This window comes from Romboutsia sedimentorum (assembly GCF_030131845.1).
GTDB classification, from domain to species: domain Bacteria; phylum Bacillota; class Clostridia; order Peptostreptococcales; family Peptostreptococcaceae; genus Romboutsia_D; species Romboutsia_D sedimentorum.
The window spans coordinates 57,672-140,670 of the sequence record NZ_JASKYM010000007.1 but is presented as its reverse complement, the minus strand read 5'-3'; the positions used below and the strand labels follow the sequence as shown (position 1 = coordinate 140,670).

At 29.6% G+C, this 82,999-nt stretch carries 72 protein-coding genes, 12 tRNA genes, 2 rRNA genes, 1 pseudogene and 3 riboswitches (1 of these 90 running past the window's edge); of the genes and pseudogenes, 80 read left to right on the top strand and 7 right to left on the bottom strand.

Features of this window, described 5'->3' with window-relative positions:
- The 33 genes from QOZ84_RS12835 to fabZ all read left to right on the top strand — a co-directional run.
- A 23S ribosomal RNA gene (locus QOZ84_RS12835) occupies positions 1-157 on the top strand; the annotation flags it as partial.
- A 143-nt stretch (positions 158-300) separates the two neighbouring features.
- A 5S ribosomal RNA gene (gene rrf, locus QOZ84_RS12830) occupies positions 301-417 on the top strand.
- 25 nt (positions 418-442) lie between these two features.
- Positions 443-517: transfer RNA gene (locus QOZ84_RS12825), tRNA-Glu, on the top strand.
- A gap of 6 nt (positions 518-523) precedes the next feature.
- Positions 524-599: transfer RNA gene (locus QOZ84_RS12820), tRNA-Val, on the top strand.
- Between the two features lie 9 nt (positions 600-608).
- A tRNA-Asp gene (locus QOZ84_RS12815) sits at positions 609-685 on the top strand.
- Positions 686-697: 12 nt separating this feature from the next.
- Positions 698-773: transfer RNA gene (locus QOZ84_RS12810), tRNA-Asn, on the top strand.
- A 5-nt stretch (positions 774-778) separates the two neighbouring features.
- A tRNA-Thr gene (locus QOZ84_RS12805) sits at positions 779-853 on the top strand.
- Positions 854-860: 7 nt separating this feature from the next.
- Positions 861-945: transfer RNA gene (locus QOZ84_RS12800), tRNA-Tyr, on the top strand.
- A gap of 9 nt (positions 946-954) precedes the next feature.
- Positions 955-1,028, top strand: a tRNA-Gly gene (locus QOZ84_RS12795).
- 13 nt (positions 1,029-1,041) lie between these two features.
- A tRNA-Val gene (locus tag QOZ84_RS12790) sits at positions 1,042-1,117 on the top strand.
- Between the two features lie 11 nt (positions 1,118-1,128).
- Positions 1,129-1,205: transfer RNA gene (locus tag QOZ84_RS12785), tRNA-Asp, on the top strand.
- Between the two features lie 12 nt (positions 1,206-1,217).
- A tRNA-Asn gene (locus QOZ84_RS12780) sits at positions 1,218-1,293 on the top strand.
- Positions 1,294-1,301: 8 nt separating this feature from the next.
- A tRNA-Gly gene (locus QOZ84_RS12775) sits at positions 1,302-1,376 on the top strand.
- Between the two features lie 10 nt (positions 1,377-1,386).
- Positions 1,387-1,463: transfer RNA gene (locus QOZ84_RS12770), tRNA-Arg, on the top strand.
- Between the two features lie 127 nt (positions 1,464-1,590).
- Positions 1,591-2,433 (top strand): diadenylate cyclase CdaA, encoded by an 843-nt coding sequence (gene cdaA, locus QOZ84_RS12765; protein WP_284133350.1) that lies wholly within the window; start codon positions 1,591-1,593, stop codon positions 2,431-2,433.
- The gene (locus QOZ84_RS12760; protein ID WP_284133349.1) at positions 2,430-3,590 is read left to right on the top strand and encodes a CdaR family protein; all 1,161 of its coding nucleotides are present in this window, start codon (positions 2,430-2,432) and stop codon (positions 3,588-3,590) included. Before cdaA ends, QOZ84_RS12760 begins: the two co-directional genes overlap by 4 nt.
- Positions 3,591-3,880: 290 nt before the next feature.
- Positions 3,881-4,783: a phosphate butyryltransferase gene (ptb, locus tag QOZ84_RS12755; RefSeq protein WP_284133348.1), complete on the top strand. Its 903-nt coding sequence runs from the start codon at positions 3,881-3,883 to the stop codon at positions 4,781-4,783.
- A gap of 19 nt (positions 4,784-4,802) precedes the next feature.
- Positions 4,803-5,897, top strand: coding sequence for a butyrate kinase (gene buk, locus QOZ84_RS12750; protein ID WP_284133347.1), 1,095 nt, complete (start codon positions 4,803-4,805; stop codon positions 5,895-5,897).
- A 58-nt stretch (positions 5,898-5,955) separates the two neighbouring features.
- The gene (locus QOZ84_RS12745; RefSeq protein WP_284133346.1) at positions 5,956-6,633 is read left to right on the top strand and encodes an ATP-binding protein; all 678 of its coding nucleotides are present in this window, start codon (positions 5,956-5,958) and stop codon (positions 6,631-6,633) included.
- 43 nt (positions 6,634-6,676) lie between these two features.
- Positions 6,677-6,892, top strand: coding sequence for a 4Fe-4S binding protein (locus tag QOZ84_RS12740; RefSeq protein ID WP_284133345.1), 216 nt, complete (start codon positions 6,677-6,679; stop codon positions 6,890-6,892).
- A gap of 23 nt (positions 6,893-6,915) precedes the next feature.
- Positions 6,916-7,992, top strand: coding sequence for a 3-methyl-2-oxobutanoate dehydrogenase subunit VorB (locus QOZ84_RS12735; RefSeq protein ID WP_284133344.1), 1,077 nt, complete (start codon positions 6,916-6,918; stop codon positions 7,990-7,992).
- The gene (locus QOZ84_RS12730; RefSeq protein ID WP_284133343.1) at positions 7,992-8,747 is read left to right on the top strand and encodes a thiamine pyrophosphate-dependent enzyme; all 756 of its coding nucleotides are present in this window, start codon (positions 7,992-7,994) and stop codon (positions 8,745-8,747) included. Before QOZ84_RS12735 ends, QOZ84_RS12730 begins: the two co-directional genes overlap by 1 nt.
- 1 nt (position 8,748) lies before the next feature.
- Positions 8,749-9,291 carry a 2-oxoacid:acceptor oxidoreductase family protein gene (locus QOZ84_RS12725; protein ID WP_284133342.1) on the top strand — a complete coding sequence of 181 codons (543 nt, stop codon included), beginning with the start codon at positions 8,749-8,751 and terminating at the stop codon, positions 9,289-9,291.
- Between the two features lie 177 nt (positions 9,292-9,468).
- Positions 9,469-10,815 carry a phosphoglucosamine mutase gene (glmM, locus tag QOZ84_RS12720; RefSeq protein WP_284133341.1) on the top strand — a complete coding sequence of 449 codons (1,347 nt, stop codon included), beginning with the start codon at positions 9,469-9,471 and terminating at the stop codon, positions 10,813-10,815.
- Positions 10,816-11,078: 263 nt separating this feature from the next.
- Positions 11,079-12,908, top strand: coding sequence for a glutamine--fructose-6-phosphate transaminase (isomerizing) (gene glmS / locus QOZ84_RS12715; RefSeq protein ID WP_284133340.1), 1,830 nt, complete (start codon positions 11,079-11,081; stop codon positions 12,906-12,908).
- Positions 12,909-13,155: 247 nt separating this feature from the next.
- Entirely contained in the window at positions 13,156-14,019 is an 864-nt protein-coding gene (locus QOZ84_RS12710) for a 4Fe-4S binding protein (protein WP_284133339.1), read from the top strand.
- Positions 14,020-14,100: 81 nt separating this feature from the next.
- Positions 14,101-14,838, top strand: a complete 738-nt coding sequence (locus tag QOZ84_RS12705; RefSeq protein ID WP_284133338.1) for a YwmB family TATA-box binding protein — start codon at positions 14,101-14,103, stop codon at positions 14,836-14,838.
- 21 nt (positions 14,839-14,859) lie between these two features.
- Positions 14,860-16,113 (top strand): UDP-N-acetylglucosamine 1-carboxyvinyltransferase, encoded by a 1,254-nt coding sequence (murA, locus tag QOZ84_RS12700; protein WP_284133337.1) that lies wholly within the window; start codon positions 14,860-14,862, stop codon positions 16,111-16,113.
- Between the two features lie 75 nt (positions 16,114-16,188).
- Positions 16,189-17,235 (top strand): stage II sporulation protein D, encoded by a 1,047-nt coding sequence (spoIID, locus tag QOZ84_RS12695; protein WP_284133336.1) that lies wholly within the window; start codon positions 16,189-16,191, stop codon positions 17,233-17,235.
- Between the two features lie 165 nt (positions 17,236-17,400).
- Positions 17,401-18,081: a M23 family metallopeptidase gene (locus tag QOZ84_RS12690; RefSeq protein WP_284133335.1), complete on the top strand. Its 681-nt coding sequence runs from the start codon at positions 17,401-17,403 to the stop codon at positions 18,079-18,081.
- 97 nt (positions 18,082-18,178) lie between these two features.
- Positions 18,179-18,445 (top strand): sporulation transcriptional regulator SpoIIID, encoded by a 267-nt coding sequence (spoIIID, locus tag QOZ84_RS12685; RefSeq protein WP_026899919.1) that lies wholly within the window; start codon positions 18,179-18,181, stop codon positions 18,443-18,445.
- 128 nt (positions 18,446-18,573) lie between these two features.
- Positions 18,574-19,596: a rod shape-determining protein gene (mreB, locus tag QOZ84_RS12680; protein WP_284133334.1), complete on the top strand. Its 1,023-nt coding sequence runs from the start codon at positions 18,574-18,576 to the stop codon at positions 19,594-19,596.
- Between the two features lie 11 nt (positions 19,597-19,607).
- Positions 19,608-20,036, top strand: a complete 429-nt coding sequence (fabZ, locus tag QOZ84_RS12675) for a 3-hydroxyacyl-ACP dehydratase FabZ (protein ID WP_284133333.1) — start codon at positions 19,608-19,610, stop codon at positions 20,034-20,036.
- 115 nt (positions 20,037-20,151) lie between these two features.
- Here fabZ and yyaC read toward each other — a convergent pair whose 3' ends face one another.
- Positions 20,152-20,661 carry a spore protease YyaC gene (yyaC, locus tag QOZ84_RS12670; RefSeq protein WP_026899922.1) on the bottom strand — a complete coding sequence of 170 codons (510 nt, stop codon included), beginning with the start codon at positions 20,659-20,661 and terminating at the stop codon, positions 20,152-20,154.
- 218 nt (positions 20,662-20,879) lie between these two features.
- A riboswitch (SAM riboswitch) is annotated at positions 20,880-20,985 on the top strand.
- Positions 20,986-21,164: 179 nt separating this feature from the next.
- Here yyaC and metK point away from each other — a divergent pair.
- From metK to QOZ84_RS12575, 19 genes are all read left to right on the top strand, one after another.
- A complete protein-coding gene (gene metK, locus QOZ84_RS12665) occupies positions 21,165-22,358 on the top strand; it encodes a methionine adenosyltransferase (protein ID WP_284133332.1) in 1,194 nt (397 codons plus the stop codon).
- A gap of 154 nt (positions 22,359-22,512) precedes the next feature.
- Positions 22,513-24,735: an SF1B family DNA helicase RecD2 gene (recD2, locus tag QOZ84_RS12660; RefSeq protein WP_284133331.1), complete on the top strand. Its 2,223-nt coding sequence runs from the start codon at positions 22,513-22,515 to the stop codon at positions 24,733-24,735.
- 2 nt (positions 24,736-24,737) lie between these two features.
- Complete coding sequence (locus QOZ84_RS12655) at positions 24,738-25,520, top strand: ComF family protein (protein WP_284133330.1); 783 nt, start codon at positions 24,738-24,740, stop codon at positions 25,518-25,520.
- A 699-nt stretch (positions 25,521-26,219) separates the two neighbouring features.
- The gene (gene hpf / locus QOZ84_RS12650) at positions 26,220-26,768 is read left to right on the top strand and encodes a ribosome hibernation-promoting factor, HPF/YfiA family (protein WP_284133329.1); all 549 of its coding nucleotides are present in this window, start codon (positions 26,220-26,222) and stop codon (positions 26,766-26,768) included.
- Between the two features lie 192 nt (positions 26,769-26,960).
- Positions 26,961-29,633 carry a preprotein translocase subunit SecA gene (secA, locus tag QOZ84_RS12645; RefSeq protein ID WP_284133328.1) on the top strand — a complete coding sequence of 891 codons (2,673 nt, stop codon included), beginning with the start codon at positions 26,961-26,963 and terminating at the stop codon, positions 29,631-29,633.
- A gap of 15 nt (positions 29,634-29,648) precedes the next feature.
- Positions 29,649-30,759 (top strand): peptide chain release factor 2 gene (gene prfB, locus QOZ84_RS12640; protein WP_284133327.1). Its coding sequence is split into 2 segments (ribosomal slippage): positions 29,649-29,723 and positions 29,725-30,759, totalling 1,110 coding nucleotides; the frame shifts between segments, so codons are not numbered across the junction.
- A 119-nt stretch (positions 30,760-30,878) separates the two neighbouring features.
- The gene (locus QOZ84_RS12635) at positions 30,879-33,020 is read left to right on the top strand and encodes a Tex family protein (RefSeq protein ID WP_284133326.1); all 2,142 of its coding nucleotides are present in this window, start codon (positions 30,879-30,881) and stop codon (positions 33,018-33,020) included.
- 22 nt (positions 33,021-33,042) lie between these two features.
- Complete coding sequence (locus QOZ84_RS12630; protein ID WP_284133325.1) at positions 33,043-34,200, top strand: amidohydrolase; 1,158 nt, start codon at positions 33,043-33,045, stop codon at positions 34,198-34,200.
- 62 nt (positions 34,201-34,262) lie between these two features.
- Positions 34,263-34,381, top strand: a riboswitch (FMN riboswitch).
- A 134-nt stretch (positions 34,382-34,515) separates the two neighbouring features.
- The gene (locus QOZ84_RS12625) at positions 34,516-35,130 is read left to right on the top strand and encodes an ECF transporter S component (RefSeq protein ID WP_284133324.1); all 615 of its coding nucleotides are present in this window, start codon (positions 34,516-34,518) and stop codon (positions 35,128-35,130) included.
- Between the two features lie 520 nt (positions 35,131-35,650).
- Positions 35,651-36,103 carry a tRNA (adenosine(37)-N6)-threonylcarbamoyltransferase complex ATPase subunit type 1 TsaE gene (gene tsaE / locus QOZ84_RS12620; protein WP_284133323.1) on the top strand — a complete coding sequence of 151 codons (453 nt, stop codon included), beginning with the start codon at positions 35,651-35,653 and terminating at the stop codon, positions 36,101-36,103.
- Positions 36,103-36,819 (top strand): tRNA (adenosine(37)-N6)-threonylcarbamoyltransferase complex dimerization subunit type 1 TsaB, encoded by a 717-nt coding sequence (gene tsaB / locus QOZ84_RS12615; protein WP_284133322.1) that lies wholly within the window; start codon positions 36,103-36,105, stop codon positions 36,817-36,819. Before tsaE ends, tsaB begins: the two co-directional genes overlap by 1 nt.
- On the top strand, positions 36,809-37,264 hold the full coding sequence (gene rimI, locus QOZ84_RS12610) for a ribosomal protein S18-alanine N-acetyltransferase (RefSeq protein WP_331496581.1): 456 nt from the start codon (positions 36,809-36,811) through the stop codon (positions 37,262-37,264). The genes tsaB and rimI overlap by 11 nt, the downstream gene beginning before the upstream one ends.
- A 2-nt stretch (positions 37,265-37,266) precedes the next feature.
- Positions 37,267-38,283 carry a tRNA (adenosine(37)-N6)-threonylcarbamoyltransferase complex transferase subunit TsaD gene (gene tsaD, locus QOZ84_RS12605; protein ID WP_284133320.1) on the top strand — a complete coding sequence of 339 codons (1,017 nt, stop codon included), beginning with the start codon at positions 37,267-37,269 and terminating at the stop codon, positions 38,281-38,283.
- A 608-nt stretch (positions 38,284-38,891) separates the two neighbouring features.
- Positions 38,892-39,650: a sensor histidine kinase gene (locus tag QOZ84_RS12600; RefSeq protein WP_284133319.1), complete on the top strand. Its 759-nt coding sequence runs from the start codon at positions 38,892-38,894 to the stop codon at positions 39,648-39,650.
- A 13-nt stretch (positions 39,651-39,663) separates the two neighbouring features.
- Positions 39,664-40,380, top strand: a complete 717-nt coding sequence (locus QOZ84_RS12595) for a LytR/AlgR family response regulator transcription factor (protein WP_284133318.1) — start codon at positions 39,664-39,666, stop codon at positions 40,378-40,380.
- Positions 40,381-40,620: 240 nt separating this feature from the next.
- Positions 40,621-41,628: an efflux RND transporter periplasmic adaptor subunit gene (locus QOZ84_RS12590; RefSeq protein ID WP_284133317.1), complete on the top strand. Its 1,008-nt coding sequence runs from the start codon at positions 40,621-40,623 to the stop codon at positions 41,626-41,628.
- On the top strand, positions 41,621-42,301 hold the full coding sequence (locus tag QOZ84_RS12585; RefSeq protein WP_284133316.1) for an ABC transporter ATP-binding protein: 681 nt from the start codon (positions 41,621-41,623) through the stop codon (positions 42,299-42,301). Before QOZ84_RS12590 ends, QOZ84_RS12585 begins: the two co-directional genes overlap by 8 nt.
- 2 nt (positions 42,302-42,303) lie before the next feature.
- Positions 42,304-43,539, top strand: a complete 1,236-nt coding sequence (locus QOZ84_RS12580) for an ABC transporter permease (protein WP_284133315.1) — start codon at positions 42,304-42,306, stop codon at positions 43,537-43,539.
- A gap of 42 nt (positions 43,540-43,581) precedes the next feature.
- The gene (locus QOZ84_RS12575; RefSeq protein ID WP_284133314.1) at positions 43,582-44,214 is read left to right on the top strand and encodes a YIP1 family protein; all 633 of its coding nucleotides are present in this window, start codon (positions 43,582-43,584) and stop codon (positions 44,212-44,214) included.
- A 72-nt stretch (positions 44,215-44,286) separates the two neighbouring features.
- On the opposite strand, the gene QOZ84_RS12570 is transcribed toward QOZ84_RS12575, so the two are convergent.
- Positions 44,287-44,916 carry a redox-sensing transcriptional repressor Rex gene (locus QOZ84_RS12570; protein WP_284133313.1) on the bottom strand — a complete coding sequence of 210 codons (630 nt, stop codon included), beginning with the start codon at positions 44,914-44,916 and terminating at the stop codon, positions 44,287-44,289.
- Positions 44,917-45,051: 135 nt separating this feature from the next.
- Between QOZ84_RS12570 and QOZ84_RS12565 the strand changes: the two genes are divergently transcribed.
- Positions 45,052-46,965: an ABC-F family ATP-binding cassette domain-containing protein gene (locus QOZ84_RS12565; RefSeq protein WP_284133312.1), complete on the top strand. Its 1,914-nt coding sequence runs from the start codon at positions 45,052-45,054 to the stop codon at positions 46,963-46,965.
- A 96-nt stretch (positions 46,966-47,061) separates the two neighbouring features.
- The gene (locus QOZ84_RS12560; protein WP_284133311.1) at positions 47,062-48,438 is read left to right on the top strand and encodes an MATE family efflux transporter; all 1,377 of its coding nucleotides are present in this window, start codon (positions 47,062-47,064) and stop codon (positions 48,436-48,438) included.
- 85 nt (positions 48,439-48,523) lie between these two features.
- On the opposite strand, the gene QOZ84_RS12555 is transcribed toward QOZ84_RS12560, so the two are convergent.
- On the bottom strand, positions 48,524-48,694 hold the full coding sequence (locus QOZ84_RS12555) for a DUF362 domain-containing protein (RefSeq protein ID WP_284133310.1): 171 nt from the start codon (positions 48,692-48,694) through the stop codon (positions 48,524-48,526).
- 456 nt (positions 48,695-49,150) lie between these two features.
- Between QOZ84_RS12555 and cooS the strand changes: the two genes are divergently transcribed.
- The 11 genes from cooS to pyrE all read left to right on the top strand — a co-directional run bounded on the left by cooS (position 49,151) and on the right by pyrE (position 60,952).
- Complete coding sequence (gene cooS, locus QOZ84_RS12550) at positions 49,151-51,052, top strand: anaerobic carbon-monoxide dehydrogenase catalytic subunit (protein WP_284133309.1); 1,902 nt, start codon at positions 49,151-49,153, stop codon at positions 51,050-51,052.
- On the top strand, positions 51,045-51,497 hold the full coding sequence (locus QOZ84_RS12545) for a 4Fe-4S dicluster domain-containing protein (protein ID WP_284133308.1): 453 nt from the start codon (positions 51,045-51,047) through the stop codon (positions 51,495-51,497). Before cooS ends, QOZ84_RS12545 begins: the two co-directional genes overlap by 8 nt.
- On the top strand, positions 51,491-52,759 hold the full coding sequence (locus tag QOZ84_RS12540; protein WP_331496580.1) for an NAD(P)/FAD-dependent oxidoreductase: 1,269 nt from the start codon (positions 51,491-51,493) through the stop codon (positions 52,757-52,759). The genes QOZ84_RS12545 and QOZ84_RS12540 overlap by 7 nt, the downstream gene beginning before the upstream one ends.
- Positions 52,760-53,104: 345 nt before the next feature.
- Entirely contained in the window at positions 53,105-53,374 is a 270-nt protein-coding gene (locus tag QOZ84_RS12535; protein ID WP_284133307.1) for an AbrB/MazE/SpoVT family DNA-binding domain-containing protein, read from the top strand.
- A 249-nt stretch (positions 53,375-53,623) separates the two neighbouring features.
- Positions 53,624-54,925, top strand: coding sequence for a Glu/Leu/Phe/Val family dehydrogenase (locus QOZ84_RS12530; protein ID WP_284133306.1), 1,302 nt, complete (start codon positions 53,624-53,626; stop codon positions 54,923-54,925).
- 173 nt (positions 54,926-55,098) lie between these two features.
- Positions 55,099-55,911, top strand: coding sequence for an ATP-binding protein (locus tag QOZ84_RS12525; RefSeq protein WP_284133305.1), 813 nt, complete (start codon positions 55,099-55,101; stop codon positions 55,909-55,911).
- 374 nt (positions 55,912-56,285) lie between these two features.
- Positions 56,286-57,539: a C40 family peptidase gene (locus tag QOZ84_RS12520; RefSeq protein WP_284133304.1), complete on the top strand. Its 1,254-nt coding sequence runs from the start codon at positions 56,286-56,288 to the stop codon at positions 57,537-57,539.
- A 196-nt stretch (positions 57,540-57,735) separates the two neighbouring features.
- Positions 57,736-58,701, top strand: coding sequence for an aspartate carbamoyltransferase (gene pyrB, locus QOZ84_RS12515; RefSeq protein WP_284133303.1), 966 nt, complete (start codon positions 57,736-57,738; stop codon positions 58,699-58,701).
- A 40-nt stretch (positions 58,702-58,741) separates the two neighbouring features.
- Positions 58,742-59,434, top strand: coding sequence for a dihydroorotate dehydrogenase electron transfer subunit (locus tag QOZ84_RS12510; RefSeq protein WP_284133302.1), 693 nt, complete (start codon positions 58,742-58,744; stop codon positions 59,432-59,434).
- Positions 59,427-60,329, top strand: coding sequence for a dihydroorotate dehydrogenase (locus QOZ84_RS12505; RefSeq protein ID WP_284133301.1), 903 nt, complete (start codon positions 59,427-59,429; stop codon positions 60,327-60,329). The genes QOZ84_RS12510 and QOZ84_RS12505 overlap by 8 nt, the downstream gene beginning before the upstream one ends.
- Before the next feature lie 38 nt (positions 60,330-60,367).
- Complete coding sequence (pyrE, locus tag QOZ84_RS12500) at positions 60,368-60,952, top strand: orotate phosphoribosyltransferase (protein ID WP_284133300.1); 585 nt, start codon at positions 60,368-60,370, stop codon at positions 60,950-60,952.
- A 52-nt stretch (positions 60,953-61,004) separates the two neighbouring features.
- Here pyrE and QOZ84_RS12495 read toward each other — a convergent pair whose 3' ends face one another.
- On the bottom strand, positions 61,005-61,892 hold the full coding sequence (locus tag QOZ84_RS12495; protein WP_284133299.1) for a LysR family transcriptional regulator: 888 nt from the start codon (positions 61,890-61,892) through the stop codon (positions 61,005-61,007).
- Positions 61,893-62,053: 161 nt separating this feature from the next.
- Between QOZ84_RS12495 and QOZ84_RS12490 the strand changes: the two genes are divergently transcribed.
- Positions 62,054-63,091 (top strand): YeiH family protein, encoded by a 1,038-nt coding sequence (locus tag QOZ84_RS12490; RefSeq protein WP_284133298.1) that lies wholly within the window; start codon positions 62,054-62,056, stop codon positions 63,089-63,091.
- Between the two features lie 50 nt (positions 63,092-63,141).
- Here the strand turns inward: QOZ84_RS12490 and QOZ84_RS12485 are convergent, their stop codons facing one another.
- Together QOZ84_RS12485 and QOZ84_RS12480 are read right to left on the bottom strand one after the other, a co-directional pair.
- Positions 63,142-63,795, bottom strand: coding sequence for a deoxynucleoside kinase (locus QOZ84_RS12485; protein WP_284133297.1), 654 nt, complete (start codon positions 63,793-63,795; stop codon positions 63,142-63,144).
- Positions 63,795-64,451: a deoxynucleoside kinase gene (locus QOZ84_RS12480; protein ID WP_284133296.1), complete on the bottom strand. Its 657-nt coding sequence runs from the start codon at positions 64,449-64,451 to the stop codon at positions 63,795-63,797. Before QOZ84_RS12480 ends, QOZ84_RS12485 begins: the two co-directional genes overlap by 1 nt.
- A 175-nt stretch (positions 64,452-64,626) precedes the next feature.
- Between QOZ84_RS12480 and QOZ84_RS12475 the strand changes: the two genes are divergently transcribed.
- From QOZ84_RS12475 to QOZ84_RS12450, 6 genes are all read left to right on the top strand, one after another.
- Positions 64,627-65,502, top strand: coding sequence for a DNA-3-methyladenine glycosylase family protein (locus tag QOZ84_RS12475; protein ID WP_284133295.1), 876 nt, complete (start codon positions 64,627-64,629; stop codon positions 65,500-65,502).
- Between the two features lie 18 nt (positions 65,503-65,520).
- Positions 65,521-67,017, top strand: coding sequence for a cardiolipin synthase (gene cls, locus QOZ84_RS12470; protein WP_284133294.1), 1,497 nt, complete (start codon positions 65,521-65,523; stop codon positions 67,015-67,017).
- A gap of 198 nt (positions 67,018-67,215) precedes the next feature.
- Positions 67,216-67,500: a co-chaperone GroES gene (gene groES / locus QOZ84_RS12465; protein WP_284133293.1), complete on the top strand. Its 285-nt coding sequence runs from the start codon at positions 67,216-67,218 to the stop codon at positions 67,498-67,500.
- Positions 67,501-67,518: 18 nt separating this feature from the next.
- Positions 67,519-69,144, top strand: a complete 1,626-nt coding sequence (gene groL / locus QOZ84_RS12460; protein ID WP_284133292.1) for a chaperonin GroEL — start codon at positions 67,519-67,521, stop codon at positions 69,142-69,144.
- Between the two features lie 162 nt (positions 69,145-69,306).
- Entirely contained in the window at positions 69,307-69,618 is a 312-nt protein-coding gene (locus QOZ84_RS12455) for a DUF6442 family protein (RefSeq protein WP_284133291.1), read from the top strand.
- 8 nt (positions 69,619-69,626) lie between these two features.
- Entirely contained in the window at positions 69,627-69,836 is a 210-nt protein-coding gene (locus QOZ84_RS12450) for a helix-turn-helix transcriptional regulator (RefSeq protein ID WP_284133290.1), read from the top strand.
- A gap of 108 nt (positions 69,837-69,944) precedes the next feature.
- Here QOZ84_RS12450 and QOZ84_RS12445 read toward each other — a convergent pair whose 3' ends face one another.
- Positions 69,945-71,987, bottom strand: coding sequence for a methyl-accepting chemotaxis protein (locus QOZ84_RS12445; protein WP_284133289.1), 2,043 nt, complete (start codon positions 71,985-71,987; stop codon positions 69,945-69,947).
- 407 nt (positions 71,988-72,394) lie between these two features.
- On the opposite strand from QOZ84_RS12445, the gene larB reads away from it, so the two are divergent.
- The 8 genes and pseudogenes from larB to yjeM form a co-directional block, all read left to right on the top strand.
- Complete coding sequence (gene larB / locus QOZ84_RS12440; RefSeq protein WP_284133288.1) at positions 72,395-73,138, top strand: nickel pincer cofactor biosynthesis protein LarB; 744 nt, start codon at positions 72,395-72,397, stop codon at positions 73,136-73,138.
- A 21-nt stretch (positions 73,139-73,159) separates the two neighbouring features.
- Positions 73,160-74,343, top strand: a pseudogene (gene larC / locus QOZ84_RS12435) (nickel pincer cofactor biosynthesis protein LarC).
- A gap of 48 nt (positions 74,344-74,391) precedes the next feature.
- Positions 74,392-74,493: riboswitch (purine riboswitch) on the top strand.
- Positions 74,494-74,726: 233 nt separating this feature from the next.
- Complete coding sequence (guaB, locus tag QOZ84_RS12430; protein WP_284133287.1) at positions 74,727-76,190, top strand: IMP dehydrogenase; 1,464 nt, start codon at positions 74,727-74,729, stop codon at positions 76,188-76,190.
- A 3-nt stretch (positions 76,191-76,193) separates the two neighbouring features.
- Entirely contained in the window at positions 76,194-77,726 is a 1,533-nt protein-coding gene (gene guaA / locus QOZ84_RS12425) for a glutamine-hydrolyzing GMP synthase (RefSeq protein ID WP_284133286.1), read from the top strand.
- Between the two features lie 122 nt (positions 77,727-77,848).
- On the top strand, positions 77,849-79,186 hold the full coding sequence (locus QOZ84_RS12420) for an NCS2 family permease (RefSeq protein ID WP_284133285.1): 1,338 nt from the start codon (positions 77,849-77,851) through the stop codon (positions 79,184-79,186).
- Between the two features lie 110 nt (positions 79,187-79,296).
- Positions 79,297-80,328 (top strand): BMP family lipoprotein, encoded by a 1,032-nt coding sequence (locus QOZ84_RS12415; RefSeq protein ID WP_284133284.1) that lies wholly within the window; start codon positions 79,297-79,299, stop codon positions 80,326-80,328.
- Positions 80,329-80,630: 302 nt separating this feature from the next.
- Positions 80,631-81,962, top strand: a complete 1,332-nt coding sequence (locus QOZ84_RS12410) for an NCS2 family permease (protein WP_284133283.1) — start codon at positions 80,631-80,633, stop codon at positions 81,960-81,962.
- Positions 81,963-82,249: 287 nt separating this feature from the next.
- Positions 82,250-82,999: the beginning of a glutamate/gamma-aminobutyrate family transporter YjeM gene (gene yjeM / locus QOZ84_RS12405; protein ID WP_284133282.1), read on the top strand. The gene runs 789 nt beyond the window's last position; only the first 750 of its 1,539 coding nucleotides appear in the window; its start codon is at positions 82,250-82,252; its stop codon lies off the right edge, out of view.

The window sequence follows — 82,999 nt, the reverse complement described above, 5'->3', positions numbered from 1 at the left end:
TAAGCGCTGAAAGCATCTAAGCGCGAAGCCGACTTCAAGATAAGATTTCCCACCGTAAGGGTAAGACCCCAGGAAGACTACCTGGTTGATAGGTCGAAGGTGTAAGTGCAGCAATGTATTTAGCTTACCGATACTAATAGGTCGAGGACTTGACCAATTTAAATGATTAAAACCTAAATGTATACAGTTTTAAAAGTATTATATCATCTTATTTTTAATAAAAAATAAAGAAAAATAGTATTGACGCTTTTGTAAAAGAATGTTAATATAATATTTGTTTAATAGATGGATATAATATAATGTGGTTATAATAGCAAAGAGGATACACCTGTTCCCATTTCGAACACAGAAGTTAAGCTCTTTAGCGCTGATGGTACTTGGTGGGTAACTGCCTGGGAGAGTAAGACGTAGCCACGTTATTTATTTATGAAAAAATAAGTAAGGCCCATTGGTCAAGCGGTCAAGACACCGCCCTTTCACGGCGGTAACAGGGGTTCGATTCCCCTATGGGTCACCAATTCCCGGGACTATAGCTCAGCTGGGAGAGCACCTGCCTTACAAGCAGGGGGTCACAGGTTCGAGCCCTGTTAGTCCCACCATATATATGCGGCCTGGTAGTTCAGTTGGTTAGAATGCCAGCCTGTCACGCTGGAGGTCGAGGGTTCGAGTCCCTTCCAGGTCGCCAAACTAAATACGCGGGAATATGGCTCAGTTGGTAGAGCAATTGACTGTTAATCAATGGGTCACAGGTTCGAGTCCTGTTATTCCCGCCAAATATGCTAGTGTGGCTCAACGGTAGAGCAGCTGACTTGTAATCAGCAGGTTGTAGGTTCGATTCCTATCACTAGCTCCATAAATACGGAGGATTTCCCGAGCGGCCAAAGGGGGCAGACTGTAAATCTGTTATCGACGATTTCGGTGGTTCGAATCCACCATCCTCCACCAATTAAATATGCGGGTGTAGCTCAATGGTAGAGTTCTGGCCTTCCAAGCCAGCTGTGAGGGTTCGATCCCCTTCACCCGCTCCAATATTTAATTCCCGGGACTATAGCTCAGCTGGGAGAGCACCTGCCTTACAAGCAGGGGGTCACAGGTTCGAGCCCTGTTAGTCCCACCACTTATATATGCGGCCTGGTAGTTCAGTTGGTTAGAATGCCAGCCTGTCACGCTGGAGGTCGAGGGTTCGAGTCCCTTCCAGGTCGCCAAATTAAATACGCGGGAATATGGCTCAGTTGGTAGAGCAATTGACTGTTAATCAATGGGTCACAGGTTCGAGTCCTGTTATTCCCGCCATTGAATATGCGGAAATAGTTCAGTGGTAGAGCGCAACCTTGCCAAGGTTGAAGTCGCGAGTTCGAATCTCGTTTTCCGCTCCATATTAAATATGGGTGCATAGCTCAGCTGGATAGAGCAACGCCCTTCTAAGGCGTGTGTCCGGGGTTCGAATCCCTGTGCGCTCACCAATAAAGAAAGTTTCACTAATGTGAAACTTTTTTTTTATATAATTATATACATTGTATATAGTTTGGTTAATATAGTATAATACATAGTATAAATAATTAAGAAGTTGTCGAACAGGAGGGTAAAACTGTGTTGGATATAAGTTCTTTTTTTAGTGGATTTTTAGAGATACTTTTTAGAATAACAATAAATGACGTAATTGATATATCCATAGTTGCATATATATTTTATAAAATATTTATGTTTTTAAAAGATACAAGAGCAGAACAAGTTTTAAAAGGAATACTTTTTTTATTGGTAGCAACCCAAGTAAGTGAAATTTTAAAATTACATACTCTTTATTGGATATTGTTAAATGCTTTAGATTTTGGAGTTATAGCTGCTCTTATTATTTTTCAACCGGAACTTAGAGCAGGGCTTGAACATATAGGTAGAGCTAAGTTTAATTTTTTTATGAAAAACACACAGAATACCGTGGAAGAGATACTAGATAAAACAATAGAAGAAATAGTTGAAGCACTATATTCATTATCAAGACAAAAAATAGGTGCCCTTATAATTATGGAAAGACAAACTAAAATAGGTGACATAATAAATACAGGTACTAAGATAGATGGAGACGTATCAAGACAGATATTGATAAATATATTTATACCAAATACACCATTACATGATGGAGCAGTTGTTATTAGGGACTCACAAGTAAAAGCAGCGGCATGTTTTTTACCGTTGTCTGAAAGTAAAGATTTAAGTAAAGATTTAGGCACTAGACATAGAGCAGCAGTAGGTGTGAGTGAAGTTTCGGATTGTATATCACTTATTGTTTCTGAGGAAACTGGAGATGTATCTATAGCTAAAGCAGGGAAGCTGTATAGAAATATCTCAAAAGACAGAATGGCAAATATACTAAGAAGTAATTTAAAACCTAAAACAGATGAGAAAAGTTTCTTTAAAGGTGGTATATTCAGATGATAGGTAAATTTAAAAATAATACAAAAATAAAAATAATATCCCTGTTAAGTGCACTAGTACTATGGTTATATGTTATGGAAGTAGTAGACCCAGATGAAACTAAATTATTTGAAAATATTCCAGTAACTATAACCAATATGAATGAATTAAAAGAAAATGATCTTGTGATATATCCAAATACAGAAATAACATCTGATATAAATTTTTCTGGTAAACTATCAAAGCTTAAAAAGATTAAAAAAGAAAATATTCATATAGATGGGCAAATAAAGAACCCAATAGAAGGAAAAAATGAAATTTATTTAACAGCAAGCGCACCAGGTCAGATTACACATGATATTAAAGATAATCTACAAATAGTTACTTTAGAAAAACTTGTAACAGAAAAGAAAGCTGTTGAAATAAAAGTACAAGATAAATCAAAAATAGATCAAATAAGTAAAGATAAAAAGAATATATCCGTATCAGGTCCTAGAAGCTTGGTAAAAGAAGTTAAGAACGTGGTAGGTATATTAGATGTAGGATCAAATACAAATGATTTTTCTAATCAAGTAAGCTTAATGCCTGTAGATAAAAAAGGTAATGAAGTAGTAGGTGTAGAATTAGAACAATCATCAATTGCAGTGAATGTAACTTTACTAGAAGAAAAGAAAGTTCCTATAAGAATAAAATTTAATGAAGAAATTAATTTAAAAGACTACACATTAAGTCAAGAGAGTGTAACAATAAAAGGTAAAAAAGACATTGTAGATAAAACAGAGTCTATAGAAACTCAATCGGTAGATATAAATGAAGTAGCTAATGGAATTTCTAAGGAGATATATTTAAATCTTCCAGAAGGCTTAGAAGCAGAAACTAAATATATTACTATAAAACTTAATACTATAAATATAATCAAAGAAAATTTTGAGTATACACCACAAGATATTGAGATAAGAAATAATGAAAGTAATATAGATACAAGCACTTTAAAGATACCGGATAATATTAACGTTAGCATTGAATATTTAGAAAATATGGGCACTATAAAAAAATCAGATATAGTATTATATATAGACCTAAAGCAAGAGATTGGTGAAGGTGATAAGTATGATATAAAATACGATGTAAAATATAATCTTAAAAGCATAGTAGTTAATCCAAGTAAAACAGAATAAAATGTATAATTATAAATTGAAGGTGCAACAGAAAATGTCGTTTTAAATATAAAAACGCATATTTTTGTTGCACCTTATTTATTTTAGTAATACTATAAAAGTAAAGACAACTTATAGTGAAATAATCTGAAAAATTAAAAAATTTACAATGGACTGGGAAAACGATACTAAAAAGTGTATACTTTAAATGTAAGAACAAATTGTTTAAAATAAAATGGAATTAATTGTTATTTAGAATTGAAAGTATAAAAATATTTTTTATTTACATATGAAAAATGAGGTGGGATTAGATGAGAAATTTTGAAGAAGTAATAAAGTTTGCAAGAGATAGGGGACCTAAAACTATATCAGTGGCATGTTGCCAAGATAAAGAAGTTTTAATGGCTGTTGAAATGGCAAGAAAAGAAGAAATAGCTAATGCTATTTTGGTTGGGGACATAGAAAAAACAAAAGAAATAGCAAGTAGTATAAATATAGATCTTAATAATTATGAATTAATAGACATAAAAGACTTATCAGAAGCATCTCTTAAAGCAGTTGAATTAGTATCACAAGGAAAAGCAGATATGGTAATGAAGGGGCTAGTTGATACAGCTATAATATTAAAAGCTGTGTTAAATAAAGAAGTTGGTTTGAGAACTGGAAATGTATTAAGTCATGTTGCAGTATTTGATATAGAAGGATATGACAGATTATTTTTAGTAACAGATGCAGCAATGAACTTAGCACCAGATGTAAACGTTAAAAAACAAATTATAGAAAATTCATGTACTGTAGCACATTCATTAGATATAGACATACCAAAGGTAGCAGCGCTATGTGCAAAGGAAAAAGTAAATCCTAAAATGCAAGATACAATAGATGCAAAAGAATTAGAAGAAATGTGCGAAAGAGGAGAACTTAAAGGTTGTATAGTAGGGGGACCTTTCGCATTAGATAATGCAGTATCAATAAAAGCTGCAAATCATAAGGGAATAAATCATCCTGTAGCAGGTAAAGCAGATATATTATTAGCTCCAGATATAGAAGCTGGAAATATATTATATAAATCATTAGTATTTTTTGCGAAGTCAAAAAATGCAGGTCTTATAGTAGGGGCAAAAGCTCCTGTAATATTAACTTCAAGAGCAGATAATGAAGAAACTAAGTTAAATTCAATAGCTTTAGGTGTACTAATGGCTGCTAAAGCTTAATATATTAGGGGGTAGGCATATGGATAATATATTCAAAATACTAACAATAAACCCAGGTTCAACATCAACTAAAATAGCTGTGTTTGATAATGAGAGTTTGGTATTTGAAAAAACTTTAAGACATTCTTCTGAAGAAATAGGGAAATATGAAAAAATCTCAGATCAGTTTGAATTTCGTAAAAATGTTATAGAAGAAGCATTAGTAGAAGGTGGAGTTAAGACAAGTGATTTACACGCAGTTGTAGGTAGGGGTGGTCTTCTTAAACCTATACAAGGTGGAACTTATGTTGTAAATAATCCTATGATAGAAGATCTAAGAGTTGGTGTTTTAGGTGAACATGCATCAAACTTAGGTGGAATCATAGCAAAAGAAATAGGGGATCAAGTTAATATACCATCATACATAGTAGACCCTGTTGTTGTTGATGAAATGAATGAGGTAGCTAGGGTATCAGGAATACCTGAAATAGATAGAAAAAGTATATTCCATGCATTAAACCAAAAAGCTACAGCTAGAAGAGCAGCTAAGGAATTAAATAAGGAATATAGTGACTGTAACTTTATAGTAGCTCATATGGGTGGAGGAGTATCTGTAGGAGCACATGAAAATGGTAAAGTAATAGATGTTGCTAATGCTCTAGATGGTGAAGGTCCATTTTCTCCAGAAAGAAGTGGTGGATTACCAGTAGGTGATTTAGTTAAAATGTGCTTTAGTGGAAAATATACTCAAGATGAAATAAAGAAAAGAATAAAAGGAAATGGTGGTCTAGTAGGATACTTAAATACTAATGATGGTAGAGATGTTGAAGCTAGAATAGAAGCTGGAGACGAAAAAGCTAAATTAGTTTATGAAGCTATGGCTTACCAAGTAAGTAAAGAGATAGGTTCTTGTGCATCAGTATTAAAAGGAAAGGTAGACGCAGTTCTTTTAACTGGTGGAATAGCTTATTCTAAGATGTTTACAGGAATGATAGAAGAAAGAGTTAATTTTATATCTGATGTAAAGGTTTACCCAGGTGAAGATGAGATGATAGCATTAGCACAAGGTGGACTTAGAGTTTTAAATAAAGAAGAAGAACCTCAAGTATATGGTTGTGCAGTACAGTGCATATAAAGTAGCATTAAACAAATAACATATATGAATTTAATTATATGACTTAATGGGTGAGATAATGATAACTAACGATAACAGAATAAGAATCATAATAGGACATTATGGAAGTGGAAAAAGTGAATTTGCTATAAATTATGTCACTAAGTTGAGAAAAGAAGTACAAAATAAAGTTGCTTTATCAGATTTAGATGTGGTAAACGTATACTTTAGAACAAGAGAGAAAAAAGAATTATTAAAATCATTAGATATACTTCCAATAGATAGTTCAATAGATGCTCCAACACTAGATTTGCCAGCATTATCAGGTCAAATAACAACTCCAATAAATGATAAGTCTTATGAGTATGTTATGGATGTTGGTGGGGATAATGTAGGTGCAAGAGTAGTAGGAAGATTTAATCATTTAATAAAAGAAAATGATTATGATATGTTTTGTGTAGTAAATGCAAATAGAGAGCAAACTCAGACTGCTGAAAAAGTCATTGAACATATAAGAGCAATAGAAAAGTCTTCAGGACTTAAAGTTACAGGTTTAATAAACAATACACATCTTATAAGATCAACTACAATAGAAGATATATTAAGAGGACAAGCATTGGTATCAAAAGTATCAAAGCTATGCGATATACCAGTTAAGTATGTTGTGTGTATGGAAAACCTTATACCGCAGTTACCTAAGGATTTAGAAGGGGAAGTATTCCCAATAAAGCTTTATATGAGAGAAGATTGGATGTAGTTTGAGCTCAAATATATAGAAAGATTTAAGGAGGCATAAGAAGATGGCTAAAGGAACAGTATCTTTTAATAAAGACCTTTGCAAAGGTTGTGGATTATGCGTAGATGCATGTCCAGTAAAAATTATATCAATGGATAATAGTAAAATTAATAAAAAGGGATACAATCCAGCATCAGTTAATGATATGGATAAATGTATAGGATGTACAAACTGTGCTACTATGTGCCCAGATTCAGTAATAACAGTAGAGAGAGACTAATTAAAAATTAAGGGGGAATTTTAATGGCTAAGATACTTATGAAAGGTAACGAAGCATTTGGAAAAGCAGCTATAGAAGCTGGATGCAAATACTTCTTCGGTTACCCTATAACACCACAAAATGAATTACCAGAATATATGGCTAAAGAGTTACCTAATGTTGGCGGAGTATTCGTTCAAGCAGAATCAGAAGTTTCTGCTATAAATATGATATACGGAGGAGCAGGTACAGGAGCTAGAGTTATGACTTCTTCATCTTCTCCAGGAATAGCACTAAAGCAAGAAGGTATAACTTATGCAGCAGGAGCTGAACTTCCATGCGTTGTAGTTAACGTAATGAGAGGAGGTCCAGGACTTGGTGGAATACAACCTTCTCAAGCTGACTACTTCATGTCTACAAGAGGTGGAGGTAATGGAGACTATAGAACACCAGTTTTCGCACCTGCTACTGTTCAAGAAGCTGTTGATATGATAATGGAAGCTTTCAATGTTGCAGATTTCTACAGAACACCAGTTATGGTAGTTGCAGATGGTATGATAGGACAAATGATGGAGCCAGTAGAATTTAGAGCTCCTAAAACTAGAGAATTACCAGTTAAAGATTGGGCAACTACAGGAACTAAAGGAAAAAGAAAACCTAATATAATAAATTCATTATACTTACAACCAGATGAATTAGAACAACATTGTATAAAATTAGAAGCTAAATATAAAGAAATAGAAAAAAATGAAGTTGATTATGAAATGTACAAAACAGAAGATGCTGAATTAGTATTCGTAGCTTACGGTACTACATCTAGAATAGTAAAAAATGCTATAGAGATATTAAGAGGAGAAGGAATAAAGGCAGGTCTTATAAGACCTAAAACTTTATGGCCATTCCCAGTTGAAGCTTTCAATCAGATACCAGAAGCTAAAAACTTATTAACTGTTGAGATGAGTATGGGTCAAATGGTAGAGGATGTAAGATTAGCAGTTGAAGGAAGATTACCTGTACACTTCTATGGAAGAGCTGGTGGAATGATACCAGATCCAGATGGAATAGCTAACAAAGCTAAAGAAGTAGTAGAAAGTGAATTAGCTGTAGGAGGTGTTAGATAATGTCAGTTGTATTTAAGAAAACTCAAGGTTTAACAGATGCTCAAACTCATTATTGTCCAGGATGTACTCATGGTATAATCCATAGATTAGTAGCAGAAGTATTAGATGAATTAGATGTATTAGGAGATACTGTAGGTGTAGCTCCAGTTGGATGTTCAGTTCTAGCATATAATTACTTTAATTGTGATATGCAAGAAGCATCTCACGGTAGAGCACCAGCAGCTGCTACAGGTATAAAAAGAATTCAACCTGATAAAACAGTATTTACATATCAAGGAGATGGAGATTTAGCTTCAATAGGTACAGCTGAAATAGTTCATGCTGCAGCTAGAGGAGAAAAATTCACTACTATATTTGTAAATAATGCTATATATGGAATGACTGGTGGACAAATGGCTCCAACTACATTAGTTGGTCAAAAAGCTACTACAGCTCCAAACGGAAGAGAAATAGATAAACAAGGATTCCCAATACAAATGAGTGAAATGTTAGCTACATTACCAGGAGCTGTATTTGTAGAGAGAGTTTCAGTAGATACACCTGCTAATGTTAGAAAAGCTAAGAAAGCTATAAAGAAAGCTTTTGAAGTTCAACATGCAGGATTAGGATTTGGTATAGTAGAAGTATTATCTACATGTCCAACTAACTGGGGATTAGCACCAAATGACGCATTACAATGGTTAAGAGACAATATGATGCCATACTATCCTTTAGGAAATCTAAAAAATATTGATCTTAATGGGGAGGTGAAGTAATATGTCTACAGCTAGAGTAATATGTGCAGGATTCGGCGGTCAAGGTGTTATGTCTATGGGACAATTACTTACTTATGCAGGAATGCTAGAAGGTAAAGAAGTTTCTTGGTTACCATCATATGGACCAGAAATGCGTGGAGGTACAGCTAACTGTGCAGTAACTGTATCTGATAGCCCAGTAGGTTCTCCTCTTATAACAGGAGATGCTACTTGTGCAATAGTTATGAACTTACCATCACTTGAAAAATTTGAAAGTGAAGTTAAGCCAGGTGGAAAAATAATAGTAAACAGTTCTCTTATAGAGCAAAAAGTACAAAGAGACGATATTGAAGTTTATTATATACAAGCAAATGATCTAGCTTCAGAATTAGGAAACCCTAGAGTTGCAAATATGATAATGCTAGGAGCTTACCTAAAAACAGAGCCAGCAGTAGAAGTTGACTCAGTTTTAGAAGCTTTCAAAAAAGTATTTGGACCTAGTAAAGAGAAGTTTGTACCTTTAAATAAGGACGCTTTATTAAAGGGTGCAGCTGCTATAAAATAGTATTATATTAATACTCAAAAATTACAAAAAAAGGACAATAGAAACATTTCTATTGTCCTTTTTGTTTATATATATTAAAATGTCCTTATGGAATAAACTAGAGAATCAATAACATTTATGTGTGCATAATAATATATTATAATTTGATAAGCTTTTCGTCGTGAAAGGAGATTTTTAATGAGAAAATATTTTGGAACAGATGGGGTAAGAGGTATAGCTAATACAGAGCTTACTTGTGACTTAACATATAGGTTAGGGAGAGCTGGAGGTTACGTTTTAGCTCAAGGAAAAGAAAAGGTTAAAGTAATAGTAGGAAAAGATACAAGAATATCAGGAGATATGTTAGAAGCATCATTAATATCAGGACTTATGTCTGTTGGATGTGATGTAATTACTGTTGGAGTAGTGCCAACACCTGCTGTTGCATATTTAATAAAAAAATATGATGCTGATTGTGGAGTAGTTATATCTGCATCACACAACCCAGTTGAATATAATGGAATAAAGTTCTTTAATGAAGATGGATATAAATTAGATGATGAAGTTGAACTAAACATAGAAAACTATATAGACAACATAGAAAAAGTAGATTATTACCCAGTTGGAGAAAAAGTAGGTAAAAAAATACACATGCATGATGCACAGAGAGATTATATAGATTACTTAAAATCTATAATAAATGTAGATTTTAAGGGACTAAAAGTAGTCTTAGACTGCGCTAATGGAGCAGCATATAAAGTTGCACCAATAGTATTTGATGAATTAGGTGCAAGTGTTATAACTATAAATAGTGAACCAAATGGGAATAATATAAATGATAAGTGTGGATCAACTCATCCACAAAAATTACAAGAAGCTGTTTTAAAACATAAAGCAGATTTAGGTCTTGCATATGACGGAGACGCAGATAGATTAATTGCTGTCAATGAAGCTGGAAACATTGTTGATGGAGACCATATAATGATATTAAGCGCTATATACTTAAAGAAAAAGAGTAAGCTAGCACAAGATACATTAGTAGTTACAGTAATGAGTAACATAGGTCTTACTATTGCAGCTAAAGAACATGGTGTAAAACTATCTACTACTGGTGTAGGTGATAGATATGTACTAGAAGAAATGAAAAATAGTGGATATAACTTAGGTGGAGAGCAATCAGGCCATATGATATTCTTAGATTACAATACAACTGGAGATGGCGTTTTAAGTTCACTAGTACTAGCTCAAATAGTATTAGAGGAACAAAAGAAATTATCAGAACTAGCAGCAGTAATGACTCAGTATCCACAAGTACTAGTTAATGCTAGAATAAAAAATGAAAACAAGAATAGATACATGGAATACCCACAAATAAAAAGTGAAATAGAAAGAATAGAAAGCTTATTAGATGGATGTGGAAGAGTCTTAATAAGACCATCAGGAACAGAGCCACTAGTAAGAGTTATGTTAGAGGGTAAAGAGGAAGGTCAAATAAAAGAACTAGCTACAAACTTAGCTAATCTTATACAAGAAAAACTATCGTAAATTAAAAGTAAATACTAATACATATTAGTATTTGCTTTATAAGCGCCAGAACTTAGCAGCTGATTATTTAAATAAATAATTGTTAAGTTGACGAGGTCAGAGTTTATCGAATTGTCGGCGGATGCTCTGCGGTGTGTTTACCATCGTTAGAACTTCCTTAAATCATAGAAGTAATTCTATGGACAAAGGGAAGCTTATGTAAACATATGACCTAACTCTAAAAATATAAACAAACAAATAATATTTTTAGGAGGATTTTGAATATGTGTGGAATAGTTGGATATTTAGGATACAGACAAGCAACAGAGGTTTTAATAGAAGGACTTTCTAAGTTAGAGTACAGAGGTTATGATTCTGCAGGAGTTGCAGTTAACGTTGGAAATGAATTAGAGATAAGAAAGTTCAAAGGAAGACTTGCAATATTAGCAGAAGACTTAGAAAAAAATCCAATAGAAGGTGGATTAGGAATAGGGCATACTAGATGGGCAACTCATGGAGAACCATCAGATGTAAACTCTCATCCTCATTTCAATATGGATAGAACAATAGCTGTTGTTCATAATGGTATAATAGAAAACTACATGGAGTTAAGAGAAGAATTACAAAGTGAAGGTGTATTATTCTTATCTCAAACTGACACAGAAGTAGTAGCTCACTTAGTAGATAAGTACTATGAAGGAAACTTACTAGATGCTGTTTACAAGGCTACTGAAAGATTAAGAGGAGCGTATGCACTAGGTGTTGTATGCAAAGACAACAACAATGAATTAGTAGCTGTAAGAAAAGATAGCCCATTAGTAGTAGGTCTTGGAGAAGGTGAAAACTTCATAGCATCAGATATACCTGCTATATTAAAGTATACTAGAAATGTATATTTCTTAGAAAATGGGGAATTTGTTCACATGGTTGGAGATAAATTAACTGTTTTAAATGAAAATAGAGAAGTTGTTGAAAAAGAAGCTACAAAAATAACTTGGGATGTAGAAGCTGCATCTAAAGGTGGATATGAGCACTTTATGTTAAAAGAAGTGTACGAACAACCAAGTGGAGTTAGAGAAACATTAATAAGAAGATTAAATGATAATGGAGAAATCCAATTAGATGATATAAAAATGACTAAGCAAGACTTAGAAAAAATAAATAAAGTTTATATAGTTGCATGTGGTACTGCATATCATGCAGGACTTGTTGGAAAATTTGCTATAGAAAAGTTTGCTAAAATACCAGTAATAACTGATATAGCATCTGAATTTAGATATAGAGATCCATTTATAGATGAAAACACATTATTAATATTAGTAAGTCAATCAGGAGAAACTGCAGATACATTAGCATCTTTAAGATATGCTAAAGAAAGAGGAGCTAGAATATTAGCAGTAACTAATGTTGTAGGTTCTTCTATAGCTAGAGAGTCTCATGATGTATTCTATACATGGGCAGGGCCAGAAGTGTCTGTTGCATCTACTAAGGCTTATACTACTCAATTAGTATCATTCTATATGATAGCATTAGATTTTGCTATAAAGAGAGAAACTATAACTAAAGAGTTCTACAATGAAATGATAGAAAAATTAAAAGAAATGCCATCTAAAGTAGAAAAAGCTCTAGAGCAAGAAACTTATATCAAAGAAGACGTTGCTAAAACGTTAAAAGAAGCTCATAGTGCATTCTATCTAGGTAGAGGATTAGATTATAACTTAGCTATGGAAGGTGCTTTAAAGATAAAAGAAATATCTTATATTCATGCAGAAGCTTTTGCAGCTGGAGAATTAAAGCATGGTACAATAGCATTAATAGAAAAAGGAACACCAGTAATAGCAATAGCTACTCAAGGGGAATTATTTGAGAAGATGGTTTCTAACATGGCTGAAGTAAGAGCTAGAGGAGCATATGTTATAGCTATAGCTCAAGAAAAGAACAAAGAAGTTGAAAAGGCTGCTGACAAGGTAATATATATACCAAATGTAGATGATATACTATCAAGTATATTAACAGTGCTACCTCTTCAATTATTATCATACTATGTTGCAGTTGAAAGAGGTTGTGACGTAGATAAGCCAAGAAACTTAGCTAAATCAGTAACAGTTGAATAATAAAAAATAGTAAAAATAGGCATCTCTTAAATGAAATAAATCATTAAGAGGTGCTTTTTTATTGAGTATGTATGTTCTTAAAAAGAACACTACATTAACAAAATAAAATATTTGATTGGGTTTATATACCATTAAAAAAAGTAATGATATGCATAATAATATAAAATATATAAAATGAATAAATGTTCTAGATGATAGGTATTAAGTATGATAACCTATATATATAAATTAATAGGTGGTGTTTATTGTGATAAGTAAAGATGAAATAGCTAGATTAAAGGGCGAAGGGATATTAGCACAAAAACAAGAAGGATACTTTGCAATAAGAGTATTAAGTAGAGCGGGTAATTTTAAAGCACAACAATTAAATGATCTATCTAGGTTATCTGAGAAGTATGGTAGAGGGTATCTAGGGCTTACTACTAGGTTAGCAGTAGAAATTCCTTGGATTAAATATGAAGACATTGAAGATATAAAAAGAGAACTAAAAGAAGCTAAATTAGTTCATGGAGGAACGGGGAAAAAAGTTAGACCTTTAGTTGCATGTAAAGGAACTGTATGTCAACACGGTATATATGACACTCAAGGACTTTGTGGAAAATTACATGATAAATATTTTGCATACGATTTACCATCAAAAACTAAAATAACATTAGTAGGATGCCCGAACAACTGTGCAAAAGCAAACACTAATGACATAGGTATAGTTGGACAAGCTTATGTGAAATTCAATAAAGAGAAGTGCAAAAACTGTGGAATATGTACTAAACAATGTAGACAAAAAGCAGTTAAACTTATAGATGAAAAATTAGTGTGGGATCAAGAACAATGTGTAAATTGTGGAAAATGTGCAGTTGCTTGTCCATTTGGAGCCATGGAAGTTGAAAAACAAGGAATGGCTATATATCTTGGTGGTAGAATGGGAAGAGGATATAGATTTGGAGATAAATTAACGGATTTATATCAAGAAGAAGAAATGGAAGACGTGGTACAAAAAATATTAGATACATATAGTGAACTAGGGGAGCCTGGAGAAAGAATATCTAAGGTTTTAGAAAGAATAGGAATAGAAGAATTTGAAAGTAATTTAATAGAAAAATTAAAAAAATAAATAGTGAGTATATAAAGTATATCCTCCTTAAAATTGTCAATAATTCAAGTATAAATATGATAATTTTAAGGGGGATTTTTTATGAAAATAGTAAAATTAACAATAAGTTTTTTTGCACTGATGTTAGCAGGAATGTTAATATCATATGCTGATATAAAATCAAATAATGAATATGAGCAACTTATACAAGCCTTTAATAGTACACAGGCTGAATTTAAGTTTTATAATATAAAAGCAAATGCTGAAATAAATCATGATATATCTAAGAATGAGATGACGGATATGTGTATTGAAGTTATTAATAATCTTGGGCTAGAAGAAAGTAATATAAAATGGGAAGAAAATTGGAATAAAAGCGAAAAACAAATATATGCCCAAGTTAAGACGCAAGAAAAAAGCATTTCTATAATTGCTACTAAAAAAAATAACAAAGAGTCATACATAACAGTTGACATATTAGAGAATAAAGTATATAAAAGTATAGTGGACATTTATACAATTCTTGAGAATACTCTCAACAAGCATGTTTCTCAATTGAATATAAATACATGTATCTCAGGAGAATATACAAAAAAGTTAAAAATAAAGAAATATGATGATATTTTAGAGAAAATATTATATAATATGAATGCTGAAGAAATAGATAGAGTAGAAGAGGAAAACTTTATATCGATAACAGCGTATAGTGAAGTTTTACATAAAAACTACTTAGAATATTTAGGAAATAAGATAAATTTAAATATAGGGATGAGGTATAGCGAAGATGATGAGAAAACTCTCATATATATTGCTACGCCCATTATCAAATTAGACTATTAATAATGAGGAGAGGTCAATCAAATGGCAAAAATATTAGTTAAGAAAAGTAACCCACTTAGAGGTAGTGTTAAAATAGATGGAGCAAAAAATGCAGTATTACCAATAATAGCAGCAACATTATTAGGAAACGGAAAATCAACAATAAAAGGTGTACCTAACTTAAGAGACGTACATGTTATATCTGATTTATTAAGACATTTAGGAGCTGAGGTAGATTATACAGATAATGTATTAACAGTAGACGCAAGCAACATAAGCACATGTGAAGCTCCATATGAACTTGTAAGAAAAATGAGAGCATCTTTTTTAGTAATGGGACCATTACTTGCAAGATTTAATCATACTAAAATATCTATGCCAGGGGGATGTGCTATAGGAACAAGACCTATAGATTTACATTTAAAAGGATTTAAGTACTTAGGTGCTAACATAGAGATGGATCATGGATTTGTAGAAGCTACAACTAAGAAATTAACAGGAGCTAAGTTATACTTAGATTTCCCATCAGTTGGAGCTACTGAAAATATAATGATGGCAGCTGCTCTTGCAGACGGTATTACAATAATAGAAAACGCAGCAGAAGAACCAGAGATAGTTGACTTAGCTAACTTCCTAAACGAAATGGGAGCTAGTATAAAAGGTGCTGGAACAAATACTATAAAAATAAACGGAGTTAAAGAATTAAAAGGTGCAGAGCATACAGTAATACCTGATAGAATAGAAGCAGCTACTTATATGGTTGCAGCAGCTATGACAAAAGGTGATATAACAATAGAAAATGTAATGATGGAACATTTAAAGCCAGTAGTAGCTAAATTAAAGGAAGCTGGTTGTGAAATAATAGAAACTGATAACGCTGTAAGAGTAATAGGACCAGACGTTATAAAACCAATAGATATAAAAACTTTACCACATCCAGGGTTCCCAACAGATGTTCAGGCTCAATTTATGGCTATGATGACTATATCAAACGGAACAGGGGTAGCTATAGAAACTGTATTCGAAAACAGATTTATGCATGTTGCTGAATTCAATAGAATGGGTGCTAACATAAAGATAGAAGGCAGAAGCGCTATAGTTAATGGAGTAGATCAATTACATGGAGCTAAGGTTAATGCAACAGATTTAAGAGCAGGTGCTGCACTTATATTATGTGGACTTATAGCAGAAGGTGAAACTCAAATAGGTGAAATATACCATATACAAAGAGGATATGTAGACATAGATAAGAAGATAACTGCATTAGGTGGAAACATAGAAATAATAGAAGATTAATAAATTAATTGTGATAAAAGAATAGGGTTGTTCATATACTTTAAGGACAAGGATTAAACTAAGGAGGAAAAGTATATGAAGAACCCTTTAATAGTTTTAGCAAGCGTAGTTGTTTGCTCTATAGCGATACCGATACTTACAAGTGTAGTATCTTACGATTCAATAGAAGTAACACCTAAAGAAGATAAAAAAACTGTTGTAGTTACAAAACAAATAGTAAAAAAAGCTGAAAAGAAGTTAACAAGCTATGAAACGATTAATAAAAAGTCACCGACCATAAATGTGTATAATCATAAATTGGGTAAAACTCAGAAAATGGATATAGAAGAATATTTATGTGGTGTATTAGCTGGAGAGATGTCTTCAGAATTTAGTTTAGAGGCTTTAAAAGCTCAAGCTGTGGCTGCAAGAACTTTTGTAATGTATAAAGAAAATCAAGGCAATTCAAACAAACATAAAAATGCTGTAGTTTGTACAGATTTTAAACACTGTCAAGAATATAAAAGTTATGATGAATTAAAATCAAAAAACGGAAAAAATTGGATGAAAAACTCTTATTCAAAAATTCAACAAGCTGTAAAGGAAACTAAAGGTCATATTATAACTTATAATGATGAGCCTATACTCACTTTGTATTTTTCAACATCTTCAGGTAAAACGGAAAACTGTGAAGAGGTATTTTCTAAAGCATATCCATATTTAAAATCAGTTGAAAGTCCATATGATAAAAATTATTCACCTAAATATGTGTCTGCACTACAAATTAGCAATAAAGACTTTGTAGATAAATTTAAGAGAAGTTATGGTGGGGTACAAGTAAATGAAAATGATTTAAAAAATGAAATTAAAATACTTGAAAGAAGTAATGGTGGATCTGTAGACAAAATTAAAATAGGCAATAAAGAAATTAAGGGAACTGATGTTAGAAGTATATTAAATCTAAACTCAGCTAATTTTGATATAAAATTCAATGAAAATTATTTGGATATTGTAGTAAAGGGTTATGGACATGGAGTAGGAATGAGTCAGTGGGGAGCAGAAGGTATGGCAAAAGAAGGACATAAGTATTATGAAATTTTATCTCATTACTATAAAGGTACTCAAATAAAAGATTTGTACTAACATAAAAAAAGATAGATAAACAACATATGTTGTTTATCTATCTTTTTTTATATTAGTACGCTTATAATCTCTAAATAAATATTGTTTCAAAAAAATACATAAATTGTATAAAAATAGAAACTATAGACAACAATATAAATACATAAATATATTTGGAGGTGCTGTATGAAGAAAAAGCTATTAGAAAAAGATGGTTTTTACTTAGGATTATTTGCATGCATTTGCTTACTAGCAATTGGAGGAGTCTGGTTTACAAAAAACAATGTAGATGAATTAGCTTCTAACAATGAATTTGTAAATAACACTGAAAAAAGTAGCAAAAAAGATGATGAATTGCATTTAATAAAGAAAGAAAATAATGATGCCGTTCCAACAACATCAGAGTCAGAAGAAAATTTACAACAAGCTAAGCAAAAAGAAAAACAACAAGTAAAAGAAAATGATTCTAAATTAGGTTTTTTAGGAAAAGCAATAACAAGAGAGTACTCAGAAAAACAACCTAGCTACTCAGAAACATTAGCTGTATGGGAAATACATAAAGGTTTAGATGTTAGTGCAGAGAAGAATCAAGCAATAAAATCTTTATTATCAGGAAAAGTAGTTGATGTATTTAAAGATGATGAAAATGGAACATCAGTAAAAGTTCAAAGTGATAATGATGTCGTGGTAATATATTCTAATTTAAATGAAAAAACAAAAGTGAAAAAAGGTCAAGTAGTTAAAGAAGGCGAACTTTTAGGGAACGTAGGAAATACTTCTATAGTTGAAAGTGAAGAGGGAACTCATGTACATATAGAGGCATTTAAAGCAAAACAAGCAATAGACCCAATGAATTTAACAAAATAAAAATATAACAGATTTAATCAAATTTGATTAAATCTGTTATATTTTTTTGCGTTTTTACATATATATGATTAAGGCTAGTATGTGAGGGGGGGAAATTTTGAGATCTCATATAGAAGAACGAGCAATCGTTGTGGCAAAATATATACTAGAAAAAAATACTACGGTACGTCAAACAGCTAAAACTTTTGGAGTCAGCAAAAGTACTATTCACAAGGATGTAACAGAACGATTAGAAGAAATAAATCCATCTTTAGCTAAAGAGGTTAAGATGGTTTTAGAAAAGAATAAATCCGAAAGACACATAAGAGGTGGCATGGCTACTAAGCTTAAATATGAAAAGGATATAAAAAAAGATGTAGGCTAAAGCCTACATTTTTTTATATTGTTCTTGACTAAAACGGCGTTTTTGTATATTTTGTATTATAGGAGTGTTTTAAAAAGAAAATAATCAAACGTTTAAATATAATAAATAAAACAAAAGGAGTTTTAAAAATGTCGAGAGCTGATATAGGTATAGACTTAGGAACGGCTAATGTACTTGTATATGTTAGTGGAAGAGGAATTGTACTAGAGGAGCCATCTGTTTTAGCAATAGAAAAGAGAACCAATACTGTTTTAGCTGTAGGTGAAGAAGCTAGAAGAATGATAGGGAGAACACCGGGTAATATAGTAGCAATAAGGCCGCTAAGAGATGGTGTTATTTCGGACTATAATGTAACTGAAAAAATGCTTAATTATTTCATAAACAAAGTTGTAGACAAGAAGGGCTTTGGTAGATTTTTCATGCCTAGAATAATGGTTTGTGTTCCAACTGGAATCACAGAGGTTGAAAAAAGAGCTGTAGAAGAAGCTACACGTCAAGCGGGAGCAAGAGAAGTATATATAATAGAAGAACCTATAGCAGCTGCAATTGGGGCTGGAGTAGATATATCTAAGGCTAACGGAAGTATGGTTATAGATATAGGTGGAGGAACTTCGGATATAGCTGTAATCTCTTTAGGGGGAGCTGTAGTAAGTGAATCTATAAAAGTAGGTGGAGATCGATTCGATGAAGCTATCGTTAGGTATATTAGAAAACAACATAACCTTCTTATTGGAGATCGAAGTGCTGAAAAAATAAAGATAGAAATAGGTACTGCATACAAAAGAGAAGAAGAAATAAGCATGAAGATAAGCGGAAGAAATTTAGTTGGAGGATTACCACAATCTATAATTATAAACTCTTCAGAAATGTTACAAGCCCTTGATGAGTGTGCTGAACAAATAGTAGTAACTACACTTTCAGTACTAGAAAAAACACCTCCAGAATTAGCTGCGGATATAAGTGATTCAGGAATAATAATGACTGGTGGAGGTTCACTATTATATGGACTAGATAAAAGAATAGAGGAAAGAACAGGAATTAAAGTAATGGTTGCTGATGAACCTTTATCTTGTGTTGCCAAAGGAACAGGAAAAGCATTAGGCTCTTTAGATTTGCTTGAAACAGGAGGAACCTTCAAAAAAAGAAAATAGGAGGTATTTAAATGTTAAATATAGATCAAATAAAAGAATTAATACCACATAGATATCCATTTTTATTAGTGGATAGAGTTATAGAATTAGATGAAGGAAAAAGAGCAGTAGGAATAAAAAATGTAAGTGCAAATGAGCCATTTTTCCAAGGTCATTTTCCAGATTATCCAATAGTGCCAGGAGTTTTAATAATAGAAGCTATGGCTCAAGTTGGATGTGTAGCTATGATGTCTATGGATGAGAATAAAGGTAAATTAGGTGTATTTGCAGGTATAGATAAAGTTAGATTTAAAAAAGAAGTAAGACCAGGAGATGTATTAACTATGGAAGTAGAGATGATCTCAGTAAGAAGAAATATTGGAAAAGCTATAGGTAAAGCTTATGTCGCAGAAGAGCTTGCATGTAGTGGAGAGTTAATGTTTGCACTTGTTCAAAAGTAAAAAAAAAGTCCTAGCAATAGGACTTTTTTGTTTGGAAATATTACTCGCTTAACTAGTAGCAATTTATGTAAAGAAATGATGCGAGATTATTTTTAAAAACTTAAATAGGAAAAAATTACGTAGAAAGTAACAACGCTAATGAAATTATTTCAGCTAATTCTAATATAAAGCTAAGCCTTACGTTGTTAAAAGAAAATCTGTTATTTTCATCTATCTTATCTACAATTCCTACAATAGAATAATTTCCTATTTGAGGGAGTTTTTTTCCTACACCTTTTCCAGGAAGAATTGGACCTTTTCTAACCTGTACATTGCCTATACTACTTCTAGATCCTAAACATGCATCTATAGCCAAGAAGTTGCCCTTTGGATGGGATAGTTTTATATGTTCAATAGATTCGTATATATTTAAAGCATGAATAGGATTATCTAGTGTTCCGTAAACTGGGAATTTAAAGTCACTATTCTTTAGCATTGTTCCAACTAAAGGGCCAAGAGCATCACCTATAGCCCGATCTGTTCCTATACAAACCACAACTGTATTCTCATCAATTAAATCTTTAAGTACTGAATTTAATATTTGTACAATATTTTCATTTTTATAATTTACCTTGGCTAAGTACATAGGAACACCCCCTTCAAAAGAAATATATGAAAATTTGGCCTAAAAAAGACCTATCTTAAAGTAGATAAGATATAATATGAAATTAAGTTAAGATACGATACTATATAGTAAAAAAAATATATTTTAAAATAAAAAAATATTGACATAATTTTAAAATTAAGGTAAAGTATTATTCAGTAATAAATAAATAAAAAAGAACTTAATAATTTTTCTTGATTACCTTATCAAGAGTGGCGGAGGGATAGGCCCTGTGAAGCCCGGCAACCACCCATTTGGGAAATGGTGCTAAATCCTACGAGACTGTACAGTTTTGGAAGATGAGGTTAGTTAATTAACGTATTGATATATACTAATTAACCTCTTCTTGTATAAGAAGAGGTTTTTTTAATTCAATAATAAATTGCTAAACTGTTACTTTATAAAGTCTAATTAATATTTAACGTATAGGTAACCTCAGGCCTGTGCAAATTAAAATACATTATAAATTAAGGAGGAAACAAAAAATGGCAAGACATTTATTTACATCGGAATCAGTAACAGAAGGGCATCCAGATAAAATTTGTGACCAAATATCAGACGCAATACTAGATGCATTATTAGAGAAAGATCCTCTATCAAGAGTAGCTTGTGAAACAGTAGTAACTACAGGATTAGTTTTAGTAGCAGGTGAAATAAGTACATCTGCATATGTAGATATCCCAAAAGTAGTAAGAAATACAGTAAAAGAAATAGGGTATACAAGAGCTAAATTTGGATTTGACTGCAATACTTGCTCGGTTATAACTTCAATAGATGAACAATCAGGAGATATAGCAATGGGTGTTGATGAAGCATTAGAGAGTAAAGTAGGTCAAGAAACAGAAGAAGAAATAGAGGCTATCGGGGCTGGAGATCAAGGTATAATGTTTGGGTTTGCATGTAATGAAACTGAAGAATTAATGCCTTTACCAATATCATTAGCTCATAAATTAGCTAGAAGATTAACTGAAGTTAGAAAATCAGGATTATTAGAATACCTAAGACCAGATGGAAAAACTCAAGTTACAGTTGAATATGATGGAGCTAAAATAGTTAGAGTTCATACTATTCTTATATCAACTCAACATGGAGAAGAAGTTGATAATGAAACAATAAGAAAAGACTTAATAGAGCATGTTATAAAAGCTGTTATACCTGCTGAATTACTTGATGAAGAAACTATAATATACATAAACCCAACAGGAAGATTTGTTATAGGAGGACCTCAAGGGGATACAGGTCTTACAGGAAGAAAAATAATAATAGATACTTACGGTGGATACTCAAGACACGGTGGAGGAGCATTCTCAGGAAAAGATCCTACAAAGGTTGATAGATCTGCTGCTTATGCTGCAAGATACGTAGCTAAAAACATAGTTGCTGCAGGACTTGCAGACAAATGTGAGATAGAATTAGCTTATGCAATAGGTGTTGCTAGACCATTATCTGTATTTGTAGATACTTTTGGAACAGGAAAAGTTTCAGAAGAAATTTTAGTAAACTTAGTAAACAAGCACTTTGACTTAAGACCAGGTGCAATAATAAGAGATTTAGAGTTAAGAAGACCTATATACAAGCAAGTTGCAGCTTATGGTCACTTAGGAAGAACTGACATAGACTTAACTTGGGAAAGAACTGATAAAGCAGAAATATTAAGAAAAGAAGCATTAGGACAATAATTTAAAATATATTAAATAATCAAGCCCCTTAAAGTATAAACAGGAAAATACCTGGATAACATTACTTTAAGGGGTGATTTAATTTGATATAAAAGGTATAATAATTACAACTTAGGTGCACGATAGAAATATTATTTGTTGTAGGAGAATAAGTATGGAAAGAATAGAAGGAATGATAAATGACATAGTATTTAAAAATGATGACAATGGTTATACCATAGCTCATTTAGTAAATTCTGAAAGTGAAGTTGTAATCGTAGGATGTATGCCAACTTTATCAGTAGGCGAAAGTATAGAAGTCGAAGGTAAGTGGATAAATCACAAAACTTATGGTACTCAATTTGAAGTAAATAAATTTATGCCAGTAACACCATCATCACTAGAAGGTATTTATGTATATCTATCATCTGGAATGATACATGGTATAGGTGAAAAAATGGCTAAGAGGATAGTAGATAAGTTTGGGGTCAACACTTTAGATATAATTCAAAAGATGCCAGAAAGATTAAAAGAAGTCGAAGGTATAGGAAGTAAAAAAATAGATCAAATAGTAAAAAGTTATGAAGAAAATAGAGAACTTAGAAATATAATTATAGAGTTGTCTCCGTATGGAATTACTCCTAATTATTGTATGAAAATATACAAAAAATATAAAAATAAAGCTATTGAAGTAATAAATAAAAATCCATATAAGCTTGCCGAAGATATAAGAGGTATAGGATTTAAAATAGCTGATAACATAGCGAGCAAAATAGGAATAGAAAAAAATTCTAAAGATAGAGTATCACAAGGCATTTTATATGCACTAAACCAATCTTTAAGTAGCGGGCATACTTATCTACCACAAAATATTTTAATTCAAGAATCTGTAAAATTATTAGAAGTACAATCACCAATTATTGAAGAATGTATAATGGATTTAATTTATGATCAAAAAATTCATATAGAAAAAATGGATGGAACAAATTTAATATACTTAATTCCATACTATTTATCTGAAAATGGGGTATGTAAACAAATAATAAAACTATCTCAATGCGAATTTAAAGACCTAAATATAGATATAGAAAAAGAAATAGAATGCGTGGAAGAACAAGAAGATATTAAATTAGCTAAAAATCAAGCATTAGCAGTTAAAGAAGCTATAGAAAATGGAGTAGTGATAATAACTGGTGGACCGGGAACTGGAAAAACTACAACCATAAATACTATAATAAAAATATTTGAAAATAACAAGCAAGAGGTAATATTAGCAGCTCCAACGGGGCGAGCAGCTAAAAGAATGAGTGAAACATCAAGTAAAGAAGCTAAAACTATACATAGATTGCTAGAAATGGGATATGCGACTGATAGTGATGAGCTTAAGTTTATGAAAAATGAAGAAGAACCAATTAAAGCTGATGTAATAATAATAGATGAGCTATCAATGGTAGATATTTTACTTATGTATAGTTTATTAAGAGCTATAAAACCTGGCACTAGGCTGATATTAGTTGGAGACAGTGATCAGTTACCATCAGTAGGTGCAGGAAACGTACTAAAAGATATGATTGAATCTAGTGTTATAAATGTAGTTAGATTAAATGAAATATTTAGACAAGCTCAAGAAAGCATGATAGTAGTTAATGCCCATAAGATAAATAATGGAGAACCCCTACATTTAAATTCAAAGGGAAAAGATTTTTTCTTTATAAAAAAAGATACTAATGAAGAGGTACTACAAGAAATCGTTGGATTAGTTAATGAAAGGTTACCTAAATTTTATAATGTAGATAAGCTAAAAGACATACAAATATTAGCCTCAATGAGAAAAGGAGATTTAGGAGTAACCAATCTTAACATTGAGTTACAGAAGTATCTTAACAAATCGGAAAAATTTAAAGTAGAAGAAAACTTTCAAAAAAGGCTTTTTAGAGTTGGCGATAAAGTTATGCAAATTAAAAATAACTACACTAAAAAGTGGGAAAATGAAGATAGAAGTGATAGCGGAGAAGGTGTATACAATGGAGATATTGGATACATATATCATATAGACAAAGATAAAAGAACCATATATGTATTATTTGACCAAGTCAAAATAGTAGCCTATAAATATGATGAATTAGACGAGCTAGACCATAGTTTTTGTACAACAATACATAAAAGCCAAGGGAGTGAGTTTCCAGTAGTTATAATTCCTATAACATGGGCTCCACCAATGTTACTTAGCCGTAATTTATTATATACAGCAGTAACAAGGGCTAAAAAATTAGTTGTATTAGTTGGAGATGTTAAATATTTAGAGTATATGATAAAAAATAATAAAACTAATGATAGATACTCTAATCTAGCTTATAAACTAAATAAATTTAGAGAAGAAGGGTTGTTAGTTAAATAAATATGAAAAGTTATTTAAATAAAAAATATGACATATTTAAAAACATAATAAATATATTTTTAGAGTTTATATATCCTGAAAATATAACTTGTATCATATGTAATAAACCTATAAATAAAGAAAATACATATTCTATGTGTAAGAATTGTTTTAAGGAATTACATTTTATAAAGGATGGTTGCATAAAATGTGGAAAGCCAATAATAAATCATTCTTTAGAAAAAATAGATATAACTGGATGCAGTTATTGTTTTAGTAAAAATTTTTATTTTGATAAATCCATATCGTGTATAGAGTACACTGATTTTAGTAAAAAAATAGTATTTGGTCTAAAATATAGCAATAAAACTTATATGAGTAAATACATAGCAAATATAATGAAAGAGAAGCTAGATATAGAAAGTATAAAATTTGATTACATATTGTTTGTACCATTACATAAAAAACGTTTAAGAAAAAGAGGATTTAATCAATCTCAAAAAATAGCAAGGTATTTGGGCAAAGTAATTGAAATACCAGTTGTAGATGTCATAGGCAGAAAAAAAAATACAAAAAGATTATATAATCTTAGTAAAGCAGAAAGAAAAAAAGAGTTAAAAAATGTATTTATAATAAAAGATACCAAACAAAATTTAAAAAATAAAAATATATTGCTTATAGACGATATATTTACAACAGGAACAACCGTAAATGAAATATCTAAAATTCTTAAATTAAATGGTGTAAACAAGGTATATGTTATGTCTTTTTTAACAAAAAATAATGATTGTTATGTATTAGAATAAATTTCTATTGACATATCAACAGTAAAATATTAAAATAAACAAGTGATATTTAGGTCTGTGGTTGAAAGTCCAAGCCAGTCGCAGGCAAAGGGATCCACGTAAGTTAACCCTAAAAATTGGGTTGATGATCATGGTGCGGCTTAGAAGTAAGACCTACCGATAATAAAATCGAGAGAGTTAATAGTGCGGCGAACCCAAGCGAAAGCTCCAGTAGGCGAGTGTGGGGTCAAAAACCAGGTCAGCTAGATATCCTAAAGTACCTTTATAGGTGCTTTTTTTGTTGTAAAAATACTAATTGTACAGCTAAGTATGAAAGTTTTTTGATTTAAAAAAACTCTATCTATTTTATACAACAAAAAATTAAAAAAGTATAAAAAATATAAAATTACGACATTAATTCACAAATAAATAACAACTATTGTTGATATTTGTGGATATATAGATATAGATAAATAGCTTAAAATACACAAAAACTAGAGTTATTAACAAAACTATCCACACTATCCACAGATTTGTATTTTAAATAATCCACATATCGTATATAAAATAACAATAATTTTCAAAAATTTTTGTTATTTTATTTGAATATATTAAATTATAAAAGTTAACAATAAAAACAAAGGATTTTATAATTTAATATAGAATTTATTATTAAAGTATAAAAACTTTAGACTGCTATAACCGAAGGGAGATGTTTTTATGAACATAATAATATCTGGAAAACAAATGGAACTGACAGATGGAATCAAAGATGCAATACAAGAGAAAATCGAAAGATTAGAATATTACCTTCACCCTGAAACAGAAGTTAAGGCAACAGTTAGCGCTAGAAAAGCTAGACATAAGATAGAAGTAACAATAATACCTATAAGTGGGCCGATAATAAGAGCTGAAGATATAGAAGAGAATTTATATGCGGCTATAGATGTTGTATATGATAAATTAAATAAACAATTAAGAAGATATAAAAATAGATTACAAGATAAACACCAAAGCAATGAAAGTATAAGATTCCATGGTATAGATTCAGGAGAAGTAGAACCAGAATTTGAAGAAGAAGATAGACTAAACATAGTAATAGAAAGAAACAAAAAGTTTGGCATGAAACCTATGGGTGCAGAAGAAGCTGTATTACAAATGGAATTAAGTGAGCATGATTTCTATATGTTTAGAAATATAGATACAGATGACATATCTATTGTATATAAACGTAGAAATGGTGGATATGGATTATTAGAACATGAATAAGATAATTTAAATTAATTAAAAAGCTATCGATAGATTTAATTATCGATAGCTTTTTTAAATTAATTATTATTACATAGTTTAAATTTATACTTTAGCACAAAAAATACAATGATAAATATACAATATAAAATATAGTACTTTTATGGTAAAATATATAATAGTATAAAAATTGAGCGAGGAGAGATGCTGAACATGGGTTTTTTAGATGGTTTATTTAACATGGCAGACAAAAAAGAACTAAAAAAGTTTAACAAAATAGTTGATGAAATAGATTTATTACAGCCTAAATTTGAAGCTATGTCGGATAAAGAACTTAAGGGTATGACCGACATATTCAGAGATAGATTAAGTAATGGAGAGAGCGTAGATGATATATTAACAGAGGCTTTTGCAGTAGTAAGAGAAGCTTCAAAGAGAGTACTAGGAATGACACACTATAGAGTACAGCTTATAGGCGGGATTGTTCTTCACCAAGGAAGAATAGCTGAGATGAAAACAGGTGAAGGTAAGACATTAGTTGGAACAGCACCTGTTTATTTAAATGCTCTTACAGGTAAAGGGGTACATGTTGTTACAGTAAATGATTACTTAGCAAAACGTGATAAAGAACAAATGGGTAAAGTATATGAGTTCCTTGGAATGACTGTAGGGGTAATAGTTCATGGTCAAGACCCTCAAACTAGAAGAGCTCAATATGAATGTGATATAACTTACGGAACAAATAATGAATATGGATTTGATTACTTAAAGGATAATATGGTAATACATAAAGAACAAATGGTTCAAAGAGAGTTAAATTATGCTATAGTCGATGAGGTCGATTCAATTCTTGTTGATGAGGCGAGAACTCCTCTTATAATATCTGGTCCTGGGGACAAATCTACACATTTATATGCAGATGCTAATACTTTTGTATTAACATTAAAGCCAGAAAACTATGAATTAGATGAAAAGCAAAAATCAGTAACATTAACTGATTCAGGTGTACAAAAAGCAGAAGTATACTTTAATGTAGACAATATAACTGATGTAATTCACATGGAATTATATCATCATATAAATCAAGCTTTAAAAGCTCATGTAATAATGAAGCGTGATGTTGATTATGTATCTAAAGACGGAGAAATAGTAATAGTAGATGAATTTACAGGAAGACTTATGTTTGGTAGAAGATATTCAGAAGGTCTACACCAAGCTATAGAAGCTAAAGAAGGATTAAAGATACAAAGAGAATCTAAAACTTTAGCAACTGTTACATTCCAAAATTACTTTAGAATGTATAAAAAACTTGCAGGTATGACAGGTACAGCAAAAACAGAAGAAGAAGAATTTAAAGCAATATACAAAATGGATGTTGTTCAAATTCCTACTAATAGAGATATACTAAGAGAAGATTTACCAGATGCAGTATACAAAAGTTCAAAAGGTAAGTTTAATGCAGTAGTAGAAGATATAATAGAAAGACATGCATCTAAACAACCTATACTTGTAGGTACTGTATCAATAGAAAACTCAGAGATATTATCTCAATTATTAAAGAAAAGAGGAGTTAAGCATGAAGTATTAAATGCTAAACACCATGATAAAGAAGCTGAAATAATAGCACAAGCTGGTAGATTAGGAGCAGTTACAATAGCAACTAATATGGCAGGGCGTGGTACAGATATAGTTTTAGGAGGGAATCCTACATTCTTAACTAAAAAAGAAATGAAGAGATTAAAATATGATGATTCAGTAATAAATAAAGTAGATTCACCTTTAGAAGGTATGGAAGTTGAAGGTAATGAAGAATTATTTAAAGCTAGAGAAAAATACACAGAACTATATGAAAAATATAAAAATCAAATAAGTGAAGAGCAAGCTGAAGTTGTTAAAGCTGGTGGATTAGCTATAATAGGTACAGAGAGACATGAGTCTAGAAGAATAGATAATCAGTTAAGAGGTCGTGCTGGTCGTCAAGGTGACCCAGGTAGTTCAAGATTTTACATAGGGCTAGATGATGATCTTATGAGATTATTCGGAAGTGACAGAATATCTACAGTAGTAGACAAAATAGGTCTTGAAGAAGATATGCCAATAGAGCACAAGATGTTGAGTAAATCTATAGAAGGTGCACAAAAGAAAGTAGAAGGTAGAAACTTCGGAATAAGAAAGCATGTACTTCAATATGATGATGTTATGAATAAGCAAAGAGAAATAATCTATGCTGAAAGAAGACGTGTATTAGAAGGTGAAAACCTAAAAGAGCAAATACAAGGGATGATAAGTTCTTTAATAGAAGAAGCTACAAGCTTATATACTGAAGAAGCAGAATTCAATGTAGATGGATTTAGAGATCATTTATATAACTTGTTTATGCCAAAGGGAAGTATAGAAATCCCAGACATGGAAAAATTCAAAACACAAGAAATAATAGATGCTACTTATGAAATAGCAATGAAGATGTATGGTGGAAAAGAAGAAAGAATAGGTTCTGAAAGAATGAGAGAAGTAGAAAGAGTAATATTACTTCAATCAGTTGATAACCACTGGATAGACCATATAGATGCTATGGACCAATTACGTCAAGGTATAGGACTTCGTGCAATAGGTCAACAAGATCCTGTAGCTGCATACAAAATAGAAGGTTTTGATATGTTTGATGAAATGACTAAACATATTAAAGAAGATACTGTAAAATATTTATTTAATATAACTATAGAAGAACCTGTAGAGAGAAAACAAATTATAGATGTTGAACATTTATCATCTAATGCAGTTGATGAACCAGCAAATAAAACTATTAAAAAAGACGATGCAATAGGTAGAAATGACGACTGCCCTTGTGGAAGTGGAAAGAAATACAAAAAGTGTTGTGGTAAATAGTTTTGGAGGATACAAATGTTAAAATTACAAGATTATAGAAATAGTGTGGAGAGTATATCTTCAAATATAGAAGAATTGAGGGCTTCTCTTTGACATTGATTCATTATTAATTGATATAAATGAAAATGAAGAAAAAATGAATGAGCAAGATTTTTGGAATGACAATGAACTTGCGCAAAAAATTCTTCAAAATAATAAATCATTAAAAGAAACAGTAGAAGAGCATCAATTGCTAAAAGATGCTTTAGAAGAAATAGAAGTTTTAATAGAGTTAGGTTTAGAAGAAAATGATGAATCTATTGAAAGAGAAATCGAAGAATCAATAATAAATCTTGAAAAAGAAATAGACAGTTTAACGATAAAGACTCTTTTAAGTGGTGAATATGATAAAAATAATGCTATACTATCTATAAATGCAGGAACTGGTGGATTAGATGCTCAGGATTGGGCACAAATGTTACTAAGAATGTATATAAGATGGGGCGAAGGTAAAGGCTATAAGGTTAAAATATTAGATATGATATCAGACCCTGAAGCAGGAATAAAAAGTTCAACATTACTTATAGAAGGTATTAATGTTTATGGATATCTAAGAAGTGAAAAGGGAGTTCATCGTATAGTTAGAATATCTCCTTTTGATCCATCAGGAAAAAGACATACATCATTTGCCTCTATAGATGTTATACCTGAGCTAGACGATAGTATACACATAGATATAAACCCTGTTGATTTAAAAATTGATACATATAGAGCTTCTGGTGCAGGAGGACAACATGTAAACACTACAGACTCAGCAGTAAGAATAACTCATATACCGACTGGTGTTGTAGTGCAATGTCAAAATGAAAGATCACAGCATAAAAACAAAGATACAGCTATGAAAATGCTTATGGCAAAACTTATAGAGCTAAAAGAACTTGAACAAAAAGAAAAGATTGAAGATATTCAAGGGAAATATTCTCAAATAACTTGGGGAAGTCAAATAAGGTCATATGTATTTCAGCCGTACAAATTAGTAAAAGACCATAGAACTAATGCAGAAATGGGAAATGTAGATAGTGCTATGGATGGAAATATAGATTTATTTATAAATGAGTATTTAAAAATGAATAAATCTAAAAAATAATTCAAATAAGGGCTTGAGAATTTAATTCTCGAGCCTTATTTTAAAGTAATTTTTAAACATAATTAAGATAAAATAATTCACGATATCGTGATCAATTTAATGAAAGAAGAGTGGTATATATGAATATAAATGAAATACTAAAAAAAGAGTTTAATCTTAGAGATGAGCAAATAAATAATACTATAGCACTTATAGATGATGGAAATACAATACCTTTTATTGCTAGATATAGAAAAGAAATGACAGGTGAAATGAGTGATGTTGTTTTAAGAGATTTTTATGATAAATTAGTTTATTTAAGAAACCTACAAAGTAGAAAAGAAGATGTAGTAAGGATAATAGAAGAACAAGGAAAGCTTACAGATGAAATAAAAATAAATGTTGAAAAAGCTAATACACTTCAAGAAGTAGAAGATATATACGCACCATATAAGCAAAAGAAAAGAACAAGAGCAACTATTGCAAAAGAAAAAGGACTAGAAGAATTAGCACTATTAATATTAAATAGCAATGTAGAAAACTTAGATATAGAAGCTAGCAAATATATAGATGAAGAAAAAGAAGTAAAATCAGCAGAAGAAGCTATAAAAGGAGCAAAAGATATAATAGCTGAAATGATTTCTGAGGATGCAAAGATAAGAAAATATATAAGAGAATTTGCATTAAGAGACGGTATGGTAACTACTAAAAACTCTAAAGAAGAAAAATCAGTTTATGATATGTATTATGACTATAGTGAAGCAGTAAAAACTATAGCACCTCATAGAGCTTTAGCTATAAACAGAGGAGAAAAAGAAGAATTTTTAAAGGTTAAAATAGAAATCAATAATGAAAAAGTAATAAATTATATAATAAATGAATATGTAAACAATAGTAATTTTAAAAATAAATCAGAGATAGTAAATACTATAGAAGATGCATATAAAAGATTAATATTCCCTTCAATAGAAAGAGAGATAAGAAATCATCTTACTGAAATAGCACAAGAAAGAGCAATAAGTGTATTTGGTCAGAATATAAAAAGTTTATTATTACAACCACCAGTAAAAGATAAAGTAGTTATGGGATTTGACCCTGCTTTTAGAACAGGATGTAAGATAGCAGTAGTTGATAAGAATGGTAAACTACTAGATACTACAACTGTATACCCTACAGAGCCACAAAACAACGTAGAAGGTGCAAAGAAAACATTAAAAGCACTAATAAAAACTCATAATATAGATATAATAGCAATTGGAAATGGAACTGCATCAAGAGAATCAGAAAAATTTGTATCTGATATGATAAAAGAAATTGATTCTGATGTTCAATACATAATAGTAAGTGAAGCGGGTGCATCAGTTTATTCGGCATCACAACTTGCAAGTGAAGAACATCCAGATATAAATGTATCTATAAGAGGAGCGATATCTATAGCTAGAAGATTACAAGATCCATTAGCAGAGCTTGTAAAAATAGATCCTAAAAGTATTGGAGTAGGTCAATATCAACATGACTTAAATCAAAAAAGACTAGAAGGAGTATTAGGCGGCGTAGTAGAGGATTCAGTAAATAGTGTTGGGGTAAATCTAAATACAGCATCATATTCTTTATTAGAACATATTGCAGGGATAAGCAAGACTATAGCTAAAAATATAATAGTATACAGAGAAGAAAATGGAGATTTTACTTCAAGAGCTCAACTTAAAAAAGTAAAAAGATTAGGACCACAAGCATTTACTCAATGTGCAGGATTTATGAGAATATTAGATGCAAAAAATCCGCTAGATAATACAGGAGTACATCCGGAAACTTATGATATAAGTAAAAAAATGTTAGAAATGATTGGATACTCTCTTAAAGATATAGAAAACAGAAAAATAGAAGATATAGATTCTAAAGTAAGCGAAATAGGAATAAAAGAATTAAGTGAAAAACTAGACGTAGGTGTGGTAACATTAAAAGATATAATATCTGAAATTAAAAAACCAGGAAGAGATCCAAGAGAAGAAGGTATAAAACCTATATTAAGAACAGACGTGTTAAAAATAGATGATATACAAGAAGGTATGATATTAAAAGGTACTGTAAGAAATGTAGTAGACTTTGGTGCTTTTATTGATATCGGTATAAAAAATGATGGATTAGTTCACAAATCACAAATGAGCAAGTCATTTGTAAAAGATCCTATGACTATAGTTACAATAGGAGATATTGTAGATGTAAAAGTTATAGGAGTTGATATGAGTAAGCAAAGAGTAGCTTTATCAATGAAGATATAAGCACTATTAGGAGGAGTAGTATATGATTTTTATAAAAAATGGAATGATAGACACAGTAACTAATGGAATAATAGAAGCAGATGTACTTGTAAAAGATGGAAAAATAATGGAAATAGGAAAAAACATAGTAGCGCCATTAGATGCTGAAATTATAGATGCTAAAGGGAAATTTATATACCCAGGATTTATAGATGCACATACACATATGGGATTATGGGAAGATGGTATGGGGTTTGAAGGTGCAGATGGAAATGAAGAAACAGACCCAATAACTCCACAATTAAATCCTATAGATGGAATAAACCCAATGGATAATACTTTCAAAGAAGCAGTCCAAGGTGGGATAACATCAGTATGTACTACTCCAGGAAGTGCAAATGTAATGGGAGGACAATGTATTGCAATAAAAACTCATGGTAGAAGAATAGATACTATGATTATAAAAAATCCTGTTGCATCTAAAATAGCTTTTGGAGAAAATCCAAAGAGCTGCTATGGAAAAGATGAAAAAACTCCGCAAACGAGGATGGCTATAGCATCTCTTTTAAGAGAAAATCTTAAAAAAGCTGAGGAATATTTAGAAGAAATGGAATTATACATGGAACATGAGGACCATGATAAGCCTGAATATGATATAAGAATGGAAAGCTTGTTGCCAGTACTAAAAGGAGAAATACCTTTTAAAGTTCATGCACATAGAGCAGATGATATATTCACAGCAATAAGAGTTGCAAAAGAATTTGATATAAAGCTTACACTAGACCATTGTACAGAAGGTCATCTTATAGTTGAAGAATTGGTTGAAGAAGGGTATCCAGTAATAGTAGGTCCATCATTATCAGAAAGATCTAAAATAGAATTAAGAAATTTAACTTTTGATACAGCAGGAGTACTTTCAAATGCAGGACTTAATGTTTCATTAATGACAGACCACCCTGTAATACCAGTTCAATATTTACCAATGTGTGCGGGAATAGCTGTTAAGCATGGTATGAAAAAAGAAAAAGCTATTGAGTCTATAACTATAAATCCAGCTAAAGCTTTAGGAATAGAAGACAGAGTTGGTTCTATAGAAGTTGGAAAAGATGCTGACATAGTTATTTGGGATGGATGCCCATTAGAAATTCAAAGTAATGTAATATATACTATTATTAATGGGAAAACTGTATATAAAAAATAGTTGACATTAAATATATTATTAAATATTATATAAGTATATAATAAGGAAAATTAAATAGCACGATAGGTCTTCGGGGCAGGGTGTGATTCCCTACCGGCGGTATAGCCCGCGAGCTACATTTGTAGCATGATTTGGTGAAATTCCAAAGCCGACAGTATAGTCTGGATGAGAGAAGAAGCAAATTTTTTGCATTGTTTTATTAATATACACAAAATAAGTGTATATTATATAACCTGTACTCAAAAAATAAGCTCGAAGATGGTCTCTTCGGGCTTTTATTTTTTCCTAATAATAAAATTAGGAGGTACAATTTTTATGGAACAAACAATTAAAACAAAGAGAGTATTTACAACATCTACATTAGTAAAGGTAGGGATATTATCCGCAATAGGATATATACTAATGTTTATATCTGTACCGATTCCAATGCTTTTTCCAGATTTTCTAAAGATAGATATATCTGATTTAACAGCAGTTCTTGGAGGAATAGCATTAGGACCAATAGCAGGCGTTACAATAGAACTACTTAAAAACTTACTTCAATTTTTAACAGGTATGTCAACAACTGGAGGAGTTGGAGAATTTGCAAACTTTATGATAGGTGGTTCGTTTGTATGGATAATTTCTTTTGTATATTCAAAGAAAAGAAATATATCTGGTCTTATGATTGGACTTTTACTTGGAGTTTTAGTTATGACTATAGTAGGATGTATATCTAATTACTTTATAGTACTTCCATTTTACGCAACTATAATGCCGATTGAAGCAGTTATAGAAATGGGAGCAGCATTAAATCATTTAATAGTAGATAAGTTTACGTTTGTACTATTTATAATAGGGCCATTTAACTTATTAAAAGCAACAATGATATCTTTATTAACATTGCCAATGTATAAAAGAACAGAGAAAATTTTAAATAAAGTGAAATAAAACAAATACCGAATGTAAATTTAAATTAATTTACATTCGGTATTTTTATTTATATATAATGATTTAGATATTAAAAAGCACTTACATCTATAGTAAGTGCCTAGGGGGAGTAAGGAATATTTAATGTTTTGGGGGAGTAAACATCCCTTATATTTTAATTATGGTCGATAAACTTAAATAATATACATATTTAAATACAAAAAAAATAAAGCCTATAAATATTATAAGCTTTTAAAAAAGGGTTTTTTAACCTTAAAAGGTTATAGGAATATAGAATAAAACAAAAAAGGTTTTTAATGCTCCAAAAATAGGGCACTAAAAACCTTCATGGTTTCATTGAATTTATACTCTTAACATAAATGTAGTTCAATTTATTTTAAAAGTCAACAAAAATCTAGTAATTATTTTATTTATATAATTCATAAGCCTTTAAGATATTAGTTAGTTATATTATAATAGATTCTAGTTGATAATTATAAATAGAAACAAAGTATTTGACTAAAGATGATGGAGAGAAACTATGATTAATATATATTTAGAAGATGAAAATAAAACAAAAGAACTTGGATATAAACTAGGAACACTATTAAAACCAGGAGATGTTGTATGTTTAATAGGAGACTTAGGTGCTGGAAAAACTACTATGACTCAAAGTTTAGCAAGAGCTTTAGAAGTTGATGATTATATAACAAGCCCTACATTTACAATAGTAAATGAATATGAAGGAAAAATGCCACTGTACCATTTCGATGTATATAGAATAGGTGATAGTGAGGAAATGTATGATATAGGATATGATGAATATATAAATGGTGATGGAGTATGTATAATCGAATGGGCAAATTTAATAGAAGACATACTTCCTGATGAATACTTATATATAGAATTAAGATATAAAGATATGTCTAGAGAGATGATATTAAATCCAGTTGGAGCAAAATACGAAAAAATAGTTGAGGAGCTGATAAAATAATGAAGATTTTAGGTATAGATACATCTTCAATGGCTACAAGTGTAGCTGTGTTAGAAGATAATAAACTAATATGTGAATATACAATAAATACTAAAAAAACACATTCTCAAAAGCTTATGCCAATGATAGAAAATATGTTAAATATAAGTGATATAAATATTAATGAAATAGATGTTATTGCAGTATGCGAGGGTCCGGGTTCATTTACAGGACTAAGAATAGGCATGGCTACAGCTAAAGCGATAGCACACGTAAATAAATTACCTATAGTAGGAATAAATTCAGTAGAGATATTAGCAGGAAATATGAACTTATGCGATAAAAATATTTGTTCAATATTAGATGCACAAAGAACTAAAGTTTATATGGGACAATATAAATTTGAAAATAATGAATTAATAGAAATAAAGAATGTTGATGTTGTTGAGATAGATGAGTTAATAGAAGAATTATCAAATAGCAATGAAGAATGGATTTTAGTTGGAGAAGCAGTTTACAAATATGAAGACAAACTTAGATTAGTTGATAATATACACATACCAGCACCTTCTCATAATGTAAGTAAGGGTAGTAGCTTAGGAAGTTTAGCTATGAACAAATATAATAAAAATATCGGAGTTTATGATTGTTACAATATAAATCCTATATATATAAGAAAATCTCAAGCTGAAGTTGAATATGAAGAGAAGATGAAGAGGTTAAATGATGGAAAATAAATTAGTTATAGAACAAATGACATCAAAACATATTGATGGAGTATTTGAGGTAGAAAAAAATTGTTTTGAACATCACTGGTCTAAAGATTCCTTTAAAAAGGAACTTAAAAATGATGTTGCAAGATATTTAGTAGCTAAAATAGATGAAAAAATAGTTGGTTATGTTGGAATATGGTTTGTAATGGATGAAGGACACATAACTAATGTAGCTGTTCATAGTGAATATAGAGGAAAAAAAATCGGAGATGAATTAGTAAAAGAATTAGTTAATCTTTGTAAAAAAAGTAATATAGCATCAATGACTTTAGAAGTTAGAGTATCGAATATAGTAGCTCAAAGTTTATATAAAAAATATGGATTTAAATTGGCTGGAATTAGAAAAGAATACTATAGTGACAATAAAGAAGATGCTATGATAATGTGGAATGATGTAAAGGCGGTGTAGGTATGAAAGATATAATAACATTAGCAGTAGAAAGTAGTTGTGATGAAACTGCTGTAGCAGTTTTAAAAAATGGTAGAGAGATACTATCAAACGTAATTAACACTCAAATAGAACTACATAAAAAATTTGGTGGAGTAGTACCTGAAGTAGCATCAAGAAAGCATATTGAAAATATAGATGCTGTATTAGAAGAAGCATTAACAGAAGCTAATATTACATTAAATGATATAGATCATATAGCGGTAACTTATGGGCCAGGACTAGCAGGAGCATTACTAGTTGGGTTATCTCATGCTAAAGCACTTGCATTTACTTTAAACAAGCCTCTTGTTGGAGTAAATCATATAGAAGGACATGTTAGTGCAAACTATATAGAGCATAAAGATTTAAAACCACCATTTATAACTTTGATAGTATCAGGTGGACATACTCATTTAGTAGAAGTAAAAGATTATGGAGAGTATGAAATATTAGGAAGAACTAGAGATGATGCATCTGGTGAAGCTTTTGATAAAATAGCTAGAGCTATGGGACTTGGGTATCCAGGTGGACCAATAATAGATAGACTAGCAAAACAAGGAAATAAAAATGCTATAGACTTCCCAAGGGCATTTTTAGATGATGGATATGATTTTAGTTTTAGTGGATTAAAATCATCAGCATTAAATTATTTAAATGCTAAAAAAATGAAAAATGAAGAAATAGTTGTTGAAGATGTTTGTGCATCATTCCAAGAAGCTGCTGTTGATGTTTTATCTAAAAAAGCTATAAAGGCAGCTAAAGAAAAAGGATATGACATAATAGCACTTGCAGGTGGGGTTGCATCAAATTCAGCTCTTAGAGAAAAAATTACAGAGTTAGGAAAAGAAAATAATATAGATATAAAATATCCTCCATTAATTTTATGTACAGATAATGCAGCTATGATAGGATGTGCAGGATATTACAACTTTATAAATGGAAGAATTCATGATATGAGTTTAAATGCAGTTCCTAATTTAAAAATAGGTGACAGATAATATTATTTAGGTAGTAAGAATATGCTTTGAACTCAACGCATATTCTTACTATCTACATTAATATATATTCAAATTATACAATATATTATTTAAAGGGGAAAAAAATGACATGGTTTCATACAATCTTAATATATATAGGATTAATATTAACATTTGTTAATATATACTATGTTAATAGAGAAAATAAACGTTTGATAATAATATACTCTTTTATTTTATATATATTATCATTAGTATCATATAAATATTTAGGAATATCACCTTTGTACGTAGTAAATATTGTTATGTCATTTATTATGTACAAAGTTACAAAGAAAATGCTTCTTACTATAGTGATTCCACTAAGTACAACTTTGCTAAGTATAATTATTAATATTACATGTTACTACATACACTTTGGCATATTTGATATTAACATATATGAAAATACTAGTGTAATAAATATATTGATGTATTATACAATCATTTACTTACTATTATTTTTGTCAGCTAGATATGTGAAAAAATTATTATTGAAAAATATAGGGAATTTCAATGTTAAAATTAAAACAATATTTGCTATAACCTTAATACTAGTTATTACGATATACCTTGAGACTTTGAGACAAATGAAATTAATGGAAGTACCAGATATAAGTCAAGTATCACAAAATATACTTTTTATTTTATATTTTATAACTTTTATGACTTTTCTACTTTTAGTGAGTATTATAAATAATGAAAATAGATTAAAAGAAATAAATGAATATAATAATAAATTAGAAAAAATGACTAATGAGATGAAAAAATTTAGACATGATTATAAAAATATTTTGCTTTCTATGAATGGATATATACAAGAAAATGATATGGAAGGGCTAAGAAAACTTTTTTATTGTAGTATAGAACCTTTAAGTAAAAATATAAATTCATATAATTTAAATATTACATCAATATCAAACATAAAAAATTTAGAATTAAAAGGAATCATTTTAGCGAAGTTGATAAAAGCTGAGGATTTAGGAATAGATATAAACATATCTACATACGGAAATATAGATAATATAAATATAAATATTATAGATTTGTGCAGAGTTATAGGAATTATGCTAGATAATTGTATAGAAGCTAGCTTAGAATGTAACAAACCTAATATAGATATATGTATAGAAAAAAAATCAAATTGCACATCTTTTCTTATTTCTAATACATACATAAATAAAATAGACAATATAGCGGATTTATTTAAACAAGATATCTCTACTAAAGGAGCAAATAGAGGTATAGGATTAAGTAATTTAAATGAGATATTAGATAACTATGAAGATGTTTGTTTTTCAGTTAAATTAGATAAATATTTCATACAAAAACTAGATATATATGGCTAGGGGAGAGATAGATTTGAACATATTTATATGCGAAGACAATAAAGAACAAAGAAAAAGTTTAGAAAAAACAATAAAAAAAATATTAATTAAAAAAAATATAAATGGCAAGATAAAGTTATCTACAAATTCAGCATATGAGATATTAGATTATGTTAATGAAAATAAAGATAAGGGAGTTTATTTTTTAGATATTGATATAGGACAAGATATAAATGGGATTGAGTTAGCTTCAAAAATAAACGAAATTGATAAAAATGCTATTATAGTAATTATTACATCTTATCCCAATATGAGTCACCTTATTTTTAAATATCATATAAGAGCTGTAGACTATATAGTTAAAGATGATATAGTTAGTATTTATAAAAAAATAGAAGAATGTTTAATGTTTATAGATGAAAATCTAACAAAGCCGATTGATAATGAACATATAACAATAGAAAATAATCAGTGCTTAGAGAAAGTTAAATATGATGATATTCTTTTTTTTGAAACTACAAAAAAAAGAACTATAGCCCTACATACAAATAATAGTTACATAGAATTTAGAGGAACTTTAAAAGAAGTAGAAGAGAAGTTGGACAAAAGGTTTAGTAGGTGCCATCGCTCTTTTATTGTTAATAAAGATAAAGTAATAAGACTTGATAAAAAACAAAGAATTTTATTTATGGAAGATGGAAGCAAATGTTTTATTTCTATCCTTTTAATAAATAAAGTATTCAATATTTAAATACTAATTTTACAAAATATCCCCTTTACTGTTTTATGGTAGAGGGGATTTATTATTCTGCTTATTTAAATACTAAAATATAAAAATTGCTTAAAAACTACATTTTAGTCCATAAAAACAACATTTCAGTCCATTTTATAAAATTAACATCTATTATATGATAATATGAACTTTATATGATTATTTATTAACATTAATTAAAACTGGTGGTAAATATTATAAGTATGGGGGAGGTAAATAATGAAAAAAAGAAAGATAGCCATAGTTGGATTGATAATTTTAATTTGGATAGGAATAGTAGGATTTTTAATGGTAAAAAGTAAAGGAAAAGAAAATGAAGCTAAAAATGATAAGAATTCAGAAAGATATATTATTCCAGAAGAAAAGAAAATATTTTTAAATGGAGTTGTACAACCAACAAAATCAAAAACTTTTTATAAAGATGTTACAAAAGGTGAAAATTATACAATACATAAGGAAAACGGTGAAAATGTAAATAAGGGAAGTTTACTTATAACTTATGAAAATGATGAGATATCAAGTCAGATTTCAGACTTAAAAGATCAAATAAGCGATTTAAAAAGTGGAAATAAAAACGAAGAAGTACAAGCCGATATTAAAGAACAAATAAAAAGCCTAGAAAAAGATTTATCAAAGTTAAAAAATAAGAAATATTCATATGAGTATGCACCTTTTGCAGGCCAAGTATTTATATCAAAGAAGGATATGAATGTAGAAAATCAAGAATTATTAAAAATTAGAAGTATAGACTTCAACATAAAATCTCAAGTTTCAGAGAGAGAGTTAGAAAAAATAAAAGAAGACCAAAAAGTAGATATATTAATTTTGGCTAATGATAAAAAAACACAAGGAACAATTGCACAAATATCAAATGAACCTGAAGCACAAGAAATAGCACTAGATCAGCAAGCTAGTCCAAATACATCGGTATCTAATTATCCAATTACAATAAACTTACAGTCTAAGGCAAATATAGAAAATGGATATCATGTACAAATAAATATTAAGCTATCAAATAATAAATTTAAAATACCTACAAGTGCAATAAAAGAAGATGGAAATAAAAAATATGTTTATCTGATAAAAGATAATAAATTGGTAAAACAATTTATCCAAGCAGAGAACAGAGAAGACAAATTTAGTGAAGTAATATCAGGCTTAAAAGAAAAAGATGAGATAATAAAAACTATAACTAGTGAAATGAAAGAAGGACAAGTAATTGAGTAATCTTATAAAACTAAATAGTATAGAAAAATATTATTCAGTAGGAAAAGATAAATTACATGTTCTAAAGTCATTAAGCCTGAATATAGAACATGGTGATTTTGTAATGATAATGGGTAAGTCTGGAAGTGGAAAAACAACTTTATTAAACATATTAGGGTTTCTTGATCGATTTGATAAAGGTCAATATATATTTGATGGGAATAATGTAACGAACTTAACAGAAATCGAGCGTTCACATTTTAGAAATAAAAATATAGGTTTTATTTTTCAACAATTTCATCTTATAAATAATTTAAATATATATCAAAATATAGAATTGCCTCTTCTTTATGATAATAGATTTGGCAAAAAAGAGAGATCAAAAAAAATCAAAAAAAATTTAGAGATGGTAGGGTTATTAGACAAAATAAATCAATTTCCAAATGAATTATCAGGTGGCCAACAACAACGTATTTCGATTGCTAGAGCGCTTATAAATGAGCCTCAATTAATATTTGCAGATGAACCTACAGGTGCATTAGATACTAATACTAGTAATGAAATAATGAGTATATTAAAAAAGTTAAATGATGAAGGAAAAACCATAATAATGGTTACTCACGACCCAGATCTTACAAAGTATGCTACAAAAGTTATACATCTTAGAGATGGTGTATTTACTGAGGAGGTCTAGATATGAGTATAAAAAACTTGATAAAAAGTGCACTTTTAAGTTTGAAAGCTAATAAGTTAAGGGTTTTTTTAACTATGATAGGGATTATTATAGGAATAAGCTCGGTTATAGTAGTTTTATCTATAGGAGATGGGCTTAAAACTCAAGTATCAAAGGCTACGGGAGAAACAAAATCAAATAAAGTAAATATGAACTTTGCTCCAGAAAACTTTGGACAAGATATTTCATCGATACAACCTTTTAGAGAAGATGATTTATATAATTTAAAAGAAATAGATGGTGTTGAAAAAGTAGAAAAAGCAAAAATGGAAGATTCTATGAATTTAGGAGGAGAAGTATATACACAGACTAAATTTTTAGATAAAACAGCACAAATAATGGCATCAGCATATGATGGAGAAGACCTTAATAATTTATTTTCTAGTAAAAAAACAGACACTGTTTTAGAAGGAAGGTATTTTGAAAAAAGCGATATAAAAAACGATGTGATAGTTCTAACTTATGAAAATTCTAAAGCTTTATTTGATGAACCTAAGGATGCCATAGGCAAGGCTATAAATATAAATGGAGTTATGTTTGAAGTTATTGGAGTATTAGAAAAGTCAGAGGGAATATTTTCATTTAGCGGGGATTTAATTCAAAAATCTTCTATAGATAGGATTAATAATTTAAAGAATGAAGATGCAAGTGATGAAATAACATCTTTAGATATATATGTATCTCCAGGATTTGATTTTGAATCTGTTAGCGAGGAAGTTAAATCAAAGTTAGAAAGCTCACATCCTGATATAGATGGAACTTATGAAGCTTTTAATCCAGGCACTGTAACGGAGGCATTTACTAAGATAATTTCAAGTATAACTATGTTTATTACACTTATAACAGCAATATCATTGTTTGTTGGAGGTATTGGGGTTATGAATATAATGTATGTATCAGTTACAGAAAGAAAAAGAGAAATCGGAATAAGACGTGCTATAGGCGCAACTCCGAACTCTATAATGTTACAGTTTTTATTTGAAGCGATATTTGTAACTTTGTTAGGTGGGCTAATTGGAATATTTGTGGGATGCTTACTATCTCAATTTGCAGGAATATTTATGCCATTTAAGCCAATAATTACAATTAAAACATTTATAGGAGCATCATCTACATCTGTTATTGTAGGAATTGTATTTGGAATAATTCCAGCATACAAAGCATCTAAATTAGATCCTATAAAAGCTATATATAATTAAAAATTTAATATTAAAAATATAAAATAATTAGGGGGAAAGATTATGAATTTAATAAAATTAGCAGTTAAGCCAAGTGAGTATTTTGAAGAGAATAAAGAGGGAGAAATACAAAAAAGAGAACCTATAAAGTTAAGATATTTATTTATAGCGCTTATAATTTTAAGTGTGCTTAGTTCTGTAGTTCAAACTATGGTTATGCCAGCAGATACAGAGCAAGCACTTAACATTTTTAACATGTCAGAAAAAACATTTACTATATTACAACATGTGGGGTCTGGTATTTTATCAATAGTAGGAGCATGGATTTTTGTAAATATATTATATTTAGTAAATAAAGTTTTAATAAGTTCTGTTGAAAATAAAGAAATTGAAGAAAAAAAATATTTTAAGAGCCTTTTATATTTTAGATATATTGTAACAGCTATAATAGGTTTAGTCTTAAGTATAACATTAAGCCTTATTCTAAAAGATGATAATACTTTAATAATGGTTAGTTCAATAAATAATTTATTTATTAAATTATGGGCAACTTATATTTTATTTGGTATACTTAAATATTATGTACAAACAAAAAAATTACATAAAATACTTCCTACAATATTATATATATTTACTATAATAGGAACTGGGTTTGTTATTTATGGAAATATGGTAATAAGTAAATTAGGCTTATAAAAGAATAAAATTATTTAAAAAACCTAGGTATAATACATCAAAAAAGATGTATGATATCTAGGTTTTTTTATATTACTCGTTTTCTTTCATTAAATATGATAATGTAAATAAACTTTCCTTTAAGTTTACATTTTCAACTATGATATTTTTAGGTACTTCTAAATCTATTGGAGCAAAGTTCCAAATACCTTTAATACCTACATTTACTAGTCTGTCTACAATGTTTTGAGCTCCATTTTTTGGTATACATAACATTGCGATATCAATTTCATTTTCTTTAACAAAATCTTCTAGACTTTCTGAATCTAATACTTCAAAATCTCTTATCTTTAATCCTATCATTCTTGGATTAGCATCAAATAAAGCTTTAACTTCAAATCCCGCTCTTTTAAAACCTGAGTAATTAGCTATTGCTTGACCTAAATTTCCTGCCCCTATAAGTATTGCATTGTACTTTTTGTCTAGTCCTAATATCTTCCCAATTTCATTATGAAGTGCACCTACATTGTATCCGTAACCTTGTTGGCCAAATCCTCCAAAATTATTTAAATCTTGTCTAATTTGAGAGGCTGTAAAACCTATTATATCACTCAATTCTTTAGACGATATTCTTTGAATATCCTTATCTAACAAGTCTCCAAGATATCTATGATATTTTGGTAATCTTCTTATTACTGCCATTGATATGTTTTTTGATCCCATACTATCACCTCCTTAAGGAGTATTTTTTAATTACTCATTAATATTTTACTGCATTTTGCAAAACATAATGCAATGTCCTTGATTATATTATATCAAAACATTATAATTTTAGGTAGTTCAAGGAGGGATAAATTTATGATTGTTTTGTCGTGTAATAACTTAAATAAGAGTTTTGGAATAGATTCTATACTAGAAAACGTAAGCTTTACTGTAAATGAAGGTGACAAGATTGGTATAATCGGTATTAATGGTACTGGTAAAACCACTTTGTTTAAAGTCATATCAGGTATACATAGCTATGATAGTGGAGAAATATATACTTCAAAAGATTGTGAGATAGGATATTTAGAGCAAAATACTAATTTCCATTCAAATAATAATATATTTGAAGAAGTTTTAGAAGTTTTTAAAGATTTAATAGAAATGGAATCTTATTTGAGAAACTTAGAATTAAAAATAGCTGAGGAAAGTTCTAATCCAAATTCTTCACAGCTTGATAAACTTATGAATGAGTATTCTCATAAGTTAGAATTATTTGCTGAAATGAATGGATATGGATATAAATCTGAAGCGAAAGGTGTTTTAAAAGGTTTAGGATTTAGTGATTCTGATATGGATAAACCTATAAGTATACTTTCTGGTGGAGAAAAGACTAGAGTTCTTTTAGGTAAACTTCTTTTAAAAAAACCAACTCTTCTTTTATTAGATGAGCCAACAAACCATTTAGATTCTGAAGCTATAGAATGGTTAGAAGTTTTCTTGAGGCAGTATAAAGGTACTGTTATTTTAATTTCACATGATAGATACTTCTTAGACCAAGTAGTAAACAGAGTTTTTGAAATTCATAATAGAAAATTAAAAGCCTATAATGGAAATTACTCTAACTTTATACAATTGTCTGCTGTTGAAAAGGAATTAGAAAAGAAAAAATTTGAAGACCAACAAAAAGATTTGAAAAAACAAGAAGAATCAATAGAAAGACTAAAAGCTTATGGTAGAGAAAAACATTTAAAAAGAGCTAGAAGTAAAGAAAAAGCTCTTGCTAAAGTAGATGTTTTAGATAAACCAGATGGTGATAGAAAAAAAGCTAGGATTGAATTTAATCCTGCTATAATAAGTGGAAATGATGTTTTACAAGTAAGAGATGTTTCTATGGGATATGGAGAAAGAACATTATTTAAAAATCTTGATCTAGATATTTATAGAGGTGAAAAAGTTGCTCTTATAGGTGCAAATGGGATTGGTAAATCAACATTATTTAAAATAATTATGAGTGAATTAATACCATTATCTGGTGATGTTAAGTTTGGGACAAATGTAAACGTTTCATATTTCCATCAGGAACAAAAAACTCTTAACTTAGAAAATACAATAATAGATGAAATTTGGAACAATAATACTCATTTAAATCAAACTACTTTAAGAAGCATGTTAGGAGCATTTTTATTTGAAGGCGAAGAAGTATTTAAAAAAATATCTACATTAAGTGGTGGAGAAAGAGCAAGAGTTGCTATACTTAAATTAATTTTATCAAATGCGAATTTATTGCTTTTAGATGAACCTACTAACCATTTAGATATAGACTCTAAAGAAGTTCTTGAAGAAGCTTTATATGGGTATACTGGGACTGTATTCACTATATCTCATGATAGATATTTCCTTAATACAGTAGTTGATAAAGTTTTAGTATTAGATAAAGAAGGAATTACTGAATATCTTGGAAATTATGATTATTATATAGAAAAGAAAAAACAAGTTACTGAAATGAGCATAGTTGAAGAGAAAGAAGAAAAAACTAAAACTCAAATTAAAGATGAAAAGCGTAAAGAAAGAGAACAAAGAGAACTTGATAAAAAAAATAGGGTTAAGATACAAAATTTAGAAAAAGAGATTGAGGAAACAGAAATAAAAATTGAAGAAATTGATGTACTTTTATGCCAAGAAGAAGTATATTCTGTTCCTGAAAAATCTAAAGAAGTAAGTTTAGAAAAATTAAATTTAGAAAGTAAACTTTCTTCTCTTTATGAACAATGGGAAGAATTTATGTAGAAGCCAAATATGGCTTCTTTTTTTATTAACTTAGTTACACAGTTAGTATATTATGATATGATTTATATCATAATATTTTAATGAAGGAGTGATATTTTGCAAGGATTATTTTCTTTAAATGAAGATAATAAGAGATTTTATAAAATACTTATATCTTTATGTATCCCAATAATTATACAACAGCTTATATCTACTTCTGTAAACGTAATAGATACAGTAATGATAAGCAGCTTAGGAGAAGCATCAGTAGCATCAATAGGTGTTGCAAATCAATTCTTCTTTTTATTTAATATGTCATTATCTGGAATTACTGGTGGAGCAGGAGTTTTTATTTCGCAATTTTTCGGAAAAGGTGATGTAGGTAATATTCGTAAGGTTACTGGCTTTAGTACAATTTTATCAATTATACTGAGCTTGTTATTTTTCATACCAGCATTAGTTGTTCCAACTGGTATTATTAATATTTTTTCTTACGATCCAGAAGTGATTAAACTTTGCACTGAATATTTTAGTATTGTAGTATTTTGTTATCCACTTATTGCTATTAGTACTGTATTTAGTATGGGGTCAAGAGGAGTTAGAAATCCTAAACTTGGAATGTTTTGTAGTTCAGCTGCTTTAGTAGTAAATATAATACTTAACTATGGTCTTATATTTGGTAATTTAGGGCTTCCGATGTTAGGTGTAAAAGGTGCTGCATTAGCAACTGTTATTGCTAGATTAGTAGAATTAGTTTTAATTCTTGGATATGTTTATTTTGCTAAGAAAGATTATATATTAAGATTTAGTTTGATAGATTTAAAACTTATTGATTCTATATTTGTAAAAGCATTTTTATCAAAGAGTTTACCGATAATTTTAAATGATAGCGCATGGGCTGTTGGTACTGTTTTATATTCAGTTGCATATTCAAAGGCAGGAACGTCTGCTATTGCAGCTAGCCAAATTGCCACAAGTACTGGGAACTTCTTTATAATGACAGCTGTTTGTATAGCTATTGGAGCATCTATAATGCTAGGAAACGAGCTTGGTGCAGATCATTTAGATAGAGCTATACTATACGCTAAAAAGTTCTCTATCCTTGTTTTTATAGCAGGATTAATATTTGGAGCGTTACTAATAATAAACATTCCATTGTTATTAAAAATATTTAGTGTATCTGAAGCTTTAACACCTGATATAACAAAAATATTTATTATAATGGGAGTAATGATGGCACTTAAGTCATTTAATACATTGATAGTAATAGGAGTTTTAAGAAGTGGTGGAGATACTAAATATGCTCTTTTCTTAGAATTGGGATGTATGTGGTTAGCTTCAATACCATTAACATTCTTTGCTGCATTTAATGGAGCACCTATTTATATATTAGTCTTACTTACTTATGCAGAAGAAATAGTTAAGTTCATATTTGGAGTACCTAGAGCTCTTTCTAAAAAATGGGCGGCTAATATAGTTAAGGAAATGAATTAAAAATTAATTTTAAAGAAAATAAAAAAGATGAATTCTTAAATTAAGAGTTCATCTTTTTTTATTTAAACATTATTATATACAAATACTACTCAGGTTGAGGAGCGTCAACAGGACAAACTCCTGCACAAGCACCACATTCAACACAAGTATCAGCAGCTATAACGTATTTGTCATCTCCTGCAGATATACATTCAACTGGACATTCAGCTTCACAAGCACCACAGCTTATGCAAGCATCATTTATTATGTAAGCCATATTAAAATCCTCCCTTAAAATAATTATTTTATTCAGTAATATTATAACAAAAATACTATCATTTAACAAATTAAATAATTCTACAATAATGTTAAGATTATGACAAAAAAAACTAAGAAAAATATATGAATATTGATTGTAAATTATAAAAATAAGATTTATAAAATTAATATTATATTTAACTTATAAATATATAGTAAAAATGAATAAAAAAAGTACTATATTGAATATAGTTAGGAAAACATTTTTTTTGAAATTGCTAAATAAAATTATATTTATAAAAAAATGTTAATATTTTCAAATAAAAATGTTTGAACTTAATAAAAAGACGGTAAGTATATGATATAAATAAAATTAATCTATATAGTTAAAACTTAGTCAAAGATCATATCATTATAAATTTAAATTCAATAAGACTAAAAATTAAATAAAAAAAATTCAAGGGGGAATTTAAAAATGTCTTGTAATACTTGTAAAATGTGTGAGAGTGCAGATAAGAAATTAGAAAAATTTGTTGCGTCTAAGGATGTAGAAACATCTTTTCACAGAACTGAAGATCAAAAGGTTAAATGTGGATTTGGACTTCAAGGGGTATGTTGTAGATTGTGTGCAAATGGACCATGTAGAGTAACGCCTAAATCACCAAAAGGGGTATGTGGAGCAGATGCAGACACAATAGTAGCAAGAAACTTTTTAAGAGCTGTAGCATCAGGTTCAGCTTGTTATTTGCATGTAGTTGAAAATACAGCAAGAAATTTAAAACATCTAGGGGAAACTAAAGGGAATATAAAAGGCATAAATGCTCTAAGAAATTTAGGTGAGATGTTTGAAATAGAGGAAAACGATAGTCATAAGATGTGTATAAAAGTAGCTGAAAAAGTTATAAATGATTTATATAAACCAAGAGATGAAAAAATGGAACTTGTTGAAAAAATAGCATATGCACCAAGAGTTAAGAAATGGAAAGAATTAGGGATAATGCCAGGTGGAGCTAAATCAGAAGTATTTGATGCTATAGTAAAATCTTCAACTAACTTAAGTAGTGACCCAGTAGATATGTTAGTTAATTGCTTGAACTTGGGAATATCAACAGGTTTATATGGACTTACATTAACAAATCTTTTAAATGATGTTATGTTAGGAGAACCAGTTATAAGAATGGCTCCAGTAGGGTTTAATGTAATTGATGAAGATTATATTAATATAATGATAACAGGTCACCAACATTCAACATTCTCTCATTTCCAAGATAGATTAAAAGATGCAGATGTAGTAGCTATGGCCAAAGAAGCAGGAGCAAAAGGATTTAAGTTAGTAGGATGTACTTGTGTTGGTCAAGATTTACAATTAAGAGGTGAACATTACCAAGAAGTATTTGCAGGTCATGCAGGAAACAACTTTACAAGTGAAGCTGTACTATCAACTGGGGCTATAGATATAGTATTATCAGAGTTTAACTGTACAATACCAGGGCTTGAACCAATAGCAGATAAATACAAAGTTAAGATGGTTTGTTTGGATGATGTAGCTAAAAAAGCTAATGCAGAGTATGTTAAATTTGATAGAGAAAACTTAGAAGCAATAAGTACTGAATTAATAAACAAATCATTAGAATCATACAAAGAAAGAAGAAGTGTAGTTGAAATAGATATACCAAAGGATCATGGATATGAACAATCTTTAACAGGAGTAAGTGAAAAGAATTTAAAAGCATTCTTAGGAGATTCATGGAAGCCACTTATAGGATTAATTGCAGAAAGTAAAATAAAAGGGATAGCAGCTGTAGTTGGATGTTCAAATATGACAGCTGGAGGTCATGATGTAAACACAGTTGAATTAACTAAAGCTTTAATTAAAAAAGATATATTAGTTTTATCAGCAGGATGTTCAACAGGAGGACTTGAAAATGTAGGGCTTATGTCTCCAGGATCAGAAGATTTAGCAGGAGATAACTTAAAAGAAGTTTGCAAGTCACTAGGTATACCACCAGTATTAAACTTTGGACCATGTTTAGCAATAGGAAGATTAGAGATAGTTGCAACTGAATTAGCAGCTGAACTTGGAATAGATTTACCACAATTACCATTAGTTTTATCAGCACCACAATGGTTAGAAGAACAAGCACTAGCTGATGGAGCATTTGGATTAGCATTAGGTTTACCGCTTCATTTAGCATTACCTCCATTTATAACAGGTGGAAAATTAGTAACAGAAGTTTTAACAGAAAAATTAAAAGACTTAACAGGCGGCCACATTATTATTAATCCAGACCCTAAATCTTCAGCAGATCAATTAGAAGAAATTATAATAGATAGAAGACAAAAATTAGGATTAAAGGAAGTGGAATGCTATGCATAGAATATTGATAAATAAAGAATTATGTACTGGATGTAAAAACTGTGTTTTATCTTGTATGTTAAAGCATAGTGATAGCGACGATATATATACTCTTAATTTAGAAAATATAGATAATGATGGCAGAGGACATATAGAATTAGACAAAGATAATAAACCTGTACCTATAATTTGTAGACATTGTGACGAACCAGAATGTGTATTAACTTGTATGAGTGGAGCTATGGTCAAAGATAAAGAAAGTGAGATAGTATCATATAATGAAAAGAAATGCGGTTCTTGTTATATGTGCGTAATGTCTTGCCCTTATGGAGTTCTTAAAGTAGATGATAGAACTAAGCAAGTAGTATTAAAATGTGATTTATGTAAAGATGAAGAATATCCTAAATGTGTAGCAAACTGTCCAAGTGGAGCATTAGAGTTACAAAAGGGGGATGCTATATGTTAGATAAAATTTTAAATATATTTAAGTCTAAAAATACTATTGATTATATGATTTTAGGAGCTAGTGCAGCTGGAATAAATGCAGCTAAAACACTTAGAGAATTAGATAAAGAAGCTAGTATAGTGGTTATATCAAAAGATGAAAAAGTATATTCTCGTTGTATGCTTCATCATGTTATATCTAATCATAAAAGTACAGAAGATATTAACTTTGTAGATGAAAACTTTTTTAGTGACAATAATATAAAGTGGATAAATAAAAAAGAAGTTTTAAACATAAATTCAAATATAAAATCAGTAGAAACTAAAGACCAAATAATAGAATATAAAAAGCTTTTAATAGCAACTGGAGCATCAGCTTTTATACCTCCTATAAAAAACTTAAGGGAAGCAAACTATGTATACCCACTAAGAAATATAGAAGATGTGTATAAAATAAAAGAAAAAGCAATTAATTCTAAAAAGGTAGCAGTAATAGGCGCTGGATTGGTTGGAATAGATGCACTTGTCGGGCTATTAGAATATAAAAACCTTGAATTGTGTTTAGTTAATACTGGAGACTTTATACTTAATAAACAATTAGATAAACATTGTGCCATGACATATGAAAATAAATTAACAGAAGCAGGTGTAAAATTATATCAAAATGTTTCTATTGAAGAAATATCTATGAAAGAAAATAACGATGTAAATGGAATTGTGCTAAAAGATGGAAAAATAATAGAGTGTGACATGATTGTTGTGGCTACAGGGGTTAAACCAAATGCAGATTTTATAAAAGACACAAATATAGATTATGACAGAGGTATAGTTATAAATGATAAATGTGAAACAACTCAAAAGGATATATATGCAGCAGGTGATGTTGTAGGCAAAAATGCTATATGGCCATTGGCTGTAAAACAAGGTATTACAGCAGCTTATAATATGGCTGGATTTGAAAGAGAAATAGGAGATAGTTTCTCTCAAAAAAATAGTATGAATTTTATGGGCATTGCTACTGTATCATTAGGAATAACTCATCCAATAGACGATAGTTATAAAGTAGTAACTAGATGTGATAAAGAAAACTATAAAAAATTCATATATAAAGATAATATTATTTATGGTGTAGTTGCTCAAGGTGACATATCATATACTGGTACCCTTGCTTATTTAATACAAAATAAAATAGAGATACCTGATTTAGAAAACAGAATATTTGATGTAGGTTATGCAGATTTTTTAGCTCTTAAAGAAAATGGAGAGTTTTGCTATAACGTTTAAATTTAAAAAACACTATAAGTAATGGAGGGCAATTGCCCTCCATTTTATTATATAAAACTAAAAATATTTAAATATAAATGTCACGCAAACAGGACAATGAAAAACTAATAAATAAGTAAATGATGTCACGCAAACGAGACATTATTTACTTATTTATTAGCTCTTAAAATTTAATTTTTCAAACTATAAAAACATTTTCATTTAGTATATTGTCATATATCTATATAAATTCGTTGTTTATATAAATATATGACAATATAGATAAGATGTAATTATTTCCAGTTACTTTTACATAAATATCCAATAAAATGAAGTAAATAGATTAATTAATTTGTGGAGGTAGTAATGAACAACAATTCTAAAGATTTATCCGTAGGCGTAGAACGTGCTATTGACAGTTTAGGTAGACTTGTTCTACCAAAGGAGATGAGAAATGCATTAAATTTTCAAGATAATCAAGTAGTCAATATAAAATTATTTAAAAATTATATACAAGTTGAAAAAAGTATAATTAATTGTAATTTTTGTGATAGCCAAGAAGATATTATTTATCACAAAAATTTTCCTATGTGCAGAAATTGCTTAAATGAACTAATTGAAAAATTTAATAAATAAAAAAAAGAATAACTTATTTGAGATGTTCCCTTTATGGTAGATAGTTAAAATTGGACTTGACCCTGTTTAAGTAGAAATTATAAATAGTCTACTTGATAGGGAATAGTTCAATTTTTTTTAGTTAAAAAATAAACAATTTTAAAATTAACCAAATTAAAAAAATTATGGTATAATCAAATCATAAGTTCGGGGAAAGGGTTTTCTGAACTAGAGATTAATAATAATATAGCATTTTTAGGGGGCTTCAAAATGGCAGAAAAAACTTTGAATGTATTAGAAATAGCAAGAGAACAGGTTAAACATGCATGCGACAAACTAGGTGCAGATCCAGCAGTATATGAAATATTGAAAAATCCAATGAGAGTTATGGAAGTATCATTCCCAGTTAAGATGGATGATGGTACGACTAAATCTTTTACAGGATATAGATCTCAACATAACAATGCATGTGGACCTTTTAAGGGTGGATTAAGATTCCATCCAGCTGTATGTATGGACGAGGTTAAAGCCTTATCAACATGGATGACATTTAAATGTTCAGTAGTAGGAATTCCATATGGTGGTGGAAAAGGTGGAATGGCTATTGATCCAAGAGATTACTCACAAACTGAGTTAGAAAAAATAGCTAGAGGATTTGCAAGAGCAATAGCACCAATTATAGGTGAGAAAGAAGATATACCAGCTCCAGATGTTAATACAAATGGACAAATAATGTCTTGGATGGTAGACGAGTATGCTCAAGCTACAGGAGAATTCCAACCAGGTGTATTTACAGGTAAACCAGTAGATTTCTATGGTTCTTTAGCTAGAACAGAAGCTACAGGATATGGAGTTGCTACAATGGCTATGGAAGCTGCCAAAAAATTAAATATAGATTTAAATAATGTAACGGTAGCATTGCAAGGTTTTGGGAATGTTGGAAGTTATGCAGGTATGTACATAGAAGAAGCAGGAGCTAAGGTTGTTGCAGTGGGGGATCATACTGGAACTATATATAATGAAAATGGAATCAATATAAAAGCTTTAATGGAGTATAATAAGGTTAATAGGGGAGTAAAAGGATTCGAAGGAGCAGAGCATACTGAGGATAATATATTAACTATGGATGTAGATATATTAATGCCATGTGCGTTAGAAAATCAATTAACTTCTGAAAATGCAGGAGATGTAAAAGCTAAAATAATAAGTGAAGGTGCTAATGGACCTACAACTCCAGAAGCGGATAAAATATTATCTAAAAATGGAACAACTTTAGTTCCAGATATATTAGCTAACAGTGGTGGAGTTACTGTATCTTATTTTGAATGGGTACAAAATTTAAGTAGATATAATTGGTCATTTGAAGAAGTTCAAACAAAGCAAAAGAAACTAATGGTAGATGCATTTGAAGATATATGGAGTTTAGCAAAAGAATATGAAGTAGATATGAGAACTGCTGCATATATGATGTCTATAAAGAGAATAGCAGATGCTATGAAGATGAGAGGGTGGTATAGTGATACTCCTCAAACAGAAATAGTAGAAGAAAAAGCTTTATTAGCAACTGAATAATTAATAAGTAAAGAATAAGAAGTGGCACATAGCTACTTCTTATTTTGTATTAATATGCTTTAGTTTTGCATCACTAAGTACAATATTTTTTCTTTCATACTTTGATTTATTATTTTATACTAGTTATAATGGTATAATTATGTAACTAAAAATTTAAAAAGAAGGTAAAATATATGGAAATATATGCATTAGTTGGTACTAGCGGAACAGGGAAAAGTTACAAAGCATTAGAATTAGCTTATGAAAATGATATAAAGTATATAATTGATGATGGTCTTTTGATACATAAAAATAAGATAATAGCTGGAGTGTCTGCAAAACAAGCTAAAACAGTTATGGGAGCAGTAAAAAGGGCTATTTTTAATGATGAAAATCATAGAGACAATGTGAAATTAAAACTTCAACAAGAAAATATAGATAAAATCTTAGTATTAGGAACATCTAATAAAATGATAAATCAGATATTAGAAAAGCTAGATATGAAAGAACTTTATAAAATAATAAATATAAAAGATATAAGTAGTGAAAATGAAATAGCTATAGCAAGAAAATGCAGAAAAAAAGGAAATCATATAATACCAGTTCCTACTATGGAAATAAAACCCATAGCTAGTGGTATGAGTATAAATTCATTAAAGCGATTCTTTAGAAAAAATAACAATAGTTGTAAAATAATAGAAAAAACTATAATAAGACCTACATTTAGCTATATAGGTAAATTTTACATAAATCCAAATGTTATAGAACAAATTATATATTATGAAATAGATAAGATAGATAAGGTAGAAAAAATTAACAAATTAGAGGTAATTAATGCAAATAATATTATAAATATACATTTAAATATTAAAATTAATGACGTTTCACAAATAAAAGAAATTCATAAAATTCAAAAGATAATAAAAGAAAATGTTGAAAAAACAACGCTAATTAATGTAGAAAAAGTGAATATACATATAAATAAATTAGCGAAGAATTTTGTTTAAATTTCAACGTAAAAATTAACATAAATGGTTAATTTATGCTTAAAAATGGTTGAAATATGTAAGTAAATCCTCAAAAAACTTTACTTTTTGCAATACTTAATATATACTTAGATAAAAGATGTATATTTAGGTGATACATTGGATAAAATAATTAGTTTAGCTAATTAAAACTATTATATTTTTATAAAAGGTAAATATTTGCGAATACGATATCTTAATATAAGAATACTACATAAAATGTTATGATAGATTACAAAAAAGTTACAAAAGACTTCATGGAATATTTTATGTATTAAAATTTTATCCTAGACAACTTCACCTATAAAAATAACACGTAAGATGTCTTATGGTGAATTTTTGGAGGTAAAATATCAATGAAGAAAAAAATATTAGTACCAATGTTTGCATCAGTTGTGGCTTTATCAATGAACTCGATTGCAAATGCAGATGAAATAGAAAATAAAGAAATAGAAAATAAAGAAAAAAGCGCAAGCACAACTATAGATTTAGGTGAATTTAAAGACGTTACATATAAAGTTGCTACTGTTAAAGAAGGCGTAGCTGTAAAAGTAAGAGAACAAGGTTCTGTTCAACATATAGCTTACACTGGAGATGAGTTCAAAGTTTTAGGAACTCAAGGAGACTGGGTAAAAGTATCAGTTGCTGACGGTGAAGGATGGATACCATCAAGATTCGTAGATATGAAAGAAGCTAATGGATACACAACTGAACATAAAGTAAACTTTAGAAAAGAAGCTAATACAGAAGCTAAAGTAGTAGAAGAATTAGAAATAGGAAGCCCTGTAAAAGTTATAGAAGATAATGGAAGTTGGATGAAAGTTAAGAAAGGCGAAGAAGAAGGATATATAAGATCATTATATGTTGCTGATAAAGCGCCAGTTATAGAAGTTGAAAAAGCACCAGTTGTTGAAGATGAAAAAACTCCAGTTGTTGAAAATACAGATAATAATCAAGCTGTAGACAACAATGTTGATTCAAATAACAATGTAGATCAAAATAATGATGCAAAATCAAATGATGATCAAACTGTAAACAACAATGAAAATTCGAACGATAACCAAACTTCAAACAATGAGCAAAACAACAATACAAACTCAAATAATAATAATTCGAATAATAACAATTCGAATAATAATAATTCAAATAATAACAATAACGGTGGAGAAACTCAAAAACCTGTTGAAAAACCATCAGAAGGTGAAGATTCAAACAACCCACCAACAAGTAATACATCAGCTGCTCAAGCAATAGTGAACTTAGCTTATGCTAAATTAGGTTCTCCATATGTTTGGGGTGCAGAAGGTCCTAATAGCTTTGACTGTTCAGGTCTTACTTCATACGTTTATAGAAATGCGGCTGGAGTTAATTTACCAAGAACATCTGGTTCACAAGCTGGATACGGACAAACTGTAAGTAAATCGAATTTACAAGCAGGGGATTTAGTATTCTTTAGTACTAATGGAACTGGAAGTGTAAGCCACGTAGGTATATACATAGGTGGAGGTAACATGATACACGCTCCAAAACCAGGTGATTCTGTAAAGATTACAAACATAAACTCTTCTTACTATGTATCAGCATTTGTAACAGCTAAAAGAGTTATATAATAGTGAAATTATAAGGAGTTATCTTGATTACGAGATAGCTCCTTTTTGGTAAATACTTTTAACATAGTTAAGAATTATTTTAAATATAAACTGTATAAAATAGGTTGACATTAAAAAGAAAAGGTGTTAGAATTCAATCAGAATAAAAAAATACTTTTAAATTCAGTCCAGAGAGGCTGAAAAAGGAGGAAAATATATGTTATTACAAGGAAGAAATTTAATCCAACCAGAAGACTTTTCGGTGAACGAAATAGATCAAATATTATCATTAGCTCAAAATATAATTGACAATCCGTCAAAATATTCTCGTATATGTGAAGGTAAATTATTGGCTACATTATTCTATGAGCCATCAACAAGAACTAGATTAAGCTTTGAAGCTGCAATGTGCAGATTAGGTGGAAGTATTGTAGGTTTTTCTGAGCCCAATTCATCATCTGTATCAAAAGGAGAATCATTAGGTGATACGATAAGAACTGTAGCATGTTATGCAGACGTAATCGCGATGAGACATCCAGTAGCAGGTTCGGCTCACGAAGCATCTCAGTACTCAGACGTACCTTTTATAAACGCAGGAGACGGAGGAAATCAACATCCAACTCAAACACTAACAGACCTACTTACTATAAAATCCCTTAAAGGAAATTTAGAAAATCATACAATAGGATTATGCGGAGATTTAAAGAATGGAAGAACAGTTCACTCTTTAGTTAAAGCTATGGCTAGATACAAAAACACTAAATTTGTGTTTATATCTCCAGATGAATTAAAAATGCCTGAATACATAAAAGAATCTATACAAGAACAAGGGCATGCATACTATGAAACTAACAACTTAGATGAAGTCATAGGAAGTCTAGATGTTTTATATATGACAAGAGTACAACAAGAAAGATTTGAAGATAAAGCAGAATATGAAAGATTAAAAGATTACTATATATTAAATAGTGCTAAAATGCAAAATGCTCAAAAGGATATGCTAGTAATGCATCCACTTCCAAGAGTAAATGAAATAGATGAAGATGTAGACACTGACGATAGAGCAGTGTACTTTAAGCAAGCTAAATATGGAATGTTTGTAAGAATGGCATTAATGATGAAACTTTTAGGAGTTGAAGATATAGCAGATAGCTTTCAAAACAAAATGTTAGAGTGTATATAAAACTCAAATTAATCAGCATATGACAAAGGGGGCTATTTAGATGTATAAGGTTTGTGAAAATAGATATATAGGTGAAGATATGTATCTTATGAAAGTAGAAGGTAAGTTTGAAGGAAAAATGGGTCAATTTTATATGTTAAGAGCATGGGATATGTTTCCACTTCTTTCAAGACCAATAAGTATACATGATATAGATGAAGATAGTATAACTTTCTTATACAAAGTAGTAGGAGAAGGAACGCAAATACTAAGTAAATTAAAAATAGATGATACCATAAAATTAGAAGGTCCTTACGGGACGGGATATGAAAAGGTAGAAGGCAAGGTAGCTTTAGTAGGTGGAGGAATAGGTATAGCACCACTGTACTTAGTAGCTAAGAATATAGAAAATTGTGATGCTTATCTTGGATTTAGAAATGAATCAATACTAGAAGATGAGTACAAAAAAATCTGTAATGAAGTTCATATAGCAACAGGAAATACATTTGTAACAGATATCTTAGATGTTGAAAAATATGATTATATATTAACTTGTGGTCCAACACCAATGATGGAAAAACTAGTTAAGATGGTTGAAGGTACCAATACGAAAATAATGGTATCTTTAGAAAATCACATGGCTTGTGGAGTTGGAGCTTGTCTAGTATGTACGTGTCAAACTAAATTTGGAAACAAAAAGACTTGTAAAGATGGCCCTGTATTTTGGGGAGAGGACGTGATGTTTAATGGCTAATTTAAATGTAAAATTCGGAGATATAGACTTTAAAAATCCGCTAGTGATGGCATCGGGGACATTTGGATTTGGAAAAGAATACAATGAAATTTATGATATACAAAAATTAGGTGGTGTAAGCAGTAAGGGGCTTACATTAAATAAAAGAGATGGAAATTTAGGTATTAGAGTTTGCGAAACTTCATCTGGAATGATGAATAGTGTTGGTCTTGAAAATCCAGGTGTTCGAGGATTTATAGATAATGAACTTCAATTTTTCAAAGATTTAGATTTAGTAAGAATAGCGAATGTAGGTGGTGGAACTTTAGAAGATTACTTACAAGGTGTTCAATTATTAAATGACCAACCAATAGACATGATAGAGTTAAATATATCTTGTCCAAACGTTAAGGCAGGGGGAATGGCATTTGGTATAAAAAATGAAGTGGCGAGAGAAGTGGTAAGAGAAGTAAGAAATATTACAAATCTCCCTCTTGTAATTAAATTATCACCAAATGCAGAGGATATAATAAAAATGGCAAAAGTATGTGAAGAAGAAGGTGCAAACGGAGTATCTTTAGTCAACACATTTAAAGCTATGGCCATAGATATACAAAAAAGAAAGCCCGTATTTGAAAATATATATGCAGGATTATCAGGACCAGCAATAAAACCAATAGCTCTTAGAATGGTTCATGAAGTTTGCAAAAATGTCAAAATACCAGTAATGGGAATGGGTGGAATAATGAATTCTAACGACGCGATAGAGTTTATAATGGCAGGAGCTACTTGCATACAAGTAGGAACAGCAAACTTTATAAATCCTAAAATAGGTCTTGAAATAATAGATGGAATAGAAGAATTTATGATAAAAGAAGGAATAAAAAGCTTAGATGAAATAAGAGGCATATTATAAAATTAAAAAACTAAAAGATAAATTCGGAGGACGTAAATATGAATAAAATAGATGTAGTAGATATATTAAAGAAAAGTGATGCATTATTAGAAGGACACTTCTTATTATCTTCAGGAAAGCACAGCAATAGATATATACAATGTGCTAAAGTTTTAAGATTTCCACAATATGCAAAAGATGTATTAAGCACAGTAGTTGAGCAAATAAAAGATTTAGAAATAGATTTAGTAGTAGGACCTGCAATGGGTGGGGTTATAGTTTCTTATGAACTAGGAAGACAATTAAACAAAGAAACTGTATTTACTGAAAGAAAAGATGGAGTAATGGAACTAAGAAGAGGATTTGAAGTTAAGCCGGGGGCTAGAATAATAATAGCTGAAGATGTTGTTACAACTGGTAAATCAACTATAGAAACGAAAAAAGCATTAGAAGCTTTAGGTGGAGAAGTTATAGGTGTTGCTTGTATAGCAAACAGAACTAATGATGATATAGGAATGCCGATATACAGTGCTATAAAGCTTGATATACAAGTACATGATGCACATGAATGTCCATTATGTAAAGAAGGAAACATAGCATTAGTTAAGCCAGGAAGTAGAGAATTTAAAGAATTAGGAATGTAAATAAAGATATATAAAGGACCTTGAAATTTCAAGGTCCTTTTTGTGAAAACTATTATAAACTAGATGTATATTCTTTAAATTCTTCTAAAAATACCTGTGAAGCTTTAGATATAGTAATATTTTTAGGAAGGATATAAGAAAAATGTCTTACATAAGGATTGTTTAATTCAATTATTGAAAGTTCCTTATTTTCAACACCAGGAAGAGCTACAAAGTTGGATATAATAGTTATACCAAGATTATTCCTAACTGCTTCTTTAACCGCATAGTTGCTACCCAAAACCATAATACCATTAGGTACAATCTCATTCGTACCTAAAAACATATTCAAAAATTCTCTAGTACCAGAACCTTCCTCGCGAACTACCCATTTTTGATTTTGTAGTTTATCAAAAGAAAAATTATCTGTAATTAACTCTGAGTTATATGGAAATGCTAACACCATCTTGTCTTCTAAAAAATACTCTTGAATAAAAGATGAAGACGAAGAAGTACCTTCTATAAGACCTATATCTAAAGTAAGTTCCTTTAAGTGAGAACATATAATAGAAGTATTTTCTATAAAAACTTCAATATCGATATCTGGATATTTTTTACAAAATATCGCTAAGAACTTAGGTAAAACATATTCTCCGATAGTTAAACTCGCCCCGATTTTTAAATGTCCTTTGAGTGAATTAGAAGTATTTAGAACTTCCATATGAGTAATATCGATTAAATTTAATATCTCTTTAGCTTTTTTGTATAAAGTAAATCCACTTTCTGTTATAACAATAGTTTTTTGTTTGACAGATCTATTTATTAATCTAACACTAAATACATTTTCTAGATTTTTTATATGAGTACTGACACTAGGCTGCGATAAGTTTAGATGTTCACCTGCTTTAGTGAAATTCTTGAACTCAACTACTGCAATAAAAGTCTTTAATTCTTCGAACAATTAAATCACCCCTAATCAATTATATTCTGTAGATATATTATACATCTTATTATTAATAATGTTAATGATTATTATTGTATTTATTTATTTTACTTATGATTAAGTAGAATATATACTAAATACATAGATAATGACATTATAAAAGAGAGGATGTAGATGAAATGTCAGTAAATAATATAAAAGATAGTAAAGTTTTAAAAGATATAAAAGAAATAATACCAGGATTTATAGTAGCATTAGTTGTAGGACTTATAAGTATGATACTTGCAAATATAGTACCAAATGTTGGAGCAGCTACAATTTCTATATTTTTAGGAATGTTTGTAGGGAATATATTTTTAGGACAAGAAGTATTTCAAAAAGGATATAAATTTTCAGAAACTGATTTGTTATCATATTCAATAGTATTGTTAGGTGCAACATTAAGTATATCTACATTAATGGATCTTGGATTTAATGCGGTATTGTTTGTTATTTTACAAATGAGTGTAACGATAGTTGGGGCTTTATATATAGGTAAGAAATTAGGATTTGGAGATAACTTTAGATATCTTATGGCAGCTGGAAATGCAGTTTGTGGTTCATCAGCAATTGCAGCAACAGCACCAGTTATTGATGCTGATGATAAAGATAAAGGAATAGTTATAACAATAGTTAATGTTACAGGGATATTCTTAATGTTTTTATTACCATTTTTAGCAGGAAAGTTATATAATCATGAAACTGTACAAACATCAGCTTTAATAGGTTCTACATTACAGTCAGTAGGACAAGTTGTAGCTAGTGGTGCAATGGTTAATCAACCAGTAAAAGATTTATCAACTATATTTAAAATAGTAAGGGTTGTATTATTAGTAGCGGTAGTATTTTTATTTGGATATCTAAAAAATAAATCTAATGTAGATATAATTGAAGAAGAAGTAAAAGATGCTAAAGGTGGAACTGTAAAAGTACCTTGGTATGTATTAGGATTCTTTATAACTTGTATATTATTTTCTACAAATATAATATCTCCAGATATTTCAGCATTTTGTAAACAATTAAGTAATAAGTTTGAAGTAATAGCATTAGCCGCAATAGGATTAAAAGTTAATATAAAACATTTAATAAAACAAGGAAAAGCAGTATCGCTATATGGATTGTTTGTAGGGACATTACAAGTAGTAGCAGCGATAATTTTAATAGGAATATTATTATAAGAATACCTAATTAGGTATTCTTTTTTCACAAAAAAAGGCAATGTAGATGTCTACATTCCTAATATATTTTTTATTTTATCACATAACATATCAAGATGTTTTGGATTATTTATTAAATCAGTTTCATTTATATTTACATATAAAACAGGAGATTGGTCGTACTCGCATATCCATCTTTCATATCTATTATGAAGATTTGTCCAATAATCTAGGTCAACAGCTTTCTCCATTTCACGACCCCTAAGTCCTATTCTATGAACTATAGTATCTATAGAACCATCTAAGTATATCATTAAGTCTGGTCTTCTTAGATGAGGAACCATATCATTAAATAAATCTCTATAAGTTATATAATCTCTTTTACTCATTTTTTTATTATCAAACAGATTTCTAGCAAATATTTCAACATCTTCGTATATACTTCTATCTTGTATATTGTTTAATCCATTATTATCTATTTCCTTTTGTTGCTTAAATCTTTGAGCTAAGAAATATAATTGTAAATGGAATCCCCATTTTTCTTGATCGCTATAAAAATCTTCTAAGTATGGATTTCCATCAACTTTTTCAAAGTGAGTTTCAAATCCAAGTTTTTCTCCTACCAATTTTGTTAAAGTAGATTTTCCTGCTCCAACATTTCCTGCTACTGTTATAAACAAATCTCTATTTAAAGGTTTATTACATTTATTTACCAAATTGAACATTATGATTTTCCTCCTAAGGTACTTATCGCATCTTCTACCTTGTTTATTATAAAACTTCTGTCATCTTCATTATTTAAAAAGTCTAACTTTGAGTTATCAATTTCTATAACTATAGGTTCTTTACCCATGAAATTATGTTTTATAGACAATGGGTTAAAATAATACTTATATTCATTACTTAATTCGTGTATATAATTCCTATCCATTTGTCTTTCAAAACTTCTATCTCTCATAGCTATTCTTTTCATTAAAGTGTTCGTATCTGAATTTAAATATATTATTATATCTGGTTGAGGTAAATCATTAACAAATATATTGTACATTTGTTTATATTTATGAAACTGCATTTTATCAAGAGTTATTCCAGCAAAGATAAGATTTTTTATAATATGATAGTCACTAACTACTCCTTGTGATTTGCTTAACTCGTTTTTTTGGATGTCTTCTAACTGTTTTACCCTATTAAATAGAAAGAATGCTTCTGTTTGTAAAGCATATTCTTTAATATCGGTATAAAATTTTGTTAAATACGGATTTTCTTCAACTATTTCCCTCAAAAGGGTATAATTAAAGTGTTGGTTAAGTATAGTTGCAAGTGTAGTTTTACCTGCACCTATAGCTCCTTCTATAGCAATAAACACGCCGCCGTTATTCATATATATCACCTTCTAAAAATAATGTCTTATGTATTTTATCAAAAAACAATTTTTAATTCTACCCTAGACTTTTAAAATTAAGTAGCATATATTAAAAAATTATTTAATCTATGCTAAAGTTGGGTAAATTAAGACTATTGATAATAAATATATATACCCAAAAAGGAGAAAAATAATGAATGTTTATGAAAAAGATAATCGTGTTATACTAGAGGGAGTATCAGATTTTGATCCAAAGCATATATTTGAATGTGGACAATGTTTTAGATGGCACAAACAAGAAGATGGCTCATATACAGGCGTTGCTAAAGGAAAAGTAATAAATGTAATTAGAATAGATGATAAAATTTATTTAGATAATACTAATTTAGAGGAGTTTAATAGCATTTGGTATAATTACTTTGATTTGGGGACAAATTACACAAAAATAAAAAACAAACTAAAAAATATGGATAAATATTTAGATACAGCAGCGGATTTTGGATGGGGAATAAGAATTTTAAGACAAGATGAATGGGAAATGTTAATTTCATTTATAATTTCTTCAAACAACAGGATTCCTATGATACAAAAGGCTATTGAAAATTTATCTAGAAAATTTGGTAAATATATAGGTGATTATAAAGGAAAAGATTATTATGCATTTCCAACACCAGAGGAATTAAACAAAGCAACTCAAGAAGAAATAAGAGCATGTCAGACTGGATTTAGAGATAAATATATAAAAAGTACAACTGAGAGCGTAATTGAAAATAATAAAAATATGTCTGAATATACAAGTTTAAGCACTGATGAATGTATAAAAGAATTAACTAAATTTAATGGAGTAGGACCTAAAGTAGCAGATTGCATTGCCTTGTTTGGAATGACAAAACTTGATACTTTCCCAGTTGATGTATGGGTAAAAAGAGTTATGCAAGAATTTTATGTTAATGAAGATATGAGCTTACCTAAGATAAGAATCTATGCGATAGATAAATTTGAAGATTTGTCTGGGTATGCACAACAGTATCTATTCTATTATGCAAGAGAACTTGGTATAGGAAGATAAGTAAAAGAGGTATTGGCCATGAGTGTTGTAGGAGTTTTATTTTTAAGTTATTTAATAATATCTTATATAGCTGGAGCGATAATTTCAATGTCTATTATACTTGAAAATAGAGACCCTGCTAGAACTGTAACATGGTTATTAATATTTATATTACTTCCGGGAATCGGGTTAGTAATATACGCAGTTTTTGGCAGAAATATAAGAAAAAGAAAGTTATTTAAAACACAAAAGTTAGCACACAATATAAAGGAAAAAAACTTATTTGAAAATTTGAAAGAAATACAAGAACTTGTAGAATTAGAACAAAGTTCAATAAAACGAAAAATATTAGAAGATGAAGACGAAGAAGAAGAAGAATATGCAAAGAAAAGAGTTATAAGTCTTTTATTAAATACAGGAATGTTTCCATTTACATCAAATAATAAAATAGATGTATATGTAGATGGAAATGAAAAATTTGATAATTTATTAAGGGATATAAAGGAAGCAAAAAATCATATACATTTAGAGTACTTCATAATAAAAGATAGTGAGATAGGTAGAAAAATAAAAAACCTACTTATAGAAAAAGTAAAAGAAGGTGTAAAGGTAAGAATTTTATATGATGATGTGGGTTGTTGGAGATTTTGGTTTCATAGAAAATTTTTCAATGAAATGAAAAAAAGTGGTATAGAAATCATGCCATTTTTACCAGCAAAGCTTCCTTTTATAGGAGGGAAATTAAACTATAGAAATCATAGAAAAATAGTTGTAATAGACGGTAATATTGGATACACAGGTGGAATAAATATAGGTGATGAATATTTAGGAAGAAATAAAAAATTCGGATACTGGAGAGATACACATATTAGGATAAAAGGAACTTCAGTATATATGTTACAAATGATATTTTTAATAGATTGGTATTATACAACTAGAGATGCTATTGATTTAAAAGAATATTTTCCAAAGATGGATTACTGCGGAGATAGTATGGTTCAAGTAGTTGCAAGTGGTCCAGATAGTGACTGGGAAGCAATACATTATGCATATTTTTCTGCTATATGCCAAGCTAAAAAGAGCATATATATAGAAACTCCTTATTTTATACCTGATGAAAGTTTATTAATAGCACTAAAGAGTGCAGCTCTAAGTGGAGTAGATGTAAGAATAATCTTCCCTAAGATTGCAGACCACAAAATGGTTAATAATGCATCTTATTCATATTTTGATGATATATTAAGATCAGGTGGAAAAGTATATCTTTATACAAAAGGATTTATACATTCAAAGGTTATGATAATTGATGATAAAATAGCTTCTACAGGTTCTGCAAATATGGATTTGAGAAGTTTTATGCTTAATTTTGAAATAAACGCATTCATATATGATGAGAAAGTAGTTAAAGTAATAACTGATGATTTTTTCGAAGATTTAAAGAACAGTGAAGAGATAAAAGATGTTGATTTTAATAATAGAAAAATGATGAAAAAAATTAGCGAATCAATAGCTAGATTATTTTCACCTATATTATAAATATTTGCTAAAAAGTATTGAAACTTACGGGTAATTAGTATACTATAATAATTGTTAGCACTCTTGTTGATAGAGTGATAAAGTTGTTGTAGTATATTTAATTTTATTACATATATTATTATTTAAATTATAAAATGTTAAAAGTGGAATTAAATAAATTCCTTATAATATAAACAATTCATTTAGGAGGTAAAAATCATGAAGATAAGACCATTAGGTGATAGAGTAGTGATTAAAAAATTAGAAGCTGAAGAGAAAACTGCAAGTGGGATAGTTTTACCAGGAGCAGCTAAAGAGCAACCTCAAATGGCTGAAGTTGTTGAAGTTGGACCAGGTGGAGTTGTTGATGGAAAAGAAATAGTTATGGAATTAAAGGTTGGAGATAAAGTTATATTCCAAAAATATGCAGGAACAGAAGTGAAATTAGAAGGAAAAGAATACACAATATTAAAACAAGGCGATATATTAGCTGTAGTTGAATAATAATTAGGAGGGGTTAAGATGGCTAAAGAAATTAAGTTTGCTGAAGAAACAAGAAGAGCTTTAGAAACTGGTGTAAACAAATTAGCAGATACAGTAAAAGTTACACTAGGACCTAAAGGAAGAAATGTTATATTAGATAAAAAATTTGGTGCACCTCTTATAACTAATGATGGTGTTACAATAGCTAAAGAAATAGAGTTAGAAGATAGATTTGAAAATATGGGAGCTCAATTAGTTAAAGAAGTTGCTACTAAAACTAATGATGTTGCAGGAGATGGAACAACAACTGCTACAGTTTTAGCTCAAGCTATAATAAGAGAAGGATTAAAAAATGTAACAGCTGGAGCTAACCCAGTATTAATAAGAAAAGGTATACAAAAATCTGTTGAAGTAGCTGTTGAAGAATTAAAGAATCAATCAAGAACTATAGATTCTAAAGAATCTATATCTCAAGTTGCTTCTATATCTGCTGGAGATGAAGAAGTAGGTAAATTAATAGCAGAGGCTATGGAAATAGTAGGAAAAGATGGAGTTATAACAGTTGAAGAATCTAAGACTATGCATACTGAATTAGATGCTGTTGAAGGTATGCAATTTGACAGAGGATTTGTATCTGCGTATATGGTAACAGATGTAGATAAAATGGAAGCTGTTTTAAATGACCCATACATATTAATAACAGATAAGAAAATATCTAATATACAAGAAATATTACCAGTTCTTGAACAAATAGTTCAACAAGGTAAAAAATTATTAATAGTAGCTGAAGATGTTGATGGTGAAGCTTTATCTACATTAGTAGTTAATAAATTAAGAGGAACATTTGAAGTTGTTGCTGTTAAAGCTCCGGGATTTGGAGATAGAAGAAAAGCAATGCTTGAAGATATAGCTACACTTACTGGTGGGCAAGTAATATCTGAAGAACTAGGATATGATTTAAAAGAAACTGATGTAACTATGTTAGGTAGAGCGTCTTCAGTTAAAGTAACTAAAGATAGCACTACTATAGTAGATGGTTATGGAGATAAAACTGCTATAGAAAGTAGAGTAAATCAAATAAAACATCAAGTAGAAGAAACTACTTCTGAATTTGATAAAGAAAAATTAATGGAGAGATTAGCTAAATTAGCTGGTGGAGTAGCTGTTATAAAAGTTGGAGCTGCTACAGAAGTTGAAATGAAAGAAAAGAAATTAAGAATAGAAGATGCACTTAATGCTACAAGAGCAGCTGTAGAAGAAGGTATAGTTGCTGGTGGAGGTACTGCTTTTGTAAGTGTAATACCAGCTTTAGATAAGTTAGTAGAAGCTCTTGAAGGTGAAGAACAAATAGGTGCTAAAATAATAAGAAAATCACTAGAAGAACCATTAAGACAAATTGCAATAAATGCAGGTCTTGAAGGTGCTGTGATAATACAAAGAGTAATGAGTGAGGATCCTGAAATAGGATTTGATGCTTTAAATGAAAAATATGTAAATATGATAGAAACTGGTATAGTTGACCCTACTAAGGTTACTAGAACTGCACTACAAAATGCAGCATCTATAGCTGGAGTATTTTTAACAACAGAAGCTGCTGTTGCAGATATACCATCTTCAGAACCTGCAATGCCAGGTATGGGTGGCGGTATGCCAGGGATGATGTAATTAAAATAATATTGATTATGAAAAGAGTGATGAAAATCACTCTTTTATTATGCCTAAATATAATAAAAAAATGACAAGTTTATTTGTAATAATGTCTTACATACTTGACATTTATATAAACAAACTTTACTATTAAGGTAATTATAAAAGGGGTGTTTATATATGAATAAGAAGGAAATACTAGAAAAATATAAAGCGAGTAAGCCTAAAGATGAAGGGATAGAATACATTGATAATAAAGCTAATAAATGGGGGGTAAAAGGAATACTAAGTATACTTAGTATAGTTATAATATATAATTTTATTAGTGGCATTAGAAATATGGGCTTTCTATCAATGATGTTTGCATATCTAGGTATGGAGTCATATGGAAGATATAAAGCTTCTAAGAATACAACATATATATATGCAGCGGTACTTGGAATATTTACTTCAATAGTTTATTTAGCAAACTATATAGTAGATACAATATAAGGAGATATATGAAAAACGAAATAATATTAAATAATAAAATTAGAGTAGCTAGAGCTGAAAAAAAAATATCGCAAGATCAGCTAGCTAAGGATATCGGAGTATCAAGACAAACTATAAGTTCTATTGAAAATTTACAGTTTTGTCCTAGTGCAAAGTTAGCGTTACTTATTTGCATTGCTTTAGATAAAAGTTTTGAAGAATTATTTTATTTTAAATAAAATACAAAGGATATATAATGTGAAAAAGTGTACTTTATGATAATAATCATTAAGTACACTTTTTAGTTAATTTAGAAATTTAAGTATTACTATGTATCTATTTAAAAATTATTTATCCTTTAGTTTAAAATTACTAAGTAAATCAGTCAACATTACAGCTTGAGCTGAAAGCTCTTCACTAGCAGCAGCACTTTCTTCTGCTGTTGCACTATTTGTTTGAATTACCACTGAAATTTGTTCTACACCAATATTTATTTGATCTATAGATTGAGATTGTTCATTACTCATATCTGCAATATATTGTATAACTTCAACAGACTTTCTAGATCCTATTACAACTTTTTCAAGAGATGTAGCTGTTTCAGCAACAGTTTTTGTACCTTTTTCTACTGCAATAATTGAATTTTCAATAAGTATTGCTGTATTTTTTGCGCTTTCAGCAGATTTAGCAGCTAGATTTCTTACTTCATCTGCAACGACTGCGAAACCTTTTCCAGCTTCTCCTGCACGTGCAGCTTCTACAGCAGCATTAAGCGCAAGAATATTAGTTTGGAATGCAACATCATCTATATTTTTAATTATTTTTCTGATTTCATTTGATGTATTGCTAATTTCATCCATTGCAGCAATCATTTCTTGCATTTGTTTTTGACCCTGAGCTATAACTTTGTTTGAATCTGAAGATATTTCTTTTGCTTTAGTTGCACTATGATCAGTTTCTTTAATTTTAGTTGATATTTCATTTATTGTAGCAGAAAGCTCTTCGATAGAACTTGCTTGCTCGGTTGCACCTTGAGAAAGTTGTTGTGCGCCATATGAAACTTGATTTGAACCAATTGCAACTTGTTCAGCAGATACATTAATCTGAGAAAGCGTACTATTTAACATATTAGATGTATTTACTAAAGAATTTTTAATTAGTTCGAACTCGCCATCATAGTTTTGGTTAAATGTAAGTTCTAAGTTCCCTTTTCCTAATTCTGATAACAAATAAGATATTTCGTCTATATACTCTATATATGACTTTAATCGACTTACCAATGATTGCATAGAAACAGCTAACTGTCCAATTTCATCATTTGATTTAATGCTAATTTCGGCATCTAAATTGCCCTTAGCTAAATTATTTGTTATGTTTGTTAATTTTTTTAAAGGGCGAGCGATATTAAATGCTATAATAAGTGCAATTATTACAGAAATTATTAATATGACTACTAATGCTAATAAAGAAATTCTTGTCATTTCATTCAAACTACTTAATAGCTTAGATTCAGAAATAACAGCTACATAATTCCAATTAGTTTTTTCAGAAGCAATAGATGTTACATAAGAAGAATTCCCGTTTACATCAATTTTTTTGAAAGATGCATTTTGATTAACAGATGAAACAAAATTTTCGTTATAAACTTTTGATAATTTTTTAAAATTATTGTCAGGATTACTTGGATCAGCAATTATAGTACCATCTTTATCAACTAACATATAATATCCGTTACTACTTTTACTGACATTTTCAAACATTTCTGTTACTTTCTTAAGGCTTGTATCAATTCCAATTACACCTACAATATCTCCTGCATCATTTTTAACTGCCTGTGAGATGCCAACTATTGATATATCATCACTTTCATAATAGTATGGAGAACCTATAACAGCTTTGCCATCAGCTTTTTTTGCATTAGGATACCATGGTCTTTCTCGTGGATCAAATTTACCTTTTAAATTACCATCTGGATATAAAACAAAACCTCCAGATTCAGTTCCCATAAACATATATTGATATAGCGGGTGACTAGTTCCAAACTCATCAAAAATGTTAAAAATATCAGATTCTACTTTTCCGTTTGATTGAGGGGTCATAACGATATCTGAAGTATTATCTAAATAAGATGTTATTGAATTATCTGCTTTTTTTAATGAACTATTGTTGGTAAAATAAGAAGCATTATCGATCATATTATCAAATATACTATCAATATTATTACTTACTAAAGATAATTGACTATTTATAGATTTTTTTTGTTCTTCTAGTAAGTTATCTTTTGATTGTGTAAACAAAAAATATGACATAATACTTGTGGGTATTATTGCGAAAGCTATAATAGCTATACACAACTTAAAAGTTAAAGAATGAATATTAAATTTTTTCATAAAGCCCAACTCCTTAATGTATTAAATTTATAAAATTAATATTGCTTATATAATTTATAGTCTTTAAACTATATAATGATATTTTATACTCAAAAAAGGCAGAGTATCAACGTGAATTTGTTAATTCTCTGCCGTGAAATAGCGTTATGATTACTATCTAAAAAATTGTATAATTTATGTTTTAAGTGAGTTTGAAACTGATTTTTAATATTAAAATATTAACCACATTTTACCATAAAAAGCGAAATATATCAATAAATAAACTAATTTAGCGATTAATGTATTATTATGTGATAATGTTAATAATTAAATTACATTGTTTTTATATGAATGTACAATATGTAATGAAAATATTATATACTAATATCAAAATAAAAAATATTATATGATTAATTAGGGGTGAATGAATGGATTTAAAAAAAATATTAGAGGATGTAAAAAATAATAATATAGATATAGAGTATGCACTAGATAAACTTAAGAATTTACCTTATGAGGATTTAGGGTATGCAAATATAGATCATCATAGACAACTAAGAAATGGATATCCAGAAGTGATTTATTGTGAAGGAAAAAGTGATGAGCAAATATTAGGTATAATAGAAAAAATGAAGGAAAAAGATTCTAATATATTGGGAACTAGATGTAGAAAAGAAACGTTTGATAAAATTAAAAAAATCTATAATAATGCAGAGTATGAAGAATTATCAAAAATATTAAAAATAAAAAATCATGATATTGTTAATATAGGTAAGGGTAAAATTTTAGTGCTAACAGGGGGAACTTCAGATATTCCTGTTGCGGATGAAGCTTATTATACTGCTAAATTTTTAGGTAATGATGTAGAAAGAATTTATGATGTAGGTGTAGCTGGCATACATAGATTATTAAGCCGCAGGCATATACTAGAAGAAGCTAGAGTGATAGTTGCAGTCGCAGGTATGGAAGGAGCACTACCAAGCGTAGTAGGAGGTCTTGTAGACGTACCTATAATAGCGGTTCCTACATCTGTAGGATATGGTGCTAATTTTGGAGGAGTGTCAGCACTTCTTACAATGTTAAATAGTTGCGCATCAGGTATATCGGTAGTTAATATTGATAATGGTTTTGGTGCGGGATATCTAGCTGCCACTATAAATAAATTAAAATAGATTGAATTTAAGGAGAAAAAAATGGAGCAAAGAATACTTTACTTTGATATAGTGAACGGAATTTCTGGTGATATGACGCTAGCTAGTTTACTAAACTTAGGAGTACCAAAAGAATTATTTTTAGAAGAAATAAAAAAACTAAATATAAGTGATGAATTTGAAATAAAAGTATGTTCTAAAAATGAAAGTGGAATAATAGGTACTAATGTGGACGTGCTAACTAAAGAAACTCATGCACATAGGCATTTAGTAGATATATTTGACATAATTGATAAAAGTGATTTAAATGAAAATATAAAAGATATGTCGAAGAATATATTTATGACTATAGGTGAAGCTGAAGCTAAGGTTCATGGAACTACAATAGATAAAATACACTTTCATGAAGTTGGTGGTATAGATTCTATAGTTGATATAATAGGGACATCTATATTAATAGATTTACTTAACATAGACAAAATATATTCTAGTACTATACCTGTAGGATCTGGGTTTGTAAAATGTGATCATGGAATGATGCCTGTTCCAGCGCCTGCAACTATAGAAATACTTAGAGGAACTCCAATTAAGTTAAATAGTGTTAAAGGCGAATGTACAACTCCAACAGGTGCAGCGATAATAAAAACGTTGTGTGACGAGTTTGTAGATGAACTAGAATTTGAGGTTAATCAAATCGGATATGGGATTGGGCATAAAAAGTTTGAAATACCAAATATGTTGAGAACTATTTTAGGAGTAAAAAAAAAGAAGAAATAATATATGAAATAAATGCGAACATTGATGATATGTCCTCTGAGATATATTCATATTTATATGAGAAAGTTTTAAAAGATGGAGCGCTTGATGTATATACAGAAAGTATATATATGAAAAAAAATAGACCTGCAACTAAACTGTCAATTTTATGTAAAAAGAGTGATTTAGAAAAGTTTATAGATTTATTACTTATAGAAACTACTACATTTGGAGTAAGATACCATGAATACAATAGAAAAATACTAACTAGAAAATTCGCTGAAATTGATACCCCTTATGGATTAGTAAATGTTAAATTAGGTTATTATAATGGGAAAATAATAAAAGTAACGCCTGAATATGAAGATTGTAAGAAAATTGCAAATAAACACGAAATCCCACTAAATCAACTACTATATAAAATAAATTATATTATAAACAAAAAATTTGACTTAAACTTATTGACATAAACAAAAAATTTTGATAAATTAGGATTTAACTTAAAGAAAAAATTTATAAACTGAATACAATATATCACTCGTATATACTTGGAAATAAGGTCTGAGAGTTTCTACCGAGATACCGTAAATGTCTTGACTATGAGTGAAATTATTATATCAGAATATCAAGTAAAGTAAACTAATAGGCCGATTAGAAATCCTTATTAGTTGGCTATAAAGTACGATATTTTGGAAACCTGTATAGTAATTTCACTTTTATGAGAATAATAATGAAGTTACTATACAGGTTTTTTTTATACAAATATGAAACACGAACAAAAATCAAAAAACTGTAATTAAAAATTCGTTATATATAATGTATAATAATATAAATTAAGGAAGGGAGCACTACTATGGCAACTATACTAAAAGAAGGTTTAACGTTTGACGATGTGTTATTAGTTCCTCAAAAATCTGAGGTATTACCAAAGGATGTTAGCACAGGAACATACTTAACAAAAACGATAAAATTAAATATTCCTCTAATGAGTGCAGGAATGGATACTGTTACAGAATCTAAAATGGCTATATCTATGGCTAGACAAGGTGGAATAGGAATAATTCACAAAAATATGTCTATAGAAGAACAAGCATTAGAGGTTGATAAAGTAAAGAGAAGTGAGAGCGGAGTTATAGTAGATCCTTTCTATTTATCTAAAGATCACAACATACAAGATGCTGATGATATAATGGCGAGATACAAAATATCAGGAGTACCAATAGTTGATAAAGACAATAAATTAATAGGAATAATAACTAATAGAGATATTAAATTTGAAAAAGATATGACTAAAAGTATTGAAGATGCTATGACTAAGGATAACTTAGTAACTGCAAGAGAAGGTGTAACTTTAGTAGAAGCACAACAAATACTTAAACAACATAAAATAGAAAAATTACCAATAGTAGATGGCGAAGGTCATTTAAAAGGTTTAATAACTATAAAGGATATAGAGAAGAAAATACAATATCCAAATTCAGCAAAAGATGCTCGCGGAAGATTATTATGTGGAGCAGCAGTTGGAATAAGTGCAGACCTTATGGACAGAGTAGACGCATTAGTTAAAGCTAATGTAGATGCAATAGTTCTAGACAGTGCTCATGGACATTCTATGGGTGTTATGGATGCAGTTAAAAAAGTTAAACAAGCTTATCCAGATCTTCAAGTTGTAGCTGGAAATGTAGCAACAGCATCTGCAACAGAAGATTTAATAAAAGCTGGTGCTGACTGTGTTAAAGTTGGTATAGGACCAGGATCTATATGTACTACAAGAGTAGTTGCAGGTATAGGAGTGCCTCAAGTAACAGCAGTAATGGATTGTGCTGAAGTTGGGCATAAATATTGTGTACCAGTAATAGCAGATGGAGGAATAAAGTACTCTGGAGATGTTGTAAAAGCATTAGCAGCAGGAGCTTCTGTATGTATGATGGGTTCATTATTTGCAGGAACAGAAGAAAGTCCAGGAGAAACAGTTCTTTATAGAGGTAGATCATATAAGACTTATAGAGGTATGGGATCTATAGGTGCTATGGAAAAAGGTTCAAAAGATAGATATTTCCAAACAGACGCTAAAAAACTTGTTCCTGAAGGTGTTGAAGGAATGGTTGCATATAAAGGTAAGGCAGAAGAGATAGTTTATCAAATGATAGGTGGATTAAGAGCAGGTATGGGATACTGTGGAGCACCTACAATAAAAGATTTAATGGATACTGCAACATTTATAAAAATAACAGCAGCTTCTCTTAAAGAAAGTCACCCACATGATATAACAATAACTAAAGAAGCACCAAACTATAGCACACAAGGAGATATATAATATATGAAGCATGAATTAGTACTTGTAATGGACTTTGGTGGTCAATATAACCAATTAATAGCAAGAAGAGTAAGAGAAAATAAAGTATACTGTGAAATAATTCCATATACTACAGATATAGAAAAAATAAAAGCTATGAATCCTAAGGGAATAATATTTACAGGTGGGCCTAACAGTGCATATTTAGAAAATTCTCCTAAGATATCAAAAGAAATATTTGAGATCGGTGTACCAATACTTGGAATATGTTATGGCGTTCAAGTAATGGCTCATATATTAGGTGGAAATGTAAGAAAAGGGAACAACAGTGAAAAAGAGTATGGAAAGACTTCAGTAACATATGAAAAATCAACTATACTTGAAGGATTAACAACAAACACTGTATGGATGAGTCATACAGATTTAATAGATGAATTACCTGAAGGATTCAAATCAGTTGCACATACTACTGATTGTCCTATTGCAGCTATGGAAAATGAAGAAAGAAAATTATATGGAGTACAATTCCATCCAGAAGTTGAACATTGTCTAGAAGGAGATAAAATACTTAAAAACTTCTTATACAATGTTTGTAAGATAACTGGAGATTGGACTACTGATTCATTTATAAGTGACAAAATAAAAGAGTTAAAAGAAAAAATAGGAAATAAAAAAGTATTATGTGCTTTAAGTGGTGGAGTTGATTCATCAGTAGCAGCGGTACTTGTTCATAGAGCAATAGGTGATAACTTAACTTGTGTATTCGTAGATCATGGATTACTTAGAAAAAATGAAGGTAATGATGTAGAAAGAATATTCAGAGATAGATTTGATATGAACTTAATAAGAGTTAACTGTGAAGATAGATTCTTAGGTAAGTTAAAAGGGATAACTGAACCAGAAGCTAAGAGAAAAGTAATTGGGGAAGAATTCATAAGAGTGTTTGAAGAAGAATCAAATAAATTAGGAAAAATGGACTTCTTAGTTCAAGGAACTATATATCCAGATGTTGTAGAAAGTGGGCAAGGTGAAGCTGCTACTATAAAATCTCACCATAATGTTGGAGGAATACCTGAAGACATAGAATTTGAAATAATAGAGCCATTAAGAGAATTATTCAAAGATGAAGTTAGAAAAATAGGTTTAGAACTTGGAATAGAAGAGGACTTAATATTTAGACATCCATTCCCAGGACCTGGTCTTGGAATAAGAGTTATAGGCGAAGTAACTAAAGAAAGATGCGATATATTAAGAGAAGCAGATGCAATATACATGGAAATACTAAAAGAAAATGGGTTATACAAAGAGATATGGCAAGCATTCGCTACATTACCAGATGTAAAAACAGTTGGAGTTATGGGTGATGAAAGAACTTATGCATATTTAGTTGGTATAAGAGCAGTTACATCTTCTGATGGAATGACTTCAGATTGGTACAAAATGCCATATGATGTATTAGAAAAAATATCTAATAGAATCGTAAATGAAGTTGATGGAGCAAATAGAGTAGTTTATGATATAACTTCTAAACCACCAGGAACTATAGAGTGGGAATAATATAAATATAATTCAACTTGAATATAGAACACTTTACAAATTACAAAAAATAAAAGGCGAATGCCTTTTATTTTTTGTAATTATATCACTAACAAAAAATTTTACTAAAGGAGGTATACAAAGTGCAAAAAAATACATCGCAGGCACAATCTAATACAAATTTATTAGAAAAAATATTTAAATTAAAAGAAAACAACACAAATGTAAAAATAGAAGCACTTGCAGGAATAACAACATTTATGACTATAGCATACATACTAGTTGTAAATCCTAATATACTTGGTGAAGCAGGAATGGATAAAGGTGCTGTTTTTACAGCAACAGCTATAGCATCAGGAATTGGTTGTTTTGTAATGGGATTACTTGCGAACTATCCTATAATATTAGCACCTAGTATGGGCATTAATGCATTTTTCACTTATACAATAGTTTTAGGAATGGGATATACTTGGCAATTCGCATTATGTGCAATGTTTATAGAAGGTATTATATTTGTCTTATTAACAGTAACAAATGTTCGTGAAAAAATAATAGAATGTATGCCTGAAGTTTTAAAACATGCTATAACTGCTGGAATTGGTCTATTTATAACGTTTATAGGTCTTGTAAATGCAGGAATAATAAAGCAAGGTGGAGCTATAATATCTTTAGGTAATATAAAATCTCCAGTTGTAGTTCTTTCTATAGTAGGATTAATGATAGCAGCTACATTATTAATTAAAAATGTAAATGGTGCATTTTTAATATCTATAATAATAACATCGGCAATAGGTATGTTGTTTGCTATAGTTCCTATGCCAAATGGAGTAATTGATTTACCGCCATCTATACAACCTGTATTTATGAAGGTATTTGAGGTTACTAAAGCTGACATATTTAGTTTAGATATGCTAATTATCGTTGTTACACTTTTATTTGTTAATATGTTTGATTCAATCGGATTTTTATTAGGCATAGCTCAAAGAGCTAATTTATTAGATGAAGAAGGAAAGATGCCAAATGTAAAAAAAGCATTATTGGCAGAATCGATCTCTACAACTACAGCTTCATTATTAGGTACATCTACTTTAGCGACAACAGTTGAAAGTGGAGCAGGAATCGCAGCTGGAGGAAGAACTGGTTTAACTGCTTGTGTTACAGGAATTTTATTCTTTATATCATTATTCTTTGCACCATTATTTGTATCAATACCAGCTCAAGCAACAGCTCCTATACTTATATTAGTAGGATTTATGATGGCAAGTTCAATACTTAGAATTGATTTTAGTGATTATACAGATGCAATACCAGCATTTTTAACATTTATAATAATGCCACTAGCATATAGTGTTGCAGATGGTATTATGTTTGGTATTATTTCTTACACTATATTAAAATTACTTTCAAACAAAAGAAAAGATGTTAAACTATCGTTAGTAATTTTAACATTAGTATTTATACTTAAATTTGCTTTATTATAATCAATTTATTTATAAATAAAATAGAAAACAAATCGATATTATGAATATAAATGAAAATATTATACAACATATAGATATGATTAAAGATCTATATGTCTTAGGAGGAAAATATGAAATTTAAAAAGATAACAGCTGTAAGTTCAGCTATAATAATGGCTTCTTTAAGCTTAGTTGGATGTGGGTCTGAAAAAACAGCAACAACTGAGAAAAGTAATAAAAGTTTAAAAATAGGTATGGTAGCAGATGTTGGAGGAATAAATGATGAATCTTTCAATCAATCTGCTTGGGAAGGTCTTCAAAAAGCTAAAAAAGATTTTGGAGTAGATGTTAAAGTAATAGAGTCAAAACAAGCATCTGAGTATATAACTAATATGGAAAGTCTTATAGATGATGGAGTAGATTTAGTTATAGGTGTTGGAAATACAATGAAGGATGATATAAAGAAAGAAGCTGAAAATTATCCAGATCAACAATTTGTATTAATCGATGAAACTTATGATGAAATACCTAAAAATGTAACACCTATATTGTTTAAAGAAAATGAAGCAGCATATTTAACTGGTCTTATAGCGGGAAAAATGACTAAGACTAATAATGTAGGATTTATAGGTGGTATGCAAAATCCTGTTATATCAAGATTTGAATATGGATATATGGCAGGAGTTAAAGAAGCAAATAAAGATGCTGAGGTTAAAACTCAATATGCAGGAACATTTGGAGATGCAGCTAAAGGGAAATCTATAGCTAATCAAATGTATGGAAATAACATAGATGTTATACTTTCAGCAGCTGGAGCAACAGGTATAGGCGCGATAGAATCAGCTAAAGAAAAAGGTAAATTCGCAATAGGTGTTGATAGAGACCAAAGTGATTTAGCACCAGATAATGTATTAACTTCAGCTTTAAAAATGGTTAATGTAGGTGTTTATGATACTGCGAAGGAATTAGTAGATGGAAAATTAACTGGTGGGGAAAATAAAGTATACGGACTTAAAGAGAATGGTGTCGGAATACCAGAATCAACAAAAAAATTAGTATCACAAGAAATATTAGATTATGTAAATGGTGTGGTAGAGAAAATTAAAAGTGGAGAAATAAAAGTACCTGCTACAAAAGAAGAATACAACACAACTCAAAAGTAAATAAATATTAAAGGCTAGAATAATTTTATTCTAGCCTTTTTTGATTTTGAAATGTAAATTAATGGTTTTTGACGTGATTTTGCATATATTACGAATATTTAAGGAATAAATACTATAATATGGAAAAAAAGTAACTAAAATACGAACTTTTATAAAAATAAAAAATAAAATGTTCTAAAATGTATTGAAAAAATATGTACAATATAATATAATAATTACAGTAAGGTTAGTTAATGTACGAATTATATTAATAAAAAAAGTATAATTAGTTTGAAAATCTTGAATATACGTAGGAGGATAAAATGCAAACTACTCAATCCATGAATAAGGGAATGTTAGAGAAAGTATTTAAACTATCGGAAAACAATACAAATGTAAAAACAGAAGTTATAGCAGGTATAACAACATTCATGACAATGGCATATATATTAGTTGTAAATGCAAACATACTTTCAGATGCAGGTATGGATAAAGGCGCAGTATTTGCAGCAACAGCAATAGCAGCATTCATAGGAAGTTGCGCTATGGGACTTTTAGCAAACTATCCAATAGCTCTAGCACCAGGTATGGGGCTTAATGCATTCTTTGCTTATACAGTAGTTTTATCAATGGGATACAGTTGGCAATTTGCACTATGTGCAGTATTAATAGAAGGAATAATATTTATATTACTTACAATAACAAACGTTAGAGAAAAGATAATAGACTGTATACCAACAGTTTTAAAACATGCAGTTACAGCGGGTATAGGATTATTTATAGCATTTATAGGATTATCAAATGCAGGTATAGTTGTTAACGGGGCTACTATACTTTCACTAGGAAACTTAAAAGATCCATTAGTTTTATTAACTATATTTGGATTATTATTAGCAGCAGTTTTATTAGCTAAAAATGTAAAAGGAGCATTCCTTATAGGAATGTTAACAATATCAGCAATAGGAATGATAGCTGGATTAGTTGAACTACCTAAAGGTATAATATCATCGGCACCATCGTTAAAGCCTATATTTTTACAAGCTTTATCAGTTCCAGTTGATCAGATATTTAGTTTAGACATGGTAGTAGTTGTATTTACTTTCTTATTTGTTGATTTATTTGATACAGTAGGATGTTTACTAGGAGTAGCATCTAAAGGAAATCTGTTAGATGAAGAAGGTAAATTACCAAAAGTTAGGCAAGCATTATTTGCAGATGCAATAGCTACTACAATAGGAGCACTTTTAGGAACATCTACAGTTACTTCATATGTCGAGAGTGCAGCAGGTATAGGTGATGGAGGAAGAACTGGATTAACAGCAGTTACAACTGGCTTCTTATTCTTATTATCATTATTCTTTGCACCAGTATTTACAGCAATACCAACACAAGCAACAGCACCAGTACTTATATTAGTAGGTGTTATGATGGCAAGTTCATTAACTAAGATAGATTTTAGCGATTTTACAAATGCAATACCAGCATTTTTAACATTTGCTATGATGCCATTAGCCTATAGTATAGCTGACGGTATAATATTTGGAATAATCTCATTTACAGTATTAAAGATAGCTACTAAAAGAACTAAGGAAGTTAATGTATCTTTAATAGTACTTTCAATATTGTTTGTGTGTAAATTTGCATTCTTAGGTTAATAAAAATACATTTAATAAAAATCACCCTTTTATACAAAAGGGTGATTTTAAATATATAAATAATAAATTATATTTACGAAATGATAGTTATTTTAAACTACATTATACATATTTTGTAAAATAGCATAAAAAACATTAATTATATAATAACATAAAAAAAATGTGTAAAAAAGTCTTTTCCTGAAAGCGTTTAAGTGTTACTATATATAAATAGTTAGTTAACTTAGTAAATATATGCTTTACTAACGGAATTATAAAAAATCAAATGAATCAAAGGGGAAATTATTATGGCTGGAAACAATAACACAGCAAAAAAATTAACATTAGTTCCATTAATACTTATGATATTTACATCAGTATTTGGTTTTGCTAATATGCCAAGAGCGTATTATTTAATGGGATATGCAGCAATACCTTGGTATATAATAAGTGCGGTTTTATTCTTTATACCTTACGCATTTATGATGGCTGAGTATGGAGCATCATTTAAAAATGAAACAGGTGGTATGTACTCTTGGATGGAAAAATCTGTAGGCGGTAAGTTTGCCTTTGTAGGTACATTCATGTGGTATGCGTCTTATGTAGTATGGATGGTAAATGTAGCGCAAACTATATGGATACCGTTCTCTAACTTTATAATGGGTGCTGATAAAACAGCTACATGGTCTTTATTTGGATTAGGATCAACTCAAACATTAGGTCTTCTAGGAATTTTATTAGTATTATTTGTAACATTTGTAGCTAGTAAAGGTGTTGAAAAGATAACTAAGATAACTTCTATAGGTGGTACAGCTATATTAGTGCTTAACTTTGTATTACTTTTTGGTGGTTTATTTGTTCTTATAGCTAATGGTGGAGATTTTGCAGAACCATTAACTAATGCAAAACAAGCATTTTTACAATCTCCAAATCCTTCATATGGAACACCAATAACAATATTATCATTCTTAGTGTTTGCGATATTTGCATTTGGTGGATTAGAAGTATTAGGTGGATTAGTTGACCAAACAGAAAATGCAGAAAAGACTTTCCCAAAA

Bases quoted from the DNA above. Each gene is read 5' to 3' on its own strand.
- QOZ84_RS12760 (WP_284133349.1), top strand. From the start codon at position 2,430: ATGATAGGTAAATTTAAAAATAATACAAAAATAAAAATAATATCCCTG.
- ptb (WP_284133348.1), top strand. From the start codon at position 3,881: ATGAGAAATTTTGAAGAAGTAATAAAGTTTGCAAGAGATAGGGGACCT.
- buk (WP_284133347.1), top strand. From the start codon at position 4,803: ATGGATAATATATTCAAAATACTAACAATAAACCCAGGTTCAACATCA.
- QOZ84_RS12745 (WP_284133346.1), top strand. From the start codon at position 5,956: ATGATAACTAACGATAACAGAATAAGAATCATAATAGGACATTATGGA.
- QOZ84_RS12740 (WP_284133345.1), top strand. From the start codon at position 6,677: ATGGCTAAAGGAACAGTATCTTTTAATAAAGACCTTTGCAAAGGTTGT.
- QOZ84_RS12735 (WP_284133344.1), top strand. From the start codon at position 6,916: ATGGCTAAGATACTTATGAAAGGTAACGAAGCATTTGGAAAAGCAGCT.
- QOZ84_RS12730 (WP_284133343.1), top strand. From the start codon at position 7,992: ATGTCAGTTGTATTTAAGAAAACTCAAGGTTTAACAGATGCTCAAACT.
- QOZ84_RS12725 (WP_284133342.1), top strand. From the start codon at position 8,749: ATGTCTACAGCTAGAGTAATATGTGCAGGATTCGGCGGTCAAGGTGTT.
- glmM (WP_284133341.1), top strand. From the start codon at position 9,469: ATGAGAAAATATTTTGGAACAGATGGGGTAAGAGGTATAGCTAATACA.
- glmS (WP_284133340.1), top strand. From the start codon at position 11,079: ATGTGTGGAATAGTTGGATATTTAGGATACAGACAAGCAACAGAGGTT.
- QOZ84_RS12705 (WP_284133338.1), top strand. From the start codon at position 14,101: ATGAAAATAGTAAAATTAACAATAAGTTTTTTTGCACTGATGTTAGCA.
- murA (WP_284133337.1), top strand. From the start codon at position 14,860: ATGGCAAAAATATTAGTTAAGAAAAGTAACCCACTTAGAGGTAGTGTT.
- spoIID (WP_284133336.1), top strand. From the start codon at position 16,189: ATGAAGAACCCTTTAATAGTTTTAGCAAGCGTAGTTGTTTGCTCTATA.
- QOZ84_RS12690 (WP_284133335.1), top strand. From the start codon at position 17,401: ATGAAGAAAAAGCTATTAGAAAAAGATGGTTTTTACTTAGGATTATTT.
- mreB (WP_284133334.1), top strand. From the start codon at position 18,574: ATGTCGAGAGCTGATATAGGTATAGACTTAGGAACGGCTAATGTACTT.
- fabZ (WP_284133333.1), top strand. From the start codon at position 19,608: ATGTTAAATATAGATCAAATAAAAGAATTAATACCACATAGATATCCA.
- yyaC (WP_026899922.1), bottom strand. From the start codon at position 20,661: ATGTACTTAGCCAAGGTAAATTATAAAAATGAAAATATTGTACAAATA.
- metK (WP_284133332.1), top strand. From the start codon at position 21,165: ATGGCAAGACATTTATTTACATCGGAATCAGTAACAGAAGGGCATCCA.
- recD2 (WP_284133331.1), top strand. From the start codon at position 22,513: ATGGAAAGAATAGAAGGAATGATAAATGACATAGTATTTAAAAATGAT.
- QOZ84_RS12655 (WP_284133330.1), top strand. From the start codon at position 24,738: ATGAAAAGTTATTTAAATAAAAAATATGACATATTTAAAAACATAATA.
- hpf (WP_284133329.1), top strand. From the start codon at position 26,220: ATGAACATAATAATATCTGGAAAACAAATGGAACTGACAGATGGAATC.
- secA (WP_284133328.1), top strand. From the start codon at position 26,961: ATGGGTTTTTTAGATGGTTTATTTAACATGGCAGACAAAAAAGAACTA.
- QOZ84_RS12635 (WP_284133326.1), top strand. From the start codon at position 30,879: ATGAATATAAATGAAATACTAAAAAAAGAGTTTAATCTTAGAGATGAG.
- QOZ84_RS12630 (WP_284133325.1), top strand. From the start codon at position 33,043: ATGATTTTTATAAAAAATGGAATGATAGACACAGTAACTAATGGAATA.
- QOZ84_RS12625 (WP_284133324.1), top strand. From the start codon at position 34,516: ATGGAACAAACAATTAAAACAAAGAGAGTATTTACAACATCTACATTA.
- tsaE (WP_284133323.1), top strand. From the start codon at position 35,651: ATGATTAATATATATTTAGAAGATGAAAATAAAACAAAAGAACTTGGA.
- tsaB (WP_284133322.1), top strand. From the start codon at position 36,103: ATGAAGATTTTAGGTATAGATACATCTTCAATGGCTACAAGTGTAGCT.
- rimI (WP_331496581.1), top strand. From the start codon at position 36,809: ATGGAAAATAAATTAGTTATAGAACAAATGACATCAAAACATATTGAT.
- tsaD (WP_284133320.1), top strand. From the start codon at position 37,267: ATGAAAGATATAATAACATTAGCAGTAGAAAGTAGTTGTGATGAAACT.
- QOZ84_RS12600 (WP_284133319.1), top strand. From the start codon at position 38,892: ATGAAATTAATGGAAGTACCAGATATAAGTCAAGTATCACAAAATATA.
- QOZ84_RS12590 (WP_284133317.1), top strand. From the start codon at position 40,621: ATGAAAAAAAGAAAGATAGCCATAGTTGGATTGATAATTTTAATTTGG.
- QOZ84_RS12580 (WP_284133315.1), top strand. From the start codon at position 42,304: ATGAGTATAAAAAACTTGATAAAAAGTGCACTTTTAAGTTTGAAAGCT.
- QOZ84_RS12575 (WP_284133314.1), top strand. From the start codon at position 43,582: ATGAATTTAATAAAATTAGCAGTTAAGCCAAGTGAGTATTTTGAAGAG.
- QOZ84_RS12570 (WP_284133313.1), bottom strand. From the start codon at position 44,916: ATGGGATCAAAAAACATATCAATGGCAGTAATAAGAAGATTACCAAAA.
- QOZ84_RS12565 (WP_284133312.1), top strand. From the start codon at position 45,052: ATGATTGTTTTGTCGTGTAATAACTTAAATAAGAGTTTTGGAATAGAT.
- QOZ84_RS12555 (WP_284133310.1), bottom strand. From the start codon at position 48,694: ATGGCTTACATAATAAATGATGCTTGCATAAGCTGTGGTGCTTGTGAA.
- cooS (WP_284133309.1), top strand. From the start codon at position 49,151: ATGTCTTGTAATACTTGTAAAATGTGTGAGAGTGCAGATAAGAAATTA.
- QOZ84_RS12545 (WP_284133308.1), top strand. From the start codon at position 51,045: ATGCATAGAATATTGATAAATAAAGAATTATGTACTGGATGTAAAAAC.
- QOZ84_RS12540 (WP_331496580.1), top strand. From the start codon at position 51,491: ATGTTAGATAAAATTTTAAATATATTTAAGTCTAAAAATACTATTGAT.
- QOZ84_RS12535 (WP_284133307.1), top strand. From the start codon at position 53,105: ATGAACAACAATTCTAAAGATTTATCCGTAGGCGTAGAACGTGCTATT.
- QOZ84_RS12530 (WP_284133306.1), top strand. From the start codon at position 53,624: ATGGCAGAAAAAACTTTGAATGTATTAGAAATAGCAAGAGAACAGGTT.
- QOZ84_RS12525 (WP_284133305.1), top strand. From the start codon at position 55,099: ATGGAAATATATGCATTAGTTGGTACTAGCGGAACAGGGAAAAGTTAC.
- QOZ84_RS12520 (WP_284133304.1), top strand. From the start codon at position 56,286: ATGAAGAAAAAAATATTAGTACCAATGTTTGCATCAGTTGTGGCTTTA.
- pyrB (WP_284133303.1), top strand. From the start codon at position 57,736: ATGTTATTACAAGGAAGAAATTTAATCCAACCAGAAGACTTTTCGGTG.
- QOZ84_RS12510 (WP_284133302.1), top strand. From the start codon at position 58,742: ATGTATAAGGTTTGTGAAAATAGATATATAGGTGAAGATATGTATCTT.
- QOZ84_RS12505 (WP_284133301.1), top strand. From the start codon at position 59,427: ATGGCTAATTTAAATGTAAAATTCGGAGATATAGACTTTAAAAATCCG.
- pyrE (WP_284133300.1), top strand. From the start codon at position 60,368: ATGAATAAAATAGATGTAGTAGATATATTAAAGAAAAGTGATGCATTA.
- QOZ84_RS12490 (WP_284133298.1), top strand. From the start codon at position 62,054: ATGTCAGTAAATAATATAAAAGATAGTAAAGTTTTAAAAGATATAAAA.
- QOZ84_RS12485 (WP_284133297.1), bottom strand. From the start codon at position 63,795: ATGTTCAATTTGGTAAATAAATGTAATAAACCTTTAAATAGAGATTTG.
- QOZ84_RS12480 (WP_284133296.1), bottom strand. From the start codon at position 64,451: ATGAATAACGGCGGCGTGTTTATTGCTATAGAAGGAGCTATAGGTGCA.
- QOZ84_RS12475 (WP_284133295.1), top strand. From the start codon at position 64,627: ATGAATGTTTATGAAAAAGATAATCGTGTTATACTAGAGGGAGTATCA.
- cls (WP_284133294.1), top strand. From the start codon at position 65,521: ATGAGTGTTGTAGGAGTTTTATTTTTAAGTTATTTAATAATATCTTAT.
- groES (WP_284133293.1), top strand. From the start codon at position 67,216: ATGAAGATAAGACCATTAGGTGATAGAGTAGTGATTAAAAAATTAGAA.
- groL (WP_284133292.1), top strand. From the start codon at position 67,519: ATGGCTAAAGAAATTAAGTTTGCTGAAGAAACAAGAAGAGCTTTAGAA.
- QOZ84_RS12455 (WP_284133291.1), top strand. From the start codon at position 69,307: ATGAATAAGAAGGAAATACTAGAAAAATATAAAGCGAGTAAGCCTAAA.
- QOZ84_RS12450 (WP_284133290.1), top strand. From the start codon at position 69,627: ATGAAAAACGAAATAATATTAAATAATAAAATTAGAGTAGCTAGAGCT.
- QOZ84_RS12445 (WP_284133289.1), bottom strand. From the start codon at position 71,987: ATGAAAAAATTTAATATTCATTCTTTAACTTTTAAGTTGTGTATAGCT.
- larB (WP_284133288.1), top strand. From the start codon at position 72,395: ATGGATTTAAAAAAAATATTAGAGGATGTAAAAAATAATAATATAGAT.
- guaB (WP_284133287.1), top strand. From the start codon at position 74,727: ATGGCAACTATACTAAAAGAAGGTTTAACGTTTGACGATGTGTTATTA.
- guaA (WP_284133286.1), top strand. From the start codon at position 76,194: ATGAAGCATGAATTAGTACTTGTAATGGACTTTGGTGGTCAATATAAC.
- QOZ84_RS12415 (WP_284133284.1), top strand. From the start codon at position 79,297: ATGAAATTTAAAAAGATAACAGCTGTAAGTTCAGCTATAATAATGGCT.
- QOZ84_RS12410 (WP_284133283.1), top strand. From the start codon at position 80,631: ATGCAAACTACTCAATCCATGAATAAGGGAATGTTAGAGAAAGTATTT.